At 71.4% G+C, this 86513-nt stretch carries 75 protein-coding genes and 2 pseudogenes; 32 read left to right on the plus strand and 45 right to left on the minus strand.

All coding sequences use genetic code 11. The features are described from left to right. The 4 genes from DMH12_RS05955 to DMH12_RS05970 form a co-directional block, all read right to left on the minus strand. Positions 1–1233: cytochrome P450 (locus tag DMH12_RS05955; protein WP_148107519.1), on the minus strand; the 1233-nt coding region annotated here is incomplete at its 3' end. A gap of 207 nt (positions 1234–1440) precedes the next feature. After that, positions 1441–2328, minus strand: a complete 888-nt coding sequence (locus tag DMH12_RS05960; protein ID WP_125490492.1) for a phytanoyl-CoA dioxygenase family protein — start codon at positions 2326–2328, stop codon at positions 1441–1443. Between the two features lie 16 nt (positions 2329–2344). After that, the gene (locus DMH12_RS05965) at positions 2345–2614 is read right to left on the minus strand and encodes a phosphopantetheine-binding protein (protein ID WP_125490493.1); all 270 of its coding nucleotides are present in this window, start codon (positions 2612–2614) and stop codon (positions 2345–2347) included. A 41-nt stretch (positions 2615–2655) separates the two neighbouring features. Next, positions 2656–3837 carry an acyl-CoA dehydrogenase family protein gene (locus DMH12_RS05970; protein WP_125490494.1) on the minus strand — a complete coding sequence of 394 codons (1182 nt, stop codon included), beginning with the start codon at positions 3835–3837 and terminating at the stop codon, positions 2656–2658. Positions 3838–4105: 268 nt separating this feature from the next. Between DMH12_RS05970 and DMH12_RS05975 the strand changes: the two genes are divergently transcribed. From DMH12_RS05975 to DMH12_RS05990, 4 genes are all read left to right on the plus strand, one after another. Then, positions 4106–5497 carry an extracellular solute-binding protein gene (locus DMH12_RS05975; protein ID WP_221763110.1) on the plus strand — a complete coding sequence of 464 codons (1392 nt, stop codon included), beginning with the start codon at positions 4106–4108 and terminating at the stop codon, positions 5495–5497. Positions 5498–5581: 84 nt separating this feature from the next. Continuing rightward, the gene (locus tag DMH12_RS05980) at positions 5582–6010 is read left to right on the plus strand and encodes an SgcJ/EcaC family oxidoreductase (RefSeq protein ID WP_125490495.1); all 429 of its coding nucleotides are present in this window, start codon (positions 5582–5584) and stop codon (positions 6008–6010) included. Between the two features lie 304 nt (positions 6011–6314). Next, positions 6315–7664 carry a condensation domain-containing protein gene (locus DMH12_RS05985; protein WP_125490496.1) on the plus strand — a complete coding sequence of 450 codons (1350 nt, stop codon included), beginning with the start codon at positions 6315–6317 and terminating at the stop codon, positions 7662–7664. A 4-nt stretch (positions 7665–7668) separates the two neighbouring features. After that, a complete protein-coding gene (locus tag DMH12_RS05990; RefSeq protein ID WP_125490497.1) occupies positions 7669–8913 on the plus strand; it encodes an acyl-CoA dehydrogenase family protein in 1245 nt (414 codons plus the stop codon). Positions 8914–9139: 226 nt separating this feature from the next. Here DMH12_RS05990 and DMH12_RS05995 read toward each other — a convergent pair whose 3' ends face one another. From DMH12_RS05995 to DMH12_RS06020, 6 genes are all read right to left on the minus strand, one after another. Next, complete coding sequence (locus tag DMH12_RS05995) at positions 9140–9427, minus strand: hypothetical protein (RefSeq protein ID WP_125490498.1); 288 nt, start codon at positions 9425–9427, stop codon at positions 9140–9142. Positions 9428–9690: 263 nt separating this feature from the next. Further along, on the minus strand, positions 9691–10227 hold the full coding sequence (locus DMH12_RS06000; RefSeq protein ID WP_125490499.1) for a prephenate dehydrogenase/arogenate dehydrogenase family protein: 537 nt from the start codon (positions 10225–10227) through the stop codon (positions 9691–9693). Positions 10228–10271: 44 nt separating this feature from the next. Further along, a complete protein-coding gene (locus tag DMH12_RS06005; RefSeq protein ID WP_125490500.1) occupies positions 10272–11075 on the minus strand; it encodes a TIGR03084 family metal-binding protein in 804 nt (267 codons plus the stop codon). A 140-nt stretch (positions 11076–11215) separates the two neighbouring features. After that, positions 11216–11674 (minus strand): thioesterase family protein, encoded by a 459-nt coding sequence (locus tag DMH12_RS06010; RefSeq protein ID WP_125490501.1) that lies wholly within the window; start codon positions 11672–11674, stop codon positions 11216–11218. Positions 11675–11832: 158 nt separating this feature from the next. Then, entirely contained in the window at positions 11833–13497 is a 1665-nt protein-coding gene (locus tag DMH12_RS06015; RefSeq protein WP_125490502.1) for an FAD-dependent oxidoreductase, read from the minus strand. Next, complete coding sequence (locus tag DMH12_RS06020) at positions 13494–14066, minus strand: DUF5987 family protein (RefSeq protein WP_260474096.1); 573 nt, start codon at positions 14064–14066, stop codon at positions 13494–13496. The genes DMH12_RS06015 and DMH12_RS06020 overlap by 4 nt, the downstream gene beginning before the upstream one ends. A 282-nt stretch (positions 14067–14348) precedes the next feature. On the opposite strand from DMH12_RS06020, the gene DMH12_RS06025 reads away from it, so the two are divergent. Together DMH12_RS06025 and DMH12_RS06030 are read left to right on the plus strand one after the other, a co-directional pair. Then, complete coding sequence (locus DMH12_RS06025; protein ID WP_125490504.1) at positions 14349–15365, plus strand: ParB N-terminal domain-containing protein; 1017 nt, start codon at positions 14349–14351, stop codon at positions 15363–15365. Positions 15366–15423: 58 nt separating this feature from the next. Next, positions 15424–16191 carry an AraC family transcriptional regulator gene (locus DMH12_RS06030; RefSeq protein ID WP_125490505.1) on the plus strand — a complete coding sequence of 256 codons (768 nt, stop codon included), beginning with the start codon at positions 15424–15426 and terminating at the stop codon, positions 16189–16191. Positions 16192–16613: 422 nt separating this feature from the next. On the opposite strand, the gene DMH12_RS06035 is transcribed toward DMH12_RS06030, so the two are convergent. The 11 genes from DMH12_RS06035 to DMH12_RS06085 all read right to left on the minus strand — a co-directional run bounded on the left by DMH12_RS06035 (position 16614) and on the right by DMH12_RS06085 (position 33584). Then, complete coding sequence (locus DMH12_RS06035; protein ID WP_125490506.1) at positions 16614–17960, minus strand: cytochrome P450; 1347 nt, start codon at positions 17958–17960, stop codon at positions 16614–16616. After that, positions 17957–18508 carry a flavin reductase family protein gene (locus DMH12_RS06040; protein WP_125490507.1) on the minus strand — a complete coding sequence of 184 codons (552 nt, stop codon included), beginning with the start codon at positions 18506–18508 and terminating at the stop codon, positions 17957–17959. The genes DMH12_RS06035 and DMH12_RS06040 overlap by 4 nt, the downstream gene beginning before the upstream one ends. Continuing rightward, a complete protein-coding gene (locus DMH12_RS06045; protein ID WP_125490508.1) occupies positions 18505–18963 on the minus strand; it encodes a hypothetical protein in 459 nt (152 codons plus the stop codon). Before DMH12_RS06045 ends, DMH12_RS06040 begins: the two co-directional genes overlap by 4 nt. Beyond that, a complete protein-coding gene (locus DMH12_RS06050; RefSeq protein WP_125490509.1) occupies positions 18956–24820 on the minus strand; it encodes a type I polyketide synthase in 5865 nt (1954 codons plus the stop codon). Before DMH12_RS06050 ends, DMH12_RS06045 begins: the two co-directional genes overlap by 8 nt. Next, positions 24817–25845: an enediyne biosynthesis protein gene (locus tag DMH12_RS06055; protein WP_399186709.1), complete on the minus strand. Its 1029-nt coding sequence runs from the start codon at positions 25843–25845 to the stop codon at positions 24817–24819. Before DMH12_RS06055 ends, DMH12_RS06050 begins: the two co-directional genes overlap by 4 nt. Further along, positions 25842–27824, minus strand: coding sequence for a VCBS repeat-containing protein (locus DMH12_RS06060; protein WP_185832164.1), 1983 nt, complete (start codon positions 27822–27824; stop codon positions 25842–25844). The genes DMH12_RS06055 and DMH12_RS06060 overlap by 4 nt, the downstream gene beginning before the upstream one ends. Next, entirely contained in the window at positions 27821–28816 is a 996-nt protein-coding gene (locus DMH12_RS06065) for a DUF1702 family protein (protein WP_125490510.1), read from the minus strand. The genes DMH12_RS06060 and DMH12_RS06065 overlap by 4 nt, the downstream gene beginning before the upstream one ends. A gap of 106 nt (positions 28817–28922) precedes the next feature. Beyond that, positions 28923–29903, minus strand: a complete 981-nt coding sequence (locus DMH12_RS06070) for a DUF1702 family protein (RefSeq protein WP_125490511.1) — start codon at positions 29901–29903, stop codon at positions 28923–28925. Positions 29904–30040: 137 nt separating this feature from the next. Then, entirely contained in the window at positions 30041–30484 is a 444-nt protein-coding gene (locus DMH12_RS06075; protein ID WP_125490512.1) for a helix-turn-helix domain-containing protein, read from the minus strand. A gap of 534 nt (positions 30485–31018) precedes the next feature. Next, positions 31019–32191 carry a transposase gene (locus tag DMH12_RS06080; RefSeq protein ID WP_125490513.1) on the minus strand — a complete coding sequence of 391 codons (1173 nt, stop codon included), beginning with the start codon at positions 32189–32191 and terminating at the stop codon, positions 31019–31021. Between the two features lie 424 nt (positions 32192–32615). After that, positions 32616–33584 (minus strand): hypothetical protein, encoded by a 969-nt coding sequence (locus DMH12_RS06085; protein WP_221763111.1) that lies wholly within the window; start codon positions 33582–33584, stop codon positions 32616–32618. Between the two features lie 296 nt (positions 33585–33880). Here DMH12_RS06085 and DMH12_RS06090 point away from each other — a divergent pair, with 296 nt between their 5' ends. Continuing rightward, positions 33881–34579 carry a TetR/AcrR family transcriptional regulator gene (locus DMH12_RS06090; protein WP_125490514.1) on the plus strand — a complete coding sequence of 233 codons (699 nt, stop codon included), beginning with the start codon at positions 33881–33883 and terminating at the stop codon, positions 34577–34579. A gap of 30 nt (positions 34580–34609) precedes the next feature. Here DMH12_RS06090 and DMH12_RS06095 read toward each other — a convergent pair whose 3' ends face one another. The 4 genes and pseudogenes from DMH12_RS06095 to DMH12_RS40430 form a co-directional block, all read right to left on the minus strand. After that, positions 34610–35341: an SDR family NAD(P)-dependent oxidoreductase gene (locus DMH12_RS06095; RefSeq protein WP_125490553.1), complete on the minus strand. Its 732-nt coding sequence runs from the start codon at positions 35339–35341 to the stop codon at positions 34610–34612. Positions 35342–35429: 88 nt separating this feature from the next. Beyond that, complete coding sequence (locus tag DMH12_RS06100) at positions 35430–36113, minus strand: HAD family phosphatase (RefSeq protein ID WP_260474100.1); 684 nt, start codon at positions 36111–36113, stop codon at positions 35430–35432. Positions 36114–36192: 79 nt separating this feature from the next. Beyond that, the gene (locus DMH12_RS06105) at positions 36193–37146 is read right to left on the minus strand and encodes a ScbA/BarX family gamma-butyrolactone biosynthesis protein (protein WP_185832165.1); all 954 of its coding nucleotides are present in this window, start codon (positions 37144–37146) and stop codon (positions 36193–36195) included. 204 nt (positions 37147–37350) lie between these two features. Beyond that, positions 37351–37662: pseudogene (locus DMH12_RS40430) on the minus strand (transposase); the annotation flags it as partial. 213 nt (positions 37663–37875) lie between these two features. On the opposite strand from DMH12_RS40430, the gene DMH12_RS06115 reads away from it, so the two are divergent. Continuing rightward, entirely contained in the window at positions 37876–38508 is a 633-nt protein-coding gene (locus DMH12_RS06115; protein ID WP_260474101.1) for a ScbR family autoregulator-binding transcription factor, read from the plus strand. A 647-nt stretch (positions 38509–39155) separates the two neighbouring features. Here the strand turns inward: DMH12_RS06115 and DMH12_RS06120 are convergent. Further along, complete coding sequence (locus tag DMH12_RS06120) at positions 39156–39713, minus strand: dihydrofolate reductase family protein (RefSeq protein ID WP_125490516.1); 558 nt, start codon at positions 39711–39713, stop codon at positions 39156–39158. 553 nt (positions 39714–40266) lie between these two features. Here DMH12_RS06120 and DMH12_RS40435 point away from each other — a divergent pair. Beyond that, the gene (locus DMH12_RS40435; protein ID WP_125490556.1) at positions 40267–40494 is read left to right on the plus strand and encodes a transposase; all 228 of its coding nucleotides are present in this window, start codon (positions 40267–40269) and stop codon (positions 40492–40494) included. Positions 40495–40695: 201 nt separating this feature from the next. Here the strand turns inward: DMH12_RS40435 and DMH12_RS06130 are convergent, their stop codons facing one another. The 4 genes from DMH12_RS06130 to DMH12_RS06145 all read right to left on the minus strand — a co-directional run bounded on the left by DMH12_RS06130 (position 40696) and on the right by DMH12_RS06145 (position 42670). Continuing rightward, positions 40696–41517 carry a DUF6008 family protein gene (locus DMH12_RS06130; protein WP_125490517.1) on the minus strand — a complete coding sequence of 274 codons (822 nt, stop codon included), beginning with the start codon at positions 41515–41517 and terminating at the stop codon, positions 40696–40698. Between the two features lie 148 nt (positions 41518–41665). Then, the gene (locus DMH12_RS38955) at positions 41666–41866 is read right to left on the minus strand and encodes a hypothetical protein (protein ID WP_185832167.1); all 201 of its coding nucleotides are present in this window, start codon (positions 41864–41866) and stop codon (positions 41666–41668) included. Between the two features lie 66 nt (positions 41867–41932). Next, a complete protein-coding gene (locus DMH12_RS40440) occupies positions 41933–42163 on the minus strand; it encodes a transposase (protein WP_125490518.1) in 231 nt (76 codons plus the stop codon). Positions 42164–42247: 84 nt separating this feature from the next. After that, positions 42248–42670, minus strand: coding sequence for a secondary thiamine-phosphate synthase enzyme YjbQ (locus tag DMH12_RS06145; RefSeq protein ID WP_125490519.1), 423 nt, complete (start codon positions 42668–42670; stop codon positions 42248–42250). A gap of 55 nt (positions 42671–42725) precedes the next feature. Between DMH12_RS06145 and DMH12_RS06150 the strand changes: the two genes are divergently transcribed. Beyond that, the gene (locus DMH12_RS06150) at positions 42726–43805 is read left to right on the plus strand and encodes an NAD(P)-binding domain-containing protein (RefSeq protein ID WP_125490520.1); all 1080 of its coding nucleotides are present in this window, start codon (positions 42726–42728) and stop codon (positions 43803–43805) included. A gap of 12 nt (positions 43806–43817) precedes the next feature. Here DMH12_RS06150 and mltG read toward each other — a convergent pair whose 3' ends face one another. Together mltG and DMH12_RS06160 are read right to left on the minus strand one after the other, a co-directional pair. Next, positions 43818–44570, minus strand: a complete 753-nt coding sequence (gene mltG, locus DMH12_RS06155; protein ID WP_125490557.1) for an endolytic transglycosylase MltG — start codon at positions 44568–44570, stop codon at positions 43818–43820. A 202-nt stretch (positions 44571–44772) separates the two neighbouring features. Then, the gene (locus tag DMH12_RS06160; RefSeq protein ID WP_125490521.1) at positions 44773–46575 is read right to left on the minus strand and encodes an ABC transporter ATP-binding protein; all 1803 of its coding nucleotides are present in this window, start codon (positions 46573–46575) and stop codon (positions 44773–44775) included. Positions 46576–46695: 120 nt separating this feature from the next. Here DMH12_RS06160 and DMH12_RS06165 point away from each other — a divergent pair, with 120 nt between their 5' ends. Continuing rightward, positions 46696–47163, plus strand: a complete 468-nt coding sequence (locus DMH12_RS06165) for a MarR family winged helix-turn-helix transcriptional regulator (protein ID WP_125490522.1) — start codon at positions 46696–46698, stop codon at positions 47161–47163. A 17-nt stretch (positions 47164–47180) separates the two neighbouring features. On the opposite strand, the gene DMH12_RS06170 is transcribed toward DMH12_RS06165, so the two are convergent. Next, positions 47181–47936, minus strand: coding sequence for a L,D-transpeptidase family protein (locus DMH12_RS06170; RefSeq protein ID WP_125490523.1), 756 nt, complete (start codon positions 47934–47936; stop codon positions 47181–47183). A gap of 194 nt (positions 47937–48130) precedes the next feature. Here DMH12_RS06170 and DMH12_RS06175 point away from each other — a divergent pair, with 194 nt between their 5' ends. The 4 genes from DMH12_RS06175 to DMH12_RS06190 all read left to right on the plus strand — a co-directional run bounded on the left by DMH12_RS06175 (position 48131) and on the right by DMH12_RS06190 (position 53127). Then, entirely contained in the window at positions 48131–50047 is a 1917-nt protein-coding gene (locus tag DMH12_RS06175; protein ID WP_125490524.1) for an ABC transporter ATP-binding protein, read from the plus strand. Continuing rightward, entirely contained in the window at positions 50044–51825 is a 1782-nt protein-coding gene (locus DMH12_RS06180) for an ABC transporter ATP-binding protein (RefSeq protein ID WP_125490525.1), read from the plus strand. Before DMH12_RS06175 ends, DMH12_RS06180 begins: the two co-directional genes overlap by 4 nt. 486 nt (positions 51826–52311) lie before the next feature. Beyond that, positions 52312–52782, plus strand: a complete 471-nt coding sequence (locus DMH12_RS06185; protein WP_122620839.1) for a DUF5709 domain-containing protein — start codon at positions 52312–52314, stop codon at positions 52780–52782. Between the two features lie 63 nt (positions 52783–52845). Further along, positions 52846–53127 carry a type B 50S ribosomal protein L31 gene (locus DMH12_RS06190; protein ID WP_125490526.1) on the plus strand — a complete coding sequence of 94 codons (282 nt, stop codon included), beginning with the start codon at positions 52846–52848 and terminating at the stop codon, positions 53125–53127. Between the two features lie 20 nt (positions 53128–53147). On the opposite strand, the gene DMH12_RS06195 is transcribed toward DMH12_RS06190, so the two are convergent. Next, positions 53148–53942, minus strand: a complete 795-nt coding sequence (locus tag DMH12_RS06195) for a metal-dependent hydrolase (protein ID WP_125490527.1) — start codon at positions 53940–53942, stop codon at positions 53148–53150. Between the two features lie 145 nt (positions 53943–54087). Here DMH12_RS06195 and DMH12_RS06200 point away from each other — a divergent pair, with 145 nt between their 5' ends. Together DMH12_RS06200 and DMH12_RS06205 are read left to right on the plus strand one after the other, a co-directional pair. Next, positions 54088–56601, plus strand: a complete 2514-nt coding sequence (locus DMH12_RS06200) for an RNA helicase (RefSeq protein ID WP_185832169.1) — start codon at positions 54088–54090, stop codon at positions 56599–56601. A 19-nt stretch (positions 56602–56620) separates the two neighbouring features. Next, on the plus strand, positions 56621–57487 hold the full coding sequence (locus tag DMH12_RS06205) for an acyl-CoA thioesterase II (protein WP_125490529.1): 867 nt from the start codon (positions 56621–56623) through the stop codon (positions 57485–57487). Between the two features lie 21 nt (positions 57488–57508). Here the strand turns inward: DMH12_RS06205 and DMH12_RS06210 are convergent, their stop codons facing one another. Further along, on the minus strand, positions 57509–58435 hold the full coding sequence (locus DMH12_RS06210) for a DUF6397 family protein (protein ID WP_125490530.1): 927 nt from the start codon (positions 58433–58435) through the stop codon (positions 57509–57511). 139 nt (positions 58436–58574) lie between these two features. Further along, positions 58575–58988, minus strand: a complete 414-nt coding sequence (locus tag DMH12_RS06215; protein WP_122620844.1) for a roadblock/LC7 domain-containing protein — start codon at positions 58986–58988, stop codon at positions 58575–58577. A gap of 108 nt (positions 58989–59096) precedes the next feature. Between DMH12_RS06215 and DMH12_RS06220 the strand changes: the two genes are divergently transcribed. Next, positions 59097–59525, plus strand: coding sequence for a PPOX class F420-dependent oxidoreductase (locus DMH12_RS06220; RefSeq protein WP_122620845.1), 429 nt, complete (start codon positions 59097–59099; stop codon positions 59523–59525). Between the two features lie 6 nt (positions 59526–59531). Here DMH12_RS06220 and DMH12_RS06225 read toward each other — a convergent pair whose 3' ends face one another. From DMH12_RS06225 to DMH12_RS06245, 5 genes are all read right to left on the minus strand, one after another. Beyond that, the gene (locus tag DMH12_RS06225) at positions 59532–60173 is read right to left on the minus strand and encodes an ATP/GTP-binding protein (RefSeq protein ID WP_125490531.1); all 642 of its coding nucleotides are present in this window, start codon (positions 60171–60173) and stop codon (positions 59532–59534) included. Positions 60174–60236: 63 nt separating this feature from the next. Next, on the minus strand, positions 60237–60650 hold the full coding sequence (locus tag DMH12_RS06230; protein WP_125490532.1) for a DUF742 domain-containing protein: 414 nt from the start codon (positions 60648–60650) through the stop codon (positions 60237–60239). A gap of 18 nt (positions 60651–60668) precedes the next feature. Next, the gene (locus DMH12_RS06235) at positions 60669–61106 is read right to left on the minus strand and encodes a roadblock/LC7 domain-containing protein (protein WP_125490533.1); all 438 of its coding nucleotides are present in this window, start codon (positions 61104–61106) and stop codon (positions 60669–60671) included. Further along, positions 61103–63682, minus strand: coding sequence for a nitrate- and nitrite sensing domain-containing protein (locus tag DMH12_RS06240; protein WP_125490534.1), 2580 nt, complete (start codon positions 63680–63682; stop codon positions 61103–61105). Before DMH12_RS06240 ends, DMH12_RS06235 begins: the two co-directional genes overlap by 4 nt. Positions 63683–63744: 62 nt before the next feature. Then, on the minus strand, positions 63745–64518 hold the full coding sequence (locus DMH12_RS06245) for an MHYT domain-containing protein (RefSeq protein WP_185832170.1): 774 nt from the start codon (positions 64516–64518) through the stop codon (positions 63745–63747). A gap of 152 nt (positions 64519–64670) precedes the next feature. On the opposite strand from DMH12_RS06245, the gene DMH12_RS06250 reads away from it, so the two are divergent. Continuing rightward, positions 64671–65270: a class I SAM-dependent methyltransferase gene (locus DMH12_RS06250; protein WP_125490535.1), complete on the plus strand. Its 600-nt coding sequence runs from the start codon at positions 64671–64673 to the stop codon at positions 65268–65270. Positions 65271–65343: 73 nt separating this feature from the next. Here the strand turns inward: DMH12_RS06250 and DMH12_RS06255 are convergent, their stop codons facing one another. Then, the gene (locus DMH12_RS06255; protein ID WP_125490536.1) at positions 65344–66204 is read right to left on the minus strand and encodes an oxygenase MpaB family protein; all 861 of its coding nucleotides are present in this window, start codon (positions 66202–66204) and stop codon (positions 65344–65346) included. A 104-nt stretch (positions 66205–66308) separates the two neighbouring features. Here DMH12_RS06255 and DMH12_RS06260 point away from each other — a divergent pair, with 104 nt between their 5' ends. The 3 genes from DMH12_RS06260 (at position 66309) to DMH12_RS06270 (ending at position 69203) form a co-directional block, all read left to right on the plus strand. Beyond that, complete coding sequence (locus DMH12_RS06260; RefSeq protein ID WP_185832172.1) at positions 66309–66629, plus strand: hypothetical protein; 321 nt, start codon at positions 66309–66311, stop codon at positions 66627–66629. 141 nt (positions 66630–66770) lie between these two features. Then, positions 66771–67685, plus strand: a complete 915-nt coding sequence (locus DMH12_RS06265; protein ID WP_125490537.1) for a hypothetical protein — start codon at positions 66771–66773, stop codon at positions 67683–67685. Positions 67686–67829: 144 nt separating this feature from the next. Further along, entirely contained in the window at positions 67830–69203 is a 1374-nt protein-coding gene (locus DMH12_RS06270) for a tannase/feruloyl esterase family alpha/beta hydrolase (protein ID WP_125490538.1), read from the plus strand. A gap of 25 nt (positions 69204–69228) precedes the next feature. Here DMH12_RS06270 and DMH12_RS06275 read toward each other — a convergent pair whose 3' ends face one another. Beyond that, complete coding sequence (locus tag DMH12_RS06275) at positions 69229–69411, minus strand: hypothetical protein (RefSeq protein ID WP_122620855.1); 183 nt, start codon at positions 69409–69411, stop codon at positions 69229–69231. Between the two features lie 296 nt (positions 69412–69707). Between DMH12_RS06275 and DMH12_RS06280 the strand changes: the two genes are divergently transcribed. Together DMH12_RS06280 and DMH12_RS06285 are read left to right on the plus strand one after the other, a co-directional pair. Further along, positions 69708–72581, plus strand: a complete 2874-nt coding sequence (locus DMH12_RS06280; RefSeq protein ID WP_125490539.1) for a DEAD/DEAH box helicase — start codon at positions 69708–69710, stop codon at positions 72579–72581. Then, complete coding sequence (locus tag DMH12_RS06285; RefSeq protein WP_125490540.1) at positions 72578–73846, plus strand: SWF or SNF family helicase; 1269 nt, start codon at positions 72578–72580, stop codon at positions 73844–73846. The genes DMH12_RS06280 and DMH12_RS06285 overlap by 4 nt, the downstream gene beginning before the upstream one ends. Before the next feature lie 112 nt (positions 73847–73958). On the opposite strand, the gene xylA is transcribed toward DMH12_RS06285, so the two are convergent. Then, on the minus strand, positions 73959–75122 hold the full coding sequence (gene xylA, locus DMH12_RS06290) for a xylose isomerase (RefSeq protein ID WP_125490541.1): 1164 nt from the start codon (positions 75120–75122) through the stop codon (positions 73959–73961). A gap of 146 nt (positions 75123–75268) precedes the next feature. On the opposite strand from xylA, the gene xylB reads away from it, so the two are divergent. From xylB to DMH12_RS39680, 7 genes and pseudogenes are all read left to right on the plus strand, one after another. Continuing rightward, positions 75269–76714 carry a xylulokinase gene (xylB, locus tag DMH12_RS06295; RefSeq protein ID WP_125490542.1) on the plus strand — a complete coding sequence of 482 codons (1446 nt, stop codon included), beginning with the start codon at positions 75269–75271 and terminating at the stop codon, positions 76712–76714. A gap of 45 nt (positions 76715–76759) precedes the next feature. After that, a complete protein-coding gene (locus tag DMH12_RS06300) occupies positions 76760–77968 on the plus strand; it encodes an ROK family transcriptional regulator (protein ID WP_125490543.1) in 1209 nt (402 codons plus the stop codon). 282 nt (positions 77969–78250) lie between these two features. Next, the gene (locus tag DMH12_RS06305) at positions 78251–78883 is read left to right on the plus strand and encodes an N-acetylmuramoyl-L-alanine amidase (RefSeq protein WP_125490544.1); all 633 of its coding nucleotides are present in this window, start codon (positions 78251–78253) and stop codon (positions 78881–78883) included. A gap of 81 nt (positions 78884–78964) precedes the next feature. After that, positions 78965–80224, plus strand: a complete 1260-nt coding sequence (locus DMH12_RS06310) for a GAF domain-containing protein (protein WP_125490545.1) — start codon at positions 78965–78967, stop codon at positions 80222–80224. Positions 80225–80320: 96 nt separating this feature from the next. Beyond that, positions 80321–81844, plus strand: coding sequence for an aldehyde dehydrogenase (adh, locus tag DMH12_RS06315; RefSeq protein WP_125490546.1), 1524 nt, complete (start codon positions 80321–80323; stop codon positions 81842–81844). A gap of 654 nt (positions 81845–82498) precedes the next feature. After that, positions 82499–82990 (plus strand): DUF2975 domain-containing protein, encoded by a 492-nt coding sequence (locus DMH12_RS06325; protein WP_125490547.1) that lies wholly within the window; start codon positions 82499–82501, stop codon positions 82988–82990. Continuing rightward, positions 82990–83133: pseudogene (locus DMH12_RS39680) on the plus strand (helix-turn-helix domain-containing protein); the annotation flags it as partial. The gene DMH12_RS06325 and the pseudogene DMH12_RS39680, both read left to right, overlap by 1 nt. Positions 83134–83592: 459 nt before the next feature. On the opposite strand, the gene DMH12_RS06335 reads toward DMH12_RS39680, so the two are convergent. After that, positions 83593–84081, minus strand: a complete 489-nt coding sequence (locus tag DMH12_RS06335; protein WP_185832173.1) for a GNAT family N-acetyltransferase — start codon at positions 84079–84081, stop codon at positions 83593–83595. A gap of 459 nt (positions 84082–84540) precedes the next feature. On the opposite strand from DMH12_RS06335, the gene DMH12_RS06340 reads away from it, so the two are divergent. Further along, complete coding sequence (locus DMH12_RS06340; protein WP_125490549.1) at positions 84541–86226, plus strand: ribonuclease J; 1686 nt, start codon at positions 84541–84543, stop codon at positions 86224–86226. Positions 86227–86513 lie beyond the last annotated feature (287 nt).

Below are 86513 nucleotides of genomic sequence, written 5' to 3' on the forward strand. Positions count from 1 at the left end.
GTGCTGGGCGACGCGGGCGGTCAGCCGGACCGGCAGCGACCGGTGGCCGTTCATGACGAAGGTGCCCAGCGGCGCGAGGTGCTCCGGTGCCGTGCCGAGGTGCAGGTCGGGGAAGCGCGTGAACAGCGCCTGCACGGCGATCCGGACCTCCATGCGGGCCAGGGCCTGGCCGACGCACCGGTGCGCGCCGTGGCCGAAGGCGAGGTGCCGTTTGTCCGCCCGCTCCGCGTGGAACTCCCGTGCGTCGGCGCCGTGCAGGTCGGGATCGCGGCCCGGGGCCGCGAAGCTGACCAGCACGGGGCAGCCCTGCGGGATCCTCTCGCCCTCGACGGTCACGTCCTCCACCGGGAACCGGAAGGGCATCATGGCCACCGGTGCTTCGGTGCGCAGCGTCTCCTCCACCACGTCGCCCCAGGAGACCCGCCCCGCGCGCACGGCGTCGAGCAGGCCGGGGCAAGTCAGCAGGGCGGCGACGGTGTTGGTGATGAGATTCTTGGCCGGCTCCGTGCCGGTGTTCAGCATCAGCAGCACCAGGGAGACCAGCTCCTCGTCCGCCGCGGGGCCCTCGTCCGCCTGCGCCGCGATCAGGTCGCTGATGAGGTCCTCACCGGGATCCAGGCGCTTCGCCGCCACGAGCTCCTCGGCGTCCTGCCGGTCGCGCAGGAACGCTGCCCGCATCTCCTGCGGGCTCGCCGGGGTGTATCCCGCACGGGCCAGGATGCCGTCCTGGTCCTCCGGGCGTGCGCCGAGGAGCTGTCCGATCACCTGCGCCGCCACCGGCCGCGCGAAGTCGCCCCGCAGGTCGACCGCCGCGTCCGGGTCCTGTTCCGTTCGGGCCTGAAGGGCGTCCAGTGCGCGCGCCACGACGCCCTCGATGCGGGGCTGCAGGGCCGCCACGCGCTGCGGGCTGAACGCGCCCGCGACGAGGCGGCGTTGCCGGGCGTGCGGCTCGCCGTGCGCGGTGGACATGTTCTCCATCCGGGCCCAGGGCAGCAGCGGGAAGTCCGCGCCGATGCCGCCCTCGGCGTAGGCGGGCCAGTGCAGGCGGGCGTCCTTGGAGAACCGCTGGTCCCCCAGGACCTGCCGGGCGGCCCGGTAGCCGGTCACCGCGTAGGCGGCCACCCCGCCGGGCAGCTCGACCGGGGCGACCGGTCCGCGCTCGCGGATCCGGGCCGCCTCGCCGTGGATGTCGCTGCCGAGGTGGTCGATGGCGATGGGCGGGTCTGTGTCCACGCTTACTCCCAAAGGTCGGTGCACATGTGCTCCCGGAGGCCGGTGCACAGGGGGTGACGTACGGCGGCCGCCGCGGCTCCGGCCGGTGAGCCGGTGCCGGCATCCCCGCCCGCGCCCGGCACCCGGCACGCGCGCGCGGCGTGCGGGGCCGCCCGTCCTGCGGCACCGCACGCCGATCGCACGTACCGGCTGCTCCGGACAGAAGCGCTACCGCAGCGGGTTCGCGCCCCGTGGCCTGCCGGCGAGCTCCTGCTGGGTCCGCTCCAGAAGCAGGTGCGGGTCCTGCGTCTCGACCTGGCCGAGGCCGGGCGGGCAGCGGTCCCAGCCGAGCAGCCGCTGTACCTCCTCCGGCAGCGTCGCCACGGTCTCCCGGGAGACGGCGAGGTACTGGTTCTCCTCCTGCCGCAGGTTGCCCAGGTCGAGCGCGACGGACAGGCTGTACCGCGGCGCGTCCGTGGTGTTGGCCCCGCCGCCGTGGTAGATGCCGCCCTGCCAGAGCAGCGCGGAGCCGGCGGGCATCACGGCCGGGACCGTCTCGGCGTACGTGGGTGCCCGCTCGTCGTCCCAGTGGTGGCTGCCGGGGATGACCAGGGTCGCGCCGTTGGCGCTGGTGAAGTCGGTCATGGCCAGCATCAGCTGCAGCCGGCACGGTGGTCCTGGGTGCCGCCACAGATGCATCGCGTCGTCGCGGTGCAGCGGCTGCCGGCCCTGGCCCGGATCGATGCGGATCGCCTGGGTGAAGCTGACCTGGATGCTCGGCTTCACCTCCATCCGGACCTTGCCGATCCAGATGTGCTGCGGCTGCTGCAGCAACCGCCGGGCCGCTCCGAGGAAATGCCGCTGCGTCACGATCGGTGACATGTGCGTCGACCGCTGGAACAGGCTGGACAGCCGCTTGGTCTTCTGGCCGTCGTAACCGCTCTCGCTGTAGCCGGACTCCTCCAGGCCGGGGCCGAGGTCGTCCCGGAGCCCGGCCAGCGCCGCCGCGTCGGTGAATTGCTCGACGATCACCGCTCCGTCGCGCTCCAGGACGGCCACCACGTCGTCGAGGTCGGCATCCGGCCGTACGTGGGTCAGTTCGTGTTTCGTATTCACCTCCGCGGCCCCGCACTCAGTCGGCCGAGCCGTCGGACAGGGTGAGCACGACGTTGGTGAGGGTCTCCAGGTCCGGGTCCTCGAAGAGGTCGCCGATGTCGAGGGCGAGGCCGAGCTGCTCCTCGACGGCCGCGGCCACCTGCACGGCGGCGATGGACTGTCCGTTCAGCTCGAAGAACGTGGCGCCGGGCCGGTCGGAGCCCGGGCCCAGGACGTCCGTCCAGATCGCCGCGACGCGCTGGGAGATTTCCTCCGTGCTGAGAGCCGACTGCTGCTGGGTGCTCATGTCTCCTCCAGGCGGATTCATAGGGGGCAGAGGAATACGGGTCAGAGGTACTGGGTGTTGGCCGGCAGGCCGCAGGCGAGTCGCCCGTACAGCTCGAAGTTGGTGTCGGGGTGCATGATCGCGTGCAGGTTGAGCGCCTTGATGTCGCGCTCGATGCGCTGGATCGGCGCGCTGGAGTACAGCGAGGAGCCGCCGCTGGCACTGGCCAGCACGTCCACGGCCTCCTTGGCGCGCAGGCAGACAGCGCCCAGGTCGAGCCGGGCACGGGCGCGCTCTTCGAGGCTCCACTGCTCGCCGGACGATGCCTTTGTGTCGATCAGGTCGGCGGTGCGCAGCAGGTGGAACTCGGCCTCCGCGATCGCGATCTCCGCCTGCGCCAGCTGCAGATGGGTCAGCGGCGCGGCGCTCTGCTCCGTGTAGTCGGTGTAGGTGATCTTGGCTCCGGGCAGCCGCTCCATGAACGCGTCCCGGGCGGCGACCGCGAGGCCGTACGCGGCCGCGCCGACGGTGGCGCAGGCGATCGGCATGAACGGGGCCCGCCACATGGGCGCGTCGGGGTTCTGCTGCCCCGGGTGGGCACCGCCGATCACCGGGCCGATCGGCAGCACTCGCTCGGCCGGTACGAAGACGTTCTCGGCGACAGTCGTGACGCTGCCGGAGGCGCACATACCGGAGGTGTGCCAGTCGTCGATCACCTTCAGGTCGCTCATCGGCATCAGCACCATGACGGGCTCGTGCTGCCCGTCCGGGGTGGGCCGGACGGCGGCGTTCACGTTCCACGTGCTCTGCTGGGCACCGGTGTTGAAGGACCACTTGCCGTTGACCAGGTAACCGCCGTCCGCCGGGGCCGCCATGGCACCGGGGCTGAGGATGCCGCTGATCCGTACGTCCGGGTCGGCGAACACCTCGTCGCGGACGGACTCGGGGAAGAGGCCGACCATCCAGCTGCTGATCATCCACACCGAGGCGGTCCAGGCGGCGGAGCCGTCGCCGCGCGCCAGCTCGGCGAGGACCTCGGAGACGGTGCGCATGTCGGACTCGTAGCCGCCATGACTGCGCGGCACCCGCATGCGCAGCAGACCGGATCCGCCGAGCGCTTCGAGCGTCTCGGCGTTGAGCTGCCTGCGCTGCTCCGATGCCTGGGCGTTGGACCGCAGTACGGGGCCGAGCTCGGATGCGCGCCGCAGCAGTTCGGTCCTCGACAGCATGGTGACGGTTTCCATCGGCTCTCCTTGAGTCGGGGCGCGCCCTGAGGACGGAGTCAGGACGACGTCGTGGGGACGATGGCAGCCGGGATCACCGCGCCGCATCTTCCGAGCTGCTGTTCAGCGTGCGTACCGGGCGCCGGGGGCGCGGACGGGATGTGCGGGCCTGCGCCTGGAGCACGGGCGGAGACGCGGCCGGTACGCGGGGTCCTGAGCACGCATGGAGATGCGCCCCTCAAGGGAGGCGCGGAGCATGAAATGCCCAGGAAGCCGGTACCGACCTGAGATGGGCAGACTGATGCACCAAGCAGCCGAGAAGCTCACGATCAACGTCTGGCTCAATCGCTGGCCGATGTGGCAGCAGCTCGTCGACCCGATCCGGAGGCAGGCGGAGGAGTTCAACCGCAGGCACCCGCGGTACCGGGTTGTCGTCGACGCCGTCAACGTGGGCCGGTTTCCCCGGGAGGTGGCGCGGGCCGCCCGTACGGGGAACGCGCCGCATCTCGCCTCGTACCAGTACACCTACGTCCAGGAGGCCCGGGACGTACGCGACCGGGACGGCCGGCCGCTGTTCACCTCGGTGACCGAGGCGGTGGGCGGGCGGACGGAGATCCTCGGGGAGCCCGTGGTCCTCGACGACGTCGTGTCCAACATGCGGGCGTACTTCACGCTCGAAGGCGACCTGAGCTCGATGCCGCGCAACACCTCCACCGTGCTGCTGTTCTCCAACATCGACGCGTTGAACGCCGCCGGGATCGCCGAACCGCCGCGCACCTGGGCGGAGGTGGAGGCGGCGTGTGCCGCCCTGGCCGGACGGGACGGCGCCCGCCGCGCCGGCATCACCTGGCCCAACTTCGGCTGGCTCTTCCAGCAGTCCGTGGCGCAGCAGGGCGGCCTGTTCTCCGACCACGACAACGGCAGGTCGGGCCGGAGCGGGAAGGTCGACTACCTGTCGCCCGAGATGCTGGCCTACGCGACCTGGTGGCGGGACCTGTACCGGGCGGGCCACTACCTCTACACCGGCAAGTCGTCGGACTGGTGGGGCTGCATGCAGGCGTTCGCCGACGGCGACGCGGCGATGCTGGTCAGCACCTCCGTCGAGGCGGGGCCCATCGTGCGGGCGGCCCGCAAGGCCGGCTTCCGCGTGCAGGCCAGCGCGATGCCGTACAACGAACGGGCCGGGTACGCGGGGAACCTCATCGCCGGTGAGTCGCTCTGGCTGCGCTCCGGGCTGGACGAGGCGACCCGCGACGGCGCGCTGGCCTTCCTGCAGTTCATGAACAACCCGCGGAACGCGACCGCCGTCTACGACCACGAGCGGACGTTCGTCCCCACCACCGAGTCCTCGATCGACCTGCTCACCGAGGAGGGCTGGTTCGACGGGAATCCGCACTGCCGGGCCGCGATCGACCAGCTCAGGGCGAGCCCCGACTCCCCTGCCACGCGCGGGGCGGTGCTGGGCAACTTCCTGCCCGTCCAGGGCGCGGGCACGCAGGCCATGCACGATGTGCTGGTCGGCGGCGAGGATCTGACCGCGCGGTTCAGCCGGGCGAACGACCAGGCCCGGCAGCTGCTCGACGAGTACGCGCGGCAGGTGGAGTCGGACTCCGGCTCCGACGGCCACGCGCCGCAGCGGCTGCCGCAGATGGAGGGCGAGCGGATCCGGCTCGGCGCCTGATCGCCTCCGTACGGCCTCTGCGTACGGCCGATGACTCACCCTGCCCGATTTCCCACCTGCTTCCCACCTTGCGATGGAGGAGACATGAGTACCCAGAGCGCCCTCTCGGACGTTGCGGTCACCGACGCGGACAAGGCCGCGGTCGCCGCGGTGCCCCAGCGCATCGTCGAGGCGTGGGCGTCCTATGACGCCGACGCGTTCGCCGAGGTGTTCACCGCCGACGGGACCCTGATTCTTCCCGGCTTCTTCGAGAAGGGCCGCGACGCCATCCGCGCCTTCGCCGCGGCGGCCTTCGCCGGCCCGTACAAGGGCACACGCGTCACCGGCACCCCCGTCGACATCCGCTTCCTCAGCGCGGAGGCCGGGATCCTGGTCACACGCGGCGGCATCCTGACGCCGGGTCAGGACGAGCCGTCCCCCGAGCGCGCCGTGCACGCCTCCTGGCTGGTCGTGAAGCAGGACGGCCGCTGGCAGCTCGCCGCCTACCAGAACAGTCCGCGTCACACGGGCTGAGCAGCATCCCGTACCGCCCAGACGGCCTGTGCCCGAACCCCCGTCGCCCGCCCGGAGTACGGGTGACGGGGGCGCTGCCACAGGCTCCGCGCTCCGGAAACGGGCGGCAATCACGAAGATGCGGCGGTCTTCCGGCGCTGCCGACACTCGAGCGCGGCCACCGCGCCGGCGTCGGCACGACGCCCGGTGCCCGCCGCCCTCCACCACGCCGGCGTCAGAGCCTGCGGGTGAACCTGCGTCTGCGCAACGGGCAGACGCCGGGTCCAGACACAGGCTCTCAGCCTCCACCGAGGAGAGATCGCGCATGACCACCTATCCGGAAGCTCAGCAGGTACCGACCACTACGGCGCTCTCACTGCAGCAGCAGTTCCTCGCCATGTTCGCCCAGGGCTACGAGGCCGGGCCGTTCGGGCCGCACTACGTCGAGGTCGGCGGGTGGCGGCTGCACGGCCGGGTGAACGTACCGGCGCTGCGCCTGGCGCTCGCCGACGTGGTCGAGCGGCACGAGGCGCTGCGCACGGTGCTGCACCTGGAGAACGGCGGCGGCACGCAGAGCGTGGTGCCCGCCGGGCAGCCCGAGCTGCTGCTCGCCGAGCTGGACGAGGCACCGGGCCCGGACCGCGAGCGGCGCGCCGAAGAGCTCATGATCGAGGCGGAGACCCGGCCGTTCCCGATCCACGAGGTGCCGCTGCTGCGTGCGGTGCTCGGCCGCTTCGACGACGAGGACGCGGTGCTGGTGCTGGCCACGCACCACAGCGCCGCGGACGTCTGGTCGCTTCAGGTGATCATGCAGGACCTGGCGGAGTGCTACGCGGCCCGCGCGGCCGGGGACGAGCCGCGGCTGCCGGAGCCGACTCAATACCGCGACTACGTCGTGGCGCAGCAGGAGGACGCCTCCGGGCCGTCGGTGGCCGCCGCCCAGGCCTACTGGCGTGAGACCCTGCGTGGCGCCCGGGTCCTGGTGGCGCCGACCCGCCGCAACGACGAGACCCCGGCGACGAGTTACCACCGCTTCACCACCGACGCCGAGCTGAGCGCGGAGGTGTCCCGGCTGGCCCGGGCGACGCGCAGCTCCCCGTTCATGGTGTTGCTCGCGGCGTTCGCCGTGTACGTGAACCGGCGCACCGGGCAGACCGACCTCGTGGTCCCCACCTTCGCGCCGGGCCGCCGGCACGGCTTCCGGTCAACGGTCGGGTCGTTCTTCAACTTCGTGCCGCTGCGAGTGGACGTGAGCGGCTGCGGGACCTTCCGCGAGGTCGTCACCCGCACCAGGACGGCGTGCGTCGGCGCCTTCTCCCACGAGCTGCCGCTGATGCAGGTCCTCGCCGTGGCACCCGAGCTGATGAACTCGGTCGGCCCCGACACGGCACCGACCCTGTTCCAGGCCGTCCAGCCGCCGTACTCGATGCAGGCCGAGAAGGTCGGCGACCTGGAGTACTCCGCGATCTGGCGGCGGGTCGTCCCGCAGCCCATGGGGTCCGAGACCCCCGACGGCATGATCTGGTCGATGCACCTCAGCAACACCGAGGTGGTCGGCGGGCTCAGCTTCAGCCGCCACCTGTTCGACCGGGCCGAGGTCGACGAGCAGGTCGCCGGATTCCTCGGTGTGGTCGGCGAGATGGTGGCCGCCCCCGACGCGGCGATCGGGGCGTGACGCGATGATCCTCACCGAGACCCCCGCGCAGGCCACGGCCGCGCCGTTCGAGCCCGACGTCACCCCGGCCGTGCTCATCGAGCGGGCCCGGGCCGTCGCCGCCACCCTGATCTCCCGCCAGAGCGAGACCGAGGAGCGGACCTACTACGCCGAGGACACCCACCGGGCGTTCCGGGACGCGGGGCTCTACCGCATCACGGTGCCCAGGCGTTACGGCGGCTTCGAGTTCGGCTTCGACACCTTCCTGGAGGTCGTGAAGATCCTCTGCCGCGCCTGCCCGTCGACCGGCTGGATGTACTGCCTGGGCGCCGCGCACTCACTGTTCGCAGCCACCATGTTCGAGGAGGAGGCGCAGGCCGAGATCTTCCGCGGCGGCGACTTCATCGCGCCCCTCGTCAACGCCCCGTTCGGGACGGCCGAGCAGGACGCGGACGGCTCCTGGATCCTGAACGGCGAGTGGAAGTACTGCTCCGGCGCACCGTACGCGACCCACCTGATCGGCAACGCCGTGATCGCCGGAGGCGAGGGGGAGCCGCCCCGGCGGCTGCTGTTCATCGCGCCGCGCGACCAGTGGGAGATGCTCGACGACTGGGGTGGGCAGATCGGCCTCAAGGGCAGCGGTTCGCACAGCATCCGGATCTCCGGCGGGCGCATCCCCGGCCACTTCGGCCTGGAGGTCAACTTCGAGGAGATCTCGGTGACCGGCGGCACCCCGGGCCGCGCGCTGCACGACCACCCTCAGTACGGCGGTGCCCCGGCCAGCTCGATGGCGCTGGAGGGCGCCCACATCGCGGTCGGCATGTGCCAGGGCGCGCTCGACGCGTACACCGAGCTGATGTTCTCCCGTACGACGATCCTGCCGCCGTTCCCGCCCCGGGCCGAGGATCCCGACTACCAGCTCTGGTACGGGCAGGCCAGCAGCATGATCGACGCCGCCGAGACCCTGGTGGGTGCCGCGGCGCGGCGCTGGCACGAGCTGTCCGAGCAGCCGCCCGAGGCGTTCACCGCGGAAGAGGACGTGCGGATCGCGCTGCTGTGCCGGGAGGCGACCCAACTGGCCTGGCGGGCCGTCGACGAGATCATCCAGCCGACGGCCGGCAGCACGTCAGCACGGGAGGGGGAGCGCCTCGAACGGGTCTGGCGGGACCTGTCCACCGGACGCACGCACGTGAGTTCCGCCGTGCTGCTCACCACCGTGGCCAACCGCGGGTACGCCCAGCTGCGCCTGATGAACGCGCAGTCCGGCTGACCCGGGGAGCAGCAGACCGGGGGCGACCTCGCGAAGACCCCGGCCGCACCGGCATCCGTACGGGTGCCGGTGCGGTGGCGTGTCGGGGGACAGTGGTACGTGGGGCAGGGGCATGCCGGGTGCCGGGGCGGTCGTACGTCGAGGAGCGGTGGTACGTGGACGAGGCGGGGTATGTCGGGGGCGAGGGGCCTGACTCAGCCCCCTCGCCCCCGGTCCTTGCCGGTCGTCAGCCGTAGCAGTTCCGTCTCGGCCCGCTGAGGGCGATGCAGCCGGGCCCGCACGCGCCGTCCGGGAACTCCTCCTCGGGCAGCGGCTCCGGCTCCTGGGTGACGGCCGACACCAGGAGCTGCACGAGGGCTTCGGCGGACTCGCGCGCTCCGGACGGGCTGTAGGTGAACGCGGCAGCTGCTTCCGGGCGGCAGGCCGTGCGCCCGCCGGGCCGGTCGGGAACCGCCGTGTACGCGTCCGGCGCGCTGTCGACGTGTATCGGTGGAGTATCGAGCACCTGTCCCACGGTCGGCCTCCTCATTCGTACTGGTCGCCGTGGCCGCCGGACTGTGCGGCGGCCTGCGGCACCGCGGCACTGCGGCACTGCGGCACTGCGGCACTGCGGCACTGCGGCACTGCGGCACTGCACCAACGGTGACGTCCGTCACACGATGCGGGCATCTTTCGTCGTGCTCGCGCCCGGCCGCCGGAACACGTACCTCGTCGTCAGCGCCCGAACCCCCGTCCGCCCGGGGGGCGTGGACGGGGGTTCGGGGCGCGGGCGCCGGGTCAGGCGACGGGCTCTGCCTCAAGAGACATGTCGGTGCGCCGGCCACGGCACAGGGTGATCAGGCGGTCGACCGCGTCGAGGGCGTCCGGTTCCACCAAGGGGTACGGGAAGAGGAGCCAGGGCCGGCCGGCGAAGTGGTCCGCGCTGGGATCGGCGGGCATGTCCGCCGGCTTCGGTACGAGCGGGCGCCCGGGAAGGTAGCCCCAGAGGTCGCAGCCGCGCATCTGGGCCTCCTCCCAGATGCGCCGCTTGCCGGGTGCGACATCGGTGTAGGCCCGGCCACGGCCGCACGCCTGCGCTTCATACAGCACGTCCACCACGGCGTGGGGTGCCGTCGCGATCACCACGAGGTCGGCAGGCGGGGAGTCGGGCAGCAGCACGGACCCGGCGCCCAGCTCCCGGGCCCGTGCCACGGCTTCGGGGTCCATGTCGTCGAGTGAGACGTCCACCCCGGCGCTGTTGAGCGCCAGAGCGATGGAGGTGCCGATCAGGCCGCAGCCGATCAGGGTGACGTGCTGCAGATCCGTGTGGGCCACCGTGATCGCCTCCCATCCTTGGCTCGGTACTGCGGGGCTGCCGATCACTCGTCCAGGTCCTTGAACTGACCCGGTGTCCTGCCCTCGCCTGCGGGTCCACGATACGCCTGGGCTATGCCGAGCCAGTGCCGGGCGTCGTCGCCGACCGCGGTCAGAGCGAGGTCGTCAGGGTGCCTGCGCCGGGTCACGAGCAGGCAGAAGTCGTGGGCGGCTCCTGTGACGACCTGGGTGGCGTCGGCCGGGCCGATGCTCCAGGTCCCGCCGGAGGGCGCGGTCAGCTCGAAGCGGAAGGGTCCGTCCGGGGGCGTCTCGCCGCGGGTCTGGTAGCCGAAGTCCCGGGTCAGGAAGGCGAAGTCGGCCAGGTGTCGCAGCCGGTCCGTCGGCACCCGGCGTACCCCGAGCGCGTCCGCGATGTCCTGGCCGTGCCCGAAGAGCTCCATGATTCCGGCGCAGGCGAGGACGACCGGCGGCAGCGGATTGACCAGCCACGGCACGACCTGGTTCTCCGGCACCGCGCCCAGGGCCCGGACGCAGTCGTCGGCCTCCGCCTGGAAGGCGGCGAGCAGCTCCGCCGGGGGCAGGGTGTTGTACTGGACCAGGGCGGCGTTGACCGCGCCGTTGAAGTCGTCGGCCGCGGCCGCGGCGATGTTCTTGAACAGCTGCGGGTTGGTCGCGGCCGTCTTCGCGAGCCGGAAGATGAAGGTCAGGTGGGCGACCTGGTCGGTGACGGTCCAGCCCGGGGCGGGCGTCGGGGTCTGCCAGGCGGTGGCGTCCAGGTCCGCCACCAGCCGGACGACGTCCTCGACGTCGGCGGTCAGGTCCTTGAGGGTGTCGTGCAGCGTGGCCATCGTCTTCTCCTTGGGTGGTGGAAGCCGGGTACGGACGGGAGGGCCGTCCCGGACTGACGGGTCTCTTGATGCAACTCACCGGGGATGCCGAGTTGTTCGATGCAACCCGGTTGGCACGGGTGGTCCGGCCGGAGGCCGGTTCAGGCGGCGCGTCCGGCGAGCGAGCGCACCTGCGCGGAGTACGGGGCGAGGGCCTGGACGAGTGAATCGGGGATCGCGGAGGGCACGGTGGCGGTGTTCGGGCCGCGCATGCAGGCGACCCGCTGCCGGCCACGGGCGACCAGCGTCTCGGCCCCGTCCGCCGACACCTTCACGTAGTCGAAGGTGAACTCCAACTGGGTCTGCCCCAGCTCCGCCAGCCGCATCCGGACCGACAACTCGTCGAAAGCGGTGATCTCGGCGAAGAACTCGCAGTCCACCTTCAACGTGAACAGCTTCAGGTCGTCCTGCACCTCCGCAAGGACCGCCGGCGCCTGCTCTTTCAGGAAGAGTTCCCGGCACCGACCCTGCCAGCGCAGGTAATTCACGTAGTAGACGTTGCCGACGAGATTCGTCTCCTCGAAACCCACCGTGTGCCGGTACTCGAAATAGTCGGTCATCGTTCTTCACCTTTCGCCTTTTTCCCTGCCGGGTTTTGTGAAGCAACTCATCAGGGTCGACGGAGCTGTCCGGTGCCCCCTGTGGGCCGTCCGGAGGAGGAGCAGTTCTTTTCCGGTGCGATGCCGGGCCGGCCTGGCGGTCCGGCCCGGCCGGTCGCCTAGGAGCTCGCGCCGCGCAGGGCGGGGAGCAGGGGCAGGACGCCTTTGCGGGCGCTGCGGGAGCCGTCGGGGGCCGGGGCCCCGTACCGGACCTGGACGCCGCGGCTCCGCGCCGCGTCGACGATGCCGGGGATCGCTCGCTCGGCGAGCGCCGCGATGGTCATGGCCGGGTTCACGGTCAGGGCACCGGGTACGGCGGAGCCGTCGGTGACGAAGATGCCCGGGTGACCGCGGAGTTCGTTGCGGTCGTCCAGGGCGGAGGTGTGCGGGTCGTCACCGATCCGGCACGACGCCAGGGGGTGCACGGTGTAGGCGCCGACGACGTCGTTGGTCCAGGGCATGACCTTGGAGAGTCCGTCCTTCTCCAGGATCTCCTTGACCTCGGCGTCGGACTGCGCCCAGGCGGCCAGGGTGGTGGGCCTCGGGTCGTACCGGAGGTTGCCCCGGCCGAGCATCTGCTGGGAGATCCGGTGGGCGTTGCCGGTGGCCGGGGGCGGCCCGAAGACGCCTTCGTTGTCGTCCTCGATCATGGTGAAGATCGTCAGCCACGAGGACCAGCGTTTGAGGAGTTCCTTCTTCTGCGGTCCGAACCAGGTGGGCCCGGTCGCGTCGGGCACCTGGGCGAGGATCGTGCCCAGGCCCGGCGGGAAGTACAGCTGCTCCAGGGAGTAGCGGGAGTACTCGGGCAGGGAGCCGTCCAGGCGGTCCCAGTTGGCGACGGTCGGTCCCTTGCCGATGTGGTTGGCGGCGTAGGCGATGCCGTCGCCGCGGTCCAGGCCGAGCAGCTCGGCGGCCTTCTCCTCGTCGATGACGGCGGTGTTGAGGCGCTCGCCGTTGCCGGAGAAGTAGCGCCCCACGGCGTGCGGCATGGTGCCCAGGCAGGGTTCGCTGCGCTGCAGGATGACGGGGGTGGCGCCGGCGCCCGCTGCCATGACGACGATCTTCGCGTCGATGGTGCCGCCGCCGGTGTGGACGCGGTAGTCCTCGTCGTCGATGACGTTGTAGTGCACGCGGTAGTCGCCGTCCGGGGTCCGAGCAATGTGCTGGACCTCGTGCAGCGGGCGGATCTCCGCGCCGTGGGCGAGGGCCGCGGGCAGGTAGTTGAGCAGCAGCGACTGTTTGGCGTCGAAGCGGCAGCCGGCCATCATCCAGTTGCAGTTGACGCACGTGCTGTTGTCGACGGCCGCGGGCAGCGGGTTGGCCGTGCGGCCCGCGTGGTCGCAGGCCGCGGCCCACAGCCCGCCCGCGTAGCTGACCTCGTTCCAGTCCGGCTTGCTGATGGAGATGGACTCGGCGACCCGGTCGTACCAGGGGTCGAGGGTGTCGCGGCTGACCGACTTCGGCCACATGCGCCGGCCGATGCTGCCGTGCCGCTCGAAGACGAACCGCGGGGCGCGGGGCATCGCCGCGAAGTACACGACGCTGCCGCCGCCCACGCAGTTGCCGCCGAGCACGCTCATCCCGTCGCCGACGACGAAGTCGAAGGCCCGGGTGTAGGAGGAGCCGAGTTTGTAGTCGTGCTCGAAGTCGTCGGTGTCCAGCCAGGGGCCCCGTTCCAGGACGGTGACCTTCGCACCGCCCGCGGCGAGGTGGTAGGCCGTGATCGCCCCGCCGAAGCCGCTGCCGATCACCAGGACCTCGGTCCGTTCCGTGCTGGTGCTCATGCCGGACTCCCTGAGGGTGTGGTGTCGGGGTGGCGGCGGGCGAGTGCCGTGCCGTATCCCGGCTTGCCGAAGCGCCACAGGCCGTCCGCGTCGGGCGGGGTGATGCCCATCGCCGTCAGGCCGGGATGCCCGTCGGCCAGGGCTTCCGCGGTGTGGCGGTGGGCCGCGGAGTCGAAGCTCATGTTGGAGAAGAGCGCGAGCAGCACCCACAACTCCTTCTCCGGGTGCCCGGGGCCGGTAAGCCGCTGCACCAGGGCGGTGCGGTGTGCGAAGTCCAGCGCCACGAAGGGCGGGACGGAGGCGTCGAGCGTCAGCCCGTGCTCCTCGGCGTACGACCGGGTGTACCCGTCGAGCAACTCCACCAGGTCGCCGAGGCCTTCGGAGATGCCGGTGGCATCCCACTGCATCAGCTCCAGGGCACCGGCCGCGACGGCTCCGCCGCCGGGCGCCGCACCGGCCACGGCCCGGTCGTCGGGCCGGCGCTTCTCGCCCGGCACGATCGTGTCCGCGTAGGCCTCGAGCGTCAGCGTCCGGTGTGCGACGAGGTCTCCGCTGGTAGTCCCGGTCAACTCTGCCTCCCTCATCGGGGCCGGTTCGTTCGATGGCGAGAGGAACGCTAGGGACGACCGCGAAGTTCAAGCAACCGACGGCCTTGTTCAAGCAACGGTCTCCCTAGTTCGCAGACTCGCCAGAGTCGTCGCATCTGGGCCTCGACCACTTATCGAAATCAGGCCAACCGGTAGGCTCCTTCCTTGATCTCCTAAGCACCTGCGCGCGACTGGAGAAGTCGTCCTTCGGCAGCAACGCGTCCTGCACACCGAAAGCCCATATCCACCTTGGTTGGAGCGGCAATGGAGAGCTCTGGCGGCATAGCCGCGAAATTACCGGCACATTTCACGCAGCCTGTGCGGATCAGCACTCTCATCTCCGCGGACACACCTCGGCTCGACGGAATCGACGAGGACCATGTCCGCCGACTTGTCGAAGTTTTCGAATCAGTGCCCCCGATACTCGTGCACCGGCCGACCATGCGCGTGGTCGACGGCATGCACCGCGTCAGAGCCGCCGCGATACTCGGACGGGACCTCATAGACGCCCAGTTCTTCGACGGGGGCGACGACGAGGCCTTCATCCAGTCCGTGGCCCGGAACATCGCGCACGGCCTGCCGCTGTCGGTCGCCGACCGCAGGGCGGCCGTCTGCCGCATCCTGGCTTCCTTCCCGGCCATGTCCGACCGCAGCATCGCCGTGTACACGGGACTCGATGCCAAGAGCGTGGCCGATGTGCGCCGCCGTTCAGCCGCGGATCTTCCGCAGTCGAACGTCCGCCTCGGCCTGGACGGAAAGGCGCACCCCCTCGACCGGACCCAGGAACGCCGGCACGCCGCCGAGCTGATGAGCCGAAGCCCTGAACTCCCCCTGCGGGTCGTCGCCCAGGAGGCCGGGCTGTCGCTCGGCACCGCTCACGACGTCCGCCAGAGACTGCTCCGGGGCGAGGAACCCGTTCCCCCTCCCATGTCCTCGCCCCGGAGCCCTGACCCGGCGAAGCACACCGTGCCGGAGCGGGCCCGGACCGCGCCCTCCGTACGACCCCAGCGGGCCACACCCCCTGCGGCCACGACGCGCAGCGCGATGGACATGATGCGGACGCTCGCCGGCGACCCGTCCCTGCGCAATTCGGAAGCGGGCCGCGATTTCGTCCGGTGGCTGCACGGCCACTTCTTCACCGACGAGGCCTGGCGCCGGCGCATCGAGGCCATCCCCCCACACCACTCCGAGACCGTCGCCGAGCTCGCCCTGAAGTGTGCGGGGACCTGGCGGCGCCTCGCCCAGGAGCTCTCCGAACGAAAGATGTCCCGCGGCATATGAGCAGTACGTGCGCGGAAGTCCCCACCGGCCCGTACCACGATCCCGAAGGGAGAGGTCCATGGTTGCCAAGTCTCTCGATGCCGTTCGCCGGGTCATCGACGAGATGCACCTCCATCTCGATCAGGAGTTGACCATCGACGACATGGCCCGCACCGCCATGTTCAGCAAGTTCCACTTCACCCGGGTCTTCAGCGAGGTGACCGGGACGTCGCCTCGGCGGTTCCTGTCCGCGCTCAGGCTGCAGCGGGCGAAGTTCCTGCTGCTCAGCACGGAGCTGAACGTGGCCGACATCAGCAGCCAGGTGGGGTACAGCAGCGTCGGCACCTTCAGCTCACGCTTCAAGATCTGCGTCGGTGTCTCGCCGAGCCGGTTCCGGGAACTGGGCGGGGATGTCCCGGAGTTGGACGCGGGCTCTGCCGACGCCTGCGACGCGCCCGACCGGGTGGCACTGCGCGGCCGGCTCGTGCTGCCGGGCGACCGGCCCCTCGGCCCGGTCTTCGTGGGGCTCTTCCCCAGCTCGATCCCCCAGGGCCGGCCCGCCCGCTTCCTCGAACTGGACGGTCCGGGCCCCTTCGAGCTGCGGGACGTGCCCGAGGGCAACTGGCACGTCCTGGCCCACTCGGTCCCCTACGGCACGATCACCGGGTGGGCCGGGGACAGCCACGGCACGCGGGACGGCCTGTCCGTCGGGCGGCTCGGCCCGGTCACGGTGCGCGCCGGGGTGCTGCCGCTGCCCGTGGACATCGTGCTGCGGCCTGCGGACCCCTGGGACCCCCCGGTGCTGCTCGCGGTGCCGACGGGCGCGGCCGGCCGGGTCGCCGCCTGAGAGCTCGCGCACGGCACCCCCGGTGCGAAGGCACCTGCGTACGAGAGCCCCCGTACGGGGCGCGTGCACGCCCTGCTGAGAGCCCGCGTCCGAACCCCCGCTCACGCGAAGGGGGTTCGGAGGCGGGCTCCGCCATCTCCACGACTCCACTTGCCGGTGGTGGAAGCCGAAGCCCCGCCCGCCCCTGCTGAGGCAGGTGATCCCGGACTTCTCAAAATGCGCACAGGTGCTCCCGGAGGGCCCTGTGGGGCTCCCGCCCCTGTCGGGGAGGTCATCCCGCCCTCCAGGACTCCCACGTGAGCACACCATGACCGCTGCGGTGCTCGGCCGGCGACGTCAGATCGAACGGCGAGAGCACCGGCCCTTGTCACACAGCATCGTGTCGCACGGCTCGAACCTCGGGCCCGGCACCCGGCGCGCGGTCAGCTCGCCGCGGTCACCGTCATCGGCAGTCCGCCCGCCATGCGCAGCGACAACATGGGCTCCGGAACCGCCCGGTGGCCGGGTACGGAGGTGAGCGTCAGGTCCCGGGTGAGGAGCGCGGTGACGAAGACCGCCTCCATCATGCCGAGGTTGCTGCCGACACAGAACCGGGGGCCGGCACCGAACGGAATGTAGGCGTACCGCGGGCGGTGGGCCACCCGCTGGGCGTCGAACCGCTCGGGGTCGAATCGTTCCGGTTCCTCCCACATGTCCGGGTGCCGGTGCAGGATGTACGGACTGACCAGGACGTCGGCACCGGCCGACACCGTGTAGCCGCCGACCTCGTCGTCCTCCTGGGCCACCCGGGGCAGCACCCACACCGGCGGGTACAGCCGCATGGCCTCCTGCACCACCATGGTGGTGTAACCGAGCCGGTGCAGGTCCTCCACCTGCGGGCCGCGGTCGCCGAGGACATGCCGTGCCTCCGCCCGGACCCGCTCTCGGACCTCGGGGTGCTTGTCGAGCAGGCTGAGCGTCCAGCCGAGCGTGCTCGCGGTGGTCTCGTGCCCAGCGAGCAGGAGGGTGACGATCTCCTCCCGCAGCCGGGCCCGGGCGGCCGTGGTGTCGGCCGTCCGGCGGGCCGCGAGGATCATCCGGCCGAGTGCGTCCTGCGGCGGTTCGCCGCCCGCCATGCGTCCGGTGCGGTCCGCGACCAGCCGGTCGGCGACCTCGTACAGCTCCTTGCGGGCCTTGCGGAACCGCCGCTGCCCGGGGGTGGGCAGCCACTTGGGCACCAGGTCCTGCGTCACCATCTCGAACATGGCCTGGTCCTGGACCGCTTCGAAGGAGTGGGCCACCGCGTCGTGGCCGCCGAGGTCCGTGTCGAGCAGGGTGCGGCCGAGCACACCGAGGGTGAGCCCGGTGAGCTCGGCCTGGACGTCGACGGGGCCCGCGCCCTCGCGCCCGCGGAGCAGGGCGACCAGCTTGGCCGCCTCCTCCGCGACCGCGTCCGCCTGGCGGGCGATGCGGGTGGGCTTGAAGGCCGGCTGGACGGTGCGGCGCTGTTCCTGCCAGATGTCGCCGTCGCTGGTCAGCAGGCCGTCACCCAGGACGCGTCGGGCCTGCACGAGGCCGATGCCCTTGCGGTAGTTGGCGTTGTTGTCGGCGAGCACGTGCTTGGCGTGGTCCGGGTGGTTGAACACGTACAGCTTCTTCGGGCCGATGACGACCCGGACCGCGTCGCCGAGGGCCGCCGCCTCCCGCATCAGGCCGAGCCGGTCGACGGCGAGCTTCTTCAGCAGTCCGGGCAGTGCGGCGGGCGGCGGGCCCGGCGGGTGTCGGGTCATGGCGTACGGTCCTCCGCTCCCTCGGTGGCCGGGCGGCCGAAGCGGCCGCCGTGGAAGAGCAGCGGGGTGCCGGCCGCCGCCGGCCGTCCGGCGGCCAGGACCCGGCCGACGAAGATGGTGTGGTCGCCGCCGTCGTACAGCCGTTCCTTGACGCATTCGAGGTGCGCCAGGGCGCCGGCGATCAGCGGGGTGCCGGTGGCGGCGCCGGCCAGCCAGTCGACTGTCTCGAACTGGCCGCGCCCGGCGGGCCGGGAGGAGTTGGCGAAATGGCGGGCCACGGCCTCCTGGTCCGCCGCCAGCACCGAGACCGAGAAGGTCTCGGCGTGCGCGAGGCTGCGGTGCATGACCGCGTCGCGCCCGACACAGACCAGGACCAGGGGCGGGTCGAGGGAGACCGCGGTGAACGAGTTCGCGGTCATGCCGCGGCAGTCGTCCCCGCCCACGGTCACCACGGTGACTCCGGTGGCGAAGGTCCCGAAGGTGCGGCGCAGCTGCTTGCCGTCCTCGATGTCGACGAGCTCCGCGGGCGGAGCGGCCAGGACGCTCATGACCGCCTCCCGGCCGGCACCCCGTCGTGCGGCACGAGCCGCCGCTCGTGGGCCGGTGCGAGGGTGACCGGGGGTGTGCCCAGGGTGGCGCCGGCTCCCGGCTGCCCGTAGGCGATGCGCTGGCTGCCCCGGGCCACCAGCTCGTCGCCGCCTCCGGGCGCGCTCCTGACGTGCTCGAAGGTGAACTCCACCTCGTCGGGCCGGGTCTGCCGGGAGTGCACTCGGATCGTCAGCTCGTCGCCGGGCGTGATCGCGGTGTACAACTCGCAGTCCGTCTCCAGGGTGACGGGGTCGGCCATGGCGGGGCTCCCGGCGGCGCCGAGTCGCTGCACGAGGTGCAGGTCCCGGGAGTGCTCCTGCCGGATCAGACAGCTCAGGTAGGCGTCGTCGACGGCACCGTCCGGCACGTCGGTACCGGCCGTGTACGTGTAGGTGTAGGCGGAGGTGTCAGGCACGGTGGGACCCTTCGCTGCTGGGCGGTGTGCTGTCTGTGAGTACGGCGAAGACGACGGGCTCCAGGGCGGTGCGCAGCGTGGTGACGAAGGTCACGACGGTGAGGTCACCGCAGGTGAAGGACACCCAGTTGCTGCGGGTGTGCGGGGTGAGGGCAAGCGGGACCTGTGCCAGGTATCCGGCCTTGGTCAGGCACTCCACGGCACTCCACACCCGGGTGGCGGCCGTGTCGGGGGTCTCGCCGGTCTCCTTGGCGACGAGCGCCGCGAGCGGTGCGTAGGCGCCGAGGAGCGACTGCCACTCGCTGTCCGGGCGGATGCTGACCGGCTCGATGTCGCAGGTCACGGTCGCGTCGGACAGTGTGGCGAGTGTCAGTCCCATGCCGTGGGCGGCGGAGACCCGCAGGCCGCCGTCGATCTCCGGCTGCCCGTCGGGCCGGTACCGGAGGTCGGCGTGGGCGCCGAGGGCGCGTTGCACGGCGGCCGCGGTGGCTGCCCGGCGGGCCGCCACACTGCCCGGCTCTGTGCCGGTGTCCTGCCGGTCCGGTTCGACCGCGACGGCGATGCGCCGACCGAGCATGTCCTCCAGGGTCCGTTCCAGATACGAGCCGAGCAGCGGCGGCGCCCAGGGCCCGGAGCCGTCGGTCTTGCCCACGGCGTGCAGGGTCAGTCCGTCCCAGCGCTCCACCACGTTTCCCTTGCGGTCCCGTACGGCGATGTCGTAGACGTACGTGTCGCCGTCCCGGGAGCGTTCGGTGGCGCAGTAGCGCAACTCTTGTGCGTCCCCGGGGAGTTCGGTGCCGGCGCCCATCGGCTGCAGCCGTTCGATGGCGGAGGGCAGCAGCGTGGCGTCGGGGACGCAGACCTGGTTGCCGTGCATCAGGGCGTCGCGCATCCCGGGGTCGGCGAGCAGCAGCGTGGACGGCAGGAAGCCGGCGAACCAGCCGGTGGGCCCGGCGACCGCCACGTCGGCGTCGACGTCGCGGGCGGCGGCCCGGTGGAAGCGCCGCAGCCGCTGGAAGCGTCCGCCCTGGAACAGCACGCTGCCGTACAGATCGGCCGCCGGGTCGAGGGCGACCGGGGTGGTCCCGGCGGCGACCTGCTCGGGTCCTCCGGCGGGCACGGGCGTATCCGTGTAGACCAGGCGGGCCCGGAAGTGCTCGGCGGTGAAGCCCGTGTCCGCGGCGCGGATGGCCACGTCGACGGTGTCGGTGCCGGTCACGGTGGCGGCGATGCGGATCCGGGCGGCGCCGTTGGGCGGCACCACGATGGGCCGCTGGAACTGCACCCGCTCGAATACGGGGGTGCCTTCCCAGCCGGTGGCCGCGTACGCCACCTGGGCCATGGCCTCCATGCCGAGCACGGCGGGCATCAGCAGGTTGCCGTCCACCAGGTGGTCGGCGAGATAGGGGTCGGTGCCCGCGTTCAGCTCGACCTCCGTGACCAGTTCGACGCCGTGGTAGCGGATCAGCGGGGTGCCGGTGAAGCGCAGCAGCGGCAGCGGGGGCAGGTCGCGGCGGACCGTGCCGATGCCCTCGGTGCGACCGCTGACGACCGTGACGACGGGCGCGTCCGGGTCGGCGATGAGGCGGAGCAGGAGCTCCACTCCCTGGCCGGGTGAGACTGGGGTGATGCCCTGGCGGGCCAGGGTCTCGACGACGGACAGCTTCTCCCCCATGCCGACACCGGACCAGACCGACCACTCCAGGCAGCGGGCCCGGCAGCGGGGGTGTGTGCGGGCCACCTCTTCGGTGAGGTCGGCGAGCCATTCGTTGGCCGTGGCGTAGTGCGCCTCGCCCTGCAGTCCGGAGCGTCCGATGATGCTGCCGAAGGTGACGAGCAGCTTGAGGTGCTCCGGTCCGACGGCGTCGAGGACCGTACGCAGGCCGTCGACCTTGGGGGCGAAGGTCCGCTCGATGTCCGCCTGTGTGAGCCCGCCGAGGGGGCCGGGTTCGTTGCTCCCGGCGCCGTGCAGCAGCGCGGTGACCGGGCCGAGCCGGCCGGTGAGTTCGCCGACCGCGGCCCGGACCTGCTGCGCGTCGGTGACGTCGGCGCGGGCATAGTGGAGCGTCACGCCCCGGTCGGCCATCCGGGCCAGGTTGGCGGCGAGTTCGGTGTCGGTGTGCGGGTCGGAGCGGCCCAGGACGGCGAGGGCGGCGCCGGTCTCCCGGGCCACGGCCAGGGCGCACTCGGCGGAGATGCCCTTGCCGCCGCCGGTCACGAGGAGCACGTCCGCGGTGCCGATCGGCACGTCCGTGCGGTCGGCCCGGGCCGGCAGGGCGGTCAGGGTCGGTACGCGGCGGGTGCCGTCGGTGTCGTAGTGCGCCTCGCAGAACCGGGTGCTGCCGGTGACGGCGGCGACCTCGGCGAGCACGCGTGTCACCACCTGTTCGGCACTGTCAGCGGTCAGCGGGGTCTGGACGACGGTGGTGCGCAGGCCCGGCTGTTCCAGGTGCAGGGTCTTGGCGAGACCGGCGGCGCCGCGGCCGGACTGCACCAGGACGAACCGCAGGTCCGGTGTGGCACCGGCGGCGGCCAGGGCGGCCTTGGCGCCGTTCAGCGCGTACTCCACCTCTTCGGGCGGGCAGGCGTCGGACAGGCAGACCAGGACCCCGGGGCCCAGGGCCGACTGCCGCAGGGCGGTGGCCAGCCGATCCGCCACCGGGTGGCCGTCGGGGGCGAACAGCTGCCAGTCGCTGGCACCCTCGGCGGCGACCGGCGCGCCGGGCAGCGCGAGTTCCTGCGGTGCGACGGAGAAGGCGCGGACCCAGGGTGCGGAACCGGCCACCACGGGGGCGGCCTCGGCCGCGCCGCCGGTGCCGGCGAGGGACTCCAGGGCCTCGGCGATGTCGCCCACCGTCGCGGTCGCGAAGTTGGTCGGCATCTGGGTGGCGGGGATGCCAAGGCGCGTGGTGGCCTGGTTGACGATCTGCCCGACGGTGATCGAGCTCAGGTGCAGTCCGTCGAGGAGGCTGCTGCCCGCGTCCACCAACTCCACCGGCAGTTCGGCGCGTTCGGCCACGAGGGCGAGGAGCACGTCGAGTGCCGACTCCCCGGCGCTCCCGGTCGTGGTCGCCGCTCCTGCGGTGTCGGTGCCGGTGTCGGCGGGCCGGGCCGTGACGACGGGCAGGTCGTGCTGCGGTGCCTGCTCGCAGGGGCTGGCCAGGAAGCTGAGTTCGGTCCCGATGGTCAGCGGGCGGGTCAGCCGGTCCCGGAACAGCCGCTCGTGGGTTACGGGTGCGCCGAGCACCCAGGCCGCCGCGACGACCTGCAGGAGGGAGCGCAGGGATTCGTCGTCGGTGTTCAGGGTCAGCGCGGGGACGTCGGTGGAGGCGGCCGTGAGGCTGCTCAGCACCCGGCCGGGGCCGACCTCGACGAACAGGTCGACGTCGTCGGCCGCGATGGTCACCGCCTGGGTGAACAGCACCGGTTCGGTGATCTGGTCCCGCAGCAGCCCGGCAAGGTCGGTCCGCCCGGTCAGTTCGGCGCCGGTGACGGTGGAGACGACCCTGCGCTCCAGGCCCGCGAACGCGGTTGCGGAGAGCCAGCGGCCGAACGCGTCGGCGGCGGGCGCGACCAGCGGGGAGTGGAAGGCGTGCGACACCGCGAGGCGGGTGCAGGCGGTGCCGGCCCGCGCGGCCCGCTCCGTGAGCGTGTCGACAGCGTCGGCCGGTCCGGCGACGACGGTCTGCTCGGGCCCGTTGTACCCTGCCACGACGACCGGCAGACCGGCCGTCAGTGCCTGGACGGCCGCCGGTGCGGCGCCGAGCGAGGCCATGGTGCCGGAGGCGCTGTGCTCGGCCATGGCCCGGCCCCGGACCCTGGCGGCGTCGAGCAGCACCTGGCCGTCCATCGCTCCGGCCCAGTGCAGGGCGGCGAGTTCGCCGAGGCTGTGGCCGACGGCGACGTCCGCCTCGATGCCCAGGGCGTCCAGCGCCCGCAGGCCGGCCAGCGAACCGGTGGCGATGCGGGGCTGGGCCACCTCGGTGGCGTTGGTGTCCCCGTCCGTGGGCAGCCCGGCGCCGGCGTAGACGTCCGCCGCCTCGGGGAAGCGGCGGGCCAGGGCGCCCCCGGCCGTGCCCGTGCCCGAGCCCTGGCCGGGGAACAGGAAGCCGATCCGACTGTTCTCACCGGTCCGGCCGAGGAACGTGCGGCCGCCGTCGACGGCCCGGAAGCGGGCGTCGGGGCCGCGTGCGTCGAGGGCCTTGACGAGCCCGCGCAGCTGCTGTCCGGCGTCCTCCGGGGAGGTGACGACCGCGGCCGCCCGCCAGGGCTGGTCGAGGAGGTCGCGCTGGAGTGTCGCGGCGAGGTCCCCGATCTGCGCGTACGACAGCTGAGTGGTGTAGTCGGCCGCCTGGACGAGGCGTTCGCGCAGTTCGCCGGGGGACTGCGCGTCGAACATCAGGAGTTCGCTGTCCTGCAGGGAGCCGGCCAGGGTGAGGGCGCGGCGGCTGGGGGACTTGTGCGGCAGGGCCGCGGTCTTGTCGAGGACGACGTGGGTGTTGATACCGCCGAATCCCATGGAGGTGACGCCCGCGCGCAGCGGCAGATCGTCCGGCCAGGCCTCCGCCCGGCGCAGCACCCGCAGCGGCGCCTTGTCGGCGGTGAGCAGGTCGTGCGGGTCGACGCAGCCGAGCGCGGGCGGCAGCATCCGGGTGTGCAGCGCCATGGCCGCCTTGATGAGACCGGCGATGCCGGCCGCGGCCTTGGTGTGGCCGATCATGCCCTTGATGGAGCTGATGACCGCGGGCGTGTCGGCGCCGGCCGCGATGCGGGACTCCGACAGCGCGGTCAGCTCAGTCAGGTCGCCGACGGCGGTGCCGGTGCCGTGGCCTTCGAAGAGGGGTACGGTTTCGATGCCGAACCCGGCTTGTTCGTAGGCGCGGTCGAGGGCGTGGCGGTAGCCGTTGGCCTCGGGGCGGGTGATGCCGCCCTGGCCGTCGGAGGAGATGCCCCAGCCGGGGATGCTCGCGTAGATGCGGTGCCCGGCGGCGAGCGCGTCCTCCTCCCGCATGAGGACGATCATGCCGCAGCCCTCGCCGGGCCAGAAGCCGTTGGAGTGGCGGTCGTACAGGCGCATCTCGCTCGTGGACAGGGCGCCCGTCTTCGCGAACCCGATGATCTCGAAGGGGTCGATGGACAGGTCGACGCCACCGGCGACCGCCACGTCGACGGTGCCGCTGAGCAGTGCGGAACCGGCAGTGGTCACGGCCAGCAGCGACGAGGAGCAGGCCCCGTCCACGCTGTAGCCGCCGCCGTTGAAGTCGAAGTGGTTGCAGATGCGGCCGGCGATGGTGTTGGACAGGCCGCCCGCCAGGGTGTCCTCGTCGACGGGCGGGAAGGGCTTCTTGTACTCCTCCTCCATCCCGGCGGCGAACTCCGCGACGCGCTCGTCCTCCCAGCCCATGCCCTTGAGGGCCCCGGCCAGGACCCGGCGCACGTACGGCCAGCGCTGCCGCATCACGTGGGCGCGGGAGAACTCCCCGGTGAGGGTGTTGCCGATCATCACGCCGGTGGTCTCCCGCGGCAGGCCGTCGCCCGCCGGGAAGCCGGCGTCGGCGAGGGCCCGGCCCGCGACGTCCAGGGCGAGCCAGTGCGTGAGGTCGGTGGACCGGTAGGTGCTGCCCGCGATCTTGTGGGCGACGCGGTCGAACTCGTACCCCTCCAGGACCGCCGCGGTCCGGGCGTAGAAGCGGTCCGGCACGGTCGGGTCGGGATCGTAGTAGTCGGCGAGGTTCATGCGTACGTCGGGCAGCCTGCGGAAGGCCCGGCGGCCCGCGACGGCGTTCTCCCACAGTTCCTGAGGGGTCACCGCGTCGGGGTAGCGGCAGGCCATGCCGACGATGGCTATCTTGCTCATGCGGACACCGTCTCCTTCTGCCCGCCCGGAGCGGTTCCGTTGACCTGCCGGGAGCCCGTCAGGGTGTGGAAGGACTCGTGCACGGGGGCCGGCGGTGCCTCCGCTCCGGTGCGCTTGCCCAGGCGGTCGAGCCACCAGAGGTAACCGCCGCGGATCAGGCAGACCAGCGCGGTGGCGAAGAACAGGCCGTACGCGATGTGCAGCGCGGTGAGCAGGCCGTACATGCCGGCGACACCGCCGCCGAAGGCGATCTGCTGGAGGCGTCCGGACGGGGACGTGCCCGGGTCGGTGATCATGTAGTTGGTGAAGAGGACGAAGGCCGTGCCGGTCATCATGCCGAGGCCGGAGGGGATGGAGGTGTCGAAGAGCAGGCCGCGGACGACGGCCTGCAGCGCGAATCCGCCGACCCAGGCCGCGATCAGCCACATGCGGCCGGTGAGCTTGGCGTTGAGCATGGTGCCGAGCACGATGATGATGCCCGGGAGCACCCAGTCGGCGGGGCCGTACAGGTACTCGGTGAAGTGGTAGGGCGGGGCGATACTGGCCCAGGGGAAGAGCAGCAGGATGACGGCGATGCCGAAGTTCGACGGGTTCATGTAGTGCCGCATCCGGCCGCGCAGCGGGGCGCGCAGCACCCACTTGGTGCCGACGGCGACGATGACGCCGAACACCATGACCCAGACACGGTCGTTGACGTAGGTCAGCATGTTCACGGCCAGGCCGGTGATGTGCGAGGGGAGCAGGAACTCCATCACTCCGCGGGGACCGCCGCCGAGGTAGCGGGCCCGGCGTCCGTCGACCCGGGCGCTGATCGCCTCCAGACCGGTCTCTACCGTGTAGGCGGTGACGAGGGCGACGAAGGGCCAGGTCCACGGCTGTTCGAAGCCGAGCACGGTGTAGCCGAGGATGTTCAGTACGGAGATCGAGAGGGCGAACCGGCGCAGCGCCTTGATGACCTTGGCATCGTGCCGGGGCGCCGCCTGGGGGGCTGCCTGCGCGGTCGTCTGCTTGTCGGACACGGTCACTTCTCCTTGGCGTCGGCGCCGAGCTGGAGCGTGTGCCAGCCAGGGCTCAGCTGAAGATCCTGCTTGCGTACCTGGCCGCTGCGGTCCCGCCAGACGAGGTCGACCCGCACGGGACCGTCGGTCTCCTGGCCCAGGCCGATGTGCACGTCGCTGCTGCGCCGCCCGGAGTGGCCGCCGCCGCCGTCGACCCGGCCGAGGCGGGTGCTGCCGTCGGACAGCGTCACCGTCGCCTGGGCGCCGATCACCGGAGAGCCCGTCTGGTCGACGAGGTTCAGCCCGAGGTGGTCGCCGGGCTTCGCGGTGGTGTTCTGGTAGAAGACCGGCTCGCCCCACTGGCGGGCGACCGCCATGTCGAGGCGTCCGTCGCCGTCGGCGTCACCGGTGGCGATGCCCCGGGTGGGCACGGGCACGGCCATGCCGAGTTCCTTGGCGAGGTTTTCGTAGCCGCCGTCGCCGGCCTTGCTGAAGAAGCGCAGGGTCTGGTTGCCGGCGAGGTCGTCGCCCTCGCGGACGTTCGGCCACCACAGCGGGTCGGCGACGAGGGCGTCGTTGGAGGTCGCCAGTTCCTGCAGCTGCGGCCAGCGGTTGGTCTTGCCCTTGACGAAGCCGTTGGCCTGGGCGATCTCGATGTCGCCGTTGTTGTCGAAGTCGCCGGTCTTCACGTCCCAGCCCCAGCCGGACCAGGCCAGCCGCAGCGCCGTGCTCCGGTCGGTGAAGGGGGCTTCGCCCTGGCTCATCCGGGCCTTCAGGTCCTTCTTGTCCTTGGCCTCGCTGATGAAGGCGAAGTTGGACTCCTGGATGCCGAAGGAGGTGGTGATGTTCGAGACGAAGGCGTCGTAGAGGCCGTCGTTGTCGAGGTCGGCGAAGTCGACGCCCATGCCCTTGAAGGAACTGCGGCCTATTTCCTTGGACTTGGGCACGGTTCCGCGGTGCACGGCCTTGACCTCGCTGAAGCTGATCTTCCCGGGGCGGGAGTTGTTGTACAGCAGCGCCGAGGTTCCGAAGTCGTGGCCGAGGTACATCTCGGGCAGCTGGTCGCCGTCCAGGTCGGTGGCGGATGCCGCCAGGGTCCAGCCCTGGTCGATGCCGTCGGGCAGGACGTCCTTCTGCTCCTTGAAGCCCTGCTCGGTCCAGCGGAAGAAGTGGGATCCGCCGCCGTTCTGGGCGTGCGACAGGGAGTCGTTCATGGTCACTCCGCCGTCCTTGGACGGGTCGAGGACCGGGCTGTCGGGGAAGTAGTTGCCGATGAGGATGTCGTTGTGGCCGTCGCCGTCGAAGTCGGCGACGACGGAGGTGTTGGAGTTCCACAGGGGGCCCGTGTAGGTGTCCCTGCCGTTGCCGGGCACGAGCTCGACCGGTTCGAAGCTGTCGGGGGTCATGGTGCCGGTCGTACGGACCTCGGTCTTCTCGCCGGACTGTTCGCCGGACTTCGCGTCGGCCCTGGCATCCGGCTTCGCCTCCGGCTTCGCGAGGAAGAGCACCGGGGTGCGTCCCCAGTAGTGCACGAGGAGGTCGGTCGCGCCGTCCTCGTTGAAGTCGGCGGGCGTGCAGCCCATCGGCGCCATCGTCTTGCTCTTCGGGAGCGGCGCGGGGTCCAGTGCGAACGGCTCGTAGGTCGCGCTCTTGCGGCCGGGCACCGGAGCCGGCGTCACCACGACCTGGTCGATCCTGGGGTCGGTGACGCACAGGTCGTTGTCCAGCCCGTCACCGTCGATGTCGTTCATGGCGATGCCGGCGCCGACCGAGGAGATCCAGGCGTCGATGTGCTCGTACGCCTTGTTGACCTTGCGGATCGTCTGCTGCGGATAGCCGGACGGCATCGCGATCGACATCGGTGTGAACGAGAAGTTCTCCGCCAGTTCGCGCCGGTCGGCCGCGGAGGATTCCGGTGTTTGCACGGCGTAGTAGGTGCCCACCATGAGGGCGAAGGCAACGACACCGGGCGCCTGTTTGGTCAGCCAGGTCAGTGGGTGGGTCATGAGTTCGCATCTTTCTGCGCGAGGGGAACGGCGGAGAGTGCGGCGGCGATCTGCTGTCGCCAGGTCTCATAGGCCGGTGTGGCACCGGCGTTGCCGGCCACGTCGGCCGTGGGCATGAGGTCGCGGCAGAGCCTGGCGGCCTCTTCCGGGGTCCGGTCGCACAGCACGCGGGCAGCGAGCCGTGTGTGCGGGATCGTCAGTCCGGCCTTCTCGCGGGCCTCGGTGGCGAACGCGGCGCCCTGGGCGAGCTGCGGGCGGTGCTCGCCGGCGTGCCGGGCGAATGTCTGCAGCTCGCCCTCGTCGGCGCTGCCCGCGTAGGTGGCGGCCAGTCCCGCGCCGCCGTACAGGTCGGGGTGCCGGTGCGCGGGGTAGGCCGCGATCAGTCTGGCGACGGTGTCGGGGTCGGTGCCGCCGACGAACCACAGCGCCCGGCCGATGCCGTGGTCGATCGCCCGCGCGCTGTACGCGGCGGATCCGCCCGCCCAGGTGAAGGGGTGCTCCCGGTGCGGATCGCGGACGTATGCGTCGGTACGGAAATACGCTTGGTGGAAGCCGTATCCGTCGAGGATCAGCCAGCGCAGCAGCGGGTCGGTCCGGGTCACGTCCGGCCACAGGAAACGCGGCAGCCGGGCCATGGCCCAGCCGATTCCGACGTACACCATGTAGATGTGGTGCTGCCCCTGTCCGGCGAGCAGACCGGTCAGCCTTTTGGTGCTTCCGGCCAGTGCGTCGAGCATCACGGCGCCCATTCCTGCGCCTTCGTAGGCGAATCCGCGGAACTCCCGGTCCACCCCTTCAAGCCATTCCTCGGCTTGCTCAGGCGAACGGGCTTCCACTGCATAGCCGTAGCCCTGCAGGAACGTACTTCCGATGGTTTCCAGTTTTTCTTTTGCTTCTGCGTTCTTCACATGGAAACCACGGACATCCAGTCTGGTGGCCGAGACATTGGGTGTGAGAATCTTGCGCCGCAGCGCACGGAGACCTGTGGACACGCGGAGAACCGCCCCTCATTGATTGTCTGCGACCCCCGGGCCTGAGTTCAGTCATCAGCAGGAGCGCAGCTTTACGAGTGGTGCATCACGCCGATGGAGATTCGCTTCACCGGTTCGCCGTCGGCACCTTGCTCCGTACGGCACGACGCCATAGTTCGTACGCGGGAACGCCGGCGCTCCGTGCGTCGGCCACGGCGCAGTCGTCGGCGAGTCCGGACGCCTGTTCCACGGAGAGACCGGCCAGCGCGGAGACGGCGGCGTGGGTGTGCTCGGGCACCGCCTGCGCGTGCGCGCGGGCCTTCGCGGCGAACACGGCGCCCTGCGCGAGGTCGGCCCGGTGCTCGCCCGCCTCGGCGGGCAGCGTCCGGAGGCCGGCCGGGGTGCAGCAGCCGGCGAACGTGGCCGCGAGCCCGACGCCGCTCCACAGGTCGGGCTGCCGCTCTGCGGCGAACCGGCGGACCGCGGTGGCGACGTTCGCCGGGTGGGCGCCGTGGATGAACCACAGCGCGCGGCCGATGCCCTGGTCGACGGCGCGCGGGAAGTAGGCGGCGTCGCCCTGCCAGGGGTAGGCGTCTGGCACGCGCTGCTCGTCGACGAACCGACGGGTGTGGAAGTAGGCCTTGTCGAAGCCGTAGCCGTCGACGGCCAGCCAGTGCATCTGCGGATAGAGGGCCGCGTCGGTGAGTTCGGGCAGCACCTTCTTCCACAGCGGCCGCGGGAGGCGCGCCATGGCGAACCCGATGCCGATGTAGTTGAGGAAGACGTGCCGGGCTCCCTCACCGGTGAGGAGGTCCCGGGTGCGGTTCCCGCGGCCCGGTCCCATCGCGTCCCGGACGACGCAGGCCATCGTCGCGCCCTCATAGGCGAATCCCTGCAGTTCCGGGTCGATCATGGCCAGCCTGCGCTCGATCTCGGGCAGGCTCGGCGCCTCGATCCCCCACTCGAAACCGCAGACGACCGCCTGGGGGACGTGCTCCAGCCGTCGGGTGGCAGCCGTCGGCTCGACGGGAAATCCACGCCGGACGAATTCCACATCGGCCAGGGACGGGGCCATGAGCATTCTGCGGAGCGTGCCGATCGCCGCCATGTCCGCCTCCTTGTCTCCACGACGAGTGCAAGAGGGCCTCATCGTCGGGGCGGCACCGATCCGCGGGCATCTTCAGACGTGCGCAGGTGTTCGGTGGCCCAGGGCCTCCCTGCATTCCCCCGGAGAAGAGGGGACTGTCAACGGGTCCTGCGGACGGCGACTTCCTCGGTGTGCACCTCTCGCGCGCATTCGGTGCAATGCAGCTGGGACTGCACGAGCCCTTCACAGCCGATGTGCTGCGCCTGTCGTGGCGGCCCGCCCTCATTGGGCAGATGACGGTCCCCCCATTGCATGAGGGCGATCACCGCACGGGCGAGGTCATTCCCTTTCGGAGTGAGCCGGTATTCATAGCGGACTGGCTTCTCCTGGTACGGGATCTTCTCCATCAGCCCGTTCTCGACCAGCCTGGCGAGCCTGGTGGCGAGCACGTTCCGGGCGATGTCCAGGGTGCTGAGGAATCCGTCGAACCGATTGATGCCGAGGAAAGCGGAGCGGACGATGAGCAACGTCCAGCGCTCCCCCACCACTTCGAGTGACCGCGCAATATTGCAGTCCTGGCCGTCATAGGTACGTTTCAGCATTCGGTCACGGTAGGCAGCCGACAACTCCTGTGAAAAGACCGAGGTGGTGAAGTAGGCCTGAGTGACCGGCCGGCCGCGGAAAGCGGCGTCCGCGCCGCGTCGCCGGGGGCCGTTTCCGCAGCCCTTGCCACCTGCGCGGGAAATAAGCACTGCGGAAGACGCCGGGGGTGGTCGGGGGCGTCATCCTGAACGTGAGCAACGGACCTTCCCGCCCCCCGAAGGAGTCCCGACCATGGCGGTCAGTACCAACCGCCGCCCCTCAGACGCCCCGTCGGCCTGGGAACGGCTGAACAGCAGCGGACGCAGAGTGGCGCTCGGCGTGTATCTCGTCCTCGGGCATCGTGCCGGGCCACTGGGCGGAGCACCTCGCCCAGGCGGTGCAGCTCCACGGCTGGCACCGGCCGCTTTCCGAAGCCCGTGGCGTTCTCGGCATCCCTTTCCCCTGTCAGGTCGCGTCGGAGTGGATGCACCATGGCTACGCCCCGGCCGTGGCTGTCCCCCGCTCACGCACCTGAAGCGGCGCAGGCTCTCGGATCAGGAGGCCAGTGCCGGCTGTCTGTCGGCATGTTCAAGCACGTTGTGCACATAGGCCGCGCTGACCAGTGTCATGTGGTGGTGCCATCCCGGGTAGGACCTGCCCTCGAAGTCCTGGAGCCCGAAGCCGCTGTCCAGGTCCCGCAGCACCTGCTTCGTGTGGGCCTGCATCTGGACCGTGGCGATGACGTCCTCGATCCGCCGGTGCACCATGTTGGTCAGCCACAGGGTGCCGGGCCGCGACTGCCGGTCGCAGCGGACGGAGAGCAGGCGGTACGTGCGCTGCGGCAGCTTCTCGAACGGGCCGCTGCGCGGCAGGCCCACGAGGCCCGCCTGGACCGTCAGGGTCCGGCCCTGCGGTGCCGTACAGATGGTGGTTGCGAGGCTGCCGCCGTAGCCCGACTCGAAGAACTTCCCGGCCGGCAGGACGACGGGCTGGGACCGGCCGTCGCGCCGTGGGGCTTCGAGGTGGCGGCCGACCACCAGCGGCAGGTTGCCCGGCACGGCCACGCCGAAGTCGCAGCCGAGCCGGCTGAATCCGCGTACCAGCGTGCCCGCTCCGGCGTGGGCGCTGAGGTCGGCGATGACGGGGACGGCCGCCCGGCGGGTGCGCTCGCTCATGGCGCGCGCCAGATCGAGGGCGTGGTCCTCGAGACCCTGCGCGGCGACATCGTGCGGGATGCGGGCGCGCGCCCTGCGGTTGGAGTCCCTGATCCAGGCGCCGGGCAGGAACAGCCGCCAGTCGACCGGGACAGCTCCGCCCCGGTGCACCAGGAACCCGCCGATGCCGACCTGGCAGTTCACCGACCTCCCGGTGTCGGGGACGAAGCGCCGGTGGACGCCGCAGGAGTGCTCGCCGCGCTTGCGCATGACCGTGACGTCGATCTGCCAGGCCACCGGGTTCAGCTGTTGCTCAGCCCAGCGCATGATCTCCTGGTTGGCCGGCTCCCACTCCCAGGGACTGGCGTTGACGAACTGGTGCAGCGACTGCGCGGCCGTCGGCGAGTCCGAGATGGTCGCAGCCAGCCGCCGCATCGACTTCTTGCCCGGGGTGCGCAGCAGGCTCACCAGGTAGGCGTGCGCCCAGCGGCGCTGATCGGCACGGGGCAGGTGGGCGAAGATCTGCTCCGCGAAGTCGAAGGCCGATGGCTGCTGTTGGAGCGAACTCGTCATGAACACAGCGTGGTCCCCCTGTCGGCCACAGTAACTGGATGCAAAAATAATAACGGTTGACCTCTTTTTTTGATCCGCCCGTGCGGCCCCGTTCCGGAGACTCTGGAAAGTCCACCTCCGCCCGCGCGGCGACGAGGTGGACAAGTGCGGACAATCCGTACTGGCCGGGAGGCGGCCCGCAGGGCGGGACCGGACTCCGCCCCAGGACTCAACCGGCCGTTCAATGGCCTGAGTTGGGCCTGAGTGCGGCGCGAGCCACCAGGGGCCGCCTCGATCGCAGGTCACGGACACAGGGGCACAGGGGCACAGGGGCACAGAATCGCAGGGGTACGGGGTCACTGGAGCCCGCGGGGACCCGGAGTCACAGAAGCTCAGACCACACCAACCGCTCGGTATGCTCCGTGTCCGTCCTCCCGGTGTCGCCTCAAGCGGCCCACGGGGCGATCGGGTACCAGGGGATGATCTCCCGGCGGGCGAGCAGCCGGACGTCCCAGTAGAGGAACGTGAAGGCGCCGGCGACGATCAGGGCGACGGCGGTGAGGACGGCGACGCGTCCCGGCTTCGCCATCCACCGCTGCACCCGTGCGCCCGCCGCTGCGGACAGCGCCACGAAGACGATCGCCATGATCGCGATGTTGCCCACCGACTGGAGCGTGAACGCCGCGGCGCCGTACAGCGGGTTCCCGCTCTCCGCCGCGTCCCGGAACAGCTGCCGGAACAACGGGTAGGGCCGCCCGATCAGGAAACTGCCGATCAGCACGCCCATGAAGACGGTCTGCGCGTGCGGAAACCTGCGGCGAAGACGCGCGAAGGGATCACGGACGAACCCGAGCGCGCTCAGCCCCAGCCAGAACATCGACAGGCCGACCACGCCGAACGCGACCATGCTCTGCACGGAGCGGCCGGAGAGCACCCCGGGGACGGACTCGGCCTCGGAGAACTGCGGCATCGACGTCCCCACGAACCCCACCAGCACGCCGTACAGCGCGGACACCGTGACCATCCCGAGCGACAGCGGGCCCAGCGGCTTGAGCGCCTGCACCACCCGTCCCCACGGGCTGCCCACCGTGCCGAGCAGCGGTGCGACCGTGCCGAAGGCGGCGATGTTGCAGGCGGTGAAGGTACCGGCGAGTCCCGACGTGAAGGCGAAGACGATGCCCGCCACGACACCGGAGATCGGCGCCTCGGGGTCGTGGCCGAGCAGGGTTCTGGCGATGTTCCCGCCGATCGTCCGGTCCACGAACTCGGCAGACCACACCACCGTGAGTAGAAAGCCCGCTGCGACGCTCAGCAGGAGCACGCGCCACCGCCGGCGCACCGGTCCGGTTGCGGGTGCGCCGGTCTGTCCCGCACGGTCCCGTGACGAGACCTGCATCTCCTGTGCGTGTGTCATCGAGGCTCTCCAGTCGGCTGGTTCGACGGTGGGGACCGCGAGAGCGCCGCCCCAGCGGGAGAGTAGGGAGAGCCCCGATCCGGGAGCGTCTCCGAGATTGCCGAGGGCGGATTGCGCTCGTACGGCCGGAGACACCGGCCACGGCGGCAAGTCGGCACACTTCGGCAAGTCGGAGGGTGGACGGGAGAAGCCGGGTATCAGTGACTGCGCGTTTCAGGCAACTTCGCATTGCCGCGCTGCGCCACGGAGGCAATGCTTTCTGTTGATGCGACTGTCAATAGGAAGCCAGGGAGGACATGACCAGGCAAAACCGCGCGGTGCGTACGCGCAGGACGCTGATCGACGCAGCCGCCGAGGAATTCAACCGGGACGGCTACCACGGAACGACGCTGGCTCAGATCGCCGATGCCGCAAAGATCTCGATGGGAGCGCTGACCTTCCACTTCCCGAACAAGGCCCAGCTCGCCGATGCCGTCGCGGAAGAGGCGTGGGCCACGGCGAGGAAGGTGGTCGAGCACGTCGCCGACCAGCCGGCCCCGGCGCTCCAGCGCACGATCGCGTTGACCCTGGAGCTCACCCGACTGATCGAGGAGGAGGTGCTCGTACGGTGCGCGGTGCGCCTGTCCCGGGAGTGGCACAGCTCCACCGGGTGGGCCGAGGTGTGGCTGCCGCTGGTCACCAGCCTGGCCGGCCAGGCGCATGCGAGCGGTCAGCTGAGCGGCCGTACGCTGCCGGACGACCTGACCGGGCTCATCCGCCTGCTGATCGAGGGCTCCGAGGTGAATCTGCGGAACTCCGGGGCGGCGGAGCCTTCCGACGAGAGTGCCGTCGACCGGCTCCAGCACAGCTGGCGCCTGGTTCTTGAGGGCATCGCACCGTCGGGCAGCGCTGCGACGCTCCCCCCGCCGGGCGCGGGCATGGACGGTGCGGCGTCTGAGGGGGGAGCCTCCGTCGCCGGGGCCCCGTCCGGATCCCCGCCCGGCGGGAAGGCGTGAACGGCGGGGTCCGGACGCGGGCTCGGGCTCTCACTGGGCCGTTCGTCCTCCGTCCACGGCGAGCGCCGCTCCGGTGACGAACGAGGAGCGGTCGCTGCATAGCCAGACCGCCGCCTCGGCGATCTCCTCGGGCGACGCGATGCGCTTCTGCGCCGACCGTCCGCCGAGGGCTCCCCCGCTGCCGGGTGTGATCTCCGTGGCGTGCTCCAGGAGTTCCGTGCGGGTGCTGCCGACCACCAGGGCGTTCACCCGTACGCCCTGCTGTCCGTAGTCGGCCGCCGCCGCCCGGGTCAGGCCGAGCACGGCGTGCTTGGCCGCGACGTACGGCGCCGAGGCGCGGGTCGCCCTGACCCCGGCGACGCTCGCCGTGTTCACGACGACGCCGGCACCGGTGTCGAGCATGAAGGGCAGCTGGGCGCGCATGCAGTTCCACACGCCCCGCACGTTGACGTCCATGGCCTGGTCGTAGACCGCGTCCTCGACCTCGTGCAGCCGCTGGCCCGACGTACCCCATCCGGCGTTGTTGAAGGCGCAGTCCAGCCTGCCGAAGGCGGTCAGGGCGGCCTGCACCGCCCGCCCGACGTCCTCCGGCCGGACGACGTCGCCCGGTGCGCACACCGCGGCACCGCCGGCCCCGATGATGTCCTCGGCCACGCGCCGGAGTGCCTCCTCGCGCCGCGCCATCAGCACCACGGCCGCGCCCTCGGCCGCGAACAGCCGGGCCGCGGCGGCGCCGATGCCGCTCGACGCCCCCGTGATCATGACCACCTTCCCCCCGGCCAGGCCGGTCCCTCCGCGGCCTTCCGTGATCACTGCCACCGTGCTCCCTCCCCAGGTGCCGTGTGTGGGGTCACCCCCGGACGAGTGCTGCGGTCTCCGCGTCGATGCGGTGCAGCAAGGCCTCGTCGATGTCCTCCAGCCGGTCGACCAGGTGCCCGACGCCGGACGCCGCCATCAGCCGGCGCTGGAATCCGTGGGCGAAGTCGCTGGGATGCCCGATGAAGGCCGTGCCGAGCCGCCCGGCCTCCGCGGCCACCTCCGCCACGTCGTCGATGAACAGCATCTGGTCGAAGCGCAGGCCGAAGATGTCCGCGGTGATCTCGCGCAGGCCGGGCCGGAAGTCGGCCGTGCACACGTAGCCGGCGGAGAACAGATCCAGGCAGTCGTCGAGGTGCCGGAGGAAGTGGTCCCGGCCCAGACCGCCGTAGCAGACCGTCTCCAGCCCCAGCGCGCGCAGCCGGAGCAGGAGTTCGCGACCGCCGGGCAGTTGCCGGACCGAGTGGTCGGCGAGGTACTTCTCGCGTGCGGCGAAGTAGGTCTCCAGCACCTCGTCGGGCTCCATGGCGACACCGGCGGCGTGGGCCAGCGCTCGGGCCGCCGACCTGGGATTCTGCGAGAAGACGCGCTGTTCGACGGCCTGGGTGTACGCGCCGCCGCGGCTGACCACGAAGTCGTGGATCACGGGGCTGAACGTGTCGTTCAGGAGCACCCCGTCGATGTTGACCGCCGCCACCCGCAGATGATTCAGCCGCAAGATCTCTCCTCTGTCCGAGGTGCACAGATGCCGGTCCTGACGCGGCGCCGTGGGAATGCCGGAGCCCCCCGTCGCCGGCTCAACAGCCGCCGCCCACTTTCGCGATCGCGGTGAAGGCGGTCGCCTCGCCCTGCACGCCCCTGATGCGGACCGTGTGCCGCGGGTCCGCGGGGTGGGACGGCTGCGGCTCCGCCGTGATGGTGCAGGGGGAGTCGAACTCCACGTAACGGTGGAACTCGACATCCATCTCGGTGGGGATGCCCATGTCATTCTTGGAGTCGAGTGCGTGTGTCGCCTGCCGTACCGCCTCCAGGAGCAACATGCCGGGCACGTGGTCGACGGGGTGGTCGAACAGGACCGGGTGGCTGGTGTCCACGCGCAGCGTCCACGGCCCGGGCCGGCCCGGAGGGGCGGACGGGGACAGGACGACGTCCTCGGAGAACCGGCACCCGACCTCGCTCGGCGGCAGCGGCGGTGCGGGTTCGGAGGCCTCGTCGAAGATCCGGGCCGCATCGCCCCGGTCCCCGCGCATCCGGCGGTAGACGGCCGGGGAGTGACAGGTGAAGCTGGTGGTTGCGGACCCGAGCGGCACGGAACCACGCATGACCTGGAACTCCATGGTGACGGCGGCCGGCACACCCCGTATCCGTCGCATCTCGGAGCAGGTCACGTGCAACTGCAGTTCCGCGGGCCGGCGTTCGATGCGCAGGGCGTGCAGGTTGGCGGTGAACCGGAAGCGCGTCCAGATCATCTGGTGGCCGAAAGGGACGAGATAGGCGGCGTGCATCAGCAGCGCGGGCGCCTGCCGGACCGTTTCACACAGCAGCAGCGGGTCGTACCGGGTGCGGCTGGTCCGGTAGAAACTGTGGCTGCGCGGCCATTGTGCGGTGGCGGTGAAGTCGTCGGCCCCGGTCCGCTGCCAACCGGTTAAGAACACCTCGGAGACAGCGGCGCGGTGCACGTATTCCTTGGGGACGGTGGTGGTCAGGACCGCTGGTGGAGCCTCGCCGGCGCGTTCGGGGGATCTGAGCATGATCACTCCCAGGGGAGAGGAAGCCCAAGAGGGCGTAAGGTGCTGGCAAAGGAAAAAATAAGGGGCATTCTGTTTCTCTGTCGAGAGTCTTGGCCATGATCCATATGATTACTGAGGTTGAACTCGTGGTGTCGCGGGGTTGCTCAGGTGGGTCCGACAGTCAGGCCGGGGCTCGGCGAGGCAGCCGTCCACGAGACCAGACGCTTCGACGGGGTTGGGGTCGGGTGCGCAGGGCGGCAGGCAGTGGATGGTCAGCCAGTCCCGGGATGCGGCGAACTCCCGGAGTCCGGCGGCCTTGTGGAGGTTGAGGCCGTCCCAGATGAGCACGATGGCCGGCAAGCTGCTGGTGGGCGGCGATCAGCAGCGGTAGTCGCGCCAGGAGAAGCTCTTGCGCCGGTCACGGTTGCCGTCGTCGCGGCGGGGCCGCAAGATCAGCCGCGACCGGTGGCCGGGCCTGAAGCAGGTCGGCGCGGCTGTGCAGATCCTTCTGCGGGAACGGCCGCGGACCCGGACCACCCCGGTGATACCGAACGAATGACGAGCCGTCAGCCCCTACGACTCCACGAGTTGCCCATCGAGTAACGCGCCGACCAGGCACCCTCCGCCGGCACAGCCTCGGCTTCACGCGGAATCAGCAAGTCCGCCTGAACGGCATACGGCCACCGAGGATTTGGCTACGGGCGCCCCGCGGGGGGAAGATAGTGAATGTTCGGTTTTTATGGAGGCCCCGTGGCAACACGCAGAGTGAAGCAACCCCGGGCACTGCGGACCCGGGAGTCCATCGTGCAGGCCGCGGCCCAGGTCTTCGACGAGCTGGGCTACAGCGGATCGAGCATCGCCAAGATCGTGGAGCGGTGCGGGACCACTCCGGGCGCGGTCTACTTCCACTTCAAGTCGAAGGAAGCACTGGCCGACGCAGTGATGGAGGCCCAGTCGCGCACCATCCTCCCGCGGCTCGAGTCACAGCGCCTGCAGCGCGTGGTCGACGCGACCATCGTCTGGGCGCACCAGCTCCAGTCCGACCCCCTGCTGCGCGCCGGGGTCCGTCTCACGAGCGAGCGGGGCACCTATCAGGCTCACGTGGGTTCGCCGTACGAGTCCTGGGTGTCGATCCTCGGTGACGACCTGGAGGAGGCGCAGCGCGCGGGCGAGCTGCAGCCCGGGGTCGAGCCCCGGGAGCTGGCGGAGTTCATCCTCGAGGCGTGCACCGGGATGCAGATGTACGCCGCCGCCACCACACGCCGGAGCGACCTCCCGGTCCTGGTGGAGCGCATGTGGCGCTATCTGCTTCCAGGTGTGGCGGTGCCGGCCATGATCACGCAGGTGCTCACGCAGTCGACGTGGACGCTCGAACCCAGGTGAGCTCTGCCGGGCGTCGGCCCCGAGGGTGTGCCCGGCCGGTCTCCGCCCGGCCCGCACACCCCGGGGACCCTGCCGGGCCGTGACTCGTGCGGGCCGTGGCCGCCGGGTCCGCTTCGTGTGGTCATCGTGACGGCCTTCGGCCGCGACGCGGACCTTTACGTGTACGTGTACGAGACGCTGCGCCCTCGCGGCCGGCATCGGAGCCGACACCCCTCAGGCCGCGCCGATCGTCGGCGCTCCCGCAGCGCACTACGGGGGCACCCTCGCCGGAGTTCAGCCTCTCCGGCGCGTGAGGAGCGGGTGTCCGGGGGCTGCCCCCGGGCCGGTCGGCCGGACTTGCGGCTTCCCAGCCGGCCCGCCCGGCGCTTGAGGACAGCTGTCAGCAGGACTTTCGGGAAGGCGTAAGGAGGGGATCCAAGAACGAGCCCCTCCGGCGCTTGAAATAGAGCCCGGAGGGCGATCGGGGGAACGGGGGCGGCGGGCCCGCTTCGGTGTCCTGCCGCGCGCAGGCGGGCCTACGAACTGGCTCACCCGCCCCCGTTGTGCAGTGCAGCCGGGACGAGAGTCCTTGAGCCCCGACATTGTCCTCGAGCGCCGGACAAGCTGAAGGATCAGCCCGCCCGGCGCACGAGGACGGCCGGCACAGCTCAGCGAGTCCGGTAGCGCACGTACATCACGCCACTGTCGAAGGCCCGCTCCTCGACCAGCTCAAGGTCGAGTCGCACCCCGTCGGGGAAGAACCGCTTGCCGCCGCCGACCACGGTCGTGGTGACGAACATGTGGTACTCGTCCACCAGGCCGGCCTTGATCGCCTGCGCGGCCAGCGTCGGGCCGTCGACGGTGAAATCGCGTTCGGCGTCGGCCTTGAGCTTGCGCACCGCCTCCGGGTCGAAGCTCCTCTCGAGGCTGGTCTTCGCGCTGGAAACCGAGTCGAGCGTCGTGGAGTACACGATCTTCTCCGCGGCTTGCCAGTCCCGCGCGTACTGCAGGATCTGCGGCGGCTGGTCGGGCACCTCCAGCGCGGTCTCCCAGTACAGCATCGTCTCGTACATCCGCCGGCCGTAGAGGTACGTGCCGACGGGGCGGAAGAGGTCGTTGATGAAGGTGTGCACCTCCGGGTCGTCGGCCCCGGTGCCGATGCCTCCCTCCGTCGCCGACACGTAGCCGTCGAGCGAGGTGACCATCGAGTAGATGAGCTTTGCCATGCTTCTCCTTCAGGTACGGGCGTGCCGGCCCGTGACCGGTTCTGCAGGTGGTGACTTCCGCACGACCCGAAACTCATCGGTCCGCCGGCCGGCGATGTGCCGCTCGGGTCCGCCGCCCCTGCGGGACCAGCAGTCCGAAGGGGGCGGGCCGGACTTCCATGCGAAGGCACCTGCTGTGCGCGTTGCCAAGGGTCCGTTCTCCCAGGACCCGGTGACGTCTGTCCAGCCGCTCAGGCGGGCGTATCGCGCACCGTGCTCTGCCGCCTGGTCGTAGACGAGGAGGAACCTGTAGACCCGGTCGTCGTCGGAGATGATCTGGCCGTCCTCGTGATGAAGGTCAGCACCCCCACGCGGCGGGCCACCCGGCGCATCTCGCGCAGCCCTGGTTGCTGACGACCAGCCGGCAGCGTCCGGCCTCCACCGGCCGGCCCTCCGCGCCGTCCGCCCGCACCGGGAGGCGGCGGTGGAGGCCGTGCGTCGATCTGAACTGCCCGATGCCGAGTGGGAGTTCGTCCGGCCGCTGCTTCCTGCCTTGTGGCGGGGGCGGTAGCGGCTGGATGACCGGAGGATACTCAACGGGATCGTGTGGTGGTTGCGGACCGGTACGGCCTGGCGGGACGTGCCAGAGCGGTACGGTCCGTGGACCACGCCGCACACCCGGTTCCGCCCGACGACCAGTACGTCAACAAGGTCGGCACCGGCGTCCGCGGCATCGGGCCAGGAACGGCACTCTCGAGCGGATGCTCACGGCCGCGCAGGCCGGAGCGGACGCAGCCGGTGACATCGACTGGCCGGTGCCCGTCGACTTCACCGTAGTCCGTGCCCATCAGCACGCCGCCGGGGCCCGAAACTGGTGCTCTCCAGCCCCTGCCTCGGGCGTTCCAGGGGCGGCCTGACCAGTGGGATCCACCTGGCCTGCGGCGCGCTCGGCCGCCCGCTCGCCTTCACCTCACCGACGGGAACACCAACGACCGCGCCCAGTTCACCGCCGCAATGAGGGTGATACGGGTGCCTCGCCTCGCGCCGGGACGGCCCCGGGTGCAGCCCAACCATGTGCTGGGCGGCCAAAGCCCTTGGAGTTCCCTCCTTGGCCCTCCTCGTATCCAGCCCTGACCGCGCGCTTCTCCTTCCACAGGTGGTAGAGGGCGATGGCGAGGATCCCGGTGCCGATCAGGTTGGCGACGAAGTGCCACCACACGCGATAGGTCACCAGCGCCGGGCCGGGATCAATCGCACCGAACCAGGTCGACAGACCGATCGCGTTACTGGCACCCAGGGCCACTGAGGCCGTCAGGACGATGTGCTCGATACCGTGAATGCCCTGCATCCAGACGCCCATCCTGGCCCACTTGCGCGTCTTGAGGTGCCCGGTGGCTCGTCGGGTGATCTGCACGATGCCGACGAGGCCGGCGAGGAAGATGAAGTTTCCGGTCAGGTGCAGGATCTCCATGCCCAACGCGGGCTTGGTCGGGTCCACCTGGCCCATGCCACGCGCGAGACCGTTCGCCCAAGGAGTCATCCAGGCAGGGGCGTACGGGTTCGCCACCCAGTATCCGGCCTGGGCGACGTGCTCCTGAAAGTGGCCTATCTGACCGATCACGCCGAGACCGATGACGGCGACCGCGGTCTTGTACAGCCAGGGGCGGAGAGGTCCACGGTTTGCGTAGGCGAGTATGACGACTGCCGCCCACATGGCCGCAGCCCAGCCGATGAACACGACGGCACCCCAGGTGTCCAGTAAGGAGACGGCACCGCCCATCTCGTGACTGCCGTGGCCTGCGGGTGAAGAGGGCCCATGGTCCATGGGTGGACTCCTTGTCCAGGTCGCGGTGGATACTTCGGCTTATGGTCCCGCCACCGTAGGAATCCCCATTTGCAGCAGGCCACTCCACGTGTGCTGTGTTCATCCACAGGCACGGCGGCGTTCTGGTAGGGATCCGCCACATGGTCGGCTACATCGTCGAGCGGGTCGAATCAGCCCGGCGCGCCGAGGAGTTCATCCAGGGCACCATCGCCCGCAACGGCATCGTGCCCGAGACCGCGCACACCGGCCGCGGCACCTCGATGACCTCCAAGAAGGTCTCCCAGCTGCTGATCGACCTCGGGATGACACGGTCGCACTCGCGGCCGAGGACCTCCGGCGACAACCCCATCGGTCCTCGTGGCCCCGCGGGCGATGCTCACCGACCTCAAATACACCGACGTGCGCGTCCACGACCTCAAGCCATCGCCCTGGCTCCGGGGAAGAGGCAGGGGTCGATGCGCCGCCGGCGCTCGAGGAGGCCGAGGAAGGGGAAGAGGCTCCCGGCCCGTAGTTTCGGGATGGCCGGCTCGAGATCGCCGGCCTGTGTGGTCACCCGTCCCGGGGACGACGTGGCGAACTTCATGCGCGACAGCCGTCGCACGCCGAGCAGACACCTCCCGCATCCGTCGTAGGGGCGTTCGATCATGGTCAGGTCCGTGCCGCGCGAGACTTCTCCGTTCCGAGCACGCAAGGTACGGAGAATCGGCGGCCACTCTCGGGGCGATCCGGCTCAGCCCAGGAAGCTCAATCGCACCTGACGGCCGGCATTGTCCTTGTTGGTGTCCACCAGGCACACGGACTGCCAGGTTCCCAGCTCCAGGCGGCCGTCGATCACCGGCAGGGTCGCGTGCGGGGGTACGAGGGCGGGCAGGACGTGGTCGCGGCCGTGGCCCGGGCTGCCGTGGCGGTGCTGCCAGCGGTCGTCGGCCGGGAGCAGGGTGTGCAGTGCGGCCAGCAGGTCGTCGTCGCTGCCGGCGCCGGTCTCGATGATCGCGATCCCGGCGGTCGCGTGCGGCACGAAGACGTTGAGGAGGCCGTCGCGGCCGGCCGCCGCCTCGCGCAGGAAGGACTCGCAGTCACCGGTGATGTCGGCGACGCGCTCCGCCGAGCCGGTGGCGAGGTTGAGGACGCGGGTGGTGAAGGCATCTGACATGGCCCCATCCTGACACTGCGGGAAGATCCGGACCCCCGGCGCCGTTGGTAGAAACGTGAACTACACACGCGAGGTCCAGGTCGTCGTCATCGGGGCCGGTCAGGCGGGACTCGCCGCCGCCTATCACCTGCGGCGCACCGGCTTCGAGCCGGAACGCGACTTCGTGGTGCTGGACCACGCGCCCGGCCCCGGGGGCGCCTGGCAGTTCCGCTGGCCGTCACTGACGTTCGGCAAGGTGCACGGCATGCACTCGCTGCCGGGCATGGAGCTGACCGGCGCGGATCCGGCGCGGCCGTCCGCCGAGGTGGTGGCCGGATACTTCGCCGAGTACGAGCGGACCTTCGGCCTGCGGGTGCGTCGGCCCGTCGACGTGCGCGCGGTGCGCGAGGGGACGGGCGGGCGGCTGCTCGTGGAGACCTCGGCCGGGTCCTGGTCCACGCGGGCCCTGATCAACGCGACCGGCACCTGGGACCGGCCCTTCTGGCCGCGCTACCCCGGGCAGGAGTCCTTCCGGGGCCGGCAACTGCACACCGCTCAGTACGCGGGGCCCGAGGAGTTCGCCGGGCAGCGCGTGGTCGTGGTGGGCGGCGGCGCCTCGGGGACGCAGCATCTGCTGGAGATCGCCTCGTACGCCGCTTCCACCACTTGGGTGACCAGGAGGCCCCCCGTCTTCCGCGAGGGGCCCTTCGACGAGGACGCGGGCCGGGCGGCGGTGGCGCTCGTGGAGGAGCGGGTGCGGCAGGGGCTGCCGCCGAAGAGCGTGGTGTCGGTGACGGGGCTGCCGCTCAACGACGCGATCCGGGCGGGGCTGGAGTCGGGTGTGCTGGACCGGCAGCCCATGTTCGACCGGATCACGCCCGAGGGAATCGAGTGGGGCGACGGGCGGCGCGTGGCGGCGGACGTCATCCTGTGGGCGACCGGGTTCCGGCCCGCCATCGACCATCTGCGGCCGCTGCGGCTGCGGGAGGCGGGCGGCGGCATCCGGGTCGAGGGGACACGCGCGGTCGCCGATCCGCGGGTCCACCTCGTCGGCTACGGGCCGTCGGCCAGCACCATCGGCGCCAACCGGGCGGGACGCTCGGCCGTGCGGGACATCAGGCGACTGCTTGCCGAGGAGGCACCGGTGGCCGCGTGACGCCCGGCCCGGTCACCCGGCCCCGGCCGCCTTCGAGGCCCTCTCCCGGGCCCGGTTGAACTCGGCGACGTTGCGCTGGTGTTCGGCGTAGTCGGCGGTGAAGCGGGTGTCGCCCGGCTTGACCGTGACGAAGTACAGCCAGTCCCCGGGGGTCGGATTGATCGCGGCGGTCATCGCGACGTCGCCCGGGTTGGCGATGGGCGTGGGCGGCAGGCCCATGCGCTGGTACGAGTTGTAGGGGCTGTCGACCCGGGTGTCCTCGGCGGTGGTGTCCAGCGTGGAGCGACCCAGGGCGTAGTTGATGGTGGAGTCCATCTGGAGCGGCATCCCGCGCTCCAGCCGGTTGAAGACCACCCGGGCCACCTTGCCCATGTCCTCCTTGGCGGCGGCCTCCGCCTGCACGATGCTGGCGATGGTGACGGCCTGATACACGTTCAGCGCGTTGCGCTGGGCGCCTGCGGCGACCGGCGCGCCGGTGAACTTCTTGGTCGCCGCGTCGACCATGGCCTCCAGCAGCTTCTCCGGCGTCGGGGACTCCCCGAGCGGATAGGTCGCCGGGAAGAGATAGCCCTCGGGATTTCCCTCGGCGTCGTTCGGCAGCTCGAGGTCGGCCTTGGTGAGGGACTTCTTGGTGGTGCCCGCGGGCAGCTCGAGCGTCTTGTCGACGGCCGCGTAGACCTGCGTCGCCCGCCAGCCCTCGGGGATCACGAGCGAGGTGGGACGGGACTCGCCCTTCTCGTCCGTCGTCAGCAGGGGCACCGCCACGGCGGTGGCGGCCACGACGGCGCCGGCCGCGATCAGGGCGACACGGCCCCGGCGTGTCAGCCGAATCGTCCGCCTCGGGCTCCTCGGTCTCCTCGGGCTCCTGGTGCTGCCGGCGCTCCTCGCGCGCCTCGCGCTTCGTCGCGGAGTGTTCGTCTGCATGCGGGCACGGTAACCCTGATTTGCACACAAACCCGGCATATCGTCATCTTGTCGGCTCCAGTCGGGCGTCTCTGCGGACCAGGGCCGCGTAGCGTCCGTCCCGCTCCAGGAGTTCCTCGTGCGTGCCCTGTTCGGCCAGGCGCCCGGAGTCGAGGACGACGATGCGGTCGGCGTCCCGGACGGTGGACAGGCGGTGAGCGATGGTGACCGTGGTCCGGTTGGCGGACAGCGCGTCGATGGCGTCCTGCACAGCGGCCTCCGTACGGGTGTCCAGCGCGCTGGTCGCCTCGTCGAGGACCAGGACGGGCGGGTCGCGCAGGATGGTGCGCGCGATGGCCAGCCGCTGCTTCTCCCCGCCGGAGAAGCGGTGGCCGCGCTCGCCGACCACCGTGTCGTAGCCGTCGGGCAGAGCGGCGATGTGGTCGTGGATCTGGGCCGCCCGCGCGGCCTCCTCCAGTTCGGCGTCGGTGGCGTCCGGCTTGGCGAAACGCAGGTTCTCGGCGACCGAGGCGTGGAAGAGGTACGTCTCTTGCGAGACCACGCCGATCCCCCGGGCGAGGGTGTCGAAGTCCAGGTCTCGCACGTCGACCCCGTCGAGGGTGACCCGGCCGTCCGTCGCGTCGTACAGGCGCGGCAACAGGTGGCCGAGGGTGGACTTGCCGGCGCCGGTCGGGCCGACGACGGCGAGGCTGCTGCCCGCCGGGACGGTGATGTCGATGCCGTCGAGGACCGCGGAGCCCTGGCCGTCGTAGCGGAACCCGACGTTCTCGAAGCGGACCTCGCCCTTGATGCGGTCGAGGTGGACCGGCTCGTCGCGTTCGGTGATGTCGATCGGCAGGTCGAGGTACTCGAAGATGCGCTGGAAGAGCGCGAGCGACGCCTGGATCTGGACACCGGTCGACAGCAGGCTCACGGCCGGCCGGAACAGGCCCTGCTGGAGCGAGACGAAGGCGACGATCGTGCCGAGGGAGACCTCCGGCCCGCCCAACTGGAGGGCGATGCCGGCGGTCCAGTAGATGACGGCCGGCATGGCGGCCATGACGATCGTGATGACGGCCATTCGCCACCGGCCCGCCATGTTCGACCGCACCTCGAGGTCGACCAGCCCTTCGGACTCGTCCGCGAAGGAGCGGGTGAGCGAGTCCGAGCGGCCCATGGTGCGGCCGAGCAGGATGCCGCTGACGGAAAGCGACTCGGTGACCGTGGCGGCCATCGCGGCCATCTGCTTCTGGCGCCGGGTGGTGATCTTCCGGCGCTCCTTGCCGACGCGGCGGCTGATCCACACGAACACCGGGAGCAGGAGCAGCGAGACGACGGTGAGGCGCCAGTCGAGGACGACCATGGCGGCGACGGTGGCGACCACGCTGGTGAGGTTGGAGACCAGGGAGGTCGCCGTGGAGGTGACGGTCGCCTGCATGCCGCCGATGTCGTTGGCGATGCGGGACTGGACCTCGCCCGTGCGGGTGCGGGTGAAGAAGGCGAGGGACATCTGCTGGAGCCGGCCGTAGACGGCGGTGCGCAGGTCGTGCATGACGCGCTGGCCCACGGTCGTGGAGATCAGCGTCTGCAGCACGCCGAAGACGCTGGTGAGGACGGCGCCGAGGATCATGCCGAGGGCGAGCAGGCTCAGCAGGCCGGTGCGCCCCTCGGGGATCGCGACGTCCAGGATCTCCTTCAGGAGGAAGGGCGTGGCGACCGAGACGAGCGAGGCGGCGCCGACCAGCAGCCCGACGACGGCGAGGCGGCCCCGGTAGGGGCGGAACAGCTTCAGGATGCGTCGCACCTGCCGGGGCTGTTCCTCGGCGTCGGCGGGTGCGGTCCAGGTGGACGCGCGGTCGGGTTGCATGGGCTCCTACGGGGTGTCGGCAGTGGGGGGCCGGCGGATCCCTCGGATCCGCCGGCCTTGCGGAGCATAGGTCATTGTTACCTATACTCACAATGAATATCGTCCTGATATTGTTCCCGCATGACCACCCCCGATTCCGACGGCCTGCTCGCCGAGCAGTTGCTGCGGCTCACCCGCCGGGTGCACCGCATCCAGAAGCGCCACCTGGAGCACCGCGCCCTCGGCATCACTCCGGCCCAGTCCCGGCTGCTGCGCACCCTGGCGCACTACGGCTCGCCGCCCCGCATGGCCGACCTGGCCGAACGCCTCGAGGTGGTTCCCCGGGCGGTGACGACGCTGGTCGACGGGCTGGAGGCGGCAGGGAAGGTGCGACGTGCCCCGGATCCGGCCAATCGCAGGGTTGTCCGGATCGAGCTGACCGACGACGGACGCACGGCCCTGAGCGAGCTGCGTGGCGCCCGCCGCTCGGCCGCGGAGGAGATCCTGGCGCCGCTGTCGGACGAGCAACGCGCGGTGCTCGGCGGTCTGCTGGACACGCTGGTCGACGGCCCCGGCTGCGTACCGGACCGGGGCGCCGTCCGGAGCTGAGGCGTTCCCGAGCGCTGTCAGGCCTTCAGCCGCGCCTTGTCCCCCATCACCACCACGGGACGTGCGTCCGGATCCAGCGTGCGCAGCAGGTACTCCATCGCCGGCTTGGGCAGGCTGACACAGGCCGACGTACCGCTCCCGTGGTCCATGTGCAGCCAGATCCCGCCACCCTTGGACGCGCCCTGGGGACGGGTCGGATCGTTCGGCGAGGTGCCCTTGACGCGGTTGTAGTCGATGGCGATGACGTAGTCGAAGTCGTGCCAGTACGACTTCGCCCACCACCTCGGCGCCGCGAAGGATGCGGAACGGGTGTACGGCAGCCCGGTGTCCGGGGCGGGATCCGGGTCCGGGAGCACACCGCCGGCATCGCTCAGCGTGAAGACGCCCACGGGGCTGCGCTTGTCGTTCTCGCGGTGGTCGGTCGTCCACCCCCTTGTGCCGTTGTGCGCGGCCCAACTGCGGGCGCGGTGCCAGGCGGAGCCCTGCTTGGTGTAGAGCACCACGGTGGCGTCGGCGGAGTCCGGACCGTCGCCGTACACCGCCACGACCTGCCGAGTACCGGTCGGCACCAGCCGCTGGTACCGGTCGCCGACGCCCGGGATCCGCGTCGGGTCGGCCGTGGCACTCGCGTGCCCGGCGCCCTCGGCCGGTCCGCTCCCCCGGTCCCCCGCGCCGCCCTCGGAGGGGCCGCCGCAGCCGGCCAGCGCCGCCACCGTCAGGAATCCCAGGGCCGCCGTCGCGACCGCCGTACGCCGTGTGCCAACACTTCCCATCGGTCCATGGTCGCACCAGCGTCCGCAACCGCGTCCCCAAGGCCCCGCGCGAGTACGGCGGAAGCCGTCCGATCCGTGCCCCACCGCGGAAAACCGCTTGATTTTGGGCATGCCGCGACGCGAACCTTGCACGGTTTGCAGCCTCTCGATGCCGTGTGGCAACGGCACCCCCTGACACGAGCCACTGGGACGTCATGCAGATCCAAGACCTTCCGTATCCCGACCCGGGTGTGCCGGACGCACGCTCGGGCTCCCGCTTCCTGTGGTGGCTGTTCCGCAACCAGCTGGGCGGCCAACTCAAGTCACTGGCCTGGGGCCTGCTGCACTTCGCCTCCGTCTCCGCCCTGCCCTTCTGCGTCGGGTTCGCCATCCAGGCCGTCGTCGACCGCTCCGGCACCCGGCTCGCCCTCGCGGGCGGCCTCATGGCGCTGTGCTGCGCCGGCAACGCGCTCGGCGACACCTTCCTGCACCGCGCCGCCGTCACCAACTGGATCACCTCGGCGGCCCGAGTCCAGCAACTGCTCGCCCGCAAGGCCGCGCTGCTCGGTTCGGCACTGACCCGGCGCGTTGCGGCCGGCGAGGTCGTGGCCGTGTCCACCGGCGACGTCGAGAAGATCGGCTGGTTCGTGGAGGCCGTCTCCCGCTTCACCGCGGCCGCGCTCACCATCGTGCTGGTCTGCGTCGCGCTGGTCGTCTACCAGCCGGCCCTCGGCGTCGTCGTGATCGTGGGCCTGCCCGTTCTGGCCCTCGCGGTACTTCCACTGCTGCCGCGGGCCACCCGGCGGGCCGACGTCCAACGCGAGAAGGCCGGCCGGGCCACCGAACTCGCCTCCGACACCGTCGCCGGCCTGCGTGTGCTGCGCGGCATCGGCGGCGAGGCCCTCTTCCTCGACCGCTACCGGAGCGCCTCCCAGGAGGTGCGCCACGCGGCCGTGCGCAGCGCGCGCATGTGGTCCCTGATCTCCGCGATCCAGGTGCTGCTGCCGGGCCTGCTGCTGATCGCCGTGGTCTGGCACGGCGTCCACCTGGCCCGGGACGGCCGCATCGGGATCGGCGAACTCGTCACCGTCTACAGCTCCGTCATGCTCCTCACCTACCCCCTGCGGCACTTCGAGGAGATCGCCATGGCGTACTCCTTCTCCAAGCCCTCGGCCAAGCGGGCCGCGCGGGTACTGGCGCTGGAACGGGTTACGGACACCGCGGGGACGCGCACCGCCGAGATCCCGACCGGCGATCTGTACGACCCGGCCACCGGTCTCCTCGCCCTGTCGGGCCGGTTCACCGCCGTGGTGTGCGGCGACCCGGACACGGCCGGACGTCTGGCGGAACGACTCGGCGGACACCCCTCGGAGGCGGGTACGTCGGCCCTGCTGGGCGGGGTGCCGCTCGACGAGCTGCCCCTCGGATCCGCCCGCACGGCCGTCCTGGTGCAGGACAAGGACCCGGTGCTGCTCTCCGGCACCCTCCGCGAACTGCTCGACGTACCCGCCTCCGGCGCGGTGAGCGCCGGGGACGCGCTGGCCGCCGCCCAGTGCGGCGACGTGCTGGCCGCGCTCGCGCAGGGCTCGCTCGATGCGGAAGACCCCATGGACGCTCGCATCACCGAGCGGGGCCGCTCGCTCTCGGGCGGCCAGCGCCAGCGGCTCGCCCTGGCCCGGTCCCTGATCACGGACCCCGAGGCGCTCGTCCTGGACGAACCGACCTCAGCCGTCGACTCGCACACCGAGGCACGGATCGCGGAAGGCGTACGGGAGCTGCGCGCGGGGCGCACCACGGTGGTGTTCACCTCGTCGCCACTGCTGCTGGACCGCGCGGACCGGACCGTGTTCCTGCACGACGGCGAGGTCGCCGCGACCGGCACGCACCGGGACCTGCTGCGCACCGAGCCGCGGTATCGGGCGGTGGTGACCCGCGAGACCGACGAGGAGACGACGGCCCGCACGGACGAGTCCGCGTTCGGGGAGCGCTCGGACATGACCGTGGTCGGCGGCCGCAAGGCCGACGGCCGCACGGCGAAGACCCCGGACGACGACGTCCTGGGCGAGGACGACGTACTGCGCCACGACAGCGACGTACTGCACCGGCTGGAAGAGCTCGAGGAGAAGGCATGATCGGCGTCGCACCACCGTCGTACGACCCTGCGGCCCCCACGACGGCGAACACCCTCCCCGTCGGCGCTCCCGCGACCGTCCGCGCCTACACGGGCGAACTGCTGCGCCGGCACCGCCGGGCCTTTCTGCTCCTCGTCACCGTCAACACCGTCGCCGTGATCGCCTCGATGGCGGGCCCCTACCTGCTGGGCGGGCTCGTGGAACGGGTGTCGGACGGCGCCCGCGAGCTGCATCTCGGTCTCACGGCCACGTTCTTCGTGCTCGCGCTCGCCGTGCAGGCGCTCTTCGTCCGCGAGGTGCGGCTGCGCGGGGCCATGCTCGGCGAACGGATGCTGGCCGATCTGCGCGAGGACTTCCTCGTGCGGTCGGTCGGACTGCCGCCCGGCGTGCTGGAACGGGCCGGTACCGGGGACCTGCTCTCCCGGATCACCACGGACATCGACCGGCTCGCCAACGCCATGCGCGAGGCGGTGCCCCAGCTGGCGATCGGTGCCGTCTGGGTGGTGCTGTTGCTCGGCGGACTGGTGGTCACCGCTCCGCCGCTGGCACCGGTGGTGCTGATCGCGGTGCCGCTTCTGGTGATCGGCTGCCGCTGGTACTTCCGGCGGGCGCCCTCCGCCTACCGGTCCGAGGCCGCCGGGTACGCCGCGGTGGCCGCCGCGCTCGCCGAGACGGTGGACGCCGGACGCACCGTCGAGTCTCACCGTCTGGACGGCCGGCGCATCGACCTGTCGGAGCAGCGGATCAGGGAGTGGACGGCCTGGGAGCGCTACACGCTCTGGCTTCGGTCGGTGCTCTTCCCGGTCATCAACGTCACCCATGTGACCGTGCTCGCCTCCGTCCTGCTGATCGGCGGTGTGTTCGTCCTGCAGGGCTGGATCGGGGTCGGGCAGATGACCACGGCTGCCCTGATCGCGCAGATGCTGGTCGACCCGGTCGGCCTCATCCTGCGCTGGTACGACGAACTCCAGGTGGCCCAGGTATCCCTGGCCCGGCTCGTGGGCGTGCGGGACATCGAACCGGACGCGGGTGACAACGCCCTGTCCCCCGAGGGACGGGACGTGCACGCCGACCGCGTGCACTTCGGCTACGTCGAGGGCGTGGACGTCCTGCGCAAGGTGTCGCTGGAGGTCGCCCCCGGCACGAGGCTCGCCCTGGTCGGGCCCTCGGGCGCCGGCAAGTCCACGCTGGGCAGGCTGCTCGCCGGCATCTACGGTCCGCGTGACGGCCGGATCACCCTGGGTGGCGCCGAACTGTCCCGGATGTCCGCGGAGCGGGTCCGCTCCCACGTCGCCCTCGTCAACCAGGAGCACCACGTCTTCGTGGGCTCCCTGCGCGACAACCTCCGGCTGGCCAGGACCGGCGCCACCGACGCCGAGCTGTGGGCGGCGCTGGGCGCGGTCGACGCGGACGACTGGTCCCGCGCACTCGACGACGGCCTGGACACCGAGGTCGGCTCGGGAGGCTTCGCCCTCACTCCCGCGCAGGCCCAGCAGATCGCCCTGGCCCGGCTGGTGCTGGCCGACCCGCACACCCTGGTGCTGGACGAGGCGACGTCGCTGCTCGACCCGCGGGCCGCGCGTCATCTCGAACGGTCCCTGGCCCGGGTCCTGGACGGTCGCACGGTGATCGCGATCGCCCACCGGCTGCACACCGCCCACGACGCGGACGTCATCGCCGTGGTCGAGAACGGCAGGATCAGCGAGCTGGGCAGCCACGACGAGCTGGTGGCGGCGGACGGCGCCTACGCGGCACTGTGGCGGTCCTGGCACGGGTGAGCCCGCGGCACCCTCCGGGGGTGGGGGCAGATTCGGGATCGGATTCGGATTCGGGTTCGGGTTCGGGTTCGAGTTCGGGTTCGACCGGCCACGGGCATCGCTCCGGCTCGGTCGGCCCCCGGCGGCGCTGGACGGCAGCCCATCGGTGCTGGACGGCAGCCCGTCGGCCCCGGGCCGCTGCCCATAGGCCCGGGACCGCAGCTCACCCGTGCCGGACCAGGCGGCCGCGAACCGGACCGGAGCGGGGGTGCCGGACGGAGCGGCGATGCGGCGAGGAGCGGAGTGGACGGGGCGGGCGGCCACCCGCGCGGGGTCCGTGCCGTTGCGCGGTCCCGAACCGGAGTGGAAGGCTGGGGGTAGGCACCGGCTCGAGGTGAACCCGGGGACCGTGCGGTTCCGCGACGGGCGAAGCCTGTGCCCCGTGCAGCGGCGGTCCGCCGCGGTGCGCGGCGAGAAGGGGCCGGTCCCCACCCCCTGGAGGTACCCGTGAACAGCGCCGACGGATGGGGAGACGACGTCTACCAACCGGACGGATCGGAGCAGCGGGAGGACACCGGGCTGCTCGACAGCGAGGACACGCTCGAGAACGACGGTGTGGGCGATCCCCTCGATCGCGGCTGGTCCCCGCCGGAGCGCCCCTGGGCGGTGGAACACACCGGCGTGACGGCAGCCGAACGCCACGAGGGCGAGACCCTCGACCAGCGGCTCGCCGAGGAGCGGCCCGACGAGCTCGCGCCCGAGGGCGACGGGCTGGGGGACGCCGACGGCACCGACGGAGAACTGCTGGACGGCGAGGTGGGCGCCGACCGTTCCGGAAGGCTCGTGGCACCCGACGAGGGGGCGCACGAGGACGAGGAGCCGGCGCTGGTGGCCCTGGACGTGGGCATCGACGGCGCGGCCGCCTCCGCCGAGGAAGCCGCGATGCACGTCGTCGACGAGGACACGCTGCCCGGCTGACACCCCCAGGGGCGGCACATCCGCGTCGTCCGCTCCATGATCCGCGCGGCACGAGGAGCAGCCATGCAGCAGGGCAAGCATCCCGAGTACCGGCCCGTGGTCTTCCGCGACCGCAGTGCCGGCTACGCCTTCCTGACCCGGTCCACCGCGACCAGCGACCAGACCATCGCGTGGGACGACGGGGAGACCTACCCGGTGGTGGAGGTGGAGATCTCCTCGGAGAGCCACCCCTTCTACACGGGCAAGGCGCGAACCGTGGACTCGGAGGGGCGGGTGGCCCGCTTCGAGCGGCGTTACGGCGGTGAGGGCGGCGACGAGGGACAGGGCGCCGGGGCCTCCGGCTGAGATGGCACTGACCGCCACCCTCAGATGAAGTTGAGCGCCGACGCGCAGCCCACTCCCCCGAGCAGCATGAACGCCGGCATGAGCACCTTCAGCTCCACCCAGCTCCCCGCTCGGAACCGCATCGGCTTCGGCGGCCCGATCGGATACCAGCGCTTCCGGCCCACCGGTATCGGCCAGAGTATGGGGCAGCCCGAGACGGTCAGCGCGTCCCCGATGTCGTGCACCAGCGCGCCGAGGACGACCGGCAGCCCCAGCCACAGGTACTCCTGGCCAGGCGCGGTGAACAGCCAGTCCGCGCCGCCGTCCGGCTTGTCCAGTATCCCGGCGATGATCCACGCACTCGTCCCCGCCAGCAGCCAGACCAGCACATCGCTGCTGGAGCCCCGGGTGGCCCGCCACAGCAGGCCCTCGATGGCAAGCACCATGTGCACGAAGAGGATCGCCAGGAGCGCCCAGCGGCCACCCGTGACGGCCAGCACCGACGTGCCCGCGCCGATCAGGACGGCCCACAGCCAGGTGTGCGTGAGGGTGCGGTGCCCGCCCGAGCGGCGCGGGTCGGCCGGCTTCTTCGTGGCCTTGTAGACGGCGTACGACAGCTTGTCCACGATCTCGCACAGCCCCCGGGAGAGCGGCCCGAAGGCCCGGGAGATGGTGGCCGCCTTGTGGTCGAGGTCCGGGGCCAGCGCCGCTCCCGCACAGATCAGGGCCCCCGCGAGCAGCACCGGCCACGGCATCGGGTGTCCCGCGGCGGCGGCCGCCGCCCCGACGCCGAGCCACGCCGCGGCGCCCGAGAGTGAGTGTGCTGGTCCCATCATCGCCGTTGCCCGCCCCATTCCTCGTGTGCCGCTGTGCAGTTGTCCGGGTCCGCTGATGCCTCGTCGGCGCCCCAGCGTAGCGTTCGTGATCTTCATGCCGACAGCCGATTCCCCCATCGCGACGCGGGGCAGGCAAGATGGGGGCGTGACCCTCATCGATCAGCTGCCGCGGACCGCCGACCCCGATGCCCTGTACGAAGCCTTCGAGGCGTGGGCCCAGGAGCGCGGTCTCACGCTCTACCCCCATCAGGAGGAGGCGCTGATCGAGGTGGTCTCCGGGGCGAACGTGATCGTGTCGACGCCCACCGGCTCCGGCAAGAGCATGATCGCGGCGGGCGCCCACTTCGCGGCTCTGGCGCGGGACGAGGTCACCTTCTACACGGCTCCGATCAAGGCGCTGGTGTCGGAGAAGTTCTTCGAGCTGTGCAAGATCTTCGGTACCGAGAACGTCGGCATGCTGACCGGCGACGCGTCCGTGAACGCGGACGCGCCCGTCATCTGCTGCACCGCCGAGGTCCTGGCGTCGATCGCGCTGCGTGACGGGAAGCACGCGGACATCGGCCAGGTCGTCATGGACGAGTTCCACTTCTACGCGGAGCCGGACCGCGGCTGGGCCTGGCAGATTCCGCTGCTGGAACTGCCACAGGCCCAGTTCGTCCTGATGTCGGCGACCCTCGGTGACGTCTCCTTCTTCGAGAAGGACCTGGCCCGCCGCACCGACCGGCCCACCGCGGTGGTCCGCTCGGCCACCCGCCCGGTGCCGCTCTCCTACGAGTACCGCTACACGCCGCTGACCGAGACGCTCACCGATCTGCTGGCCGCCCGGCAGGCGCCCGTGTACATCGTGCACTTCACGCAGGCGCAGGCCGTGGAGCGGGCGCAGGCGCTGATGAGCATCAACATGTGCACGCGTGAGGAGAAGGAACGGATCGCCGACCTGATCGGCAACTTCCGCTTCACCACGAAGTTCGGCCGCAACCTCTCCCGCTACGTCCGGCACGGCATCGGCGTCCACCACGCCGGCATGCTGCCCAAGTACCGGCGGCTGGTGGAGAAGCTCGCGCAGGCCGGTCTGCTGAAGGTGATCTGCGGGACGGACACCCTGGGCGTGGGCGTCAACGTCCCCATCCGGACGGTGCTGTTCACAGCGCTGACCAAGTACGACGGCACCCGGGTGCGCACGCTGCGGGCCCGGGAGTTCCACCAGATCGCGGGTCGGGCGGGCCGGGCCGGGTTCGACACGGAGGGTTTCGTCGTCGCCCAGGCGCCGGAGCACGTCGTCGAGAACGAGAAGGCACTCGCCAAGGCCGGTGAGGACCCGAAGAAGCGGCGGAAGGTCGTCCGTAAGAAGGCTCCCGAGGGCTTCGTGGCCTGGTCGGAGAGCACGTTCGACAAGCTCATCGGTTCCGATCCGGAGCCGCTGACGTCCCGGTTCCGGGTGACGCACACCATGCTGCTGTCGGTGATCGCCCGCCCGGGCGACGCCTTCGCCGCGATGCGGCACCTGCTGGAGGACAACCACGAGCCGCGCAAGCAGCAGCTGAGGCACATCCGGCGGGCCATCGCCATCTACCGCTCGCTGCTGGACGGCGGCATCGTCGAGAAGCTCGACCGGCCGGACGCCGAGGGGCGCGACGTCCGCCTCACCGTGGACCTCCAGCAGGACTTCGCGCTGAACCAGCCGCTGTCCACGTTCGCCCTGGCGGCCTTCGAGCTGCTGGACCCGGAATCGCCGTCGTACGCGCTGGACATGGTGTCCGTCGTGGAGTCCACGTTGGACGACCCGCGGCAGATCCTCGCCGCCCAGCAGAACAAGGCGCGCGGTGAGGCCGTGGCCGCGATGAAGGCCGACGGTGTCGAGTACGAGGAGCGCATGGAGCGCCTCCAGGACATCACGTACCCGAAGCCGCTGGAGGAGCTGCTCTTCCACGCCTACGACACGTACCGCAGGAGCCACCCCTGGGTCGGTGACCATCCGCTGTCGCCCAAGTCGGTCATCCGCGACATGTACGAGCGGGCGCTGACGTTCACGGAGCTGGTCTCCCACTACGAACTGGCCCGGACCGAGGGCATCGTGCTGCGCTACCTGGCGAGCGCCTACAAGGCCCTCGACCACACCGTCCCGGACGACCTGAAGTCCGAGGACCTTCAGGACCTGATCGAGTGGCTCGGCGAGATGGTGCGCCAGGTCGACTCCAGCCTGCTGGACGAGTGGGAACAACTCGCCAACCCGGAGGAGATGACCGCCGAGGAGGCACAGGAGAAGGCCGATCAGGTGCGGCCGGTCACCGCCAATGCGCGGGCCTTCCGGGTCCTGGTCCGCAACGCCATGTTCCGCCGGGTCGAACTCGCCGCCCTCGACCACGTCGACGAGCTGGGCGAGATGGACGCGGAGGCGGGCTGGGACGCGGACGCGTGGGGCGAGGCGATGGACAAGTACTGGGACGAGTACGACGACCTCGGCACCGGCCCCGACGCCCGCGGCCCGAAGCTGCTGGTGATCGAGGAGGAGCCGCAGAACGGTCTGTGGCGCGTGCGGCAGATCTTCGACGACCCGAATGACGACCACGACTGGGGCATCAGCGCTCAGGTCGACCTCACGGCCTCCGACGCGGAGGGCCGGGCTGTCGTCCGCGTCACCGATGTCGGCCAGCTGTGAGCACAGGAGAAACCCACCCATGACAAATCCGGCCGAGAGCCTCGTCGCCCTGCTCGATCTGGAGCAGATCGAGGTCAACATCTTCCGTGGCCGCAGCCCAGAGGAGTCGCTGCAGCGGGTCTTCGGCGGACAGGTGGCCGGCCAGGCGCTGGTCGCCGCCGGCCGCACCACCGAGGGCGACCGCCCGGTGCACTCGCTGCACGCGTACTTCCTGCGGCCCGGACGTCCGGGCGTGCCGATCGTGTACCAGGTCGAACGCGACAGGGACGGCCGGTCCTTCACGACCCGGCGGGTCACCGCCGTACAGCAGGGCCGCACGATCTTCACGCTCACCGCCTCCTTTCACAAGCCTGAACAGGGGAGTTTCGAGCACCAGCTGCCGCCGGCCCGCGAGGTCCCGCACCCGGAGTCGCTGCCGACGGTGGCCGACGAGGTGCGGGAGCACTTGGGCGAGCTGCCCGAGCAGTTGGAGCGGATGGCCCGCCGTCAGCCCTTCGACATCCGCTACGTCGACCGGCTGCGGTGGAGCGCCGAGGAGGTCAAGGACGCCGAGCCGCGCAGTGCGGTGTGGATGCGGGCGGTCGGGCCGCTCGGCGACGACCCGCTCGTGCACACCTGCGCACTGACCTACGCCAGCGACATGACCCTGCTGGACGCCGTGCGCATCCCGGTGGAACCGCTGTGGGGCCCCAGGGGCTTCGACATGGCGTCGCTGGACCACGCCATGTGGTTCCACCGGCCGTTCCGCGCGGACGAGTGGTTCCTGTACGACCAGGAGTCGCCGATCGCGACCGGCGGACGGGGCCTGGCGCGCGGGCGGATCTACGACACCGAGGGACGCATGCTGGTGTCCGTCGTCCAGGAAGGGCTCTTCCGGGCCCTCTAGGTCACCGGGCGAGCCATGGGCTCAGGCGTCTTCTCTGCGCCACAGCCTGCCCAGCAGATCGCGCAGCCTCCTGGGCTCCTCGGTGTCGTCCGGCGTGGACTCCGGCCCCGGCGGGACGGGAGCGGCGCGAAGGGCCGGTCCGGGCGCGGGGCGCTGCTCGCGGGCGGATGCCACCGCGTCCGCCAGGTCCGCGCGCAACCAGTCGGTCTCGTCCGGGTCCGCCGCCGTCATGATCTCCTCGGCGATCTGTGCGGCAGGGGAACCGGGCGAGCCGTGGACCGGCCGCACGGGGTGGAACCGGCGCAGGTACGAACGCTCGTAGGGATCCCTGACGACCTCGGTGACCTCGACCGCCCCGAGCAGCGACGCCACGGCCGCCGCCCGGGCCCACGGGTCGTCGGCCTGGCGAAGCAGGAATCCCAGGTGCCGCCCCCTCCAGTTGCGGGGGCGCAGGTCCAGCCCCTCCCCCAGCTGCCCCCGCAGTCCCTCGGGCGTGCGGCCCTTGATCAGTGGGGCGTTCCGCGCGTCGCCGGCGAACTGCCGCAGCTCGTCGGCGAGGTACAGCCAGACGACGGCTCGATACCGGTTGACGTAGAACTTCACGGGAACCAGTAGCCCCAGCCGTGCGAGGCGGGTGAACCGGGCCTTGGTCACGTCCATGAGGGCCGCGCCCTCCGTGGTCCCCACGGTCCGGACGCCCGCCCGCAAGGTCTCGGGGAAGCCCTCGGCCGCCCGGATCCGCTCGATCTCGTCGCGGGTGACGCGCCGGCCACCCCCTGGATCGTCGGGCACGGTGCGGATGCGGCCGAGGTGGACGGCGAGGTCGAACTCGCTGCGTTTGAGGCCCAGTACTCGTGCCGCGCGCCCCGGTGCGAGAGGGGCGTCCCCCATACTGCCGGTCTGCTCGGTGGCCGCTGAGAATTCTCGCGTGACGGTGTTGCCGGACATGCTCGTCTCCCCCGTGGAGTGTTCGGCCGGCACCGTGCGTGCCCGCCTGACACGAAAAACCGTAGCCGCTGCGACGGCATCCGCGTCCGGCCTGTGGAAAACTCTGCCGCCCACCCCAAGACGACATTGAATGTGCAGGTCAGAGGTCTGTGGGCGATATTCGTCCCGGCTGCCGTGCGTCGACGTCGAGGTGCTCGCCGACCCGGTTCACGAGCAGCGTCATCTCGTACGCGATCTGCCCGATGTCGACCTCGGCCCCGCTGAGCACGCACAGGCAACTCCCCGAGCCCGCCGCCGTCACGAACAGCACGGCGTCGTCGAACTCGACCATCGTCTGCCGTACCTGGCCGGCACCGAAGTGCCGGCCCGAGCCCTTGGCCAGGCTGTGCAGCCCGGACGAGACGGCCGCGAGGTGTTCGGCGTCCTCGCGTCGCAGTCCCGTACTGGCTCCGGTCACCAGGCCGTCGTTGGACAGGACCAGCGCGTGCCGGACGTGCTCGACTCGCGCGGTCAGGTCGTCCAGCAGCCAGCCGAGTCCCTGGTTCTGCACCATTGATCCGAACTCCCCGTGTCGTCCCCGTATGCCTTGCCACCCCCTGGCCGGGGGATCTGTCCGCCAGCCTTCCCCACGCCCGTGCTCCGGGCAAGGAGGATGGGGTGCATGGCACAGAAGATGACCGATGAGGAATGGCGGGCGTTCGTCTCGGACGGCACCCGCACCGGCAAGCTCTCGACCGTCCGGGCGGACGGCAGTCCGCACGTGGCGCCGATCTGGTTCCTGCTGGACGGGGACGACATCGTGTTCAACACCGGCAAGGACACGGTGAAGGGGCGCAATCTGGCCCGCGACGGCCGGATCGCCCTGTGCGTGGACGACGACCGGCCGCCGTTCCACTTCGTGGTGCTGCAGGGACGTGCCCGGCTCTCGGAGGATCTCGACGAACTCCGGCACTGGGCCGGCCGCATCGGGGCGCGGTACATGGGTGAGGAACGCGCCGAGGAGTTCGGGGCGCGCAACGGCGTCCCGGGCGAACTCCTCGTCCGTGTCGCCGTGGACAAGGTCCTCGCCCAGAAGTCCGTCGCGGACTGAGGCACGTCAGCGCACGGAGTCGAGCAGCCGGGCGGTGTGCATCCGCCCGGCGTACTCGACGAGCCGGATCAGGACCTCCTTGCCCGAGTCGCGGTCCCGGGCGTCGCACAGCACCACGGGTGTTCCGGAGTCCAGGTCGAGGGCGCGCAGTACGTCCTGTGCCTCGTGCCGGCGTGCTCCGGTGAAGCAGTTGACCGCCACCACGAACGGGATGTGCCGGTGCTCGAAGTAGTCGACCGCCGGGAAGCAGTCCGCCAGCCTCCGGGTGTCCGCGAGGACGACGGCTCCGAGCGCGCCCTGCGACAACTCGTCCCAGAGGAACCAGAAGCGGTCCTGCCCCGGTGTGCCGAAGAGGTAGAGGGAGAGGCCGGAGCGGATGGTGATCCGCCCGAAGTCCATCGCGACGGTGGTGGTGACCTTGCGGTCGATGCCGCCGGTGTCGTCCACCAACCGACCGGCCTCGCTGAGCAGTTCTTCCGTGCGCAGCGGCCTGATCTCGCTGACCGCGCCCACCAGGGTGGTCTTGCCCACGCCGAACCCTCCGGCAACGAGGATCTTCAGCGCCAGCGCGGCCGACTCGCCGTCCGTGGCATCGGGGTGTGCGGTGTGTCGGGCATGGTCGGCGTGTTCGGCGTGTTCGGAGACCATTGATCACTTCTCTCGGTCCGGGTGGTCGTACGCGTGCGTGCCGGTCATGGTCTTCGGCCTTCTCTAAAGTGCGCGCAGTCCGTCGATCACTTCGCGCAGAATCCGTTCGTCGGGCAACTGGGCAGGCGGCACCGGACGGCTGACGGTCACGCAGCCCAGTTCCACCAGGTCCCCGAGGAGCACCCTGACGACTCCCACCGGGAGATCGGCGTCCGCCGCGAGTTCGGCGACCGACTGGGTCTCGGTGCGGCACAGCTCGATCAGGGTCCGGTGTTCCGGTCCGAGCACGGTGACGTCGCTGCCCGGCGCGCCCGGGACCCGCGTCACGAGGGCGATGAGGTCGAACCGCACGCCGGTGGGTCCGGGACGGGTGCGCCCGCCGGTCATCGCGTAGGGGCGGACCAGGGGCCCCGCCTCGCTGTCGTACCACTGGCTGCCCGGCCGTTCCCGGCCGCCGTCCGTGCTCTGGTCGGTCATCCGTGCGGCCCTTCCGGGTCATCCGCCGAAAGGTGGCCGTGCGGCGGCGCGCGGCGCGGTGTGGAGGTGCTCGCCGACGCGTCTGACCAGCCGGGCCATCTCGTAGGCCACGAGGCCGATGTCGGCGCTCACGGCGGTGAGGACGGCCAGGCAGGAGCCGTCGCCCGCGGCGGCCACGAACAGGAAGCCGTCGTCCATCTCGACCATGGTCTGGCGCACGCCCCCGGCGCCGAAGTGCCGGCCCGCGCCCTTGGCCAGGCTGTGGAAACCGGAGGCGACCGCGGCCAGGTGTTCGGCGTCCTCCCTCCCGAGGCCGGCCGACGCGCCCACGGCGAGCCCGTCGTTCGAGAGCACGACGGCATGCCGTACTTCGTGTACGCAGCCGACGAGGTCGTCCAGCAGCCAGTCGAGTCCGCGGGTCCGCCGGGCGGTCCCCGTGCCGGGGTCGTGGATCATGCGAGGTCTCCTTCGCTGCTGTGGCCGGCCCGCGGGGCCGGCTGCTCCGCGTGGCCGGGCCGGCGTCCACCGCCGCGCGTCCAGCCGTCGCGGTAGGCGGTCATGCGGTCCCGCACCGCTTCGGGCGTGCGCTCTTCGTCGCCGTGTGCCTGGGGCGGCCGAGCGGGTTCCGCGGGGCGCCCGTCCCGCAGTTGGGGCGCGAGGCTGGCCTGGCGTACCCGCCGGGGCAGGTTGTCGGACTCCTCGGCCGGGCCCGGAGTACCGTCTCCGTCTCCGTCTCCGACGCCGTCGGCGGAGTCGTCAGGGACGTCGGGGGATCGGTGCAGTCGCAAGGCGGGGGCTCCTGGGGGCCGGTTCGGCGCCGTCGTCTCCGCAGTCACTGGTGCGGCGGTCGTCAGTGCCGGGCGGCCGGACGGTGCGGGCACGGTCTCCCGGTGTGCGGCGGCGTGCGGCACGCGCGCGTACAGGCGCTCCGTGGGTGGGGCCGCCTCGTGTGCCGCCCCTGGGGAGCGTTCCGCGGCTTTGCCGTGCACGAGCGCGGTGGGTAACAGGACGACGGCGGTGGTACCGCCGTAGGGAGAGGTCTTGAGGTGGACCTTGATGTTCTGCCGGGCGGCGAGACGGCTGACGACGAACAGGCCGAGCCGGTCGCTGTCGAACAGGTCGAGTGCCTCGGAGCGGGCGATGCGGTGGTTGGCCTCGGCGAGACTGTCCTTGCTCATGCCGAGGCCGCGGTCCTCGACCTCGATCGCGTATCCGTTGCCGACGGGTTCTCCGGTGACGCGCACGCGCGTGTGGGGTGGGGAGAACTGCGCGGCGTTCTCGATGATCTCGGCCAAGAGGTGCGTGAGGTCGGCGACGGCCGCGCCGACGACGGATGCCTCGGGAAGCTGTCGTACCTCCACACGCGCGTAGTCCTCCACTTCGGAGACGGCCGCACGGACCACGTCGGTGAGGGAGACCGGCATGCGCCAGGCCCGTCCGGGCGCCGCGCCGGAGAGGATGATCAGGCTCTCGGCGTGTCGCCGCATGCGGGTGGTGAGGTGGTCGAGGCGGAACAGGTCGCTCAGTTCGTCCGGGTCGTCGGAGCGGCGTTCCATGCTGTCCAGGAGGCTCAGTTGGCGGTGGACGAGGACCTGGCTGCGGCGGGCGAGGTTCACGAAGACGCCGGATATGCCGCTGGCGAGTTCGGCGCGTTCCACCGCGGCCCGCAGCGCAGCCCGGTGCACGGTGCCCAGGGCTTCGGCGACCTGGCCGGCCTCGTCCTCGGCAGCCGGTTCGGGTGGCGCCTCGGACGGGATGTCGATCTCCTCCCCCGCACGCAGTCTGCGCATGGCTTCCGGGAGCTTGTGCCGGGCGATCTCCAGGGCGCTGTTGCGCAGGCTCACCAGCTCGACCACGAGGCCGCGGCCGATGCGGACGGAGATGACGAGCGAGGCGACGACGGCGAGAAGTCCGAGGAGGACCGCGGCCCCGGCCGGGGTGAGCGCACCGCGGGTGAACGGGTCGGCCCGGTCGGCAACTCCGCGCGCGGCGTCCCGCTCGATCGTCCGCATGCCGTCCCGCACGCGCGCGTGGGCTTCGTCCCAGGCGGCGAGGGGTGCTGCCGCCTCGACCGGGCGGTCCTGCGCCGAGGGGTCCAGCAAGGCGTCCTCTGCCTTCCCCACGGTCGTATGGGCGGCGTCTCGGGCGAGGTCCTGCCAGGCCGCGCGTTCCGAGCCGCGCAGGTCGGTCGCAGCGGACTCGGTGAGGCTCCGTCGCGTGTCGACGGCGCCGGTGAACAGCCGCAGCCGCTCGCCGTCGAGGCGGCCCGCGAGACGGGCGGCGGCGAGCAGGGCGTTCTCCTGGGCAAGCGCCTCGCCCGCGCGGGCGAACTCGACCAGCACGCGCGCGTCGGAGCCCAGATCCGCGTCCTGGATTCCGCTCAGCGCGCCGCCCACCCGGAAGGCGGCCGAGATGGCCGTCGTGTACCGGCGGTAGGTGTTCTCCCAGTCGGTGCGGCGGTCCAGGACGGCGGTGCGCAGTGGTCCCAGACGTTCGGCGCCGGTCACGAACGCGTCGAGCCGCCGTGCCACTCCGGCGGGCAGTTCCTCGCCGTCGGCGACCGTGTGGCGGTCGCCGAGCCGCAGCTTCGCCACGGCGCGGTCGGTGCGCTCGGACACTTCCCGGTAGTCGGCGTCCGGCACCGCCGACGGATCGGTGGCGTGACGCACGGCCGCGAGGCGCTCGGCCTGCAGGGCGGCCACGGCCGCGTCGACGGGGGCTCGGACGCCGGCGTCCACGCGCTGCACCTGCCGCAGTCGGGAGATGTCCTGGGCGGTGGTGACGGTGGCGTACGCCCACAGGGCCAGCAGGGAGACGACGGGCACCATCAGCAGGCAGACGATCCTGGCGCGCACGGTGCGGGGCTGGACGCGCCCGCGCCACGCGCGCGTGGCGGCCGATTCGGGTGCCTCGCCCGTGGGCTCCGCCGGGCCCTCGTCGGCAGGTGGTCCGGCGTGCGCGCGACGTCCGCGCGCGGGTCGCCGGGACGGCGTGTCGGCACCGTTTGCGGGGGTCGTACGAGGTGTACGCATGGCCTCCTCGCTCGGGACGGGGGTCGGGGCGTGGTCGCCGGGCCGTTGGCGCGGGTCCGCCGTCACCGGGCGGTGCTGCCGACGGGGCGGCGGGCAGCGGCGGACGCGTCGCGTTCCCCCGCCGTCGGTGACAGCGCGACGAAGGCCGAGGTCAGAAAGAGGTAGGACCCGAGGCCGACGGCGAGGGGGAAGATGAACTGCATCGCCGTGGCCCCGGGGAGCGTCTCGCCCGAGGGCGTGACCCGCACGCTCACCGCGAACATGCCGGTGTAGTGCATGCTGCTCACCGCCGCCCCCATGATCAGTGAGGCGACGGTGACCGCGAGGGGCGACCTGATGTTGAGCGCGGCCCAGAGTGCCGCGGTGGCCGCGGCGACGGCGATGAGGACGGAGAGTGCGACGCGTACCGGGTCGTAGCTCACGGCCCCGTGCAGGCGCACGGCCGCCATGCCCAGATAGTGCATGCTCGCGACGCCGATCCCCGTGGTGAGTCCGCCGAGCAGGAGTGCCCGCGCGCGGTCGCGGCCGTAGCCGATCGCGAAGACGCCGGCGCAGACGACGAGCATCGCGACGAGCAGGCTGGCGAGGGTGAGCGGTACGTCGTAGCGGATGTCGGTGCCGCTGGCCCGGAAGCCGAGCATGGCGACGAAGTGCATCGTCCAGATGCCCGTGCCGATGGCCGAGGCCGCGGTCAGCAGCCAGTTGCGGCGCGAGCGCCCGGTGGTGGCGAGGGCGCGCACGGTGCAGCGCAGTCCGAGGGCCGCGCCGGTGCAGGCCATCGCGTACGACAGCACCGGGGTCAGCCAGCCGAGGGCAGCGTGGTCCAGGTGTCCCATGACCCCGGGACGCTAGTACCGGGCAGGGCGCACAACGGGGGCGCATTTCGAAAGGTGTTGCTATCTGACACAGAGAAGCGCTGGAACGATCGCGTCACGCTCGAACGTGTGCGCCTCGGCATCCCTCGCACGTTTGGGGAATCATGCGGACCATGAGCGACGACCACACGCACGTCCAAGAGTTCTTCGGCGCACGCGCGGCCGGCTGGGACAGCCGCTTCCCCGACGACGGGCCCGCCTACTCGGCTGCGGTGGCCCAGTTGGGGTTGCGCGAGGGTGACCGGGTGCTCGACGCGGGCTGCGGCACCGGACGTGCCCTGCCGCCACTGCGGGCGGCCGTGGGGCCGTCGGGGCTGGTCCTCGGGGCCGATCTGACACCGGCCATGCTCCAGGCCGCCGTACGGGCCGGTAGGGACCGTGACGGACGGTTGCTGCTGGCCGATGTCGCCGCGCTGCCGTTGCGCGCGCGGTCGCTCGACGCCGTGTTCGCGGCGGGCCTCATCGCGCACCTCCCCGAGCCCGGCGTGAACCTGCGGGAACTGGCGCGCGTCGTGCGTCCCGGCGGTGCGCTGGCCCTGTTCCACCCGATCGGCCGGGCGGCGCTCGCGGCACGGCAGGGGCGGCGGATCACACCGGACGATCTGCGCGCGGAGGCAAACCTGCAACCGCTGCTGGCCGGTTCGGGGTGGCGCATGACGTCGTACGTCGACGAGGACGACCGCTTCCTGGCCCTGGCCGTGCGCGAGAGCTGACGGACACCGCGCCCGCCCGCGGCTTCCGGAGCCCCCCCGGACCGGCCTCGGCTCACCGCGCGGGACGATCGGCTCACTCGGCTGACGACGTGTCGATGTGGGGGACCGGGCAGCCCCGCACGCCGGGGACCGGGCGGGTGCCCAGCTCGGACAGCCGGTAGCCCTTCGGGTAGCCCTTGATCTCCCGGTTCTGCCGGGCGTGGTGGGGAGCGCTCCTCGGTGGCATCAGCCGGACGGCGCGCCCGCGCAGCCGCACCGCGAGGCGCACGATCGCACGTGTGGTGGGGCTCGGCGGGGTGTACCGGAAGGCCCGCAGCAGGGGCTCGTCGAGCAGGGAGAGTGTCCCCGCGCGCAGGAGGGGCGCGAGGGGGCGTGGGTACCAGGAGGCCATGAGGTCGAGGGTGGCGTCGGAGACCCTGCGGGCGCTCTCGTCCCAGGCGAAGTGGGCTGCCTCGTAGGTGTCGAGGCAGTCCTCGAACTCCTCGTAGGAACCGGGGATGTCCTGGATCCCCATGTGCCGTCCCAGCGTGCGGTAGTGGACGGCGGAGGCGACGGTCTCGTGCCGCGACATCCTGCGCCACGCGTAGGCGTCGATCCAGCGCTTCGGGGTCACGACGAACGTGCACAGGACATACCGCATGTCGTCGTTGGCGATGTCGTAGCTGCGGTGCATCCGGTTGATGCGACGGATGGCGGTGCGGCCCTGCTCGCTGCCGAAACCGTGCTCGACGACGGCGTCGAGCAGCAGTGCCGTGTCGTCGTACCGCTTCTGCGGCCGGTCGGTGAACTCCGCCGTCTCGGCCAGCAGTCGGCCGATGCTCGGCACGGCGTAGGTGCGGAAGAGGGCCAGTTCCAGGGCACGGCTGAAGTCCCAGGGGAACTCGTAGGCCGAGGACAGCCGGTAGATCTCGGAGGCGTCCTCGTGGGGATCCATGCGCCGGATCTCCGCCAGCCGTTGGAAGCGCTTCACCGTGGCCGTACCCTTCTGCCGCCGAGGCTTCAACTCTACGTTGAGTAGCAGGATATGCACGATCGGCCATGGTGATCGGGAGGGTGGTCCGCTTGTTCCGCAGGATCCTCGATGCTTGGGACAGATCTCGCGCCGCCCGGCGCACGGAGGGCAAGGCGGGAGGGAGCCCCAGGACGCACAATCTGTTCGAGGCCGCGGCCGCGTACGTCTCCGCGTGTGCGGACGACGATCAGGACCGGATCGACGAAGCGGCGGGCTGGGTGTCCCCGGAGGCCCTGTCGTTCGGGGTGAACGAGCTGGCGTGCCGGGCCGTGGCCACGCTCGCGCGGGAGCGCGACCAGTCGCCGCGAGACGTCGCCCGCGCGCTCCTGGGGCTGCCCGCGACCTGACCGTCGGATCCCCGCGGCGCGTGGTCGATTCGCCCCCGTCCAGCCGGAAAACTGCAGCTCGGGTGCGTCTGGGAGTCGTGACAAGGCATTCCCGGGCGCACTAGGGTGCGCGCCATTGGACGAACCGATGGGGAGGCTGGGATGGCCGGGACGGATGAGGACGCCGTCGCCGCCGCGGACGACGCGCTCTATGTGCTCACGGCGGTGCTGCTGACGCCGGCGAAGTTTCCGAGTGTGCTGGGCGACGACTACCCGGAGGCGTGCGCCGCGCTCGGTCTCCCGCCACTGGCCGACGGCTACGGACTGGTGCTCGGCCAGGACGGTGACGGTGCCCGGTGGACCGTCGTCGTCGACGACGTGTCGCTGGTGGCCGTGGCCGTGGCCTCCTGGGACTGCGGCATGGAGTACGACCTGTCGCCGGACGAGCGCACGGTCGTCGCGGCGCTGCCCGGCTGGCCCCTGGCGGTCGCCGTGGCGGCACCCGGTGTACCCGCGCCGCACGATCCCGGGCCCGAGTCCGCCGGCCAGCCCGCGCTGTGTCCGCCGGACACCACGGTGTGGGGGCCCGCCCAGCGGCGTCTGGGGGCCGACGAGATCGCCCTGCAGTGGGCGCAGTGGCGGGAGCAGATCGACGACGCGGAGTTCCCGGCGGCGGGTGGTGCCGGCGCCTCGCCCGACACGCCTTCCGGCGACGTGGAGGCCGACGCGATTACCGGGGAGGGCACGCGCGACGAAGCGCCGGTCTCGACCGGCGTCGCGGGCGGCGAGGACGACGCGGCGTCCTCTGGGCACGGCGGGGTCCGGCGGGTGCTCGCGGAGGCTCGCTCCTACGTCGACACTCCCCCACCGCTCGGCCGGGTCCGGTCGTCGTTCGCACCGGGGGACGCGCGGACGCTGCGGGCCGACGGCCCCGGTTGGTCGCTCGTCGCCCGGACCGACGACATCGCCTTCATCCTGCTCGACGAGGAGCCCGGCGAGGTCCTGCCGGTGGGCCGGGGGCCGTCTCTGCCCGGCCTCCTGGAGGCCCTCGACAAGATGGCCGTACGTCCGAGCTGACCAGGGGCACAGAGGCCCCGCCTGTCTTCAACCTCCATGATCGGCCTCCTCTCCATGTGGCTCCAGCCCATGGAAGGGGTCGTGGCGGGCCCGCACCATGGGCACCCCTCGACCTCACTTCCCCCGTCGCGTCCGGAGGCCCTGATGCGTCTGTCCCGTGGTGTCCCGTTCCTCGCCGCCGTCCTGACGGCCGTCACGCTCACCGGGCCGGCTCCCGCGGCCACCGCCGCGGCGGAGACGGGCGGACACTGTGCCCGGCTGGAGCGCGTGCGTGTGCCGGGCGCGGCCCTGCAACGCGGCGCCTGCCTGGCCGATCTGACCACCACCGGGCTGGCCGGCACCCGGTACACCGACCTGGCCGACCAGGCCGGACTGACGGCGGCCGGCACCAGGACGCCGTCCGGCGTTCCGGGCATTCAGATCGACGGGTACTTCCCGGACTCCTCCCGCTTCAACACGACGCACGGCTGGCGGCACGACGCGCAGTTCGTGATCCGGCTCCCGGACCACTGGAACGGCGGCCTGGTCGTGACGGGGGCGCCCGGGAACCGCAAGCAGTACGCCACGGACAAGGCGATCTCCGACCGGGTCCTCGCGCAGGGGTACGCGTACGCCGCCACCGACAAGGGGAACAGCGGAACCGACTTCTACCGGGACGGTGTCCGTCCCGGAGACGCGGTCGCCGAGTGGAACGCGCGCACCACCCAGCTGACCCGGGCCGCCCGACGGGTGGCGGCCCAGCGCTACGGCCACGCGCCACGCCGCACGTACATCACCGGCATCTCCAACGGCGGCTATCTCACCCGCTGGCAGTTGGAGAACCACCCCGGGCTCTACGACGGTGGCGTGGACTGGGAGGGAGCCCTGTGGACGGCGGACGGGCCCAGCCTGCTCACTTCGCTGCCGACCGCGGTCGCCCGGAGGCTCGGCTCGGCCCGGGACGAGGACTTGTACACGGCCGGGTTCGCCCGTGGCTCCGAGTTTCTGTGGCCGTACCACGAGAACGCCTACTGGGGCGTGACGCAGAAGATCTACCGGGCCGAATTCGATCCGTCGTACGACCCACGCTGCCCGGGCAGCTCGGCAGGGTCCTCCTTGGAGGAGATCCTCGCGCCGTGCGCCTCCGACGCCGCCTATGACTACGCCGCACGTCCTGTCTCCGTCCATCGCTCGGTGGCCCGGGTGGCACTGACCGGACGCATCGGGAAGCCGTTGATCACGCTGCACGGCGATCTGGACGCACTGCTGCCCAAGGCCGCCGACTCCGACGTGTACGCGCGCATGATCGACGCGCGCGGGCGAGGCGCACTGCACCGCTACTACACGGTCCGGGGCGGGACCCATGTCGACGGGCTGTACGACACGTATCCCGACCGGCTGCGGCCGATCCTGCCTTGCTTCCGGTCGGCCTTCGACGCGCTGACCGCGTGGGTGGAGCGGGGCACGCCGCCGCCCGCGGACCACACGGTCGGCGAGCCCGCGGACGGCGACGTGATCGACTCCTGCCCCCTGCGTTAGCCGGGCGCGCAGCGGCGCCGGCGCGTCAACGCCCTATCTCCCTGCGCGTGGTCCGGCGCAGCCTGCGCCGCTGGGAAGGGTCCAGGGTGAGGTAAGCGGCGGCCGGGACTCCCAGAACTATCAGCAGGGCGGCCCACCAGGGCAGCCAGATCAGCAGGATGAGCCCGACCGCCACACCCCCTGCTGCGACCTTGGCGTTCTTCGACATGGTGTCGCCTCCTTCGCGGCCACTGCCGCTCTCTGTCCTGAAAACGGGCCCGCGCTCCCGGCGGTTCCGTACCGCGACCCTGAGACGTCCCTGAGACCGGACCCCGACGACCCTGAGAGACCCGTGGGCGTAGCCGCCCGCCCGTCGGCGCATCCATCCGTCCACCCGGGGAGAGAACATCCCTCTCCTTGAATAGTGACCCATGCCACAGGTCATCCACACCCCGTGACCTCAGGAGTGGTGTACAGTCGGCCGCCGCATACTGACTAGTCAAATTTGAGGAATACATCATCACTGTGCAGACCGCTCTCCCGGAAACCCCTTCCGAGATCTCCGCAAGCGTCGGCTGCTGCGCTGTCTTCCTGCCCGGTGAACCCGCCCGCACCGGCGCCGTGGCCTTCTGGCGGCCCGATGGCGCCGCACCCGGAAGCACCCCGGGCGGCCGGGAGCACCCGACCGTCGAGGACCTGAATGTCGTCCTGCCCGGCGGCGACGGTGTGGAACGGGTGAGCGTTCCCGCGGTGGTGCTGCCGCTCCGGGCGGCCCTGCCGGTCCTCACGCGCGCGCGTACCTCCGCACACGCCCACCGGTCGTCGGTGTTCTGGGGCGCCGTCGCCGTCGAGGCGCTGCACCTGGTCGCGCGCGGGCTGCTGCTGCCGGGCCTGTCCACGGCCGACCACGACGCCTGGCGGGCCGGCCCGCTGGGCGCGGAGGAGACCGAGCGGGTCCGCCATCTCGCCGCCGCCATGCCGCCGGAGGCGCACGCGGTCCCGGTGGACGACACCGATCCGCCGCGGCTTCACGACCCGGAACGGCTGGTACGCGCCTTCCTGGACGCGGTGGCGGACACACTGCCCCGCTCACCCGCCGCCGCACTGGTGACGGCCGGTCCCGCCTACGCCTCACGGGAGCCGCGGCGGATGCCCGAGCTGCGCGAATGGGCCGCCGACGTCGCCGCCGGACACGACGCGGGGGTGCGGCTGTCCTTGCGCGTCGAGGTGCGGGGCCTGTCGGCCGACGCTCCCGCCGAGGAGAAGCCGGCGTTCCGGGCGGTGCTCCAGGTGCACGGCGTCAGCGACCCCGCGCTCGTCGCCGACGCCGCCGAGGTGTGGGCCGGCGCCGTGGGCGAGGCGTTCGGCACGCGCGCGCGCATGGACGCCCTGCTCGCCCTGCGCCGCGCGGCACGGGCCTGGCCGGCGCTCACACCGCTGCTGTCGGCCGCCGTGCCGGACGCCGTCGAACTGGCGGACGCGGACGTGACCGAGTTGCTCGGCACGGGGTCCCGGGCGCTCGCGAGCGCGGGGATCGACGTGCACTGGCCGAGGCAGCTGGCCCGCGATCTGACCGCACGCGCGGAGGTCGGACCGCCGGACGACGCGCGGGCGGCCCTCGCGGCTGCCGCGGAGGGCGGCCCTTCGCTGCTCTCCGCCGACGCGCTGCTCGCCTTCAACTGGACGTTCGCCCTGGGCGACAAGAGCCTCACGCGCGAGGAGCTGGACCTGCTCGCCGAGGCAGGACGGCCGCTCGTGCGCCTGCGCGACCAATGGGTGCTGGTCGACCCCGGGGAGGTCCACCGCGCCCGCGCCCGACAGGACCACAAGGTCACACCGGTGGACGCGCTCGCGGCCGTTCTCACCGGCTCGACGGACGTCGACGGCCACCGCGTCGAGGTGCGCCCCACCGGCTGGCTGGCAACGCTGCGGGAGCGGCTGGCCGACCCCGAGGCGCAGGAGGCGGTCCCGCAGCCCGCCGCGCTCGACGCCACACTGCGCGACTACCAGCGGCGAGGGCTCAACTGGCTGGTCCGCATGACATCACTGGGCCTCGGCTGCTGCCTCGCCGACGACATGGGCCTCGGCAAGACCATCACGCTGATCGCCCTGCACCTGCACCGGCAGACCGACCCGGCCACCGGCGGTCCCACCCTGGTGGTCTGCCCGACCTCCCTGATGGGCAACTGGCAGCGGGAGATCGAGCGGTTCGCGCCCGGCACACCGGTTCGCCGCTTCCACGGCACCCGACGTGACCTGGACGGCCTCACGGACGGCGAGTTCGTGCTCACCACCTACGGGACCATGCGCCTGGACACGGAACGTCTCTCCGCCGTGCCGTGGGGCATGGTCGTGGCGGACGAGGCCCAGCACGTGAAGAACCCGTACTCGGAGACCGCGCGCCAACTGCGCTCCGTCGGCGCACGCGCGCGTGTGGCCCTCACCGGCACCCCGGTGGAGAACAACCTCTCGGAGTTGTGGGCCGTCCTCGACTGGGCCACCCCGGGCCTGCTGGGCCGGCTCGGCACCTTCCGCCGTCAGTACGCCCAGGCCGTCGAGAGCGGCGAGGACCCTGCCGCGGCGGAGCGACTCGCCCGGCTCGTACGGCCATTCCTGCTGCGACGCCGCAAGTCTGATCCGGGGATCGCACCCGAGCTGCCACCGAAGACCGAGACCGACCGTCCCGTGTCGCTGACGGCGGAACAGGCGGGCCTGTACGAGGCGGTGGTGCGCGAGGCGCTCACGGAGATCGCCGGGGCCGACAGCATGGCGCGGCGCGGCATGATCGTGAAACTGCTGACGAGCCTGAAGCAGATCTGCAACCACCCGGCGCAGTTCCTCAAGGAGGACCGGCCGAGGATCGGGGGCCGCTCGGGGAAGCTGGAACTGCTCGACGAGTTGCTCGACACGATCCTCGCCGAGGAGGCGAGCGTGCTGGTTTTCACGCAGTACGTGCAGATGGCCCGTCTCCTCGAACGGCACCTGGCCGCTCGCGGCGTGGCGTCGCTGTTCCTGCACGGCGGCACGTCCGTCACGGCACGCGAGTCGATGGTCCGCCGGTTCCAGGAGGGGGAGGTACCGGTCTTCCTGCTGTCGCTGAAGGCCGCGGGCACCGGACTGAACCTCACACGCGCGGAGCACGTCGTGCACTACGACCGCTGGTGGAATCCGGCGGTCGAAGCGCAGGCCACCGATCGCGCCTACCGCATCGGCCAGACCCGCCCCGTGCAGGTGCACCGGCTGGTCGCCGAGGGGACGATCGAGGACCGCATCGCCGCCCTGCTGCACCGCAAGAGAGAACTCGCCGAGGCTGTACTGGGCACCGGCGAGGCGGCGTTCACCGAGCTGACGGACGCGCAACTGGCCGACCTGGTCGAACTGCGAGGGGGTACCCGATGACCCGGTACGACGACGACACGGAGCGGACGTTCACCGCGCTGCCCCCCTCGCACGGACGGGGCTTCGCCCAGACCTGGTGGGGTCTGGCCTGGCTGAAGGCACTGGAGGACGCGGCGATGGACGCGGCCCAGGTGAAGTCGGGGCGCCGTCTCGCACGCGCGGGAGCGGTCGGCGCCGTGTCGGTGCGGCCGGGGCGCATCACGGCCGTCGTCCAGGACCGCGATCGCACGGCGCATCGGGCCGACGTCCTGCTGGAGCAGCTGTCCGAAGCACAGTGGGATCGTTTTGTCGACATGGCGATCGAGCGCTCCGGGCACGTCGCTGCACTGCTGGACCGGGACATGCCCCCGCACCTGGTGGAGGACGCGGCGACCGCCGGCATCGATCTGCTGCCCGGCATGGGCGACTTGGAGCCGGAGTGCGACTGCGGCGCCTGGGACCACTGCGGGCACACCGCCGCCCTCTGCTACCAGGTGGCCAGGCTGCTGGACCAGGACCCCTTCATCCTGCTGCTGATGCGAGGCCGCGCGGAGGGCACCCTGCTCGAGGCACTCCAGGCGCAGGGCGGCGCACCCGCTCGGGAGTCCGCGTCCCGCCGGGAGGGCGTGGACGCCGACGAGGCGTACGCGGCCGCGGACGTGCTGCCTCCGCTGCCCGCGCCGCCCGGACTCGAGGACGGCCCCGGCGTGCCGCCGTCCCTGGACACCGAGACGGCACCCCCGTACGGCGTCGATCCGTCCGCCGTGGCCCACCTGGCCTCCAGCGCCGCCGCGGACGCGCACCGGCTGCTCGCCGAGGCCCTGCGCGGCGGGCACGAGCAGCAAGCCTCGGGCAGGGAGGCGACGGCATCGCAGGACGCGGTACGACTGGCCGCGGGCGAGCCCGGCCCCGAGGTACTGCGGCGCCTCGGCGAGGGTTCGGGGCGCACACCGGAGGCGCTGACCGTCGCGGTGGACGCGTGGCGGCTCGGCGGCGTGACCGGCCTGTCCGTACTCGAGGAGGAGTGGGCGCCCCGGGGCGAGGCGCTCGCACGCGCGCGTGCCGCGCTGGAGTCGGCCTGGGAGGCCGACGAACGCCCGTCGTTGCGGGCGCGGGCCAACCGGTGGACCGTCGTCGGGGAACCGCGGCAGCTCCGCCTGGACCACGAGGGCCGCTGGTGGCCGTACCGCAAGGAGCGTGGCCGTTGGGTGCCCGTGGGCGGGCCGGTCCAGGACCCGGCCACGGCGCTTGCCTCGGCCGCCCCGGGGACGGTGGACCAGCCCTGACGTCCCGGCCCCCGCGCGGCGGGGCACTTCCCGCGCGAGGGCTCCGGCCTCCTTCCGGCGCACGGAGGGAGGCCGGAGCCGGCCGGTCCGCGACGGGCCCCTCCGTGGTGCCTCAGCGGGCGCCGAGGAGGTGATCCATGGCGAGCTGGTCGAGGTGCTCGAACGCCATACCGCGGGCGGCGGCCGCGTCCACGTCGAAGGTGTCGTACGCGGTCGGGTCGGCCAGCAGTGCCGCCAGGCCGTCCTCGGCGGTCGGGCGGGCCAGTTCGTCCAGGCGGGCCGCGGCCAGGGCCTCCTGCACCTGCGGGTCGGCGCGGAAGGAGGCCGCGCGGTCCTTGAGGATCAGGTAGTTGCGCATGCAGCCGGCCGCGGACGCCCACACGCCGTCGAGGTCCTCGGTGCGGGGCGGCTTGAAGTCGAAGTGCCGCGGGCCCGCGTATCCGGCCCGCTCCAGCAGGTCGACGAGCCAGAACGCCGCCCGCAGGTCGCCCGCGCCGAACCGCAGGTCCTGGTCGTACTTGATGCCGGACTGGCCGTTGAGGTCGATGTGGAACAGCTTGCCCGCCCACAGCGCCTGTGCGATCCCGTGCGGGAAGTTCAGCCCCGCCATCTGCTCGTGGCCGACCTCCGGGTTGACGCCGTACAGCTCCGGCCGCTCGAGGCGCTCGATGAACGCCAGCGCGTGGCCCACCGTCGGCAGCAGGATGTCACCGCGCGGCTCGTTCGGCTTCGGTTCGATCGCGAACCTCAAGTCGTAGCCCTGCTCGGTGACGTACTCGCCCAGCAGGTCGAAGGCCTCCTTCATCCGCTCGAGGGCGTCCCGTACGTCCTTGGCCGCACCGGACTCCGCTCCCTCCCGGCCGCCCCAGGCGACGTACACGCTCGCGCCCAGCTCGACCGCGAGGTCGATGTTGCGGATCGTCTTGCGCAGTGCGTACCGGCGTACGTCCCGGTCGTTCGCGGTGAAGGCGCCGTCCTTGAACACCGGATGCGTGAACAGGTTCGTCGTCGCCATCGGCACCTTCATGCCGGTGGCGTCCAGGGCCTGCCGGAAACGCTTGACGTGCGCCTCCCGCTCCGAGTCGCTCGACCCGAACGGGATCAGGTCGTCGTCGTGGAACGTGACGCCGTGGGCGCCCAGCTCGGCCAGGCGACGCACCGATTCAGCCGGGTCCAGGGCTCGCCGGGTGGCGTCGCCGAACGGATCACGGCCCTGCCAGCCGACCGTCCACAAACCGAACGTGAACCTGTCCTCGGGAGTGGGCTGGTAGTTCATTCCGCGGCTCCTCACTCGCTGCCGATCACTCGCTGCCGACTATTTCGTCATGGCGCTTTACAAATTAGTATGCACACACGGTCCTGGGAAGGGACAAGGTGTGCCAGTGCCCGAAGCAGTGAAGTCCGGGAAGAGGGAGTAGACCGATGTCAGCAGCCGAGGGTCCGCTCGTCGTCGGTGTGGACACATCCACCCAGTCCACGAAGGCGCTGGTCGTCGACGCGGCCACCGGCCGGGTCGTCGCGAGCGGCCAGGCCCCCCACACCGTGTCCTCCGGAGCCGGCCGGGAGAGCGATCCGCGCCAGTGGTGGGACGCGCTGGGCGAGGCGCTGCGCCAGTGCGGCGACGCCGCCCGCGAGGCCGCCGCGGTGTCGATCGGCGGGCAGCAGCACGGGCTCGTCACCCTGGACGCGCAGGGCGAGCCGGTGCGCCCGGCGCTGTTGTGGAACGACGTGCGTTCCGCCCCGCAGGCCCGGCGCCTGATCGAGGAGTTGGGCGGCCCCAAGTCCTGGGCGGAGCGCACGGGCAGCGTGCCCAGCGCGTCCTTCACGGTCACCAAGTGGGCCTGGCTGGCGGAACACGAGCCGGACGCGATCCGCGCGGCGAAGGCCGTACGCCTCCCGCACGACTACCTCACGGAGCGGCTCACCGGCGAGGGGACCACCGACCGGGGCGACGCGTCCGGCACCGGCTGGTGGGCGTCCGGCACGGAGTCGTACGACGAGGACATCCTCGCGCACGTGGGACTCGACCCGGCACTGCTCCCCCGGGTGGTCCGGCCCGGCGAGGTGGTCGGCACCGTGCGCGACGGCCACGGCCTGCCGTTCACGAAGGGCACCCTGGTCGCCGCGGGCACCGGTGACAACGCGGCCGCCGCTCTGGGACTCGGGCTCCGTCCCGGTGTGCCGGTGATGAGCCTCGGCACGTCCGGCACCGTGTACGCCGTCTCGCGGCTGCGCCCGGCCGACCCGACCGGCACGGTGGCGGGTTTCGCCGACGCGCGCGGGGACTGGCTGCCGCTCGCCTGCACCCTGAACTGCACGCTCGCCGTGGACCGCGTGGCGAGCCTGCTGGGCCTGGACCGGGAGGCCGTCGAACCCGGCACCGAGGCGACGCTCCTGCCCTTCCTGGACGGCGAACGCACCCCGAATCTCCCGCACTCCTCCGGCCTCCTGTACGGACTGCGGCACGACACGACCGCCGGTCAGCTGCTCCAGTCCGCGTACGACGGCGCCGTCCACTCGCTGCTCAACGCCCTCGACCTGGTGCTCGACGCCGATGCCGACCCGTCGGCGCCGCTGCTCCTGATCGGCGGCGGGGCGCGTGGGGGCGCCTGGCAGGAGACGGTACGGCGGCTGTCGGGGCGTCCCGTCCAGATCCCCGAGGCGAAGGAGCTGGTCGCGCTCGGCGCCGCGGCACAGGCCGCCGGCCTGCTGACCGGCGAAGACGCCGCCGCGGTCGCCCGGCGCTGGAACACGGCGGCCGGGCCGGTACTCGACGCCGTGGAGCGGGACGAGGCGACGCTGGCGAGGATCACCGGGGTACTCTCCGACGCGGCACCGCTGCTGGAGCGGTCCACGGATTCCCGCTGAGGACGCGGTGACCCGGGCGACGACCGACCGAGGGATGACGGAGGCATGACCGCACCGCCGCACGAAGCCGAACCGGCCCGGCACGGGCGCACGCTTCCGGACACCCAGCAGGGGATGCGCCGCCGGAATCTCGCCCGGGTGATGCACACCGTCAGCGCGGAGGGACCGCTGTCCCGGGCCGCCGTCGCCTCACGGATCGGGCTGACACGCGCGGCGGTCTCGACCCTCGTCGACGAACTCATCCGCTCGGGCCTGCTGGAAGAGCTGGGTCCCGAGCGGCCGGGCCGGGTGGGGCGCCCCGGCTCGGCACTCGCCGTCAGCGCGCGGGGCCCGGCGGGCATCGGCGCGGAGGTCGGCGTCGACCACCTCGCGGTCTGCGCGGTCGATCTGCGCGGCCGGGTGCGGTCCCGTGCCGTGCGGTACGGCAGCAACCGGGACAGCTCCATCGAGCCGGTGATCGAACGGCTCACCGCTCTGGTGCGGCAGGTCGTCGCGGAGGCCGAGTCCGAAGGGCTGTGGCCGGCGGGGCTGGCGGTGGCCGTGCCGGGTCTCGTGGCGCGCGACGGCCGCACCGTCGTACGCGCCCCGAACCTGGACTGGCACGACGCCGACCTCGGCGCGCTGCTGCCCGCGGACCTGCCGCTGACCGTGGACAACGAGGCCAACTTCGGGGCGCTCGCCGAACTCTGGCTCGGCGACGGCACGCCCCGGGACTTCCTGCACGTCTCGGCCGAGATCGGCATCGGCGCGGGCGTGGTCTTCGACGGACGGCTGCTGCGCGGGACGCGCGGATTCGCGGGCGAACTGGGTCATGTGCCGGTCCGGCCCGACGGCCCGGAGTGCCCCTGTGGCGGGCGCGGGTGCCTGGAGCAGTACGCGGGTGAGAAGGCGGTGCTGCGCGCCGCCGGTGTGGAGCCGGGCGAGGACCGTGTCGGGCTGCTCGCCGGACGGGCCGCGGAGGGCGACGAGAACGTGCGACGGGCCCTGCGCGAAGGGGGCACGGCGCTCGGCATCGCGCTGACCGGGGCGGTCAACCTGCTGGATCCCGAGAGCGTGGTGCTGGGCGGCGCGCTGGCCGGGCTCGCGCCCTGGCTGCTGCCGTCGTTGCGTGACGAACTGGCCCGGCGCACGGCCGGCCCGGCCTGCCCGGTCTCGGTGTCGGACCTGGGCCCGCAGGGGCCCCTGCTCGGCGCGGCGCACTCGGTGGTGCGGGCCGTCCTGGACGACCCGGCGGTGGTGGCGGAGCGCGCCTGAGCCGTTGAAGGGCTCGGCGAGTGGTCGACTTACGCCCCTCTTTCACTCGATCGAGTGACCGAGTTGTCCACAAGGCCGTGGCCGTCCACGGAACGGCGCGGCGTTCTTCTGCGCAATCCCCGTCCCCCGTACGGTGATTGCGCGGACGCACCCCGCAGACGGGGTGGACGGACCGTCGGCGTTGCTCTCCTCGGCAGGGCCGGACTTCTCCTCAGCAAGACCGAACAGCTGAGCACCCACTCCCCCCACCGGGCTCCAGGGCCCACCGACGAAAGGGCATCCATGGACAGGGAAAGGACAGCTCCGGTTCCGACCAGGCGACGGATTCTGATGGGCGCCGCGCTCGCCACCGTCCCGTTCACCCTGCTCTCCGGTACGCCGGCCGCCGCACGGCCCCGGGCGGTCGACTACCCCTCCGCCGAGTGGCAGCCGGCGACAGCGTCCAACTACAGCCGGTCCAGCAGGCCCACGGCCTATCCCGTCGACTACGTGGTCATCCACGTCACGCAGGAAACGTACGCCGACACCCTCTCCATCTTCCGCGACCCCGAGAGGCAGGTGTCCGCGCACTACGTCGTCCGGTCCGCCGACGGACACGTGGCGCAGTGCGTCCGTGAGGTGGACATCGCCTGGCACGCGGGCAACTGGGACTACAACACCCGCAGCATCGGCATCGAACACGAGGGGTGGGTGGACCAGCCGGCGTACTTCACGGACGCGATGTACGAGCAGTCGGCCCGGCTCACTGCGGCGATCTGCACCACGTACGGCATCCCCATGGACCGCACGCACATCATCGCGCACCACGAGGTGCCCGGCAGCGACCACACGGACCCCGGGCCCTACTGGGACTGGACCCGCTACATCAGACTGGTCAACCTGGCCTCGACCCCGGCAGATAACGCGTCGCGCTGATACGGCTGGTCGAAGAGGTTGTCCGCGCGTATCGGCGGAGTGACGATGTCTCCCGTCCCATCACTGTCCGGGGAGGCCGAGTTGACTGATTCATGGCTGGCTCTGGAACCGGGGGCCGACCCCGCCGAACGTGCCCGGACACTGCGCCGCGCCCACGAGACGTTCACCGCGGCGGGCACGGTGTCGCGACCCGTGCGCGCCGTGGTGGCGGAGTCCTGGCGGCGGTCGGTCCGGGCGGGGGTGGGGCCGGACGGCACGGCGAGCGTGGAGCTGATGGACGGCGACCTCGGTGCCTACCGTGCCGAGCATCCGCTGGCGCGCGTGATGCCGCTGGTCCGGGAGCTCCTGGGCACCTTCGCCGCCGACGGCGAGCATCTGCTCGCGGTGTGCGACGCGCACGGCAGACTGCTCTGGGTGGAAGGGCATCCGGCCACCCGGCGCCGGGCGGGACGGATGAACTTCGTGCCGGGTGCCCGGTGGGCGGAGTCCGCGGTCGGGACGAACGCGCCGGGCACGGCGATATCGGTCGGCCGTCCGGTCCAGGTCTTCACGGCGGAGCACTTCATACGCCGGGTGCAGCCGTGGACCTGCGCGGCGGCTCCGGTGCACGATCCGCGCACCGGACGGGTGCTGGGTGCCGTGGACATCACCGGCGGGGACGGGCTGGCGCACCCGCACAGCCTGGGCTTCGTACAGGCGGTGGCGCGTGCCGCCGAGTCACAGCTGGCCCTGCTCGCTCCGGAGGCACCCGCGGGCGAGGCCGCCGAGCTGACCGCGCTGGGCCGTGACGAGGCCCTGCTGTGCGCGGACGGTCGCAGGGTCCGGCTGAGCCGACGGCACAGCGAGATCGTCGTGCTGCTGACCCAGCATCCGGAGGGCCTGACCGGCGACGAGTTGCTGTGCGCGCTGTACGAGGACGAGACGGTGCCGCCGGTGACCCTGCGGGCGGAGCTGGCCCGGCTGCGCGCCATCGTGGGGCCGGGCCGGCTGGCGTCCCGGCCCTACCGGCTCACGATGCCCGTGGAGTCCGACGCCGCCGTCGTCGAGCGTCGTCTGCGGGCGGGAGCGGTCACCGGGGCGGCGACGGCGTACGCCGGTCCGCTGCTGCCCGGGTCCCAGGCCCCGGCGGTGGTGCGGCTCCGGCGCCGCCTGGCCGACGGGCTGCGGGCCGCGCTGATCGCCCGCCGTGATCCCGACCTGCTGGCCGACTGGGTGCACGCGCCGTGGGGTGAGGACGACCTCGACGTCTGGCGCGCGCTCGCCACGGTCCGGCCCACGGCGGCGACCCGGTCCCGGCTCGCCGCGCTGGAGTCGGAACTTACGGCGCCGGGCCCGTGGTGACCGTCGCCGGCGCAACGTGTCTGCAACGTCCCACTGCCTAGCCTCACGCGCAGAGCTGTCCAACGGTGGGCAGCGCTCGACGAGGAGGCATTCAGGATGACCCGTTACACGGCGCCCGGCACCGAGGGCGCGATCGTCTCCTACCAGTCGCGCTACGACCACTTCATCGGCGGCGAGTATGTGCCTCCGGCCCGCGGGCAGTACTTCGAGAACCCGTCACCGGTGAACGGTCAGCCGTTCACGGAGATCGCGCGGGGAACGGCGGAGGACGTGGAGCGGGCGCTCGACGCGGCACACGCAGCCGCCCCGGGCTGGGGCCGCACCTCGGTGACCGAGCGTTCCGACATCCTGCTGAAGATCGCCGACCGCATGGAGGCGAACCTGGAGTCTCTGGCGGTCGCCGAGAGCTGGGAGAACGGCAAGCCGGTGCGCGAGACGCTGGCGGCCGACATCCCGTTGGCCATCGACCACTTCCGCTACTTCGCCGGAGCGGTCCGCGCCCAGGAGGGCTCGCTCAGCGAGGTCGACGACGACACCGTGGCGTACCACTTCCACGAGCCACTCGGTGTCGTCGCCCAGATCATTCCGTGGAACTTCCCGATCCTGATGGCGGCCTGGAAGCTCGCCCCCGCACTCGCGGCGGGGAACGCGGTGGTGCTCAAGCCCGCCGAGCAGACCCCGGCGTCGATCCACTACTGGCTGAGCCTGGTCGCGGACCTGCTGCCGCCCGGTGTCCTCAACGTCGTCAACGGCTTCGGCGTGGAGGCGGGCAAACCGCTCGCTTCCAGCCCTCGAGTGGCGAAGGTGGCGTTCACCGGCGAGACCACCACCGGGCGGCTGATCATGCAGTACGCCTCGGAGAACATCAAGCCGGTCACACTGGAGCTGGGCGGCAAGTCGCCGAATATCTTCTTCGACGACGTCTGGGCGCGGGACGACGACTTCCGCGACAAGGCGCTCGAGGGCTTCACGATGTTCGCGCTCAACCAGGGTGAGGTCTGCACCTGCCCGTCCCGGGCCCTGATCCAGCGCGGCAACTACGCCGAGTTCATGGAGGCCGCCGTCGCCCGTACCCGGTCGATCAAGCCGGGCCACCCGCTGGACACGGACACGATGATCGGCGCGCAGGCCTCCAACGACCAGTTGGAGAAGATCCTGTCCTACCTGGACGTCGGCCGGCAGGAGGGCGCCAAGGTGCTCACCGGCGGCGAGCGCATCGAGCACGACGGCGAGCTGAAGGGCGGCTACTACGTCCAGCCGACGATCTTCGAGGGCCACAACCGCATGCGGATCTTCCAGGAGGAGATCTTCGGCCCGGTCGTCTCGGTCACGTCCTTCGACGACTTCGACGACGCGATCAAGACCGCCAACGACACGCTGTACGGCCTCGGCGCGGGGGTGTGGACCCGCGACATGAACACCGCCTACCGCGCGGGACGCGCGATCCAGGCGGGACGCGTGTGGACCAACTGCTACCACGCGTACCCGGCGCACGCCGCCTTCGGCGGGTACAAGCAGTCGGGCATCGGCCGGGAGAACCACAAGATGATGCTGGAGCACTACCAGCAGACGAAGAATCTACTGGTGTCGTACTCGGCCAAGAAGCTGGGCTTCTTCTAGAGGGCACATGAAAGGGCGCCTGGCCTGGTCTCTGGCAGTCAGGCCTCGCGCTCCTGCCGTCCAGGGCCGAACCACCCTGCGTTCCACGCCGCAGCATGAGCACTTCTTTGGGCGCGATCATCTGTGCTTCGGAGTGTCGATCGCGGTGCGCGTTCTTCGCCTCCTCAAGTGCGTCACTGCCAGTCTCCTCCCCTCCGCGCCCCTCCTCATGGCCTCGAAGGAGCTCCGCCTCCCGGCGCTTCGCTCGTTCGGATCCGCGCTGGGCGAGTAACGCCCCTCCCAGGGTTCCTGCGACGCCTGCCACCGTGGTGATCACTGAGCCGAGAGCCGCCGGCATACCCCGTGAAATTCTTCGGCCTGGCGCCCGCCGCACACGGCCCGGGTCGTCACGTTTGCCGCTCCTCGATGCGCCGGGGTCTGGCGCCGTTCTTGCGTCGGTCTGTGGGCAAGGCTTCAGCGCAATCGGGTGGCGTCCGATTTGTGTTCAGGTGAGGCCGTCTTCGACAAGATCAAGATGGCCCGTGCCGCCGCGCCGTGCCATGGGGGCGGCAACGGCATGCCGCCGCGCGATGTGCCGCTCACCTTCATCTCAGCCCTTGCTTTCTCTATCGACTTTCGATAGATTTCCATCGCATTTCGATGGGAAGGTGGGGCATGGGAAAGCTGGCCGTGCATGCACTGCGCGCCGTGATCGTGCTGTTGCTCGTCGGCACCGTGCTGGTGCAGGCATTGATGGTGTGGACATTGGTCAGCGGGAGCGAACCGGAGGACGGGTCACTCCCGCTGACCCCGCTGCGGGTCATCACGGTCCTGGGCATGCTGTCGGCCCAGGTCGCCCTGATCTGCCTTTGGCGGCTGGTGACGATGGTGCGACGCGGAACCGTGTTCTCCCACGCCGCCTTCCGGTACGTGGACGGCGTGATCGGCGCGTTCGTCGGGGCTGCCCTCCTGTGGTTCGCGGTCACGATCATCAATGCGCCGGGCCAGCGGGACGACCCGGGCGTCAGCGTCATCATGGGCGGGATCGGTGTGGCCATCCTGGGGGTCGCGCTCATCGTCCTCGTGCTGCGGATGCTGCTCGCCCAGGCCGTCGCGCGCGACCTCGAAGCGTCGCAGATGCAGGCTGAGCTGGACGAGGTGATCTGATGCCGACCGCTGCCGGCATCGACGTGATGCCGGCCAGGCGGAAGATGTCCGTGGGCGAGCTCGTGGACCGCGTAGGGGTCACGCCCGCCAATATGGCGGCACTTGAGAACGGCCGCGCCAAGGCAGTGCGCTGCGCGACGCTCGTGCCGCCGTTGGGCGCAGGCCGGCTGCGACGTGTGTGCGTTCGACATCGACGTCGCGAAGGTCGCCTCGGCGGTCGAGGCCGGGGGCTGTCGCCGTCGAATCCGTGATCGTCTCCGCGTCCGCGGCGGACATATTCCTCCACATCGCTGCCACGTCCCGATCATGGGAAGGCCGTCATGCTCGACGGGGCGCGCCAGCCGCGCTGCGCCCGGCCTCGGCGTCGAGTTGCCCCTCACCGACGCCGCCCACGGTACGGGCAGCGTCAGGCGCCGGGCGGGGCTGTAGCGCCAAGACGGAGAAGCGGTGTGGGCTCACCGGCGTAGCGGCGACCCCTCTGCGGCACTGCGGGGCAGGCCGACGGCCATGTTGGGCAGGGTCGTCCTGACGGTCCGCAGCCGCGCGCAGAACTCTGGCAGCCATGCAGACGAAGCCGGTGTTCGGCGAACCGGCACACCGCGTCATGCCGAAGCAAGGCAAAACTCGAACTCGGGACGGTCCCACGGCACGGCGGGCGGAATCGCGCGCGCGGTCCCGGTCCGCACCGCACCCACGCGGTGGTAGAAGTCTTCGGCGGGAAGGTGCGACACGACCTTGACACGGTCGATCCCGGCGGCACGGGCCTCGGACTGCATGTGCGCGACGAGCAGCCGTCCAATACCGCGGCCTTGCGCTTCGTCGGCGACGAACAGCAGATCGAGCTCCGGTGGAGCAAGGACGAGCGAGTAGAACCCGAGGACCCGGCCTTCATGCTCGTCGGCACCGACGGCTACGAAGGCGCGGTGGGCTTCGATGTAATCAGGACCGACCCGGTAGCCCGCCACTGCGGCCGCGTACTTACCCTCGTAGGCGCCTGAGCCGCGTACGAGCCGCGTGAGCCGTTTGGCATCCCGCGCGACTGCCCTCCGTATCGTGATCGGCCGGCTGATCGGGGAAATGCGTGAACTCATCGGGAAAGTATGTCGCACCGCGGCCGTCAGGATGTTCCCATGATGTTGGGCATGGCTGTGCGGGCCTGCCCAGGTGGAGGACCTCCCGGCAGCGTATTGGGGCATCGGACGATTTCGCGTCGTCCCTCGGGGCGGTTCAGCTGCGGGCTCCTGGCCCGCACCGTTCACTGAAGGACCGGGACACGCGCTCCGCGTGCGGCCATCCGCGCAGAACCGCTCGGGTGCACAGTCGACCATCCTGTTGCCGCTCCGCATCGAGTCGTCCTCTCGATGAGACAGCGGTCGGATGCACCGCCGGTTCACCCACGGAAGGCGGCCCCGCCTTCATCACTCCCCATACTGGCTGCCGACGTGACGCGGTCGTCCCGGGGCAGCCGCTGCGGGTGCGGCGCCCCGCGGGACGGAGAGATCGCGCAGGCAATGGATCACCTCGTTCCGCTCTCCGGGTACCGTCAAGGTATGAGCCATCCACACCCCGAGCTGAAAGCCGCCCCGCCCCTTCCCGAAGGAGGGCTGCGGGTCATCGCCCTGGGCGGCCTGGGTGAGATCGGCCGCAACATGACCGTCTTCGAGCACGCCGGCAAGCTGCTCATCGTCGACTGCGGCGTGCTGTTCCCCGAGGAGACCCAGCCAGGCGTGGACGTGATCCTGCCGGACTTCACCTCGATTCGGGACCGGCTGGACGACATCGTGGCCGTTGTCCTCACCCACGGCCACGAGGACCACATCGGCGGCCTGCCGTACCTGCTGCGCGAGCGGTCCGACATTCCCGTAGTCGGCTCCAAGCTGACGCTGGCGTTCCTGGAGGCCAAGCTCAAGGAACACGGCATCCGGCCGCGCACGGTGCGGGTGCGGGAGGGCGACCGGCGCGGCTTCGGGCCCTTCGACCTCGAGTTCGTGGCGGTCAACCACTCCATCCCGGACAGCCTCGCGGTCGCGATCCGCACCGGCGCCGGCATGGTGCTGCACACCGGCGACTTCAAGATGGACCAGTTCCCTCTCGACGACCGCATCACCGACCTGCGCGCCTTCGCCCGCCTCGGCGAGGAGGGCGTTGATTTGTTCCTCACCGACTCCACCAATGCCGAAGTACCCGGCTTCACCACCTCCGAGCGTGAGCTGAACCCGGCGATCGAGCAGGTGATGCGAACCGCGCCGCGCCGGGTCATCGTCTCCAGCTTCGCCAGCCATGTGCACCGTATCCAGCAGATTCTGGACGCCGCCCACCAGCACGGCCGCAAGGTCGCCTTCGTCGGCCGGTCGATGGTCCGCAACATGGGCATCGCCCGCGACCTGGGTTATCTGAAGGTCCCGTCCGGTCTGGTCGTGAGCACGAAGGAGCTGGAGAAGCTCCCGGACCACAAGATCACTCTGGTGTGCACCGGCTCCCAGGGCGAACCGATGGCCGCGCTGTCACGGATGGCCAACCGCGACCACATGATCCGCATCGGCAAGGGCGACACCGTCCTGCTCGCCAGCTCCCTCATCCCCGGCAACGAGAACGCCATCTACCGGGTGATCAACGGACTCACCCGGTGGGGCGCCCACGTGGTCCACAAGGGCAACGCCAAGGTGCACGTCTCCGGGCACGCCAGCGCCGGTGAACTCGTCTACTGCTACAACATCGTCAAACCGCGCAACGTCATGCCCGTGCACGGCGAATGGCGCCACCTGCGGGCCAACGGCGACCTCGCCATCCGTACCGGCGTCGATCCCGACCGTGTCGTGATCGCCGAGGACGGCGTCGTCGTCGACCTCGTCGCCGGGCGGGCCTCCATCACCGGCAAGGTCCCCGCAGGCAACGTCTACGTGGACGGCATGGAGGTCGGCGGGGCCACCGACGCGTCTCTGAAGGACCGCCTCACCCTCGCGGAGGAAGGCGTGGTCACTGTGGTGGCGATCGTCGACGCGGACACCGGCGCCCTCGCCGAGGCCCCCGACTTCCTGGCCCGCGGTTTCGTCCACGACGACACCACCTTCGAACCGGTCATCCCCGTCATCGAGAAGACCCTGGCGACCGCGGCCGAGGAAGGCGTCGGGGACGCGCGCCAACTCGAACAGCTCCTCGCTCGCGCCGTGGCGAACTGGGCGTTCCGCACCCACCGCCGAAAGCCCCTCATCATCCCGGTCATCATCGACGCCTGAGCCGCAGCCCGGCAGCACGAGCCGGGCTGGTCCGTGGTCGAGTCGACGTGGACCGCTTCCGGGACACCGACCGTGCGCTGCGCAAGGTCGGTGTCCTGGACTGGCCGTTCCCTCGACGAGCAGGACGACCGCGGCTGCGCCGCCGGGTGTAGGTCAGTTCCTAGTGTCCCGGTCCGGAGATCCTGTCGCAGTAGCGGCAGATGCGGTCGATGATCTGGTCTGCGGTCTTGGTCCACTTGAAGGGCCGGGCTTGCTCGTTCCAGTTCTTGATCCAGTCCTCGAGCGCG

This window comes from Streptomyces sp. WAC 04229 (assembly GCF_003947455.1).
GTDB lineage: Bacteria > Actinomycetota > Actinomycetes > Streptomycetales > Streptomycetaceae > Streptomyces.

Excerpts from the sequence above, each read along its gene's own strand:
- DMH12_RS06325 (WP_125490547.1), top strand. The coding sequence starts at position 82,499 with ATGGGAAAGCTGGCCGTGCATGCACTGCGCGCCGTGATCGTGCTGTTG.
- DMH12_RS06250 (WP_125490535.1), top strand. The coding sequence starts at position 64,671 with ATGAGCGACGACCACACGCACGTCCAAGAGTTCTTCGGCGCACGCGCG.
- DMH12_RS06120 (WP_125490516.1), bottom strand. The coding sequence starts at position 39,713 with ATGGCAAAGCTCATCTACTCGATGGTCACCTCGCTCGACGGCTACGTG.
- DMH12_RS05985 (WP_125490496.1), top strand. The coding sequence starts at position 6,315 with ATGACCACCTATCCGGAAGCTCAGCAGGTACCGACCACTACGGCGCTC.
- DMH12_RS38955 (WP_185832167.1), bottom strand. The coding sequence starts at position 41,866 with ATGGGGTTGTCGCCGGAGGTCCTCGGCCGCGAGTGCGACCGTGTCATC.
- DMH12_RS06335 (WP_185832173.1), bottom strand. The coding sequence starts at position 84,081 with ATGAGTTCACGCATTTCCCCGATCAGCCGGCCGATCACGATACGGAGG.
- DMH12_RS05965 (WP_125490493.1), bottom strand. The coding sequence starts at position 2,614 with ATGAGCACCCAGCAGCAGTCGGCTCTCAGCACGGAGGAAATCTCCCAG.
- DMH12_RS06085 (WP_221763111.1), bottom strand. The coding sequence starts at position 33,584 with ATGACACACGCACAGGAGATGCAGGTCTCGTCACGGGACCGTGCGGGA.
- DMH12_RS06265 (WP_125490537.1), top strand. The coding sequence starts at position 66,771 with ATGGCCGGGACGGATGAGGACGCCGTCGCCGCCGCGGACGACGCGCTC.
- DMH12_RS06340 (WP_125490549.1), top strand. The coding sequence starts at position 84,541 with ATGAGCCATCCACACCCCGAGCTGAAAGCCGCCCCGCCCCTTCCCGAA.
- DMH12_RS06145 (WP_125490519.1), bottom strand. The coding sequence starts at position 42,670 with ATGTCAGATGCCTTCACCACCCGCGTCCTCAACCTCGCCACCGGCTCG.
- DMH12_RS06060 (WP_185832164.1), bottom strand. The coding sequence starts at position 27,824 with ATGACCCACCCACTGACCTGGCTGACCAAACAGGCGCCCGGTGTCGTT.
- DMH12_RS06080 (WP_125490513.1), bottom strand. The coding sequence starts at position 32,191 with ATGACGAGTTCGCTCCAACAGCAGCCATCGGCCTTCGACTTCGCGGAG.
- DMH12_RS06050 (WP_125490509.1), bottom strand. The coding sequence starts at position 24,820 with ATGAGCAAGATAGCCATCGTCGGCATGGCCTGCCGCTACCCCGACGCG.
- DMH12_RS06075 (WP_125490512.1), bottom strand. The coding sequence starts at position 30,484 with ATGCTGAAACGTACCTATGACGGCCAGGACTGCAATATTGCGCGGTCA.
- DMH12_RS06175 (WP_125490524.1), top strand. The coding sequence starts at position 48,131 with ATGCAGATCCAAGACCTTCCGTATCCCGACCCGGGTGTGCCGGACGCA.
- DMH12_RS05975 (WP_221763110.1), top strand. The coding sequence starts at position 4,106 with ATGGGCAGACTGATGCACCAAGCAGCCGAGAAGCTCACGATCAACGTC.
- DMH12_RS06035 (WP_125490506.1), bottom strand. The coding sequence starts at position 17,960 with ATGACCCGACACCCGCCGGGCCCGCCGCCCGCCGCACTGCCCGGACTG.
- DMH12_RS06210 (WP_125490530.1), bottom strand. The coding sequence starts at position 58,435 with ATGTCCGGCAACACCGTCACGCGAGAATTCTCAGCGGCCACCGAGCAG.
- DMH12_RS06305 (WP_125490544.1), top strand. The coding sequence starts at position 78,251 with ATGGACAGGGAAAGGACAGCTCCGGTTCCGACCAGGCGACGGATTCTG.
- DMH12_RS05970 (WP_125490494.1), bottom strand. The coding sequence starts at position 3,837 with ATGGAAACCGTCACCATGCTGTCGAGGACCGAACTGCTGCGGCGCGCA.
- DMH12_RS40440 (WP_125490518.1), bottom strand. The coding sequence starts at position 42,163 with ATGATCGAACGCCCCTACGACGGATGCGGGAGGTGTCTGCTCGGCGTG.
- DMH12_RS06040 (WP_125490507.1), bottom strand. The coding sequence starts at position 18,508 with ATGAGCGTCCTGGCCGCTCCGCCCGCGGAGCTCGTCGACATCGAGGAC.
- DMH12_RS06190 (WP_125490526.1), top strand. The coding sequence starts at position 52,846 with ATGCAGCAGGGCAAGCATCCCGAGTACCGGCCCGTGGTCTTCCGCGAC.
- DMH12_RS06225 (WP_125490531.1), bottom strand. The coding sequence starts at position 60,173 with ATGGTCTCCGAACACGCCGAACACGCCGACCATGCCCGACACACCGCA.
- DMH12_RS06205 (WP_125490529.1), top strand. The coding sequence starts at position 56,621 with ATGACAAATCCGGCCGAGAGCCTCGTCGCCCTGCTCGATCTGGAGCAG.
- DMH12_RS06005 (WP_125490500.1), bottom strand. The coding sequence starts at position 11,075 with ATGGCCACGCTGCACGACACCCTCAAGGACCTGACCGCCGACGTCGAG.
- xylB (WP_125490542.1), top strand. The coding sequence starts at position 75,269 with ATGTCAGCAGCCGAGGGTCCGCTCGTCGTCGGTGTGGACACATCCACC.
- DMH12_RS06235 (WP_125490533.1), bottom strand. The coding sequence starts at position 61,106 with ATGATCCACGACCCCGGCACGGGGACCGCCCGGCGGACCCGCGGACTC.
- DMH12_RS06230 (WP_125490532.1), bottom strand. The coding sequence starts at position 60,650 with ATGACCGACCAGAGCACGGACGGCGGCCGGGAACGGCCGGGCAGCCAG.
- DMH12_RS06015 (WP_125490502.1), bottom strand. The coding sequence starts at position 13,497 with ATGAGCACCAGCACGGAACGGACCGAGGTCCTGGTGATCGGCAGCGGC.
- xylA (WP_125490541.1), bottom strand. The coding sequence starts at position 75,122 with ATGAACTACCAGCCCACTCCCGAGGACAGGTTCACGTTCGGTTTGTGG.
- DMH12_RS06270 (WP_125490538.1), top strand. The coding sequence starts at position 67,830 with ATGCGTCTGTCCCGTGGTGTCCCGTTCCTCGCCGCCGTCCTGACGGCC.
- DMH12_RS06260 (WP_185832172.1), top strand. The coding sequence starts at position 66,309 with ATGGTGATCGGGAGGGTGGTCCGCTTGTTCCGCAGGATCCTCGATGCT.
- DMH12_RS06285 (WP_125490540.1), top strand. The coding sequence starts at position 72,578 with ATGACCCGGTACGACGACGACACGGAGCGGACGTTCACCGCGCTGCCC.
- DMH12_RS06160 (WP_125490521.1), bottom strand. The coding sequence starts at position 46,575 with ATGCAACCCGACCGCGCGTCCACCTGGACCGCACCCGCCGACGCCGAG.
- DMH12_RS06220 (WP_122620845.1), top strand. The coding sequence starts at position 59,097 with ATGGCACAGAAGATGACCGATGAGGAATGGCGGGCGTTCGTCTCGGAC.
- DMH12_RS06255 (WP_125490536.1), bottom strand. The coding sequence starts at position 66,204 with ATGGATCCCCACGAGGACGCCTCCGAGATCTACCGGCTGTCCTCGGCC.
- DMH12_RS06105 (WP_185832165.1), bottom strand. The coding sequence starts at position 37,146 with ATGCTCAGATCCCCCGAACGCGCCGGCGAGGCTCCACCAGCGGTCCTG.
- DMH12_RS06180 (WP_125490525.1), top strand. The coding sequence starts at position 50,044 with ATGATCGGCGTCGCACCACCGTCGTACGACCCTGCGGCCCCCACGACG.
- DMH12_RS06165 (WP_125490522.1), top strand. The coding sequence starts at position 46,696 with ATGACCACCCCCGATTCCGACGGCCTGCTCGCCGAGCAGTTGCTGCGG.
- DMH12_RS05980 (WP_125490495.1), top strand. The coding sequence starts at position 5,582 with ATGAGTACCCAGAGCGCCCTCTCGGACGTTGCGGTCACCGACGCGGAC.
- DMH12_RS06195 (WP_125490527.1), bottom strand. The coding sequence starts at position 53,942 with ATGATGGGACCAGCACACTCACTCTCGGGCGCCGCGGCGTGGCTCGGC.
- DMH12_RS06240 (WP_125490534.1), bottom strand. The coding sequence starts at position 63,682 with ATGCGTACACCTCGTACGACCCCCGCAAACGGTGCCGACACGCCGTCC.
- DMH12_RS06130 (WP_125490517.1), bottom strand. The coding sequence starts at position 41,517 with ATGGACCATGGGCCCTCTTCACCCGCAGGCCACGGCAGTCACGAGATG.
- DMH12_RS06170 (WP_125490523.1), bottom strand. The coding sequence starts at position 47,936 with ATGGGAAGTGTTGGCACACGGCGTACGGCGGTCGCGACGGCGGCCCTG.
- DMH12_RS05990 (WP_125490497.1), top strand. The coding sequence starts at position 7,669 with ATGATCCTCACCGAGACCCCCGCGCAGGCCACGGCCGCGCCGTTCGAG.
- DMH12_RS06245 (WP_185832170.1), bottom strand. The coding sequence starts at position 64,518 with ATGGGACACCTGGACCACGCTGCCCTCGGCTGGCTGACCCCGGTGCTG.
- DMH12_RS06095 (WP_125490553.1), bottom strand. The coding sequence starts at position 35,341 with ATGATCACGGGGGCGTCGAGCGGCATCGGCGCCGCCGCGGCCCGGCTG.
- DMH12_RS06025 (WP_125490504.1), top strand. The coding sequence starts at position 14,349 with ATGGAGAGCTCTGGCGGCATAGCCGCGAAATTACCGGCACATTTCACG.
- DMH12_RS06215 (WP_122620844.1), bottom strand. The coding sequence starts at position 58,988 with ATGGTGCAGAACCAGGGACTCGGCTGGCTGCTGGACGACCTGACCGCG.
- adh (WP_125490546.1), top strand. The coding sequence starts at position 80,321 with ATGACCCGTTACACGGCGCCCGGCACCGAGGGCGCGATCGTCTCCTAC.
- DMH12_RS06275 (WP_122620855.1), bottom strand. The coding sequence starts at position 69,411 with ATGTCGAAGAACGCCAAGGTCGCAGCAGGGGGTGTGGCGGTCGGGCTC.
- DMH12_RS06090 (WP_125490514.1), top strand. The coding sequence starts at position 33,881 with ATGACCAGGCAAAACCGCGCGGTGCGTACGCGCAGGACGCTGATCGAC.
- DMH12_RS06030 (WP_125490505.1), top strand. The coding sequence starts at position 15,424 with ATGGTTGCCAAGTCTCTCGATGCCGTTCGCCGGGTCATCGACGAGATG.
- DMH12_RS06070 (WP_125490511.1), bottom strand. The coding sequence starts at position 29,903 with ATGGCGGCGATCGGCACGCTCCGCAGAATGCTCATGGCCCCGTCCCTG.
- DMH12_RS06300 (WP_125490543.1), top strand. The coding sequence starts at position 76,760 with ATGACCGCACCGCCGCACGAAGCCGAACCGGCCCGGCACGGGCGCACG.
- DMH12_RS06010 (WP_125490501.1), bottom strand. The coding sequence starts at position 11,674 with ATGACCGACTATTTCGAGTACCGGCACACGGTGGGTTTCGAGGAGACG.